At 68.2% G+C, this 115,343-nt stretch carries 88 protein-coding genes and 1 pseudogene (1 of these 89 running past the window's edge); 69 read left to right on the forward strand and 20 right to left on the reverse strand.

The features are described 5' to 3' along the window. The 3 genes from VSR71_RS22725 to VSR71_RS22735 form a co-directional block, all read right to left on the reverse strand. Nucleotides 1-1,506 (reverse strand): VCBS domain-containing protein (locus VSR71_RS22725; protein WP_342916058.1); only part of this gene is annotated, 1,506 nt, incomplete at its 3' end. Nucleotides 1,507-1,596: 90 nt separating this feature from the next. Continuing rightward, a complete protein-coding gene (locus VSR71_RS22730; protein ID WP_342916059.1) occupies nt 1,597-2,979 on the reverse strand; it encodes an HlyD family type I secretion periplasmic adaptor subunit in 1,383 nt (460 codons plus the stop codon). Next, the gene (locus VSR71_RS22735; protein ID WP_342916060.1) at nt 2,963-5,155 is read right to left on the reverse strand and encodes a type I secretion system permease/ATPase; all 2,193 of its coding nucleotides are present in this window, start codon (nt 5,153-5,155) and stop codon (nt 2,963-2,965) included. The genes VSR71_RS22730 and VSR71_RS22735 overlap by 17 nt, the downstream gene beginning before the upstream one ends. 668 nt (nt 5,156-5,823) lie before the next feature. On the opposite strand from VSR71_RS22735, the gene VSR71_RS22740 reads away from it, so the two are divergent. The 8 genes from VSR71_RS22740 to VSR71_RS22775 all read left to right on the forward strand — a co-directional run bounded on the left by VSR71_RS22740 (nt 5,824) and on the right by VSR71_RS22775 (nt 15,856). Next, entirely contained in the window at nt 5,824-9,201 is a 3,378-nt protein-coding gene (locus VSR71_RS22740; protein ID WP_342916061.1) for a bifunctional diguanylate cyclase/phosphodiesterase, read from the forward strand. A 78-nt stretch (nt 9,202-9,279) separates the two neighbouring features. Next, a complete protein-coding gene (locus tag VSR71_RS22745) occupies nt 9,280-9,990 on the forward strand; it encodes a hypothetical protein (protein WP_342916062.1) in 711 nt (236 codons plus the stop codon). 387 nt (nt 9,991-10,377) lie between these two features. Then, nucleotides 10,378-10,581 (forward strand): transcription antiterminator/RNA stability regulator CspE, encoded by a 204-nt coding sequence (gene cspE, locus VSR71_RS22750; RefSeq protein WP_342916063.1) that lies wholly within the window; start codon nt 10,378-10,380, stop codon nt 10,579-10,581. Nucleotides 10,582-10,710: 129 nt separating this feature from the next. Then, the gene (locus tag VSR71_RS22755; protein WP_342916064.1) at nt 10,711-10,968 is read left to right on the forward strand and encodes a hypothetical protein; all 258 of its coding nucleotides are present in this window, start codon (nt 10,711-10,713) and stop codon (nt 10,966-10,968) included. A gap of 1 nt (nt 10,969) precedes the next feature. Further along, on the forward strand, nt 10,970-12,019 hold the full coding sequence (gene mdtN, locus VSR71_RS22760; protein WP_342916065.1) for a multidrug transporter subunit MdtN: 1,050 nt from the start codon (nt 10,970-10,972) through the stop codon (nt 12,017-12,019). Continuing rightward, nucleotides 12,000-13,967, forward strand: a complete 1,968-nt coding sequence (locus tag VSR71_RS22765) for an FUSC family protein (protein WP_342916066.1) — start codon at nt 12,000-12,002, stop codon at nt 13,965-13,967. The genes mdtN and VSR71_RS22765 overlap by 20 nt, the downstream gene beginning before the upstream one ends. Beyond that, nucleotides 13,954-15,492 carry a TolC family protein gene (locus tag VSR71_RS22770; protein WP_342916067.1) on the forward strand — a complete coding sequence of 513 codons (1,539 nt, stop codon included), beginning with the start codon at nt 13,954-13,956 and terminating at the stop codon, nt 15,490-15,492. Before VSR71_RS22765 ends, VSR71_RS22770 begins: the two co-directional genes overlap by 14 nt. 145 nt (nt 15,493-15,637) lie before the next feature. Further along, entirely contained in the window at nt 15,638-15,856 is a 219-nt protein-coding gene (locus tag VSR71_RS22775) for a hypothetical protein (RefSeq protein ID WP_342916068.1), read from the forward strand. An 82-nt stretch (nt 15,857-15,938) separates the two neighbouring features. On the opposite strand, the gene VSR71_RS22780 is transcribed toward VSR71_RS22775, so the two are convergent. Continuing rightward, nucleotides 15,939-18,176 carry an NADP-dependent isocitrate dehydrogenase gene (locus tag VSR71_RS22780; protein ID WP_342916069.1) on the reverse strand — a complete coding sequence of 746 codons (2,238 nt, stop codon included), beginning with the start codon at nt 18,174-18,176 and terminating at the stop codon, nt 15,939-15,941. A gap of 356 nt (nt 18,177-18,532) precedes the next feature. Between VSR71_RS22780 and VSR71_RS22785 the strand changes: the two genes are divergently transcribed. Further along, entirely contained in the window at nt 18,533-19,903 is a 1,371-nt protein-coding gene (locus VSR71_RS22785; RefSeq protein ID WP_342916070.1) for an esterase-like activity of phytase family protein, read from the forward strand. A 228-nt stretch (nt 19,904-20,131) separates the two neighbouring features. On the opposite strand, the gene VSR71_RS22790 is transcribed toward VSR71_RS22785, so the two are convergent. Then, nucleotides 20,132-21,673: a methyl-accepting chemotaxis protein gene (locus VSR71_RS22790; protein ID WP_342916071.1), complete on the reverse strand. Its 1,542-nt coding sequence runs from the start codon at nt 21,671-21,673 to the stop codon at nt 20,132-20,134. Between the two features lie 273 nt (nt 21,674-21,946). Between VSR71_RS22790 and VSR71_RS22795 the strand changes: the two genes are divergently transcribed. Both VSR71_RS22795 and VSR71_RS22800 read left to right on the forward strand, forming a co-directional pair. After that, nucleotides 21,947-22,378: a TIGR01841 family phasin gene (locus VSR71_RS22795; RefSeq protein ID WP_342916072.1), complete on the forward strand. Its 432-nt coding sequence runs from the start codon at nt 21,947-21,949 to the stop codon at nt 22,376-22,378. Between the two features lie 23 nt (nt 22,379-22,401). Beyond that, nucleotides 22,402-24,159 (forward strand): SulP family inorganic anion transporter, encoded by a 1,758-nt coding sequence (locus VSR71_RS22800; RefSeq protein WP_342916073.1) that lies wholly within the window; start codon nt 22,402-22,404, stop codon nt 24,157-24,159. 100 nt (nt 24,160-24,259) lie between these two features. Here VSR71_RS22800 and gdhA read toward each other — a convergent pair whose 3' ends face one another. From gdhA to VSR71_RS22825, 5 genes are all read right to left on the reverse strand, one after another. After that, on the reverse strand, nt 24,260-25,603 hold the full coding sequence (gene gdhA / locus VSR71_RS22805) for an NADP-specific glutamate dehydrogenase (protein ID WP_342916074.1): 1,344 nt from the start codon (nt 25,601-25,603) through the stop codon (nt 24,260-24,262). Nucleotides 25,604-25,893: 290 nt separating this feature from the next. After that, a complete protein-coding gene (locus tag VSR71_RS22810) occupies nt 25,894-26,649 on the reverse strand; it encodes a DeoR/GlpR family DNA-binding transcription regulator (protein ID WP_342916075.1) in 756 nt (251 codons plus the stop codon). 236 nt (nt 26,650-26,885) lie between these two features. Further along, nucleotides 26,886-28,349, reverse strand: a complete 1,464-nt coding sequence (gene phnY, locus VSR71_RS22815) for a phosphonoacetaldehyde dehydrogenase (protein ID WP_342916076.1) — start codon at nt 28,347-28,349, stop codon at nt 26,886-26,888. A gap of 92 nt (nt 28,350-28,441) precedes the next feature. Further along, nucleotides 28,442-29,719 carry a phosphonoacetate hydrolase gene (gene phnA / locus VSR71_RS22820; protein WP_342916077.1) on the reverse strand — a complete coding sequence of 426 codons (1,278 nt, stop codon included), beginning with the start codon at nt 29,717-29,719 and terminating at the stop codon, nt 28,442-28,444. 43 nt (nt 29,720-29,762) lie between these two features. Beyond that, nucleotides 29,763-30,473 carry a phosphonate utilization associated transcriptional regulator gene (locus VSR71_RS22825; RefSeq protein ID WP_342916078.1) on the reverse strand — a complete coding sequence of 237 codons (711 nt, stop codon included), beginning with the start codon at nt 30,471-30,473 and terminating at the stop codon, nt 29,763-29,765. 267 nt (nt 30,474-30,740) lie between these two features. On the opposite strand from VSR71_RS22825, the gene VSR71_RS22830 reads away from it, so the two are divergent. The 30 genes from VSR71_RS22830 (at nt 30,741) to VSR71_RS22975 (ending at nt 72,428) form a co-directional block, all read left to right on the forward strand. Beyond that, nucleotides 30,741-31,772: a putative 2-aminoethylphosphonate ABC transporter substrate-binding protein gene (locus tag VSR71_RS22830; protein ID WP_342916079.1), complete on the forward strand. Its 1,032-nt coding sequence runs from the start codon at nt 30,741-30,743 to the stop codon at nt 31,770-31,772. Between the two features lie 72 nt (nt 31,773-31,844). Then, entirely contained in the window at nt 31,845-32,957 is a 1,113-nt protein-coding gene (locus VSR71_RS22835) for a putative 2-aminoethylphosphonate ABC transporter ATP-binding protein (protein ID WP_342916080.1), read from the forward strand. Beyond that, nucleotides 32,948-34,756 (forward strand): putative 2-aminoethylphosphonate ABC transporter permease subunit, encoded by a 1,809-nt coding sequence (locus tag VSR71_RS22840; RefSeq protein ID WP_342916081.1) that lies wholly within the window; start codon nt 32,948-32,950, stop codon nt 34,754-34,756. The genes VSR71_RS22835 and VSR71_RS22840 overlap by 10 nt, the downstream gene beginning before the upstream one ends. A 69-nt stretch (nt 34,757-34,825) precedes the next feature. After that, nucleotides 34,826-35,959 carry a 2-aminoethylphosphonate--pyruvate transaminase gene (locus VSR71_RS22845; protein ID WP_342916082.1) on the forward strand — a complete coding sequence of 378 codons (1,134 nt, stop codon included), beginning with the start codon at nt 34,826-34,828 and terminating at the stop codon, nt 35,957-35,959. A 125-nt stretch (nt 35,960-36,084) separates the two neighbouring features. After that, complete coding sequence (locus VSR71_RS22850; RefSeq protein ID WP_342916083.1) at nt 36,085-36,936, forward strand: EamA family transporter; 852 nt, start codon at nt 36,085-36,087, stop codon at nt 36,934-36,936. Between the two features lie 235 nt (nt 36,937-37,171). Then, nucleotides 37,172-37,483 carry a hypothetical protein gene (locus VSR71_RS22855; protein WP_342916084.1) on the forward strand — a complete coding sequence of 104 codons (312 nt, stop codon included), beginning with the start codon at nt 37,172-37,174 and terminating at the stop codon, nt 37,481-37,483. A gap of 3 nt (nt 37,484-37,486) precedes the next feature. After that, nucleotides 37,487-38,125, forward strand: a complete 639-nt coding sequence (locus VSR71_RS22860; RefSeq protein ID WP_342916085.1) for a DUF4255 domain-containing protein — start codon at nt 37,487-37,489, stop codon at nt 38,123-38,125. Next, on the forward strand, nt 38,122-39,303 hold the full coding sequence (locus VSR71_RS22865; protein WP_342916086.1) for a hypothetical protein: 1,182 nt from the start codon (nt 38,122-38,124) through the stop codon (nt 39,301-39,303). Before VSR71_RS22860 ends, VSR71_RS22865 begins: the two co-directional genes overlap by 4 nt. 54 nt (nt 39,304-39,357) lie before the next feature. Then, nucleotides 39,358-42,690 carry a hypothetical protein gene (locus VSR71_RS22870; protein ID WP_342916087.1) on the forward strand — a complete coding sequence of 1,111 codons (3,333 nt, stop codon included), beginning with the start codon at nt 39,358-39,360 and terminating at the stop codon, nt 42,688-42,690. After that, nucleotides 42,642-43,157 carry a phage tail sheath family protein gene (locus tag VSR71_RS22875; RefSeq protein WP_342916088.1) on the forward strand — a complete coding sequence of 172 codons (516 nt, stop codon included), beginning with the start codon at nt 42,642-42,644 and terminating at the stop codon, nt 43,155-43,157. Before VSR71_RS22870 ends, VSR71_RS22875 begins: the two co-directional genes overlap by 49 nt. A gap of 22 nt (nt 43,158-43,179) precedes the next feature. Continuing rightward, nucleotides 43,180-43,638, forward strand: a complete 459-nt coding sequence (locus VSR71_RS22880; RefSeq protein ID WP_133095682.1) for a phage tail protein — start codon at nt 43,180-43,182, stop codon at nt 43,636-43,638. A gap of 27 nt (nt 43,639-43,665) precedes the next feature. After that, nucleotides 43,666-45,732 (forward strand): phage tail sheath subtilisin-like domain-containing protein, encoded by a 2,067-nt coding sequence (locus VSR71_RS22885; protein WP_342916089.1) that lies wholly within the window; start codon nt 43,666-43,668, stop codon nt 45,730-45,732. Further along, on the forward strand, nt 45,729-46,283 hold the full coding sequence (locus VSR71_RS22890) for a phage tail protein (RefSeq protein WP_342916090.1): 555 nt from the start codon (nt 45,729-45,731) through the stop codon (nt 46,281-46,283). The genes VSR71_RS22885 and VSR71_RS22890 overlap by 4 nt, the downstream gene beginning before the upstream one ends. Beyond that, nucleotides 46,280-46,519: a hypothetical protein gene (locus VSR71_RS22895; RefSeq protein ID WP_342916091.1), complete on the forward strand. Its 240-nt coding sequence runs from the start codon at nt 46,280-46,282 to the stop codon at nt 46,517-46,519. Before VSR71_RS22890 ends, VSR71_RS22895 begins: the two co-directional genes overlap by 4 nt. Further along, nucleotides 46,516-47,220: a peptidoglycan-binding protein gene (locus VSR71_RS22900; protein WP_342916092.1), complete on the forward strand. Its 705-nt coding sequence runs from the start codon at nt 46,516-46,518 to the stop codon at nt 47,218-47,220. The genes VSR71_RS22895 and VSR71_RS22900 overlap by 4 nt, the downstream gene beginning before the upstream one ends. A 10-nt stretch (nt 47,221-47,230) precedes the next feature. Further along, a complete protein-coding gene (locus VSR71_RS22905) occupies nt 47,231-48,475 on the forward strand; it encodes a hypothetical protein (RefSeq protein WP_342916093.1) in 1,245 nt (414 codons plus the stop codon). Next, nucleotides 48,472-48,984 (forward strand): phage baseplate assembly protein V, encoded by a 513-nt coding sequence (locus tag VSR71_RS22910; RefSeq protein WP_342916094.1) that lies wholly within the window; start codon nt 48,472-48,474, stop codon nt 48,982-48,984. The genes VSR71_RS22905 and VSR71_RS22910 overlap by 4 nt, the downstream gene beginning before the upstream one ends. Before the next feature lie 40 nt (nt 48,985-49,024). Continuing rightward, nucleotides 49,025-49,789, forward strand: coding sequence for a hypothetical protein (locus VSR71_RS22915; protein ID WP_135703025.1), 765 nt, complete (start codon nt 49,025-49,027; stop codon nt 49,787-49,789). A 1-nt stretch (nt 49,790) separates the two neighbouring features. Further along, a complete protein-coding gene (locus VSR71_RS22920; protein ID WP_342916095.1) occupies nt 49,791-50,189 on the forward strand; it encodes a GPW/gp25 family protein in 399 nt (132 codons plus the stop codon). A gap of 10 nt (nt 50,190-50,199) precedes the next feature. Then, nucleotides 50,200-52,194 carry a putative baseplate assembly protein gene (locus tag VSR71_RS22925; protein WP_342916096.1) on the forward strand — a complete coding sequence of 665 codons (1,995 nt, stop codon included), beginning with the start codon at nt 50,200-50,202 and terminating at the stop codon, nt 52,192-52,194. Further along, complete coding sequence (locus VSR71_RS22930) at nt 52,191-54,575, forward strand: hypothetical protein (protein ID WP_342916097.1); 2,385 nt, start codon at nt 52,191-52,193, stop codon at nt 54,573-54,575. Before VSR71_RS22925 ends, VSR71_RS22930 begins: the two co-directional genes overlap by 4 nt. 60 nt (nt 54,576-54,635) lie before the next feature. Continuing rightward, entirely contained in the window at nt 54,636-57,158 is a 2,523-nt protein-coding gene (locus VSR71_RS22935; protein ID WP_342916098.1) for a hypothetical protein, read from the forward strand. A 13-nt stretch (nt 57,159-57,171) separates the two neighbouring features. Then, nucleotides 57,172-59,118, forward strand: a complete 1,947-nt coding sequence (locus tag VSR71_RS22940; RefSeq protein ID WP_342916099.1) for a hypothetical protein — start codon at nt 57,172-57,174, stop codon at nt 59,116-59,118. Between the two features lie 12 nt (nt 59,119-59,130). Next, nucleotides 59,131-61,395, forward strand: coding sequence for a hypothetical protein (locus VSR71_RS22945; protein ID WP_342916100.1), 2,265 nt, complete (start codon nt 59,131-59,133; stop codon nt 61,393-61,395). Between the two features lie 11 nt (nt 61,396-61,406). Further along, nucleotides 61,407-61,646, forward strand: coding sequence for a hypothetical protein (locus VSR71_RS22950; protein WP_342916101.1), 240 nt, complete (start codon nt 61,407-61,409; stop codon nt 61,644-61,646). Between the two features lie 2 nt (nt 61,647-61,648). Next, nucleotides 61,649-63,388, forward strand: a complete 1,740-nt coding sequence (locus VSR71_RS22955; protein WP_342916102.1) for a hypothetical protein — start codon at nt 61,649-61,651, stop codon at nt 63,386-63,388. Nucleotides 63,389-63,392: 4 nt separating this feature from the next. After that, a complete protein-coding gene (locus tag VSR71_RS22960) occupies nt 63,393-65,528 on the forward strand; it encodes an ATP-binding protein (RefSeq protein WP_342916103.1) in 2,136 nt (711 codons plus the stop codon). 11 nt (nt 65,529-65,539) lie between these two features. Then, nucleotides 65,540-69,088, forward strand: a complete 3,549-nt coding sequence (locus VSR71_RS22965) for an eCIS core domain-containing protein (protein ID WP_342916104.1) — start codon at nt 65,540-65,542, stop codon at nt 69,086-69,088. Beyond that, nucleotides 69,085-71,967: a DUF4157 domain-containing protein gene (locus tag VSR71_RS22970; RefSeq protein ID WP_342916105.1), complete on the forward strand. Its 2,883-nt coding sequence runs from the start codon at nt 69,085-69,087 to the stop codon at nt 71,965-71,967. The genes VSR71_RS22965 and VSR71_RS22970 overlap by 4 nt, the downstream gene beginning before the upstream one ends. Next, the gene (locus VSR71_RS22975) at nt 71,964-72,428 is read left to right on the forward strand and encodes a hypothetical protein (protein WP_342916106.1); all 465 of its coding nucleotides are present in this window, start codon (nt 71,964-71,966) and stop codon (nt 72,426-72,428) included. The genes VSR71_RS22970 and VSR71_RS22975 overlap by 4 nt, the downstream gene beginning before the upstream one ends. Nucleotides 72,429-72,486: 58 nt before the next feature. Here VSR71_RS22975 and VSR71_RS22980 read toward each other — a convergent pair whose 3' ends face one another. After that, nucleotides 72,487-73,530 (reverse strand): sigma-54 dependent transcriptional regulator, encoded by a 1,044-nt coding sequence (locus VSR71_RS22980; protein ID WP_342916107.1) that lies wholly within the window; start codon nt 73,528-73,530, stop codon nt 72,487-72,489. A gap of 304 nt (nt 73,531-73,834) precedes the next feature. On the opposite strand from VSR71_RS22980, the gene VSR71_RS22985 reads away from it, so the two are divergent. From VSR71_RS22985 to VSR71_RS23015, 7 genes are all read left to right on the forward strand, one after another. Then, the gene (locus VSR71_RS22985) at nt 73,835-76,321 is read left to right on the forward strand and encodes an FAD-dependent oxidoreductase (protein WP_342916108.1); all 2,487 of its coding nucleotides are present in this window, start codon (nt 73,835-73,837) and stop codon (nt 76,319-76,321) included. Between the two features lie 322 nt (nt 76,322-76,643). Next, nucleotides 76,644-79,478, forward strand: coding sequence for a xanthine dehydrogenase family protein molybdopterin-binding subunit (locus VSR71_RS22990; RefSeq protein WP_342916109.1), 2,835 nt, complete (start codon nt 76,644-76,646; stop codon nt 79,476-79,478). Further along, the gene (locus tag VSR71_RS22995) at nt 79,475-80,035 is read left to right on the forward strand and encodes a (2Fe-2S)-binding protein (protein WP_342916110.1); all 561 of its coding nucleotides are present in this window, start codon (nt 79,475-79,477) and stop codon (nt 80,033-80,035) included. The genes VSR71_RS22990 and VSR71_RS22995 overlap by 4 nt, the downstream gene beginning before the upstream one ends. Beyond that, entirely contained in the window at nt 80,035-81,318 is a 1,284-nt protein-coding gene (locus tag VSR71_RS23000; RefSeq protein ID WP_342916183.1) for a cytochrome c, read from the forward strand. Before VSR71_RS22995 ends, VSR71_RS23000 begins: the two co-directional genes overlap by 1 nt. Before the next feature lie 429 nt (nt 81,319-81,747). Next, nucleotides 81,748-83,268 carry an aldehyde dehydrogenase gene (gene adh / locus VSR71_RS23005; RefSeq protein WP_342916111.1) on the forward strand — a complete coding sequence of 507 codons (1,521 nt, stop codon included), beginning with the start codon at nt 81,748-81,750 and terminating at the stop codon, nt 83,266-83,268. A gap of 115 nt (nt 83,269-83,383) precedes the next feature. Next, nucleotides 83,384-84,412 (forward strand): alcohol dehydrogenase AdhP, encoded by a 1,029-nt coding sequence (gene adhP / locus VSR71_RS23010; RefSeq protein WP_342916112.1) that lies wholly within the window; start codon nt 83,384-83,386, stop codon nt 84,410-84,412. A gap of 14 nt (nt 84,413-84,426) precedes the next feature. Next, nucleotides 84,427-84,822, forward strand: a complete 396-nt coding sequence (locus VSR71_RS23015) for a DUF779 domain-containing protein (RefSeq protein ID WP_342916113.1) — start codon at nt 84,427-84,429, stop codon at nt 84,820-84,822. Between the two features lie 83 nt (nt 84,823-84,905). On the opposite strand, the gene VSR71_RS23020 is transcribed toward VSR71_RS23015, so the two are convergent. Together VSR71_RS23020 and VSR71_RS23025 are read right to left on the reverse strand one after the other, a co-directional pair. Then, nucleotides 84,906-86,852, reverse strand: coding sequence for a sigma-54-dependent Fis family transcriptional regulator (locus tag VSR71_RS23020; protein WP_342916114.1), 1,947 nt, complete (start codon nt 86,850-86,852; stop codon nt 84,906-84,908). Nucleotides 86,853-87,045: 193 nt separating this feature from the next. Next, nucleotides 87,046-87,288: a hypothetical protein gene (locus tag VSR71_RS23025; protein ID WP_029044836.1), complete on the reverse strand. Its 243-nt coding sequence runs from the start codon at nt 87,286-87,288 to the stop codon at nt 87,046-87,048. Nucleotides 87,289-87,496: 208 nt separating this feature from the next. On the opposite strand from VSR71_RS23025, the gene VSR71_RS23030 reads away from it, so the two are divergent. From VSR71_RS23030 to VSR71_RS23040, 3 genes are read left to right on the forward strand one after another with little or no spacing between them, the layout of a single operon-like run. Next, nucleotides 87,497-88,459, forward strand: a complete 963-nt coding sequence (locus tag VSR71_RS23030) for an alpha/beta hydrolase (protein WP_342916115.1) — start codon at nt 87,497-87,499, stop codon at nt 88,457-88,459. Nucleotides 88,460-88,502: 43 nt separating this feature from the next. Further along, nucleotides 88,503-90,668 carry a PBP1A family penicillin-binding protein gene (locus VSR71_RS23035; protein ID WP_342916116.1) on the forward strand — a complete coding sequence of 722 codons (2,166 nt, stop codon included), beginning with the start codon at nt 88,503-88,505 and terminating at the stop codon, nt 90,666-90,668. 56 nt (nt 90,669-90,724) lie between these two features. Further along, nucleotides 90,725-91,978, forward strand: a complete 1,254-nt coding sequence (locus VSR71_RS23040) for an arsenic transporter (RefSeq protein ID WP_342916117.1) — start codon at nt 90,725-90,727, stop codon at nt 91,976-91,978. A gap of 74 nt (nt 91,979-92,052) precedes the next feature. Here VSR71_RS23040 and VSR71_RS23045 read toward each other — a convergent pair whose 3' ends face one another. Then, nucleotides 92,053-92,220, reverse strand: coding sequence for an arsenite efflux pump ArsB (locus VSR71_RS23045; RefSeq protein WP_342916118.1), 168 nt, complete (start codon nt 92,218-92,220; stop codon nt 92,053-92,055). Nucleotides 92,221-92,579: 359 nt separating this feature from the next. On the opposite strand from VSR71_RS23045, the gene folE reads away from it, so the two are divergent. Beyond that, entirely contained in the window at nt 92,580-93,329 is a 750-nt protein-coding gene (folE, locus tag VSR71_RS23050) for a GTP cyclohydrolase I (protein ID WP_342916119.1), read from the forward strand. A 56-nt stretch (nt 93,330-93,385) separates the two neighbouring features. Continuing rightward, nucleotides 93,386-93,829, forward strand: coding sequence for a BLUF domain-containing protein (locus VSR71_RS23055; protein ID WP_342916120.1), 444 nt, complete (start codon nt 93,386-93,388; stop codon nt 93,827-93,829). Between the two features lie 60 nt (nt 93,830-93,889). Here VSR71_RS23055 and VSR71_RS23060 read toward each other — a convergent pair whose 3' ends face one another. Together VSR71_RS23060 and VSR71_RS23065 are read right to left on the reverse strand one after the other, a co-directional pair. Further along, on the reverse strand, nt 93,890-94,141 hold the full coding sequence (locus VSR71_RS23060; RefSeq protein WP_209754917.1) for a hypothetical protein: 252 nt from the start codon (nt 94,139-94,141) through the stop codon (nt 93,890-93,892). Between the two features lie 182 nt (nt 94,142-94,323). After that, nucleotides 94,324-94,488, reverse strand: coding sequence for an FmdB family zinc ribbon protein (locus VSR71_RS23065; RefSeq protein WP_029044829.1), 165 nt, complete (start codon nt 94,486-94,488; stop codon nt 94,324-94,326). On the opposite strand from VSR71_RS23065, the gene VSR71_RS23070 reads away from it, so the two are divergent. The 4 genes from VSR71_RS23070 (at nt 94,417) to VSR71_RS23085 (ending at nt 99,075) form a co-directional block, all read left to right on the forward strand. Beyond that, nucleotides 94,417-94,707 carry a hypothetical protein gene (locus VSR71_RS23070; RefSeq protein ID WP_342916189.1) on the forward strand — a complete coding sequence of 97 codons (291 nt, stop codon included), beginning with the start codon at nt 94,417-94,419 and terminating at the stop codon, nt 94,705-94,707. The two genes, VSR71_RS23065 and VSR71_RS23070, sit on opposite strands and share 72 nt — an antisense overlap. A gap of 140 nt (nt 94,708-94,847) precedes the next feature. Then, the gene (locus VSR71_RS23075) at nt 94,848-95,495 is read left to right on the forward strand and encodes a response regulator transcription factor (RefSeq protein WP_342916121.1); all 648 of its coding nucleotides are present in this window, start codon (nt 94,848-94,850) and stop codon (nt 95,493-95,495) included. Beyond that, nucleotides 95,482-97,536 carry an ATP-binding protein gene (locus tag VSR71_RS23080; protein ID WP_342916122.1) on the forward strand — a complete coding sequence of 685 codons (2,055 nt, stop codon included), beginning with the start codon at nt 95,482-95,484 and terminating at the stop codon, nt 97,534-97,536. Before VSR71_RS23075 ends, VSR71_RS23080 begins: the two co-directional genes overlap by 14 nt. A 147-nt stretch (nt 97,537-97,683) precedes the next feature. After that, a complete protein-coding gene (locus VSR71_RS23085) occupies nt 97,684-99,075 on the forward strand; it encodes an MFS transporter (protein ID WP_342916184.1) in 1,392 nt (463 codons plus the stop codon). 39 nt (nt 99,076-99,114) lie between these two features. Here VSR71_RS23085 and VSR71_RS23090 read toward each other — a convergent pair whose 3' ends face one another. Beyond that, nucleotides 99,115-99,927 carry an SDR family oxidoreductase gene (locus tag VSR71_RS23090; RefSeq protein WP_342916123.1) on the reverse strand — a complete coding sequence of 271 codons (813 nt, stop codon included), beginning with the start codon at nt 99,925-99,927 and terminating at the stop codon, nt 99,115-99,117. Then, entirely contained in the window at nt 99,914-100,912 is a 999-nt protein-coding gene (locus VSR71_RS23095) for an IclR family transcriptional regulator (RefSeq protein ID WP_342916124.1), read from the reverse strand. Before VSR71_RS23095 ends, VSR71_RS23090 begins: the two co-directional genes overlap by 14 nt. An 860-nt stretch (nt 100,913-101,772) precedes the next feature. Between VSR71_RS23095 and wecB the strand changes: the two genes are divergently transcribed. The 8 genes from wecB to VSR71_RS23135 all read left to right on the forward strand — a co-directional run bounded on the left by wecB (nt 101,773) and on the right by VSR71_RS23135 (nt 110,949). Beyond that, nucleotides 101,773-102,957 carry a non-hydrolyzing UDP-N-acetylglucosamine 2-epimerase gene (gene wecB / locus VSR71_RS23100; RefSeq protein ID WP_342916125.1) on the forward strand — a complete coding sequence of 395 codons (1,185 nt, stop codon included), beginning with the start codon at nt 101,773-101,775 and terminating at the stop codon, nt 102,955-102,957. A gap of 83 nt (nt 102,958-103,040) precedes the next feature. Further along, complete coding sequence (locus tag VSR71_RS23105; protein ID WP_342916126.1) at nt 103,041-103,397, forward strand: hypothetical protein; 357 nt, start codon at nt 103,041-103,043, stop codon at nt 103,395-103,397. A gap of 188 nt (nt 103,398-103,585) precedes the next feature. After that, on the forward strand, nt 103,586-105,364 hold the full coding sequence (locus tag VSR71_RS23110) for a hypothetical protein (RefSeq protein WP_342916127.1): 1,779 nt from the start codon (nt 103,586-103,588) through the stop codon (nt 105,362-105,364). A gap of 295 nt (nt 105,365-105,659) precedes the next feature. Further along, a complete protein-coding gene (locus tag VSR71_RS23115; protein ID WP_342916128.1) occupies nt 105,660-107,033 on the forward strand; it encodes a glycosyltransferase family 2 protein in 1,374 nt (457 codons plus the stop codon). A gap of 2 nt (nt 107,034-107,035) precedes the next feature. After that, the gene (locus VSR71_RS23120) at nt 107,036-108,115 is read left to right on the forward strand and encodes a hypothetical protein (protein WP_342916129.1); all 1,080 of its coding nucleotides are present in this window, start codon (nt 107,036-107,038) and stop codon (nt 108,113-108,115) included. Nucleotides 108,116-108,129: 14 nt separating this feature from the next. Continuing rightward, nucleotides 108,130-109,134: a hypothetical protein gene (locus VSR71_RS23125; protein WP_342916130.1), complete on the forward strand. Its 1,005-nt coding sequence runs from the start codon at nt 108,130-108,132 to the stop codon at nt 109,132-109,134. A 153-nt stretch (nt 109,135-109,287) separates the two neighbouring features. Further along, on the forward strand, nt 109,288-110,127 hold the full coding sequence (locus tag VSR71_RS23130; RefSeq protein ID WP_342916131.1) for a YaiO family outer membrane beta-barrel protein: 840 nt from the start codon (nt 109,288-109,290) through the stop codon (nt 110,125-110,127). A 15-nt stretch (nt 110,128-110,142) separates the two neighbouring features. Then, nucleotides 110,143-110,949, forward strand: coding sequence for a hypothetical protein (locus VSR71_RS23135; RefSeq protein WP_342916132.1), 807 nt, complete (start codon nt 110,143-110,145; stop codon nt 110,947-110,949). Between the two features lie 119 nt (nt 110,950-111,068). On the opposite strand, the pseudogene VSR71_RS23140 reads toward VSR71_RS23135, so the two are convergent. Beyond that, nucleotides 111,069-111,182, reverse strand: a pseudogene (locus VSR71_RS23140) (NAD-dependent epimerase/dehydratase family protein); the annotation flags it as partial. Between VSR71_RS23140 and VSR71_RS23145 the strand changes: the two are divergent. After that, the gene (locus VSR71_RS23145) at nt 111,144-111,719 is read left to right on the forward strand and encodes a hypothetical protein (RefSeq protein ID WP_342916133.1); all 576 of its coding nucleotides are present in this window, start codon (nt 111,144-111,146) and stop codon (nt 111,717-111,719) included. The pseudogene VSR71_RS23140 and the gene VSR71_RS23145 sit on opposite strands and share 39 nt — an antisense overlap. Nucleotides 111,720-111,745: 26 nt before the next feature. Here the strand turns inward: VSR71_RS23145 and VSR71_RS23150 are convergent, their stop codons facing one another. Further along, nucleotides 111,746-112,237, reverse strand: a complete 492-nt coding sequence (locus VSR71_RS23150) for a DUF883 family protein (RefSeq protein ID WP_342916134.1) — start codon at nt 112,235-112,237, stop codon at nt 111,746-111,748. An 816-nt stretch (nt 112,238-113,053) separates the two neighbouring features. On the opposite strand from VSR71_RS23150, the gene VSR71_RS23155 reads away from it, so the two are divergent. The 3 genes from VSR71_RS23155 to VSR71_RS23165 form a co-directional block, all read left to right on the forward strand. Further along, nucleotides 113,054-113,671, forward strand: coding sequence for a TetR/AcrR family transcriptional regulator (locus VSR71_RS23155; protein ID WP_342916135.1), 618 nt, complete (start codon nt 113,054-113,056; stop codon nt 113,669-113,671). Nucleotides 113,672-113,974: 303 nt separating this feature from the next. Then, complete coding sequence (locus VSR71_RS23160) at nt 113,975-114,709, forward strand: SDR family oxidoreductase (RefSeq protein ID WP_342916136.1); 735 nt, start codon at nt 113,975-113,977, stop codon at nt 114,707-114,709. A gap of 141 nt (nt 114,710-114,850) precedes the next feature. Next, a protein-coding gene (locus tag VSR71_RS23165; RefSeq protein ID WP_342916137.1) for a 2-hydroxychromene-2-carboxylate isomerase crosses the window boundary here: on the forward strand, nt 114,851-115,343 show its 5' portion. It continues 161 nt past the right edge of the window; only the first 493 of its 654 coding nucleotides appear in the window; its start codon is at nt 114,851-114,853; its stop codon lies off the right edge, out of view.

Consider the following 115,343-nt stretch of genomic DNA (forward strand, 5'->3'; position numbering starts at 1 on the left):
CTGGTCCGCTGACACCACCGTCAGCGAATCGCTGACCTGTTGCCCTGCGGTCAGCGCATCGGCCTTGCTGTTATCGAGCGTGTAGGTCCAGGCCCCGGTGTTGCTGTCGAAGGTGAAGGTGCCGTAGCGCCCGGCAAGGCTGTCCGGCGGCACGGCAGCAAAATGCGCTTCACCGGTATCGACATCGCTGACCGTCAACGTGCCGCTGGCCGATGCATCACCGGCAACAGCGTTGGCAAGTCCCCCAGCCTCCGTCACCGACGAGTCTTCGCTGGCCGACGCATGGATGCCAGCCACATCGTTGGCGCCATTGATCCGGATACGCAGCGTCGACGCCGCCGCCGCCTGCCCATCGGTCACGCTGTAGCTGAAAGTGTCGTCGACATGGTCACCCGCGCGCAGTGCCTGCACCAGCGCATTGCTGTTGTCCAGCGTGTAGCTGTAGCTGCCGTCGGCATTGATCTGCAGCGTGCCATACTGGCCGACATAGGTGCCGGGACTCGCCACCGCCAGCACATTGCCGGCGTCGATGTCGCTGTCATTGGACAGCACATTGCCGGTGATCGGATTCGGATGGTTGTCTTCGCCCATGCCATGGGTATCGGCCGTGGCCGTGGGCGCATGGTTGTCGTAGCCGGCGAAATCGCTCCGGGCTAGTTCATGCAGGCCGTTGATCTGGATGACCATCTCCGCCGTGGCGGGATTGCCATCGACATCCACATAGACATAGGTATTGCCGCCCGATTGGCCGAACCAGGCGCCATGTGCGGTCGGTGTGCGCCCGCCCCATTCGAAGCCGGTCTGTCCCAGCACCGGCCGCAGGTCGAGACGGTCGGTGCCGCGCTGGAAATCGGTGATGACATCCATGCCGCCGGTCGCAGAATCCAGCACGGCGTTGTAGACGAATACATCGCGGCCCGCCCCACCGCTCAGCAGATCGCCGCCGGCGCCGCCGCCGATGGTGTCGTTGCCGCCTTCGCCATAAATGGTGTCCTTGCCGTTCCCGCCGGTGATGACGTCGTCGCCCCCCACGGCGGCGTTGTTGCCGTTGTCACCGTAGATCAGATCGTCGCCATTGCCTGCGGCGATGCGGTCATTGCCGGGCTGGGCCGACTCATGGCCGCGCCCGAGCTGGTAATCGGCGTAGCTGTCGAAGCCGTCGCCATAGATCGTGTCGCCGCCATTGTCGCCGGTGTAGAGCGCGGAGCCCCCATCGAGGCTGCCGATCACGTCGTCGCCGCTGCCACCATAGACCGCATCGGCGCCGTTGCCGCCCGACAGGCTGTCGTTGCCGCGTCCGCCGAATACGCGGTCTTTGCCGTTCGCGCCGAGCAGGGTGTCGTTGCCGTCGCCGCCTTCGACGATATCGTCGCCGTTGCCGGCGTCGACGTAGTCGTTGCCATCGCCGGCGCTGACATAGTCATTGCCGTTTCCGCTCAGGATGGTGTCGCTGGAAGTGGTGCCGATGATGTTGTCGCTGCCGTTGCCGCCAGTCAGTGTTGCCATGGTTTCCCTCTCTCCGTCCTGAATGCCGGCCTGGTAGCCGTGTCTTGCTGGTTATGGTTGTGCGCAGGCAGGATGCCTGCCCCTTTGCGCTTATCGTTCCCGGAATGCCAGCTCCCGGGTCTTGATGATGGGCTTGAGCAGGTAGTGGAGCACTGTCTTCTGGCCCGTCAGTACATCGACCGTGGCCACCATGCCGGGCAGGATGGGCACCTGCACGGCGCTGCCGCCGGGGCGGTTGTCGCGGGTGCGCACACGCACCAGGTAGTAGCTCTCGGGCCGCTCGCCCGGGCGCTCCGGCGTCAGCGTATCGGCGCTGATATGTTCGACCGTGCCGGGGAATCCGCCATAGATCGAGAAGTCATAGGCCGACAGCTTGACCACCGCCGGCTGCCCTGGACGCAGGAAGGCGATATCGGCCGGGCGCACGCGCGCCTCTACCAGCAGCGTGTCTTCCAGCGGCACGATCTCCACCAGGTCCATGCCGGGCTGCACCACGCCACCCACGGTATTGACCTTGAGCTGCTTGACGATGCCTGACAGGGGCGCGCGCACCAGCGTGCGGTCGACGCGGTCCTGCAGCGCGGTGTTGGTCGCGCTCTGCGCCGCCTGTTCGGCCTTGGCCTGGTTCAGTTCGCGCATGGCCTCGGCGCGGAAATGCGTGGCCGCCTCGTCCAGCTTCTGCTGGCTCTCGCGGTAGGCCGCTTCCAGCCGCGGCATGGCCAGCCGCGTGGCCTCGAGCTCGCCCTTCAGGTCGTTGGTCTGACGCTCCAGCCGCAGCACGTCGACGTCGGACACCACCCCCTGCGCCACCATTGGCCGCATCATCGCCAGCTCCTGCGCCACCAGCCGATGGCTCTGCCGCAGTTGCTGTTCGCGCGAGCGCTTCTCGGTCAGTTCCTGGCGGCGCTGCTCGGACTGCTGGCGCAACACCGCCAGGTTGGCTTCCAGCGCGCGCTTGCGGGATTCGAACAGCGAGCGTTCCTCGGCGACAAAGCGGCGGCTGTCGGCATCGCCGGCCACGCTGTCGACGAACGCCGTGCCGGCGGCTTCGGCGCTCAGGCGCGCGATGCGCGCCACCAGCGCATCGTCCTTGGTGCGGCCTTCCTGGTACGAGGCGGTGAAGCGGGTATCGTCGATGCGCATCAGCGGCTGGTCCTTGTGCACGACCTGCCCCGGGCGCACCATGATCTCCGCGACGATTCCGCCTTCCAGGTTCTGCACCACCTGAACCTGGCTGGACGGAATCACCTTGCCCTCGCCCACCGTCACTTCATCCACGCGCGCCAGCGCGGCCCAGGCCAGCGCCGCCACCACGAACAGCAGCGCGCACAACAGGATCCAGTGCGTGAACCAGCGCGACCCCGCCACCGCTGCCGCCTCGCGCTCGCCCATGAATGCGGTGTCGTCCGCGTGCGGCCGCAGCGCGGCGGCCAGGCGGCGCAAGAGGTTCCGGGTCTCAGGCAGAAGCGACATGGAGCTTCCTCCCCGCGAGCGCGTTCAGCACATCGGCCTTGGGTCCGTCGGCGACGATGCGGCCCTGGTCCATCACGATCAGGCGGTCGACCAGGCTCAGCAGCGAACCGCGGTGCGTCACCAGCAGCAACGTGCGCCCACCCAGCGCCGCGGACAGCCGCGACTTGAACTGCTCCTCGGTGCGGTTGTCCATCGCGCTGCTGGGCTCATCCAGCAGCAGCACCGGCGGTTGCAGCAGATCGGCGCGGGCGATCGCGATGGCCTGGCGCTGCCCGCCCGACAGACCTTCGCCGCGCTCGCCGAGCCGGAGGTCATAGCCGTCCGGCAGGCGGTCGATAAAGTCGCTGACGCCACCCAGGCGCGCCGCGCGCAGCACCGCCTCGTCGTCGGCATACGGGGCGCCCATCACGATGTTCTCTCGCACGGTGCCGCTGAACAGCATCACCTCCTGCGGCACATAGCCGATATCGCGCCGCAGCGCCGCGGGGTCGAGCTGGCGCACGTCCGCGCCATCGACCAGCACCGAGCCAGCCTCGGGTGCGTACAGGCCCAGGATCAGCTTCTCGACGGTGGTCTTGCCCGAACCGATGCGGCCGATCAAGCCCACGCGCTCGCCGCTGGCAATGCGGAACGACACGCCATCCAGGGCGGCGCCCTCACGGCCCGGATAACGAAAGCTGACCTGCCGGAATTCGATCTCGCCGCGCAACGACGGCCGGTGCACGAAATGCCTGCCGGGCGGGCGCTCGACCGGCAATGCCATCATCCGGTCGATCCCGGCCAGCGCGGCGCGCGCCTGGTGGTAGCGTGTGGTCAACCCGGCCATCTGCGACAGCGGCGCCAGCGCGCGCCCGGCCAGGATAGTGCAGGCGATCAGGCCGCCCATGGTGAGCCGGTCTTCGGCAATCAGGTAGACGCCGATGACCACGACCACCAGCGTGGCGGCCTGCTGCGCGAACAGCGACACGTTGATCACGCACGCCGAAAGCAGGCGTGCCCGCAAGCCAAGCTTCGCCATCTGTCCGACGACCTGCTCCCAGTTGCGCTGCGCGGCCCCTTCGGCACCTACGGTCTTGATGGTCTCCAGCCCGACCAGGGTTTCAACCAGCGCGGCTTGCCGCTGCGCCGCGCAGGCACTGCTTGCGCGCACCGCGCGCGACAGCGGTCCCTGCAGGGCCGCGCTGACGCCCAGCACCAACGGTACCGTCAGCAGCGGGACCCACGCGAGCGGGCCGCCGACCCAGAACATCGTGGCAATAAAGACCGCGGCAAACGGCAGGTCGATCAGCGTGGTGATGGTGGCCGAGGTCAGGAAATCTCGCACCGACTCGAACTCGTGCAGCTGGCTGCTGAGGCTGCCCACCGACGCAGGCCGCGACTTCATCTCGATGCCCAGCACCTTGCCGAACACCGTCGCGGATACCGTCACGTCGATGCGCCTGCCCGCGACGTCGACAAAATAGCCACGCAGCGTACGCATCGCCAGCTCGAACAGCAGCACCAGGCCCACCCCGATGGCCAGCGCCCACAGCGTCTCCAGCGCATGGTTCGGCACCACGCGGTCATAGACGTTCATGGTGAACAACGGCATGGCCAGCGCGAACAGGCTCAGCAGCAGCGAGGCGACCATCACCTCGCCATAGACCGGCCACGACTCGCGCATCACCCCCCAGAACCATTCGTGGGGCGAAGCCGGCGCGCCGTCGTGAGCCGTATCCAGACGATGCGCGGGCCTGGCAAAGATGGCATGGCCCGAGTAGCGCTCCAGCAGGTCTTCGGTGCGCACAGCCTGCTCGCCGCTGCCGCATTCGGGCAGCGCGAGCACCAGCGTGCCCGCCTCGCCGCGGCGCAGCAATACGCAGGCCTGTCCCTGGTCGAGCAGCAGGATCGCGGGCAGCACCAGCTCAGGGATTTCTTCCAGCCTGCGCCGCACGAGCCGCGCCGACATGCCGGCCCGGGCCGCCGCCCGCGCGAACAGCGCCGGGGTCAGGCGATGGGATGCAAGCGGCAGGCCGGCAAGCAGCGATTCGGCCGTCGCCGGCCGGTGGAAGTAGTGGGCCAGCCAGAGCAGGCAATCCAGCAGCGGATCGTCCGGACGCGCGTCGCGGCATGCCGGGTCCGGCAGGTTCCAGCCGGTATCCCGGGCCTCCCGCGCAGGGATGGCGGCGGCATGCATGGCCTAGGTCCTCGCGCCTCAGCGTCCGCGCGCGCTGCGGCACCGCAGTGCCATATGGCATGGCGCCGCTACCTTGCCGCGGCACGCCGCTGCCGCACGCCATGCGCAAGGCATGCGTCGATTGCATCCATCCATGGTTCCCCCGGTCCCATTTGGTGTGACGTTTTTTGCAAGCGTATGCGACGGGGGGACGTGCGCCCATCCTGCAAATGGCGCAACGGGGACATTTGAAACGCCTGTCAGCATCATCCATATGGCGTTTCACGCAGGCAACAGCTTGGGAGCCGAACCGGTCGCCTGCGCTTACGCTGACCGTCGCAACCACAGCATCTCGGGATGTCGCGCCGAGCGATGAGATTTTTCACTTTTCCCATCGTTGACATGTCTCCTATTTTTGTAGCTTCGGACACGTCCACGCTCGCCTGCCCCAGCGTGCCGTCACCCGGTTGGCACGCTGCATAGCCGCATCCGAAAGCCTTCTTTTTGACACCCCACTTAAGGAGGGTGTTTACCGTGCAATATTTGACGCCTGTCAACCTCTGCATGCTATAGATTGTTAAGACATTTAGAACTACCGGTTCACGTAGAAGGACCGGGCAAAGTCCAATTTCGTATCAGTCGCCGGCGATGGCCGCAATGGTCGCCGCCGGCATCCGGGGGAAACAATCTTGCGCCAGACGCTTGCGCGCATGCGGGGGCCGCTTGCCCGCCTTGGGTCGCGCACCATCACGGCGGGCACGATGCTGCTCGGAGCGCTGACGACGGCCGTCGTCTATGCGTTCTGTACCGATTTGCTGGAAAGGGATGTCCGGCTGCGTTTCGAAAACGATACCGGCGACGTCGTCCAGCAGTTCGACACGCGGATCCGGCTCTATACGGACGTGCTGGTCACGATGCAGGCGCTTTTCGGCGCCAGCGACCACGTCACGCGCAGCGAGTTTCGGGATTTCGTCAGCGGCTTGAACCTGGCGCAGCGCTACCCCGGCTTTCAGACCCTCAACTACGCGCCCTATGTGCCGGCGTCCGAGATCGACGCCTTCGTCGCCCGGCAGCGCACCGATCCGATCCTGCGCGAAGCTGGCGTGACCTTCAGCGTGCGCCCGCCTGGCAAGCGGCCGGGCCACTTCGTGCTCACCTATGTCGAACCGCTCGACATCAACCTGGCGTCGATCGGCATCGATATGGGGGCCGAGCCGCGCCGCCTGGCGGCGCTGGAGCGCGCACGCGATACCGGGCAATCGGTCAGCAGCGGCCGCCTGATTTTCAGCGAGGCAAAAAACCCGCACGTCGGCATCGCCCTGCGCCTGCCGGTGTACCGCAAAGTGCCGGACCTCAACTCCGTTGAAGCGCGCCGGCACGCCTATGTTGGCTCCGTCGGCGCGGGCATCCGGGTGGACGATTTGCTCAAGGAACTGGTCAGCAACGAAAACCTGCGCCGGATCCGGTTTCGCGTCTATGACGCCGGGGACTTCGCGGAGCCAGCCGCTCCCCTGTCCGCGGGCAACCTCCTTTATGACAGCCTGACCGGGCTGGCCAGGCCCGGACGCACCCGGGCTGCGGATGGCCGCGCCCGGCCTGGTGCGGCTGGTGCGGCGACACCCGCGGACGCGCCAGCGGTACCTGACGCCAGCCAGCAGGACCTGACCAAGAGCGTGGTGCGCAACTTCGGCGGGCGGCGCTGGGTGATTGCCTTCGCTGCCGACCCGAACGCGATGGGTGGTCCCCAGCGCTATCTGCCAACGCTCGTGGTGGCTTCGGGCCTGATCATCAGCGTGCTGCTGGGCTGGCTGGCCTACGCGCTGTCGAGTTCGCGAGCGCGCGCCGTCGCCACCGCCGAGCAGATGACGCACAGCCTGCGCGAGAGCCAGGCAGCGCTGGCCGAGGCGCAGCAAATTGCCCACCTTGGCGACTGGCGCATCGACCCGGGCGAGAACGTCGCTTACTTTTCGCGGGAGATGGCAAGACTGCTCGGCTGGCGCGGCAACAAGCCGACACCGGAGGCGCTGTTCCAGGCAATCGAGGACAGTCATCGTGCCGTGCTGCGAGAGAAGATGGAGGCAGCCTTGCGCGACCGTCAGCCGTTCGAATTCGAGTGCCCCTACCGTTCCCAACGCGGACGCCGGGGCTGGTTGCATCTGATCGGTCAGGCGCACGGAACGGGCGTGAACAGCACTGTCTTGCGCGGTACCGCGCAGGATATCAGCCAGCGCAAGTCTGCCGAACGAGCCCGGGCACAGGAGCATCAGATTACCCTGCATCTGGCCACCGCCGCCAGTGAAACCGAGGTGCTCGAGGAGATCGTTCACACGCTGCTCGAAGACATGGACTGGGAGGCAGGTGCCTTCTGGCCAGCCGACGACAGCCATGGCCTGAAGCTGCCGCAAATCTGCCAGAGCCGCGTCAAGGCGCTCGAACCCTGGCTCGCCGCGCGCCCCGCCCTGCCGGCTGGCGCCGCGGTCCTGCAGGCGCCGCAGTGGTACGCAGGCCACCTTGGCATGTCGCGCCATGCGCAAGCCGGCTGGCTCGCCACCGGCGGCCTGCGCACGGTGTTCGCCTTCCCGCTGAGCCGGGGACACGTGACGCTTGGCGTCGTCGAACTCTATTCCCGCGTCAAGCGCAGCCCCGATGCGCATGCGCTGGCGATGGCCGGCGGCATCGCCAGCCAGACCGGGCACTTCCTGCTGAGGCGCCAGGCCGAGGAGAACCTTCGCTTCATTGCCAACCACGACGCCCTCACCGGCCTGCCGAACCGATTGATGTTCAAGGCCGAGTTCGAGAAAGCGCTGGCCCGTGCCCGCACCGACGGGCAGGCCCTGCACGTGATCTTTGTCGACCTGGATGAATTCAAGGTCGTGAACGACACGATCGGCCACAACGCAGGGGATACGGTGCTTCGACAAATGGCCGACCGGCTGCGCGAGGGCTTGCCCGATGTGGAGCTGATCACCCGCTTCGGCGGGGATGAATTCGTCGTGCTGCTGGATCCCAAGGGCGATTCGATGATCCTGGGCCAGACCCTCGCCAGGATACAGGCAGTGCTGGCACCCGGTTTTGTCGTCAACGATTCCGAAATGCGGATGACTGCAAGCATCGGCATCAGTTCGTTCCCCGAAGACGGCAACGACTGGCAGACATTGCTCAAGCATGCCGACCTCGCCATGTACGGGGCCAAGCAGCTTGGCAAGAACGGCTACCAGTTCTACACCCGCGGCATGAGCACCACGCTGCAGCGGCGCATCGACATGGAGTCGCACCTGCACCGCGCGCTTGAGCAGGACGAATTCGTTCTCTATTACCAGCCGCGCATTGCGCTCGCATCGGGAGCCTGCACCGCAGTCGAGGCATTGATACGCTGGCGCCATCCGGAGCTGGGCCTGGTCATGCCCGGAGATTTCATCCCCTTCGCGGAGCAAAGCGGCGCCATTGTCGAGATCGGCGCGTGGGCGCTGCGCGAAGCGTGTCGCCAGAATGCCGCGTGGCGTGCCCAAGGCCTGCCGCCAGTGCGGGTTTCGGTCAATCTTTCCGCCCGGCAGTTCGCCGACAAGTCGCTCAGGCTGACCATCATCGATGCCCTGCGCCAGGCGGGGCTGCCGGGCAACCTGCTGGAGCTGGAACTGACCGAAAGCATGATCATGCGCGATGCCGAACAGGCTTCGAACTGGCTGTCTCGCCTCAAGCGCACCGGCGTGCGGCTGGCGATCGATGACTTCGGCACCGGCTATTCCTCGCTCGCATACCTGAGCCGCTTCCCGATCGATACGGTCAAGATCGATCGCAGCTTCGTTCGTTACGTACCGGAAAGCCGCAGCGACACGCAGATCACCAGCGCGGTGATCGGGCTCGGCCACCGGCTCGGCCTCGAAGTCGTCGCCGAAGGCGTGGAAACCGAAGCCCAGCTCGAATTCCTGCGCCGCGAAGGCTGCGACGAAGTGCAGGGCTACTACTTCAGCCATCCGCTGCCGCTGGCGAAGGTCACTGCCTTCCTCGCCAGCCGCATGGAGAATGGCCCCGCTTTCGAACGGGGCCAGCAACCGATGCGCGCATGACTGCTGTCGGTCAGGTGTGCATTGTGCAGTGGCATTTCAGGCAGTCCAAAATCAGCCAAAAAAAGAGGAAACTGAATCATGCAAGACCGTACTGTGCAAACCATGTGGGAAGCCATCGGCGCGCTCGATTTCTCAAGGATGAAGGCCAAGCTGCTGCACCAGCAGCATCGGGACTGGACGCTGGAATCGCTGGAGCAGGCCGAGCGCGGCTACCGTCAATTCCTGAAGCTGGCAGCGAAGTATCCGGAGACGCCGGCGGTGCCCAGCGAACTGGTCGACGCATTCTGGCATGCGCATATCCTGGATACCCGGCGCTATGCCGATGACTGCATGCAAATCTTCGGATATATCCTGCATCACGATCCCTACGTTGGCATCGATGGTCCGGAAGACGAAAGCCGCCTGATGGCAATGGCTGCGACGAGCGATGCGCTGTTCGTGCGCGAGTTCGGCAGCCCGCTCACCTCCGCCGCTTACTGCGCGCGCGCCGCGGCCGACAACGCCGCATATTGCGCGCGCGAGGCAAAGGAAAAGAATGCCGCGTATTGCGCGCGCATGGCAAACGAAGAGAATGCAGCATATTGCGCGCGCATGGCCGATCGGCCGGATGCCGCCTACTGTGCGCGCATGGCCGCGGGGGACGCCGCCTACTGTGCTCGCCTGGTCTCAGGCGAGGCCGCGTACTGCGCAAGGCTCGCAGCGACCGGGGAGGTCGTACCTCAAGGACATTCGGCCGCTGCCAAGCCCGCCTATTGTGCCTTGACGTCGCCTCAGGCTGCGGCTTGCTGACGACAGTCTGACCTGTTGGCCACCTCCACCTGGCCCCCTTCGTTACTGCGACGCAAGTCGCAGTAACAGGGCGATCCCAGCAAGCGTCCAAGCAATTGGCGTTCCAGGCTTGCAACCCCATCGTCCCTGTCCCGGGTTATGTCTCGCAAACGGCAAGTTGTGACGTCTAGTTGTGACGTCTTCTCCATTGCAGACCTCGGCCGCATAGTCCAGGTTTTGAATGCCGAACTTCAATCGGTCGCGGCGGTCTTGGCACCAGCGTGCCTCTTAGGCTATTCTGGCAATCCGCGGCGGCATGCCAGCGGTCGACAATATTTGAGCGTGGCGAGGATTCCGGAAGGGGAATCGATAGCGCGCTCTCCATGCTCACCAAATTTCGAGGATCACATGGCGACGGGCACTGTGAAATGGTTCAACAGCGAAAAAGGCTATGGGTTCATCACACCGGATGATGGCGGCAAGGATTTGTTTGCCCATCACAGTGAAATCCAGGGCAGCGGGTTCAAGTCGCTGGAGGAAGGCGCGAAAGTCGAATTCGAAGTCACGCAAGGCCAGAAAGGCCCCCAGGCATCAAACATTCGCAAGCTGTAAGCGCTCGCCTGGGTGCACCATTGAAGAAGCCCTTCCGGAATCTCGAAGGGCTTCTTTGTTTTCAGGGCTACAGCCTGCCGGCGGCGCGCTGGAAGTCCGATTGTGCCGATCCATTCAGATCCGGATTCCATGACACGCCCGCTTGCGCTTGTTGCGTTGGCCGCATTGCTCCAGGGATGCGCTGGCGCCCCCTCCTTCAGCCTGTTCGGCGCCTATTTCCCGCTCTGGCTCCTGAGCGCCCTGGTCGGCATTGTCGGCGCCGTCGTGTCTTACCGGATCTTCATCATGACAGGCTGGGCGGAAACGGTCCGCTACCAGCTCCTGGTCAATACCGCGATCGGCATCGTGATCGCGGAATTCGTCTGGCTACTGGGCACGGGGCACTGATATGAAAATGGCCGGCATCCGCACGAGCCCGCTGCGTGGCAAGCTGGTGGCGCTGGCCATCGTTCTGGCAGCCGTGTTGCTCTCCGTCTACGCCTGGCAGCGCACGCTGCGCTTCCCTTCCTCGGACGATGCCTCGCTCGATGCCGACCTGGTCCACATCGCATCGCCGGTCGGCGGCCGGATTGCGCGCATCCACGTCGTGGAAAACCAGCAGGTGGACAAGGGTGCGGTCCTGTTCGAGCTCGACCCGGTGCCGTACCAGTTGGCCGTGGCGCAGGCCCGCGCCGACCTAGAGCTGGCGCAGGCGATGCTGGGCACACGGCAGCGCACGCTCACCAGCGAGCGCGCCGCAGCCGCGGTGGCGTCAGAGCAGACCACGCGCGCCGAGCAGAACTACGCACTCACCGCGCGCACGGTGGAACGGCTGCGCCCGCTGGCGGCGGACGGCTATGTGCCCAGGCAGCAGCTTGACCAGGCGCAGGTGGCGCAGCGCGACGCCGCCGTATCGCTGAAGCAGGCCAATGTGCAGCGGGCCGCCACCGCGCAGGCGGTGGGCAAGGACGACGACGCCGTCGCCACCGTGCATGCGCGCGAGGCGGCGCTGGCAATTGCGCAGCGCGCACTGGACGACACCGTGGTGCGCGCCCCGCATGCCGGGCGCGTAAGCGGGCTGACAGTGCTGTCCGGCGAAGTCGTGATCCCCAACCAGTCGCTGTTCCTGCTGGTGCATACCGGCGAATGGTTCGCGGTGGCGAACTTCCGCGAGACCTCGCTGGCCGACATCCATATCGGGGACTGCGCCACGGTCTATTCGATGATCGACCGGCGCCATGCCATCCGCGGCAAGGTGGAAGGTATCGGCGTCGGCATCACCGATACCGACCGGATCAACCTGCCGCGTTCCCTGCCCTATGTCCAGCCTTCCGTAAACTGGGTGCGCGTGGCCAGGCGCTTCCCGGTCCGCATCAGGCTGGAAGACCCGCCGCAGACGCTGGCGAGGGTCGGTGCCAGCGCAACCGTCGAGATCCGGCATGGCGCAGCCTGCCGCTGACCGGCCGCGCCTGCGCCTGGCGGATATCCGCGCGTTGCTGGCGCCGCTGCCGGGCCGCCCGGCGGCCGCCACGCGGATTGCGGTGGCCGGCACGCTGACGGTACTGGTGACCAGTATCTACGGCACGCCTGAAGCGGCCATCTCCGCGTATGTGGTCTTCTTCGTCAACCGTGCGGACCGCACCTCCAGCATTGTCATGAGCGTGGCGGCGCTGGTGCTGGTCAGCCTGGTCATCGGCATGGTGATGTGGCTCGCCGATTTCAGCATCGACGACCCGTTGCGCCGCGTCGCGTGCATGGCGGTAGTGTCGGCGGCCCTGCTGTTCCTGACGTCCGCCAGCAAGCTGCGGCCGGTCGGCGCCATCATGGGGATGATCGTCGGCTTTGCACTTGACGAGCTCGGGCTGGTGCCGGCGGGCGAGGTCGCCACCCGCGGCCTGCTCTATGCGTGGCTGATGGTGGCGATCCCGCTTGGCGTCAATGTCGTGGTCAACCTGCTGCTGGGACCGTCGCCGCGCCGGCTTGCCACCGACCGCCTGGCCCATTGCCTGCGCACGGCCGCGCGCAGCATGCGGGAACCCGACGGAGAACCCGACGCGCTGCAGGCAGTGCTGCGCGACGGCGTCCGGCCAGTCGCGGGCTGGCTGAAACTGGCGAAGCTCGAAGGCAGCCTGCGCGCGGACGACTTGCCCGCCCTGCGGCAAGCCACGTCGTCCACCATGGCGATCCTGCTCGCGGCCGACGTCGCGCGCCGTCAATCCGGGGCGCAACTCCCGGAAGCCGTCGCTGCGCCAATCGCCGCCAAGCTCGACGCGATGGCGGCCATGCTCGAAGCGGGCGGCTATCCGGTAGACATTGCACTGGCCGTTCCCGGCATCGAAGACCTTGCACCCGTGCAGCGAGCGGTTGCCACGGAATTGATTGGCGCCATCCAGCGCTATGCGGAGCCGGCAGAGCCGACACCACCGGAGGCAGCCGACACAGCGCATGGGGGCTTCCTCCTTGCCGACGCGTTCTCAAACCCTGACCATGTCCGCTACGCCCTCAAGACCACTGGCGCGGCGATGTTCTGCTACCTGCTGTACCAGCAACTGAACTGGCCCGGCATTCATACCTGCTTCATTACTTGCTACCTGGTGTCGCTCGGCACCGCGGCGGAAACCGTGGAGAAGCTGGCACTGCGCCTTGCCGGCTGCCTGGTCGGCGCGGCGATCGGCACGGTGGCGCTTGTCTACATCGTCCCGTCCCTTGCCTCTGTGGGTGGACTGATGTTGCTGGTGTTCGCCGGCACGTGGATTTCCGCGTGGGTGGCGCAGGGGTCCCCGCGCATTGCCTATGCGGGCTTCCAGGTGGCCTTTGCTTTCTACTTGTGCGTCATCCAGGGTGCCGGTCCGGGCTTCGACCTGACCATCGCGCGCGACCGCGTGATCGGCGTAATGCTGGGCAATCTTGTCGTGTTCCTGGTCTTCACGCGGATCTGGCCGGTCAGTATCGCGGGACGCATCGAAGCGGCACTGGCAACGCTGGTCGGGCAATGGCAGCAACTGATCGCAGCCCGCCAGCCGGACACGCGGCGCCGTCATGCCACTGCCGCCATGGCACTTCACGGCGAGATCGCGCAAGACCTGGTGCTGGCCCACTATGAGCCGGCATCGATAGGCGCGGGGCGGGACTGGGTCGACGACCGGCGCGCGCGCCTGGCCGTGCTCGATGCGATCGCCGGCCCGGTCTTCCTGCTCGCGGAACGCTTTCCTGGCGATCCGGAAATCGCGCGCCGGCTGCAGCAGCTGCGCACCGCCGATCTATCGCAGCCAATGCCGCAGGCTTGCGGCAGCGACGACACAGAAACCCGTAACGCCCTGCTCGCCATTGTCGACCGGCGCCTCGCGGCATTGCGTGCCGGGTCACCGGATCCGACCAGCTCGTCGACCATTCATGCACAAACCTGATTCGCTCGCCCTGCTGCTGACACTGGGCGCCGCGACCCTGGCAGGTTGCGCGACATCGTCCCTCGATCTCGCCCCGCCTGAGCCTGACCGGCCATGGCAACCGCAGACCTCTGCCCGCGGCGAGATCGTGCCGGGCGCGGCCAGCAAGCCGGCACCGGCCGGCCGGCCCGCCGACTACACGCTGCCGATTAACACCGCGCTCGCGTCGGTCCCGCAGCCCGCAGCCGTCGACGCCTCGCATGACTACTTGCTTGCCGAGCTGATAGACCTTGCGCAGTCCACCAACCCGCTCACCCGCATCGCCTGGAATGACGCGCGCAATGCGGCGCTGGCTGCCGGTATCGCGCGCAGCAGTTATCTGCCGTACATTTCCGCGGCGGCGATGGGCGGCTTCCAGCGCGGCCACAGCGCATCGCCGACCACGCTCGGCACGCTGGGCGTGGACGCGTCCACGCATGGGGCCGTCTCGGTGCTCTCCCTGCAATGGCTGCTGTTCGATTTCGGCGAGCGCGCGAACCTTGTCGATGCCACCGAACAAGTCTCGATTGCCGCCAATATTGCCTTCTCCGCAGCGCACCAGAAGACCATCCACGAGGTCAGCCTCGCCTTCTACCGCTACCAGGCCGCGCGCACCCGCGCCGGCACCGTGCAGCAGGCCATGCGCAACGCCGATGCGGTGCTGGCTGCCGCCAACGCGCGCTACCAGCGGGGAATCGGAACCGTGGTGGAGGTGGCCCAGGCCACGCAGAACCGCGCGCAGACCAACCTTGCCATGGTGCAGGCGCAGGGCTCGGAGACCGACGCCTACCTCGCGCTGGTCAGCGCCATCGGCATCTCGCCACTGTCCAGGCCCCGCATCGCCGCGATGCCGGTGCGGCCGTTCCCGCCGGCGGTGCGCGCGTCGATCGAGCAGATCGTGGAAAGCGCGATCGCGCGCCGGCCCGACGTGCTCGCGGCATATGCCGCGGAACGGGCCAGCCAGGCCAGGGTGAAGGCCGCCCAGGCCAGTTTCCTGCCCAAGGTATTCCTGTCCGCATTTACCTCATACGCCTCCGGCACCTCGGGCATTACCGCGATCCCACCGGTCGGACAGCAGCCGCCCACGGTCAACCTGAGCGGATACCGCTACGGTGCCAGCGTGTTCCTCGGCGTGACGGTGCCCATCTACGACGGCGGCCTGCGCTCCGCGGCGCTGGCGCAAGCGCGCAACGATGCCGACAGCGCGTCGGCCCGGCTGACGCGCGCCAAGGAAGAGTCGGTGCGGCAGGTGGTAGCCAGCCAGAGCGCGCTGGAATCGAGCATCGCAGCCGATGAGGCCGCACGGGCGCTGGCCTCGGCGGCACAGACCACTTACGACGCGGCCTTTGCCGCCTACCGCCGGGGCGTCGGTTCCGTCACTGAAGCGAATCTGGCGCAGAACCAGTTGCTGCTGGCGCGCAACGCAGCCGCCGATGCCTACAGCGGCGCGCTGGCGGCGGCCGCGACGCTGGCGTTGGCCACGGCCTCCATCGGTCCCGATCGCTAGTGGCCGCGCACACCATGGAACCCGACGCCGGGTCAATGCACGTCGGCAGCCCGGCACGAAGCTGCGGCAATAGGCGCGGCTTGCGCCGGCTGCGTCGCGCGCTGTCCATGCGTGCTACAGTGCCGCATCGAACGGACAAGACCGGATGACACTCTGCACTGCCTGCCAGGCCATCGAACGCCACCGCCGCGGCGCCCCCGGGCATGCCGCGCTGCGCATCACCGATACCCAACGCATCAAGCCGCCCGGGTCAGCCGCGGTGACCATCAGCACCTTTGTGTGCCAGGACTGCGGCGCGCGCTGGACTTACCGGGACCAGAAAAAGGGCACGGAACAAGGCTGGGAAGTGCAGCAGGACACTTAGCCCGGCCCGAAAAAGAAAAAACCCCCGGGGACCTCGTCCCCGGGGTTGCGTCCCTGCCGGCCCGTCATGCGGGCCGGTCCGGTCAGGCAGTGACCGACGCCAGCGCGGCGTTCAGCGTCTGGCTCGGGCGCATCGCTGCGCTGAGCTTGGCTGCGTCCGGCTGGTAGTAGCCACCGATGTCGACCGGCTTGCCTTGCACCGCAGCCAGCTCGGCCACGATGTTCTGCTCGTTGTCGGTCAGCGTCTTGGCCAGCGGCGCGAACTTGGCGGCCAGTTCCGCGTCGTCCGACTGGGCGGCCAGTTCCTGGGCCCAGTACATTGCCAGGTAGAACTGGCTGCCGCGGTTGTCCAGCTGGCCGGTCTTGGGCGACGGGCTCTTGTTGTTGTCGAGCAGCTTGCCGGTGGCGGCATCCAGCGTCTTCGCCAGGATCTTGGCGCGGGCATTGCCGGTCTTGATGCCGACGTCTTCCAGCGACACCGCCAGCGCCAGGAACTCGCCCAGCGAATCCCAGCGCAGGTGGTTCTCTTCCACCAGCTGCTTGACGTGCTTCGGAGCCGAACCGCCGGCGCCGGTTTCATACATGCCGCCGCCGGCCATCAGCGGAACGATCGACAGCATCTTGGCGCTGGTGCCCAGTTCCATGATCGGGAACAGGTCGGTCAGGTAGTCGCGCAGGATGTTGCCGGTCACCGAGATGGTGTCCAGGCCGCGGATCACGCGTTCCAGCGTGTAGCGCATGGCGCGCACCTGCGACATGATCTGGATGTCCAGGCCGTTGGTGTCGTAGTCCTTCAGGTAGGCCTCGACCTTCTTGATCAGCTCGGCCTCGTGCGGACGGTACGGGTCCAGCCAGAACACGGCCGGCATGCCCGAGTTGCGCGCGCGCGTGACGGCCAGCTTGACCCAGTCGCGGATCGGCGCGTCCTTGACCTGGCACATGCGCCAGATGTCGCCCTGCTCGACGTTCTGCGTCAGCAGCACTTCACCGGTGGCCAGGTCGACGATGTTGGCGACGCCGTCTTCGGAGATCTCGAAGGTCTTGTCGTGCGAACCGTACTCTTCAGCCTTCTGTGCCATCAGGCCGACGTTCGGCACCGTGCCCATGGTGGTCGGGTCGAAGTTGCCGTTGGTCTTGCAGAAGTTGATGATTTCCTGGTAGATCCGGGCAAAGGTGCTTTCCGGGATCACGGCCTTGGTGTCCTTCGGACGGCCGTCGGCACCCCACATCTTGCCGCCGATGCGGATCATGGCCGGCATCGACGCATCGACGATCACGTCGTTGGGCGCGTGCAGGTTCGAGATGCCCTTGGCCGAATCCACCATCGCCAGTTCCGGGCGATGCTCGTGGCAGGCGTGCAGGTCGCGGATGATCTCTTCGCGCTTGGAGCTGGGCAGCGACTCGATCTTCTCGTACAGGTTGACCAGGCCGTTGTTGACGTTGACGCCCAGTTCGTCGAACAGCGCGCCGTGCTTGGCGAAGGCTTCCTTGTAGAAGATCTTGACGGCGTGGCCGAACACGATCGGGTGCGACACCTTCATCATGGTCGCCTTGACGTGCAGCGACAGCATCACGCCGGTGGCGCGGGCATCTTCGAACTGCTCTTCATAGAAGGCGCACAGGGCCTTCTTGCTCATGAACATGCTGTCGATGATCTCGCCGTCCTGCAGCGAAACCTTGGGCTTGAGCACGATGGTCTTGCCGCTCTTGGTGATCAGCTCCATCTTGACGTCGCGCGCGCGGTCGAGCGTCAGCGACTTTTCGCCGTGGTAGAAGTCGCCGTGCTTCATGTGGGCCACGTGCGTGCGCGAGGCCATGCTCCACTCGCCCATGCTGTGCGGGTGCTTGCGCGCGAAGTTCTTGACCGCGGCCGGGGCGCGGCGGTCGGAGTTGCCTTCGCGCAGGACCGGGTTCACGGCCGAGCCCAGGCACTTGGAATAGCGCTTCTGGATGGCCTTTTCTTCGTCGCTCTTCGGGTCTTCCGGATAGTCCGGCACCTTGTAGCCCTTGCCCTGCAGCTCGCGGATGGCGCTGACCAGCTGGTGCACCGAGGCGCTGATGTTGGGCAGCTTGATGATGTTGGTTTCCGGCAGCTGCGTCAGCTTGCCCAGCTCGGCCAGGTTGTCCGGCACGCGCTGTTCTTCGGTCAGGAATTCGGGAAACTCACCCAGGATGCGGCCGGCGACGGAGATGTCGCTGGTGGTGACGTTGATGCCGGCCGGCTTGGTGAAGGTCTGGATGATCGGGAGGAACGCACTGGTCGCCAGCAGCGGGGCTTCGTCGGTCAGCGTGTAGATGATGGTGGGTTGCTGGGTACTCATTGCTTCTCTCAGATCCTCTATCGGTGGGTGGGATATCTGCCTGCCAGGCAGTGGGGTGCCATGGCAGGGCAACAAACTAGGCGAAAAATAGAATTTTGCCTCAGTTTGCTTTCAGGAGTCTGAAAACCTCCGTATTTTGCGCGGCAATCGGGCAGAAAATCGGGCCCGCGCCCGGCCTGTGGCGCCCGGTTTCGCCGGTTGCACCCGAACGGTGCCGCTCAGGCACCCAAATTGACATTTCGGGACAATGCGTCGCCAGACGGCCACTCCTCAAAGTGCGCCCGACGGATCACAGACTTGTCAAACTTGGCGCCGACAATGTCGGCTTTTGTCCTCTCGACGCCAAGGAACCGATCATGTCCCGAACTTTGCCTGCCCTGGCGCTGGCCCCGCTCGCCGTGGCCGCAGCGCTGCTGGGCGCCCTGCCGGCGTGGGCCGATGCGCCCGAAGCCTTCCCCGCCACGCTCGCCGGTCATGCGGTGCTGCCCGCGCAAACCCTGCTGGCCGCGCCCAAGGACGCTCCGGCGGATTTGCAGGTCAGCGGCAAGTTCACCACCGCGCAGCGCACCGAGACGCCGGGCACGATCGAAGGCAAGTCCAACGGCCGGCCCACCGGCGTCTCGCTGCCCTTCCGCGGCCAGCCGGCCCAGGGGCACTCCGGCATCAAGCGCGTGGCCGACGGCAGCTTCTGGCTGCTGACCGACAACGGCGCCGGCGCCAAGGCCAACTCGCCTGACTTCATGCTGTACCTGAACCAGTACAAGGTGGATTTCGGCACCGGCCAGTTCCGGCGGCTCAAAACGATCTTCCTGCACGATCCGGACAAGAAGGTGCCGTTCCGCATCGTCCACGAGGGCACGAAGCAGCGCTACCTGACCGGCTCGGACTTCGATACCGAGAGCTTCCAGTTTGCGGGCGGCGCCATCTGGATCGGCGACGAGTTCGGTCCGTTCCTGATCAAGGCCGACATGAACGGCAAGGTGCTGGCGGTGTTCGAAACCATGGTCGACGGCAAGGTGGTGCGCTCGCCCGACCATCCGGCGGTGACCGCGCCCGGCGCGCCGGACGCCGCCATCAAGTTCCAGGTAAAGCGCTCGAAGGGCTTCGAGGGCATGGCCGCGTCGCCCGTCGGCAGCAAGCTGTATGCGCTGCTGGAAGGCGCGCTGTGGAACGAAGACGCCAGGGCCTATGAGAGCGAAGGCGGCAAGCCCTACCTGCGCGTGCTGGAATTCGACGTCAAGCAGCAGGCCTGGACCGGCCGCCACTGGAAGTACGTGCTGGAAGGCGCCAGCCACGCCATCGGCGACTTCAACATGATCGACGCCAGCCATGGCCTGATCATCGAGCGCGACAACGGCGAGGGCACGCCGGACAAGGCCTGCCCGGCCGGGCAGAAGCGGCCGGACTGCTTCGATGATGTGGCGAAGTTCAAGCGTGTCTACAAGGTCGAACTGACCGACGCCAATGCCGGCGGGCCGGTGCGCAAGATCGGCTATGTCGACCTGTTGCGCATTGCCGACCCGGGCAAGCTGGCGCGCAAGCCGCTCACCGACGGGGTGCTGGCGTTCCCGTTCTTTACCATCGAAAACGTCGAGGTGGTCGACGCCACGCATATCGTGGTCGGCAACGACAACAACCTGCCCTTCAGCAGCAGCCGCGAACCGAATCGCGCGGATGACAATGAGCTGGTGCTGCTGGAGGTGGGGGAGTTTTTGAAGGCGCGGTAACGGCCTTCCGCGAGGCACTGGGGCTAAGCGCACTGCCGGTGTGCTCCCCTCTCCCGCCTGCGGGAGAGGGGCCGGGGGTGAGGGCCGGCGCTGGCAATATTGACGCCCTGCACGCCGTGGAGGCTCCGACCCTCACCCCCACCCCTCTCCCACTTCGCGGGAGAGGGGAGCGATCGCGCGGGGTGGCAGCCAGCTCCCATGCGCTCGCAATGTCACGCCTCGATTTATTTACGCCGCCAGCCTGAACGTCGCCACCGCTTCCTTCAGCCGCTGCGCCTGCTCCTCCAGCGAACCCGCCGCCGCGGCGGCCTCTTCCACCAGCGCCGCGTTCTGCTGCGTCACCGTATCCATCTGCGTCACCGCCTGGTTCACCTGCTCGATCCCCGAGCTCTGCTCGGCCGACGCCGCGCTGATCTCGCCCATGATGTCGGTCACGCGCTTGACCGCCGCGACGATCTCTTCCATGGTCTGGCCAGACTGCGTCACCAGCATGGAGCCCTTCTCGACGCGATCGACCGAATCCCCGATCAGCGCCTTGATCTCCTTGGCCGCGGTCGCGCTGCGCTGCGCCAGGCTGCGCACTTCGCCCGCCACCACGGCAAAGCCCCGGCCCTGCTCGCCGGCACGCGCCGCTTCCACTGCCGCGTTCAGCGCCAGGATATTGGTCTGGAAGGCAATGCCTTCGATCACGGCGATGATGTCGACCACCTTCTTCGACGCGCCGTTGATCTCTTCCATGGTCTCGGCCACCTTGCCCGCGACTTCGCCGCCCTTCTCGGCGATGTCCGAGGCATTGACCGCCAGCGTGCTGGCCTGGCGCGCGTTGTCCGCGTTCTGGCGCACGATGCTGGTCAGCTCTTCCATGCTGGCCGCGGTCTGCTGCAGCGACGAGGCCTGTTCCTCGGTACGCTGCGACAGGTCGGTGTTGCCGGCCGCGATCTGGCTGGTGCCGGACACGATCGACTCGGTGCCAGCGCGCACCTGGCGCACGATGCGCAGGATATTGGCGTTCATGTCAGCCAGTGCCTGCAGCAACTGGCCGGTTTCGTCGCGGCTGTCGACCTCGATGCGGCTGGTGAGATCGCCGGAAGCCACGGTGCGGGCCACCGCCACGGCGCGATGCAGCGGGCGCGTGATGCCGCTGGTCAGCCAGACCGAGAACGCAATGCCGATGCCGAGCACCACCACGCCCAGCACGATCAGGCTGTTGCGCGCATTGACGTAGATGCCGTTGATCTCGCGCGCGGTGGCGTCGATGCTGGTGCGCTGGATGTCGAGCAGCTTCTGGATCTCGGCCAGGTAGGCGTCGCCGGCGGGGACGAACTCTTTCTCCAGCACCTGGTTGGCCTCTTCGGTCTGGCCTTCCTGCTTGAGCCTGGTGATCTTGTCGCGGCCGTTGTTGTACGGGTCGCGCACGCTCAGGATCTTCTGGAACGCGGCCTTTTCCTGCTCGGAACTGAGCATCGGCTGCAGCTTGTCGCGCAGCTGCGCGATGCCTTCGATCGACGCCTTGGTCTCGGCGGCAAAGAACTGGCCCAGCGAAGGGTCGGCGCTGCGTGCCACCGCGGTGGTGCGGCGCACGCTGGTGTGCATGAGCCGGTACCAGTCGCTGACCAGCCTTTCCTTGGTCAGCGGCTGCTGCATCATCGCGTGGGTGCGCTCTGCCACCTGCTGCAGGCGCAGCATGCCGAATCCCGTCATGAGCGCCGACAGCAGCAACACCACCCCAAAGCCAATGCCGAGGCGGACCCCGATTCCTAGATTCTTCATATCTTCTACCTGATTAGGACTGGTTACGGCGAAGTGCTGGCGCCCGGTGGCGCCGCGTTCTCCGCTCTTGTCGTCCGCGGGCGGGCCCGATGGGCCGGCGCAGGTGCGGGCTATGGATAGCAACGGCTTAGGGGACCGAAACTTTAGGGTCTTCCTCGATTGACGACGAGAACTGTGCGGATTGCGGCTATAGTGGAGTGATTCCCGGCGCAGGGGCCGCCCAGCCGGTTCGCGCCTCCGTTGTTCACGCTTTCCCCCACCTGGAGATCTAGCATGGCCACGCCTCCCAATCCTTTTGCCGATTTCACCAAGCTGATGGAACAGTTCCGCGTGCCGGGCCTCGACATGAACGCCGTGATCGAGGCGCGCCGCAAGGATATCGAGGCCTTGACCGAGGCCAACCAGCTGGCCTACGCCGGCATGCAGGCCGTGATGCAGAAGCAGCAGGAAATCTTCATGCAGACCATGCAGCAGGTGCAGGCCGCGGCGCAGCAGTACGGCACCGCGGGCAATCCGGCCGAGGCCATGACCAGGCAAGGCGAGCTGGTGCAGCAGGCACTGCAACAGGCGTTCGAGAACATGCGCGAGCTGGCCGTGACCGCGCAGAAGGCGCAGGCCGAGGCGCTGGCCATTATCGGCAAGCGCGCCGAGCAGAACGTCAAGGAGGCCGGCGAGCTGTTCCAGCAGCCCGGAAAAAAGGGCTAGCGACCGGCCGTGGTATCGGAAGCTTGCCGGAGCGGTCCCGAAACCTGCTGCGCGCCACGCTGGCGCGCCTGATGCCCGGCGCCGCCGAGCTGCTGCACTACCGCCGCGCCGATTTCGGCGTGGACCTGCAGGCCGGCATCTCGGTGGCCGCGGTCAGCCTGCCGATCAGCGTGGCCTATGCCCAACTTGCCGGATTCAGCCCGGTGGTGGGCCTGTACAGCGTGGTATTGCCGATGCTGGCCTATGCGCTGTTCGGCTCGTCCCGCCAGATGATTGTCGGGCCCGACGCTGCCACCTGCGCCATGATCGCGGCGACGCTGTCGCCCTTGGCGCTGCCCGACAGCGAGGACTACCGGGCGCTGTCGGTTTCCCTGACCTTGCTGACCGGCGTGTTCTGCGTGCTCGCCGGCAAATTCAGGCTCGGGTTTCTTGCCGATTTCCTGTCGGTGCCGATCCTGGCCGGCCTGCTCAACGGCGTGGCCATCAATATCGCCTTCAGCCAGCTCGGCAAGGTCACCGGACTGGCGCTGGCCGGCCGCGACGTGATCGGCCAGGCGGAGTCGCTGCTGCGGCAGCTCGGCGGCATCCACTGGCCCACCGCCGCGCTGGCCGCGCTGACGCTGGCGGTGTACTTCGGCGCCCGGGCCTGGCAGCCGCGCGCGCCGGGTGCGTTGTTCGCGCTCGCGGTGGCGACCTTTATCACGTGGATGCTGGGATTGCAGGGGCTGGGGGTGCAAGTGGTCGGCCCGGTGCCCGCCGGCCTGCCGCCGCTGATCGCGCCGTCGATGCCGCACGAGCTGTTCGGCACGCTGGTCCCGGCCGCTGCAGCGCTGGCGCTGGTGTCGCTCAGCAGCGGCCTGCTGACCAGCCGCAGCTTCGCCGCGCGCAACGGCTACAGTGTCGATGCCAGCCAGGAATTCATCGGCATCGGCGCGGCCAGCATCGCCAGCGCGCTCAGCCAGGGCTTCGCGGTCAGCGGGTCGAGTTCGCGCACCGCCATCAACGAGGCCGCCGGCGGGCGCACGCGCATGGTGTCGGTGGTCGGCGCCCTGGCCGTGCTGCTGGTGTTGCTGTTTCTCACCGACCTGCTGGCCGCACTGCCCGCGGCGGCGCTCGGCGCGATCCTGATCGCGTCGGCGTTCAGCCTGTTCGACTTCGGCGGCCTGATGGCGCTGCGCCGCTACAGCCGCAGCGAACATGGCATTGCGCTGGTGACGGTGGCGGGCGTGGTGCTGCTGGGCGTGATGTCGGGAATCCTGCTGGCGGTGGCCATTGCCCTGCTGCGCTTCCTGGCGCAGATGGCGCGGCCTGGCGAGCAGCAGCTTGGCCTGTGGAGCGGGCACGACGGCTTCTACGAACTCGCCCACTACCCCGAGGCCAGGGCCGTGCCGGGCCTGCTGATCTACCGCTTCGAGTCGCCGCTGACGTTCTTCAACGCGGACTTCGTGCGCCAGCGCGTACTGGCGCTGGCGGGGCTGCATGACGCCCGCTGGGTGGTGATCGATGCCATTTCGATTGCGCATGTGGACCTGACCGGCGCCACCATGATGCGTGACCTGCGGTCCCAGCTCGCGGCGCAAGGCTCGCAGCTGGTGATCGCGGGGCGTACGGCGCAGCTGACCGCATGGCTGAGCCAGCGCGGCATCGCGCCGGAGAGTACCGGGATTCTGTTTTATCCGTCCAAGCAGGCTGCGCTGGAGGCGTACCAGGCTGCCGGTCCGCATGGCGGCATCGGCTTGCACCTTCCCGCCGGCCCGATGGCAGGAGATCCGGCTGCGTGACTGCCGGGCGGTCCGGTCCGCTCGGTCGGCCCGCATCCCGGGCACCACACTACCTGACCGGCAAGACGGCCGGCATTGCACCGGCCGTCCGGTCAGATCGTCAGATCACCCCTTGCGCCAGCATGGCATCCGCCACCTTGACGAAGCCGGCGATATTCGCGCCTTCCACGTAGTTGATATACCCGCCCGCCTTCTGCCCGTGGTGGATGCAGTTCTGGTGGATGTCCTTCATGATCGCGTGCAGCTTCTCGTCGACCTCGGCGTGGTGCCACGACAGGCGCATTGCGTTCTGCGACATCTCCAGCCCGGAGGTCGCCACGCCGCCGGCGTTGCTGGCCTTGCCCGGCGCGTAGAGGATCTTTGCGTCGACGAAGCGGTCGACGGCTTCCAGCGTCGACGGCATGTTGGCGCCTTCGGCCACGCAGATCACGCCGTTGCCGAGCAGGGTTTCGGCATCGTTGCCGTCGAGCTCGTTCTGCGTTGCGCACGGCAGCGCGACGTCGGCGGGAACGTGCCACGGGGTGCGGCCGGCCTCGAAGGTCATGCCGTGGCGGGCGGCAAAGTCGACCAGGCGGCCGCGCTCTTCGTTCTTGAAGGCCATGACTTCAGCCAGCTGCCCGGTGGTCATGCCTTGCGGGTAGTGCAGCACGCCGCCGGAGTCCGACAGGGTCAGCACCTTGGCGCCCAGCTCGATCGCCTTCTCGGCAGCGTATTGCGCCACGTTACCCGAGCCGGAGATCAGCACGCGCAGGTCGTCGAATGCGCGGCCGCGACGGTGCAGCATTTCCTGGGCGAAGTAGACGGTGCCGTAGCCGGTGGCTTCCGGGCGCATCAGGCTGCCGCCGTAGGCCAGGCCCTTGCCGGTAAACACGCAGGCGGACTGGTTCGACAGCTTCTTCATCATGCCGGCCATGAAGCCGACTTCACGCGCGCCCACGCCGATGTCGCCGGCCGGGATATCGGTGTCGGGGCCGAGGTGACGGTAGAGTTCGGTCACCAGCGCCTGGCAGAAGCGCATCACTTCGCCATCGGACTTGCCCTTGGGATCGAAGTCCGAGCCGCCCTTGCCGCCGCCCATGGGCAGCGTGGTCAGCGCGTTCTTGAAAGTCTGCTCGAAGCCCAGGAACTTCAGGACCGACAGGTTCACGGTCGGGTGGAAGCGCATGCCGCCCTTGTACGGGCCGATCGCCGAGCTGTGCTGGACGCGGAAGGCGCGGTTGACCTGCACCTGGTTGCGGTCGTCGGTCCAGGCTACGCGGAACTGGATCACGCGCTCGGGCTCGACCAGTCGCTCGAGCAGGGCCTGGTCGGCGTAGCGCGGATTGCGCTCGACAAACGGCCAGAGCGTCATCATCACTTCCTTCACGGCCTGGAGGAATTCAGGTTGATTGGGGTCGCGGCGGGCGACCCCCGCCAGGAATGCGTCGAGGGAAGGAGCGTTCACGATGTCTCTGATGTGCTGGATGCTGGGTCTGGTCTGACGGCCCTGCCGGCTGGTGCCGGTCTCTGGAGCCGCCTGGCGTTGCGCCGGGGGGAAGGTGGGTGGCCTCCAATTGTCCAGACATTGACGGCCTGCCGTGTCTGTCTGGCAGCCCGAAACTGTAGCACCAGCATGGGGCATGCGGCAGTCAAAACACCTGTGACCGCCATGTGAAGGCGTTATTTTGGTGCGAACAGCGATGAGTTTCGTGCGATCAGCGCACAAATGCGATCAACAGTCGACTTGTCGCGCGCTTAGGCAATCAGCAGCTTGACGCCGCGCTCCTTCAGCGCCGCCCCGATTTCCGGCTCGGGGGCCATGTCCGTGATCAGCCACGCGGCCAGGTCGAAGTGCTTGATCGTCACGCCGGTGTTGCGGCCGAACTTGGTGTGGTCCGCGACCACGCAGGCGGTGTCGGCGGCCATCAGCATGCGGCTGCGCAACTCGGCCGCTGCGCGCGAGAAGTCGCAGATCTCGCCGCGCGGGGTGATGCCGCCGATGCCGATAAAGGCAAAGTCGGTGTGGTAGCGCGACAGCTGCTCGATGGTGTCCCAGCCGTGGGTCGCATCCTCGTTGTCCTGCAGCTCGCCTCCGAGCACGATCACGCGGTTGCCGTTGCGCCGGCCCAGCAGATGGGCGATGGCAAGGTCGTTGGTGTAGACCAGCAGGTTGTGGTGGCCGAGCAGCGCCTGCGCCACTGCGTGGGTGGTGGTGCCGTAATCCAGGATCAGCGATGCACCGTCGCGCACCAGTTCCGCGGCGCGCACGCCGATGGCGCGCTTGCCTTCGGCATTGACCGCGGCGCGGGTCTGGGTGTCGGGCTCGGTGCGGTCCGAGGCCAGCGCGCCGCCGTGCGTCAGCACCAGCAGGCCGCGGCCGGCGAGCGTGTTCAGGTCGCGCCGGATGGTCTCGCGCGAGACGTCGAGCTCGGCCACCAGTTCGCTGATGGCCAGCGCGCCGGTGGCGGAGAGCTGGTCCAGAATGTATTTCTGCCGTTGTTCGGCGAGCACGGGGACTCCGGGAGCGTCGGGGGATGGGCGATGATTCTAGCGCAGCGGGGTCGCCCCCCGCCCTTCCAGATGACCGACTGGGTGCTCCCTCTCCCGCTTGCGGGAGAGGGTTGGGGTGAGGGCCGGCGCGTCAACAAAGTGACGCCCGTCGCCGTTGCCAGCGCCCGCCCTCACCCCCGGCCCCTCTCCCGCGCGCGGGAGAGGGGAGCAATCCCGCAGCGGAGTTCTGCTTCACCTCACGCCCACGGCAACGTCACCGTCTTCAGGTTGGTAAAGCTCTTGGCCGCCTCCTGCACGCCTTCCTTGTACCCCAGCCCCGAGTCCTTGATGCCGCCGAACGGCGTCAGCTCGATGCGGTAGCCCGGCACTTCCCACAGGTTCACCGTGCCGACATGCAGCGAGTTGGCGATCTTCGTGAACGCCTCGATATCGTTGGTGCAGACCCCAGACGACAAGCCGAACGCCGTGCCGTTGGAAATCCGGATCGCATCATCGACATCGCGGAACGTGATGATGGGCGATACCGGCCCGAAGGTCTCCTCGCGCACCACCGTCATCGCCGGGTCGACGCGGTCGATCACCGTAGGCGCGTAGCTGGCGCCGTTGCGCTGGTTGCCGACCAGCAGCCGCGCGCCCTGTGCCACGGCCTCGTTGACTCGTGCCTCGAACAGCATGGCGGCCTCTTCGTCGATCACCGTGCCCATGTCGACGCCACCGTCCATCGGGTCGCCGTACTTCCACGCGCGGGTCTTCTCCACCACCAGTTCGGTGAAGCGCGCCGCCACCGACTGGTGCACCAGCATGCGCTTGACCGCGGTGCAGCGCTGGCCCGAGTTCTTGTACGAGCCCTGCACCGCGAGGTCGGAGGCGCGATCCAGGTCGGCGTCGGCCAGCACGATCAGCGGATCGTTGCCGCCCAGCTCCAGCACCACGCGCTTGTAGCCGGCCTTGCTGGCGATGTACTTGCCGATGGCCACGCCGCCGGTGAAGGTGACGAGGTCGACGGCCGGATGGGTGATCAGCTCGTCGGCGATCTCGCGCGGGTCGCCGGTGACGACCTGCAGCATCTGCGGCGGCAGCCCGGCCTCGTACAGCAGGTCGGCAAGGTAGCAGGCCGACAGCGGCACCTTCTCCGATGGCTTGAGCACCATGCGGTTGTTGGTGGCGATCGACGGCGCCACCTTGTGCGCCACCTGGTTCATCGGGTGGTTGAACGGCGTGATGGCGCAGATCACGCCGAGCAACGGCTCGCGCTGCGTCAGCACGCGGCGCTTCTTGCCGTGCGGGGTCAGGTCGCAGGAGAACAGCTGGCCGTCGTCGCGCAGCGCCTCGGTGGCGGCGAAGCCGAGCACGTCGGCCACGCGGCCGATCTCGTACAGCGAGTCTTTCTTGGACAGGCCGGACTCCAGCGTGATCAGGTCCGACGCTTCCTCGGTGCGCTCGCGCAGCAGCGCGGCGGCGCGGTTCAGGATGGCGGCGCGCTCGTAGCGGGTCAGCGTGGAACGGTACGCCTGCGCCACGTCGAAGGCGCGGCGCACGTCGTCGAGCGTGGCCTTGGGCACGGTACCCACCAGCGTGCCGTCATACGGGTTGCGCACCTCGATCACGCGCTCGCGCACGACCTTCTGGCCATCGATGCGCAGCGCCTCGGCGCGGAAGTGCGGGCTGACGGTGCCTGCAGGGAAATGGGGGGCGTTCATGGGGTTTCTCCGGTCAGTACGGGTGCAGAGGCCCGTCGCGGGCCTCAGTGCGGGCCTCAGTGCGGGCCTGAGTGCTGGCCTCAGTGCGAATCTCAGTGCAGGTGATTCAGCGCCACGTCGAAGATGTCGAAATTGCGCATCACGGGCTTGCCGGGGATGCCGGCGGTCGGGCGGTTGAACACCAGCGGCACGGTCTGCTCGGAGACGCCGCCGTGCGAGCGCAGCGGCGCATCGAGCCCGGACAGGTCATGGCGGCTGTGGCTGGTGCCCAGCACCACGTGCTTGTCGCCGGTCACCACCAGGTCGCCCACGCGGTCGGACGGCAGCTCGAAGCGCGCGCAGGCTTCGGCGTTGTCCAGCACGCTTTCCACGCCCGGCAGCTCGGACAGCCGTGCCTTGAGCGCGTCGCGGTCGGCATCCTCCGGCAGGTAGACGGTGGCGTACGAGCCCAGCGCGCCGTGGTGGACCACATAGGGATCGGTGATCGGCAGGATCACGCGCGCCCCGCCCTCTTCCACGCCGCGGCCAAGCCATGCATCCAGATGGTCCTGCAGGTAGATCACGTTGGGCGCCTTGGTGGCGTCGTCATGCTTGGCGTTCATGCCGTGGTCGGCGGTCAGCGCCACCACGCAGCCAAGTTCATCCAGGCGCGCCAGGTACTTGTCCATCATCGCGTAGAACGCGTTGGCGCCGTCCGAGCCGGGCGCGAACTTGTGCTGGATGTAGTCGGTGGTGGACAGGTACATCAGGTCGGGGCGGCGCGTTTCCATCAGCCGCACGCCGGCGGCGAAGACAAACTCGGACAGCTCGGCGCTATAGACATCGGGCACCGGCATGCCGACCAGTTCCAGCACGCCGTCGATACCGTTCTCGGCCACCGTGGCCTGGTCCGCCTTCTCGGACGAGAAGCAGATGCCGCGCATGCCGTGGCCGAGCAGCCGGCGCAGCTTGTCCTTGGCGGTCACGACCGCGACGCTGGCGCCGGCGTCGGCGAACGCGGCCAGGATGGTGCCCGCGCGCAGGTACTTGGGGTCGTTCATCATCACTTCCTCGCCGCGGCCCTCATTGGCGCTGCGGTCGAAGAAATAGTTGCCGCAGATGCCGTGCACCGCGGGCGGCGCTCCGGTGACGATGGAAAGGTTGTTCGGGTTGGTGAAGGTGGGTACCACGCACGCGCCGCGGAAAGACGAGCCGCTGGCAAGCAGCTGCCTGAGATAAGGCGCGCGGCCGCTGGCGGCGGCGGCTTCGAGGTAGTCGAACTCGCAGCCGTCGACGCAGACCACCACGACGGGCTGCTGCATCCAGCGGTAGCTGCGCTGGTTGACGGTAATGGTGCGGGCGGGATCGTTGAGATCTTTGGTATCGGACATGTTGGCGGTCAGGTGTGCGTGGTTCGGGAAACGATGGTTGTGGTCAGGCGGCCGCGCCGGTGCCGGCGTTGCCGGGATCGACAGCGGCATGCATGCGCGCGCGCCCGCGCTCGACGTGTTCGCGCATCAGCCGCGCCGCCAGCTCGCCGTCGCGCGCGGCGATGGCCGAGACGATGGCGCGGTGCTCGCGGGTGGAATCGGGCATGGCCGCGTTGCTGCCGGACAGTGCCTCGCGCCGGAACAGCGTCAGCTCCTTGACCAGGCGCCGGTAGGTGTCGAGCAGCTTGCCGTTGCCGGCCAGCTCGACCATGCGGTCGTGGAAGGCGAAGTTCAGGCGCGTGTATTCGTCCAGGTCGCGGGCAGCGCTGGCGGCGCCCAGCGCCTCGACCAGCGCGCGCAGTTCGCGCAAGCCTTCCGCCGTGATGCGGGCCGCGAGTTGCCGGCCGACGAATTCATCGAGGACCGCGCGCAGTTCATAGATCTCGTCGGCTTCCTGCACCGAGATGGCACGCACGAAGACGCCGCGGTTCTTTTCGGTGCGCAGCAGGCCGGCCTGCTCCAGCGCGCGGAACGCTTCACGCACCGGGCCGCGCGAGACCTTGAGCTGGCCCGCGACTTCGATCTCGTTGAGCTTGGCGCCCGGCGGCAGATCGCCGGACATGATCCGCAGCTCCAGTTCGCGCTGTACCAGCGTGGTCAGGGACTGGCTCTGCAGGATGGTGATTTCGCTCGCCAGCGGCGCTTGGCGTGACATGAAAACTCCCGTTCGTGACGGATTCGGCAATATCGAAAATCCTTGTTGCGATTAAAGCAAGCGGTTTGTATATTGTCAACAATCAAGACATCGGCGACGCTGACAGGGTGACGCAAGGGCCATGAAAAACACGGCATATGTCTTGGAAGTGTTGTAGCACAAGGGTTTCAAGGTGATACACGGTTGCGCAACGTCGCGCCACACATTGCAACATATTCACCAAATTGACACATTTCTCCACCTACAATGCCGCAAAACGGAGGCCCCATGAAACTGTCCATCAAGTCCACCCTGCAAACCGCCGCCGCCCTGCTCGCACTGGGCGCCGCCAGCACCGCGCTGGCCCAGAAAACCACCCTGACGGTCTACACCGCGTGGGAGATCGAAACGCTGAAGCCATACGCCGAAGGCTTCGCCAAGGTCGCGCCCGACATCGAGCTGAAGTACGTGCGCGACTCCACCGGCGTCATCACCGCCAAGGCGCTCGCTGAAAAAGCCAACCCGCAGGCAGACGTGATCGCCGGCCTGGCCGCATCGAGCCTGGAGCTGCTCAAGCAGGAAGGCATGCTGACGCCCTACACGCCCAAGGGCTTCGAAAAATTGACGCGCAATTACAGCGACAAGGCCACGCCGCCGTCGTGGGTGGGCCTGGATGTCTGGGGCGCCACCGTCTGCTTCAACACGGTAGAAGCCAAGAAGCGCAACCTGCCCCGCCCCGAAACCTGGAAGGACCTGGCCAAGCCGGTCTACAAGGGCGCCATCGTGATGCCCAGCCCGGCGTCGTCCGGCACCGGCTTCCTCGACGTGACCGCATGGCTGCAACTGTTCGGCGAGCAGGAAGGCTGGAAGTACATGGACGCGCTGCACGAGAACATCGCCCAGTACACGCACAGCGGCTCCAAGCCGTGCAAGCAGGCGGGCGCGGGCGAGTTCCCGATCGGCATCTCGTTCGAGCTGCGCGCGCACAAGACGCTGGCTTCGGGCGCGCCGATCGAGATGATCTTCCCGAAGGAAGGGCTGGGCTATGACATCGAGGCCGCCGGCATCGTCAAGGGAACGAAGAAGCAGGAAGCCGCGCAGCGCTACCTGGACTGGCTGGCGAGCAAGGAAGCGGCGCAGCTGTTCGCCAAGGACTGGGCCATCGTGACCTACCCCGGCGTGGCCCGCAAGGTCGAGACCATCCCCGCCAACTACGAGCAGATGCTGGTCAAGAACGATTTCAGCTACATCGCCAAGAACCGCGAGCGCGTGCTGAACGAGTGGCAGAAGCGGTACGCCGGCAAGTCGGAAAAGCAGTAATCCGGGAACGCCCTGGCCCGGCGCGCAAGCGCCGGGCCAGGGCCACGACCACATCGCCGAGGATCCCACGCCATGCAATCCCCCACTTCCACGGCCGAGACCTATCTCAGCCTGAAAGGCATCCACAAGCGCTTCGGCGGCGGCGCCAGCCCCTTTGTCGCGCTGCATCACATCGACCTGGACGTACGTGAGGGCGAGCTGCTGTGCTTCCTGGGCCCGTCGGGCTGCGGCAAGACCACGTTGCTGCGCATCATCGCCGGGCTGGAATCGCAGAACGCCGGCACCATCCACCAGGGCGGGCGCGATATCTCCACGCTGCCGCCGATGGAGCGCGACTACGGCATCGTGTTCCAGTCCTATGCGCTGTTCCCCAACCTGACCGTGGCGGACAACGTCGCCTACGGCCTGGTCAACCGGCGCATGCCCCGCGACCAGCGCCGCGCGCGCGTCGACGAACTGCTGACGCTGGTGGGCCTGCCCGACCGCGGCAACCAGTACCCCGCGCAGCTCTCCGGCGGCCAGCAGCAGCGCGTGGCGATCGCGCGTGCGTTGGCCACCTCGCCCGGCCTGCTGCTGCTGGACGAACCCCTGTCCGCGCTCGACGCGCGCGTGCGCGTGCGGCTGCGCAGCGAGATCCGCGCGCTGCAGCAGCGCCTGAACATCACCACCATCCTGGTCACGCACGACCAGGAAGAGGCGCTGTCGATGGCCGACCGCATCGTGGTCATGAACCAGGGCGTGATCGAGCAGGTGGGCACGCCGGCGCAGGTCTACCAGCGTCCGGCCACCCCCTTTGCCGCGGACTTCGTCGGCAAGACCAATATGCTGGGCGCGCACGTCGGCAGCGACGGCTCGCTGCATCTGGGCGGCGTGCGCATGCACTGCAACGCACCGGCCGGCTGCGGCGCGGAGGAAGCGGTGCAGGTGTTCTTCCGGCCCGAAGACGTCTGCGTGCGCGGCATCGAGCAGCACGGGCCCAATGTGCTGGAAGCCACCGTGGACAAGATCGAATTCCTGGGCGCGTTCTCGCGCCTGACGCTGCGGCTGCCCGATGCCGGGTCGGGCACGCTGTGCGCCGACCTTTCGCTCAATGACCTGCACGAGCTGCGCCCGAACACCGGCGACCGCCTGCGCCTGGCCATTCCCGCTGACCGCCTCCGCATCTTCCGCCACGCATGTCCCTGAGCCTCTCGACGGCGCCAGCCAATGCGCCGGCTACCGATACCGCCCCGGGCGCCGTGACGGCCGGGATTCCCGATTCCGGCGCCAGGTCTTCCCTGCCCGCGCCACACGCGTTCGTTGCCACCTCGGTGCGTGCGCACTGGACCGACCGCCTCGCGCACGTGCTGCTGGCATTGGCCGCGGTTGCCCTGCTCTGCTTCGTGCTGGCCCCGATCGTGATGATCCTGGCCAAGAGCGTGCAGAACCGCGACGGCTCGCTGGCAGGGATCGCGCATTTCCGCGCCTACTTCGAATCGCCCGCGCTGCTGCGCTCGGTGTGGAACAGCCTGTGGGTATCGGCGCTGGCCACCTGCATCACGGTGCCGCTGGCCTTTACCTTTGCCTATGCGCTGACGCGCAGCCGCATCGCCTGCAAGGGGCTGCTGCGCAACCTGGCGTTGATCCCGCTGCTGGCGCCTTCGCTGCTGGCAGCCATTTCCTTTATCTTCTGGTTCGGCAACCAGGGATTGTTCAAGCCGTGGATGGGCAGCACGCAGATCTACGGGCCGCTGGGGATCGTCGCCTCGCTGGTGTTCGCCACGTTCCCGCATGCGCTGATGATCCTGGTCACGGCGCTGTCGCTGACCGACGCGCGGCTGTACGAGGCGGCCGATGCGCTGGGCACCTCCACCATCCGCAAGTTCGTCACAATCACGGTGCCGGGGGCGCGCTATGGCCTGGTCAGCGCGGCGATGGTGGTGTTTACCTATGCGATCTCCGACTTCGGCATCCCCAAGGTGATCGGCGGCAACTTCCACATGCTGGCCACCGACATCTACAAGCTGGTGATCGGCATGCAGGACTTCTCGCAGGGCGCGGTGGTCTCGCTGATGCTGCTGGTGCCGGTGGCGGTCACCTACTGCGTCGACGCGCGCGTGCAGAAGCGCCAGATGGCGCTGATGTCGGCCCGCTCGGTGCCGTACGTGCCGCGCCGCAGCCGCCGCTTCGACCTCGCCATGGCGTCGTTCTGCTGGTTGATGGCGGCGCTGATGGTGGCGGTGATGGGCATGGCGATCTACGCGTCCTTCGTCAAGCTGTGGCCATACAACTTCTCGCTGTCGCTGAACCACTACCGCGTCGGGCTGGTCGAGGGCGGCGTGGTCGATTCCTACCTGAACAGCCTGCGCATGGCCGCGCTGGCCGCGGTGATCGGCCCGGTGTTCATCTTTGCCACCGCCTACCTGCTGGAAAAGACGCGCGGGCTGGACTGGCTGCGCGGCATCGTGCGGCTGATGGCGGTGCTGCCGATGGGCGTGCCCGGGCTGGTGCTGGGGCTGGGCTACATCTTCTTCTTCGTGCCGCAGGCCAACCCGCTGCACGGCCTGTACCAGACGCTGGGCATCCTGGTGCTGGTGACGATCGTGCATTACTACGCGTCGTGCCACCTGACCGCGGTGACCGCGCTCAAGCAGCTCGACAGCGAGTTCGAAGCCGTGTCCGCTTCGCTGAAGGTGCCCTTCTACAAGACCTTCTTCAAGGTCACCGTGCCGGCCTGCCTGCCCGCCATCCTGGAGATCTCGCGCTACCTGTTCATCAACGCCATGACCACGGTGTCGGCGGTGGTGTTTCTCTACGGCGCCGACACCAAACTGGCCTCGGTCGAGATCGTCAACCTGGACGAGTCCGGCGACATCGGCCCGGCGGCGGCCATGGCCACGCTGGTGGTGGTGACGTCCGCGCTGGCGTGCCTGCTCTATTACCTGCTGCAACGCGTGCTCGACCGCAAGACCCAGGCATGGCGCCAGGGCCAGGCAAGCGACTGAAAACTTCCAATACGCAATCCGCAATACGCAATCTCCTTTCCTAATCTCCTTCCCATCAAGGAGCCCAACATGATCCGCGGCAACGACCCGATCCTTCTGACCCCCGGTCCCCTCACCACCTCGCTCGCGACCAAGCAGGCCATGCTGCGCGACTGGGGATCGTGGGATGCCAGCTTCAACAGCATCACGCGCAGCCTGTGCGATGACCTGGTGCGCATTGTCCACGGCGAAGACACCCATGTGTGCGTGCCGATGCAGGGCAGCGGCACCTTCTCGGTGGAAGCGGCCATCGCCAACGTGGTGCCGCGCGACGGCAAGGTGCTGGTGCCGCAGAATGGCGCGTACTGCCAGCGCATCCTGAAGATCTGCAAGGTGCTGGGCCGCGCCAGCGTGGAATTGCCGATCCCCGAGGACCAGCCGGCCACGGCCGCGCTGGTCGAGCAGGCGCTGGCGCGCGACCCGTCGATCACGCACGTGGCGCAGGTGCATTGCGAGACCGGCGCCGGCGTGCTGAACCCGCTGCCGGAGATCGCCGCGCTGTGCCAGCGGCTGGGCAAGGGACTGATCGTCGATGCGATGAGTTCGTTCGGCGCGATCGAGATCGATGCGCGCACCATGCCGTTCGATGCGCTGGTGGCTGCCACCGGCAAGTGCATCGAGGGCGTGCCGGGCATGGGCTTCGTGCTGGTGAAGAAGGATGTGCTGGAAGCCAGCCAGGGCAACAGCCATTCGCTGGCGCTCGATCTGTACGACCAGTACGTCTATATGCAAAAGACCACGCAGTGGCGCTTCACGCCGCCCACGCACGTGGTGGCGGCGTTCCGCGCGGCGCTGGACCAGTTCCTGGAAGAAGGCGAGCAGCCGGTGCGCGGGGCGCGCTATCGCAAGAACTGCGAGGCGCTGGTCAGGGGCATGGGCGAGCTCGGCTTCCGGCCATTCCTGCCGGCGGCGGTGCAGGCGCCGATCATCGTCACCTTCCACGCGCCGGCGGATGCGCGCTATGACTTCAAGACGTTCTACGGCAAGGTGCGCGAGCGTGGGTACATCCTGTATCCGGGCAAGCTGACGCAGGTGGAGACGTTCCGGGTGGGCTGCATTGGCGCGATCGATGACAACGAGATGCGCAATGTGGTGACGGCGGTTGGCGAGGTGCTGCGGGAGATGGGGATCGAGATGCAGGTGCCGCTGGCGCAGGCGGCTTGACCGGTTTTTCCTGAGACATCCGCAGCAGGCTCCCCTCTCCCGCGAAGTGGGAGAGGGGAGCAAACATGCGGGTTCGATGAAACGCGTCAAATCTCCAAACGCGTCGGACAAACCACCACCCCGCCATGCCCCTCCCCTCCGACTTCCACGGCCTCGCCTTCGCCGCCGTGATGCTGTCCGCGCTGATGCACGCGTCCTGGAACGCCATCGTCAAGATCGGCGGCGACCGCCTGTCGTCGATGGCGCTGATCGACACCTTCTGCCTGCTGGTGGCGATCCCTTTCCTGTTCGTGGTGCCACTGCCCGCGCCGCAGGTGTGGCCGTTCCTGCTGGCCACGGTCGCGCTGGAAGTCGGCTACAAGCTGTCGCTGGTTGCCGCCTACAACCGCGGCGACTTCAGCCAGGCCTACCCGCTGATGCGCGGCTCGGCGCCGATGATGGTGGCGGTGCTGCTGTTGCTGACCGGCGGCGAGCGGCTCGGTCCCGGCGGCTACGCCGGCATCGCCCTGATCTGCTGCGGCCTGGCCAGCCTGGTGCGCTGGCGGCGCCAGTCGCCTGACCTGCTCGGCTTTGCGCTGCTGGCCGGCGCCTGCCTGGCGGCCGGCACGGTCATCGACGGCACCGCGGTCAAGCGCTACGGCGAAGTCTTCACCTACATCGTCTGGCTGCAGGCGCTGTCGCACATCTTCATGCCCAGCTACGCGCTGAGCCGGCGCGGCAGCGCGCTGCTGACGCTGCTGCGCGCGGAATGGAAGCGTGCCTGGATCGGCGGCATCAACCGCGTGGGCTCGTACGCGCTGATGCTGTGGGCGATGACGCTGGCCCCGGTGACCAAGCTGGCGGCGCTGCGTGAATCCAGCGTGATCTTTGCCGCGCTGCTGGGGCACTTCCTGCTGCGCGAGCCGTTCGATCGCCGGCGACTGATCGCGACCGGGCTGGTGCTGGCCGGCATCCTGACGCTGCAGCTGGCACGCTAGCCGCCACACGCGGGCGGGGTGGGCGCCCCGCGCCGCGCCCGGGCCATTCGCGCCCCGCCCCGCCTCCGCCGCAACCCGCTGTTTTTCCACGAAAACCGCTGCGCCTGCCGGGTCCGCGGCGCCCCACCCCGCTCCCTCCTCCTCCCGCCGGGCCGCCAGTCACAAGGCCTGCCCGGCCTGGCCCGCTTGTTGCGCATTGGGTTGCCAACCCGCCCCACCCGCGACAGCCACCGATATGGTCGACAGCTCGGTCTCAGGCCTTGACCCCAGCGCAGCCGCCGTGGCGGTGCAAGTGGTCCGGTATGTGCGCCGCAATCCGCGGGCCGCAGACACCTGCAACGGCATTGCCCGCTGGTGGCTGCCGGCCGGCGCGCAAGCCGACCCTGCGATGGTATTGCGGGCGCTGGAGGCGCTGGTGCGGGAAGGGATGCTGCAGGCGAGGCGCCTGCCCTCGGGAGACTTCCTCTACAGCGCCGCCGCTTCCGGCAACGGCAACGGAAATGGCAACGGAAATGGCAACGACAGCGCGCCGCGCAACGGGAACTGAGCGATGAAGACAGCGATACGCGATGCCTGCCAGAGTCTGCGCCGCCATATCGAGCAGGCGCTGCGCGACGACCCGGACTTGTCGCCGTACTTCGATCCGGCCGACCCCATGCCGGACGCGATCGGCACCATGATCGTCTCGCTGGACACCCCGCAAGAGCTGGAAGACCGCGACCGCGAAGGCCTGTCGCTGTGGCTCTATCTGGTCCAGCGCGAGGAATTCACGCTCAACCGCCCGCCCCGGCGCAGCGCCGCCGACCGCCTCGAACATCGCCCGCTGCCGCTGCGCCTGCATTTCCTGGTCACGCCGCAGGTCGCGGATGAGCGTGAAGACGCCACCGACCTCGAGCACCTGATCCTGGGCAAGATCCTGCAGCTCTTCCACGACGACGCCAGCCTGAGCGGCGCGCGCCTGGCCGGCACGCTGGCCGGTTCCGGGCTGGAGTTCTTCGTGCGGCTGGAGCCGCTGTCGCTGGAGGAGATCACGCGCGTCTGGGACGCGCTCGACAAGCCCTACCAGCTTTGCGTGTCGTTCGAGATGAGCATCGTGCCGATCGCCTCCGGCCACGATCCGGAGCAGGTCACGCCGGTGGACTCGGTGCTGTCCGAACACGGCAGCGCCAGCGTGCGGGAGCCGGCATGATGGACTGCCGCCTCGAGACCGTCGGCGCCGCCGCCTGGCACCTGTGCCCCGACCCGCTGCAGCTCGCGGGCGCAAGATTGCGCGCACTGGTGCAGGCGCGGCTGATCGATGAGATCACGCAGCGGCCGGTGCAGGCCGACCGGGTCGGCACGATCGACCGGCTCCTGGCCTTGCATGTGGCACAGCGCATCACGCGCGATGGCCTGGCAGGACTGGCCGGCTGGCCGGCCAGCGTGTTCCCGGCCCTGGCATCGGGCGCGGCAGCGATACCGATGCGGATCGAAGCCCGCGGCTACCTGCCACTCGACCTCGACGGCACGCTCGGCCCGTTCCCCGCCTTCCCCGACGACTTCACGGCGCTGAACCACGGCAATGTCTTCCTGCACCGGACCGGGGTCGCCTGCAAAGGCCGCGTGGTGCGGCGCGACACGGCGGCCAACTTGCCGCTACCCGGTGCGACGGTGGAGATCGACGGCGTTTGGCCGACCTATCCGCCCCCTGGCGTGATGCCCGCCGCGGTGATGGAGCCGGCCAACCTGGTAGCGCTGTCGCCTGGCCTTTACCGCGGCCATGCGGCGGCCATGCTGGCGCGCTGCGACGTGGTCGAAAACCTGCCGCAGGCCAAGCGCCTGCTCCAGCCCGCCGCGCCAGGCGCGCGCCGTCTGCGGCTGGACAACCGCGACACGCTGGCGCCCGGCATGCCGCTGGTGATCGACGCCGGCGATGCCGAACGCCGGGAAGTGATCGGCATCCAGTCGGTCGATACCAGCCTGTCCGCCGACCAGCCGGCCTGGGTTGAACTTGGCTACCCGCTCAGGCACCTGCACCGGCGGCAGGCACTGGCGCTGCCCGCCAGCATCCCCGCCACACACGATCCACGCAGCCTGTCGCGCGCGGCGCAGGCGGGCGACCCGTGCGCCTTCCTGGCGGCGGCCGCGCCGTGGCCGGCGTTGTCGCTGGTGCAGGTCGACGACGGCGCCAACCCGCCCGAATACCAGCGCATTGACCACTACGCCACCGTCGCCGACGCCGACGGCTATTTCCGCCTGCCGCGCATCTCGCGGCTGGCCCTGTTCCGGCTGCGTGCCACGCACCCCGCGCCGCCGCAACCGCTGCTGCTGACCATCGAGCCCGACTACGGGCTGGCCGAGCAAGTCCTGACGGTGGCTTTCGAATGACGCGAATGAACTCCGCCCTCCTGTTCCGTCCCGCAACCGCATAGGGGAACCAATATGCCCGAATATCTCGCACCCGGCGTCTATGTCGAGGAAACCCAGGCGAGCAACAAGCCGATCGAGGGGGTCAGCACTAGCACCACCGGGCTGGTCGGCGTGACCGAGCGCGGCCCGCTGAACGTGCCGCAACTGGTCACCAGCTTCGGCGAGTTCCAGCGGCTGTTCGGCGGCATGCTGCCAACGGACGAATTCACCGGGCCGGGCGCGCGCGTGCACAGCTACCTGCCGCATGCGGTCGAGGGCTTTTTCCTCAACGGCGGCAAGCGCGCCTGGGTGACGCGCGTGCTGCCGGAGCAGGCCGAGCGTGCGCGGCGCGACCTGTTCCACCTCGACCTGGCCAATGCCGCGCCGGGCGCCAGCGCGCTGCTGCGGCCAGCGCTGCAGGACACCGGCACGGCCATCAACCTGCCGCGGCTCTACGTGCTCGACCCCGCCAACTTCGGCGTCGGCGACTGGGTGCGTGTGGGCGACGGCAGCCGCGCCGATTATCGCCAGGTGCAGGCGCTGGGTGCGGCGCCGGCCCATACCGCGCTGACGCTGCCGCTGTATTTCTCGCACGCGGCCGGCGCACCGACGCGCGATATCGCCGTCACCGTGGTTGCCACGCTCAGCCCCTTCACGCTGCGCGACGACACCCGCGCCGGCGCCACCGAACTGGTGGTCATCGGCACCGCCGCGCTGATCACCAACCTGCTGCCGCTGACGCACCAGTTGCTGCAGGTCGATGGTGCCGAGTATGTGTTTGCCGCCGCGGTGGTCGGGCTAAGTGCGACCGAGGCCCGCGTGCTGCTGGAAGCCCCGTTGCGGCTGCCGCATGCGCGCGGCGCGCAGGTCGACGGACTCGACATCCCCGCCGGCGCCAACGTCAACCTGGACGTGGCCGCCAGCGCCGGCGGCCTGCTGTTGTTCGGGCCCAGCTTCAGCACGGCGGGCAACCTGGTGGTGGTCGGCGTCGGCAGCGCGCAGGAAGAAGTGCAGCGTGTCGGCACGCTGGCGCAGCTGCCGCTGGATGTGCCAGCCTATGCTCCCTATCCGGCCGGCACCATCGGCCAGCTGGTCACGCTGGCCGACGACGCGCGCACGGTCGTGGACCTGCCGACCAATGTGGTGGTGCCGCTCGATACCGTGGCCGGCATGAGCGCCGGCATGACCTTTACCTTCGGCGCCAACAACCAGGTGGTGGCGGCGGTCAACCCGGCCCTTGGCCTGGTGCGCCTGGCCGCGCCGCTGCCTGGCCCGGCGCTGGTCGCCGGCGATGCCGTGCAGGTGGGCGCGATAGCGGCCAGCGTGGTGGCCTATCCGACCGAACGCGTGGTGCCGCTCGACAGCGTCAACGGCGTCGAGACCGGCATGACTTTCGACAATGCCGGCGATACCGCGCTGGTCACGACCGTGCTGCCCGACCTGCGCGCGGTGGTACTGGCGACCGCGCTGGTGGCGGCGCCTGCCGCCGGCACCGCGGTCACGGTCGGCGGCAATGCCAATACGGCGCAGTCCCTGCTGCGCGCCGACGTGATCCCGCTGGACAGTGTCGACGGCCTGGCGCCAGGCATGTCGATCACCATCGGCGCCGATACCGGCACCATCAGCGCCGTCAACACCACGGTGGGAGCGGTTGCGCTGCAGGCCCCGCTGCCCGCAGCTCCCGCCGCGGGCGCCAGCGCCAGCTTCGCGCTGCGCCACAACACCCAGGCCGCCGGCGCCGGCGCCGCCACGCTGGCGCTGGACAACCGTCTCGGCCTCGATGCCGGCGACGTGCTGCGCATCGGCATAGCTCCGGACGAGGAATACGTGACCATCGCGCGCATGCTGGGCGAGCGCGGCGCCTCGCCCGACGCCGGCGTGGTCCAGCTCGCGCATCCGCTGAGCGCAGTCCATGCCAGCGGTGTCGAGGTCGCGCGCCAGGACGTGGCGGTCGACACCACGCGCCAGCCGGCCACGCTGGTGCTGTCGCCCGCGGCCGGCAGCGATCAATTGCTGGTCGGCGACGGCACCACCTACGGCGCGGTGCTGCCGGAAGTGGTCCGCTTCACCACCGCGGACGGCATTGCCTACTTCCACCGCCTCGACGGCGCCGCGGCCAATGCCAACCCGCTGGAGATCGAGCTGGACGATCGCCTCGACTTCAGTCACGCCGCGGGCGCGGTGGTGGCCGAGCGCAACCGGTTGTTCGCGGTGCAGGCGCTAGACGCCGGCGGCTGGGGTGACCGGCTGATGATCGCCGCGGCGGACGAGGCCAGCAGCCTCGCTGCCAACGCCAATGTGCTGGCGGCCAATCCGCCACCCGGGCCGGGCATGTTCTCGTCGCTGCAACTGGCCACGCTGACCGGCGTCGAGCCTGGCAGCATCCTCGAGCTGCTGGCGCCGGACGGCACGCCCGTGGCGGGCGCCGCGCTGCTCAAGGCACGCGCGGTGGACCGCGCCAACCGGCTGGTGCTGCTGGACCCGCCCGGGCTGCAGGCGGCGCATATGAACGCCGTCAACAACGCGCTGATGGCCGGCCTCAACGCCCGCATGCGCTCGCGCGAGTGGAGCCTGACGGTGCTGCTGCGCCAGCGCCCCGACCCCGCCGTGCCCACGCGCAACGACAACCTGCTGGACCAGGAAAGCTTCCGCCAGCTGTCGATGGATCCACGCCACAGCCGTTATTTCGAGCGCGTGATCGGCGCCACCTTCACGCCGGGAGCGCCCGCCGACGACGCCGGCAATCCGCTGCGGCGCTGGGACCGGCGTTCCGAAGGTGCGTCGCAATATATCCGCGTGCTCGACCTGGAGCCGGTGATCGCCAACCGCACCGCGATCCGGCTCGGGCCGGAGGCCTTGCTCGACGTGCTGCCTTCCGGCCTGGTGCGCCCCGCGCGCCTGCCACTCTCCGGCGGCAGCGATGCCGTGTCGCTGATGGGGGATCCCATGTACGCCGGCACCGACCACAACGAGCCCGACCTGCGCACCGGCCTGCAGGCACTGAAGAACCCGCAGAACATCTCGCTGGTCGCGATTCCCGGCCAGACCACCGCGGCCCTGCAGCAGGCGCTGATCGACCAGTGCGAGGCAATGCGCTACCGCTTCGCCGTGCTCGACGGCCCGCCGCCCGACAGCGACACGCTGGCCGACGTGCAGGACCTGCGCAGCCGCTACGACTCGCGCTATGCCGCGGTCTACCACCCGTGGCTCACCATTCCCGACCCGTTCCCGCAGAGCCTGGCCAACCTGCGGCAGGTGCCGATCCCTCCGTCCGGCCACATGCTCGGCATCTTTGCCCGCGTAGACAACGGCGCGGGGTGCACAAGGCGCCGGCCAATGAAGTGGTGCGCGGCATCAGCGGGCTGACGCGCTACTTCAGCAAGGGCGAGCAGGACATCCTCAACCCGTACCCGGCCAATATCAACGTGGTGCGCGACTTCCGGCCCAACAACCGCGGCCTGCGTGTGTGGGGCGCGCGCTGCATTACCTCCGAGAGCGAGTTCAAGTACCTGAACGTGCGCCGCTTGCTGATCTTTCTGGAAGACTCGATCGACCGCGGCATGCAGTGGGTGGTGTTCGAGCCCAACGCCGAGGAGCTGTGGGCACGCGTGCGGCGCAGCATCACCAACTTCCTGACCACGGTGTGGCGCAACGGCGCGCTGGAAGGGAGCACGCCCGAGCAGGGCTTCTTCGTCAAGTGCGACCGCACCACCATGACCCGCGACGACATCGACAACGGGCGCCTGATCGTGGTGATCGGGGTGGCGCCGGTCAAGCCGGCCGAGTACGTGATCATCCGCATCGGCCTGTGGACCGCCGACGCGGAACAATGAGCGAAAGCCGAGGAGCAAGGCCATGGCTGCCACCGACATCCGCATCGATCCCTTCCCGGTCTTCAACTTCCGCGTCGAACTGGACGGACTGATCGTGGCCTCGTTCAGCGAGGTCAGCGGCCTGACCGCCGACGGCGACGCGATCGACTACCGCGAAGGCAAGGACCCCACCAACAATGTGCGCAAGCTGCAGGGGCTGCGCAAGTACACGCCGCTGATGTTCAAGCGCGGCTACGTGCAGGACGACACGCTGTGGCAGTGGTACCGCCATATCGCCGACGGCGCCAACGAGCGCCGTAACGGCAGCGTGATCCTGATGAACGAGGCCCACCGCGACGTGCTGAGCTGGAACTTCGTCAACGCGTGGATCAACAAGATCGAAGGGCCGAGCCTGACCGCCACCGGCAACCAGGTGGCCGTGGAAAGCATGGAGCTGCACCACGAAGGCCTGACCATCGAGATCATCAGCACCGCGCCCTGAGCGGCAACCCTCGCACCGGAGACCGCCATGCGCCACGGCATGCCCGCCGTCAGCATCGAACGGACCGACGCCGCCGGCGACGGGCCGGTGGTGCTGCGCACCGACATCGCCGCGTTTATCGGGCTGGCCGAGCGCGGCCCGCTCGATACGCCGGTGGCAGTGGAATCGTGGCGGCAGTTCCAGGCGCATTTCGGGCGCCCGTTCGGCAGCGGCTACCTGGCGTGGGCGGTGCGGGGCTTCTTCGACAACGACGGCCTGCGCTGCTGGGTGGTGCGCGTGGCCGCGCGGCAGTTTGGCGACGGCGACAACGAGGCCGCGCCCGGCGGCGGCGCGCGCAGCGCCGGCGTGCTGTTGGCGGACACCACGGGCGTGCTGCGCTGGCGGCTGTCAGCCACCTCCCCCGGCAGCTGGGGCAACGAACTCAGCGTCGCGTGGCGCCGCGAGCGGCCGTTGACGCAGCGCGCCTTGTCGGCCGACAGCACCAGCGCACGGCTGGCCGCCGCGGCCGGCTTTGCGCCCGGCGAGCTGGTGCGGCTGGCGCAGCCGGCGGCGAGCGCGCATCGCGTGCTGGTGCATGTCGACGCAGCGGCGGGCAGGCTCTACTGGGTCCACCCCGACCCGCGCCAGCGCGGCGCCGGACAACTCGCCTGGCCTGCGCTGGACCCCGCGCAGCCGCTCACGGTGGAACGTGTCGCCTACACGCTCGACGTCTGGCGGCGCGACGCCTTCGCCGCGCAATACCGCGACCTGCACCCGTCGCCGCGGCACCCGCGCTACTTCGGCACCGTGCTGGCGCCGGCCTATGGCAGCGGGGCGGAGCGGCTGCGCCTGCCGCCGGTGAATCCCGGCACCCTGCCCGTGCCGCCCGGACTGGTCGAGATCGCTGGCCTTGCCCCCGCGCTGCCGCCGTTACCCCTGGCGGCGTCGTCCGGCGAGCGGCTGCCACTCGCGCCCGGCGCCGACGGCCTGGCCGCGCTCACCGCCAGCGACTTCCTCGGGGAACCCTGCTCGCCGCGCGACAGCGACCTCGCCCGACTGCGCAAGGCGCGCGGCCTGCAGGCGCTGGCGGAAATCGACGAGATCTCGCTGGTGGCCGCACCCGACATCCTGATCCGGCCGCAGCCGGACCCCGACTACGAGCCGCTGCCGCCAGGCGCCGCCAATCCCTGCCTCACTTGCCCGCCGCCCGCGCCGCCGCGCCGGGTGCACCAGCCGCGCGCCATCGCCGAGCTGCCGCCGGTCTTTGCCGAGGCCGACATCCTGCGCGTGCAGACCGCGCTGATCGCCGACTGCGAGGCGCGCGGCGACCGCTTTGCCGTGTTGTCCGCGCCGTTCGAGCGCGCCACCAGCCGCGCCCGCGGCATCCGCGCGCTGGCCGATTGGCGCCGCATGCTGGTCGAACAGCAGCCCGCCTGCGCCGCCGCGCTCTACGCGCCGTGGCTGGCGGTGGCCGAGAACGACGGCACTGCGCCACCCATTGCCGGCAGCATCGCCGGCGTCAGGATCGTGCCCGCCTGCGGCCACGTCGCCGGCGCCATCGCCAGTACCGACCTGGCGCTGGGCGTGATGCGCGCGCCGGCCAATGTGCCGGTGCGGGGCGTAGTCGACGTGCGCAGCGCGGTCAACGATGCCCAGCATGGCGAGCTCAACGACGCCGGGATCAACGTGCTGCGCGCCGAATTTGGCCGCGTGCCGATGCTGCTGGGCGCGCGCACCGTCAGCAACGAACCCGAATGGCGCTACGTCAGTACCGTGCGCATGCTGATCGCGCTCAGGCGGGCCTGCGACATCGCGCTGCGCTGGGCCGTGTTCGAGCCCAACGATGCGCCCACGCGCGCCGCCGTGGCCACCACCCTGATCGCCATCCTGACGCTGTTCTGGCAGCGCGGCGCCTTTGCCGGCGCCACCGCGGCGGAATCCTTCTTCGTGCGATGCGACGAGGACACCACCAACGCCGACGCGCGCGAGCACGGCCAGCTGATCGCGCTGGTCGGCATCGCGCCAGTAGCGCCGGCCGAATTCATCGTGCTGCGCGTGGGCAGGCAGGACAACCTGCCGGTGTTCTCGCTGTTCGAACGCAAGGAGTTCGCATGAGCCTCGCCACCCGCCGCGACCCGCTGCTCGGCTTCAACTTCCTGGTCACGCTGTATGACTCGACCGCTTCCACTGGTTCAGCGGTGACGCGGATCGCGCTGTCGCCGCTGATGCCGGCACCGGTGGCCGGCTTCAGCGAATGCAGCGGGCTGGAGATGACGATGGAGACCGACGACTACATGGAGGGCGGTCTCAACGGCACCGTGCTCAAGTTCCCCAAGCGCATCCGCAATACCGAGATCGTGCTGCGCCACGGCGTGACCAGGAGCACCGAGCTGTTCGACTGGTTCTACGCCTTCACGGCGGGCGCCGGCAAGCGCAAGGACGGGCTGATCACGCTGTGCGACGCGCGCCACAAGCCGCACACGGTCTGGGGCTTCCGCCGTGGCCTGCCGACCAAGTACAGCGGGCCGCAACTCAACGCCCAGCAGAGCGCGGTGGCGGTCGAAGCCGTCACCATCACTCACGAAGGCCTCTACCAGCTGGGCGGCGCGGCCGCGCTGGCCGGCGCCATCGGCGAGGCCGCCGGAGCCATCAGGAGCCTGTTTTGAGCGACGTCATCATCGAGAGCGTGGTCAGCCGCGTACGCATCGTCGAAGGTGCCGGCGGGTTGTCCGAGCAGACCGTGCGCTGCATCGTCGCGGCGCTCCTGCCCGCGGTGCAGCAGATGCTGGCGCATCAGCGCCAGGTGTCCAGCGAGACCTCGACCCGCAACGGCTACCTGGACTGGATGGAAGGCGAGACCGGGCCTGGCGGGTCCGGCGGATCTGACGGAGCAACGCCATGACGATTCCGGCCAAGGGCAAGTTCAAGGTGCAGGTCGGGCCCAAGCCCGCCAACACCATCACCTACCCGGTGCAGTTCAACCCGACCGAGCTGCAGTTCGACAAGCAGGTGCAGATGGCGGAGATCGGCATTCCCGGGCTGGATGCGCCGCTGCAGCAGTTCGTGCGCGGCAATGCCGAGAAGCTGACGCTGGAGCTGTTCTGCGACAGCACCGACAAGGGCATGGGCATCGGCGCGCAGTCGGTGACGAAGGAAACCGACAAGTACTACCAGCTGGTCAAGATGATCCCCGCGCTGCACGCGCCCCCCATCGTCACCTTTATCTGGAACGACCAGTTCCCGGGCAACGAGGTCGGCAAGGCCTGGGGCGGCAGCCAGCGGCGCACCAGCTTCACCGGCGTGGCCGAGAGCGTGCGTAGCCGCTTCACGCTGTTCACCCCGGAAGGCATCCCGCTGCGCGCCACCGTCAACCTGGTGCTGCGCGAGTGGCGTCCGATCGAGCAGCAGCTCGGCAAGCAGAACCCGAGTTCGCCCGACCGCAGCCACGCCCACGTGCTGCAACGGGGCGAAACGCTCACTGCGGTGGCCGGCGACTACTACGAGCGCGCCGGCCAGTGGCGCGCCATTGCCGACGAAAACGGCATCGAGGACCCGCGCCGGCTGGCGGCGGGATTGCGGCTGACGGTGCCGTCGATCCGCTAGGGGCGATGCCATGGGCGCGAACGAATACCTGACCCTTGCCAGCGAATCGGCCCGCACCGGAATGGGCGGCCTGCGCGTGCCGCGCTTCGAGCTGACCATCGACGGCGCGCGGCCGGAGAACAGCGTGCTGCGCGACATCGTCGACATCACCTACCGCGACAACATCGACCAGATCGACGGCTTCGAGCTGACCGTCGGCAACTGGGACCCGGCGCGCCGCCGCTACAAGTACATCGGCTCGGAAGACAGCAAGAGCGCGGCCGATGCCACCCTGCATGAGCTGGAGACGCTGTTCGAACCCTGCTCGAAAGTCGTGCGCATCAGGATGGGCTACGCCAGCGAACTGGTGGAGATGCTGACCGGCAACTTCACCACCATGGAGCCGACCTTTTCCACCGGCGGCCCGCACACGCTGGCGGTGCGCGGCCTGAACCGGCTGCACCGCCTGCGCCGCAAGCGCTACGACGGCAACTGGCACGACACCACCGACAGCGCCATCGCCCGCAGCTTCGACGGCCTGACGGACCCCGACTGGCGCAACAGCGGCCAGGACGCGCGCCGCATCCCGATGCCGATCCGCACCGACCCCGACAACGAACCGTCGCTGGTCTTCGTCGGCCAGAAAAATGAATACGACATCGACTTCCTCTGGCGGCGCGCGCGGCTGCGCGGCTACGTGGTAACGATCGAGCAGGACCCCGCCGACGGCAGCGACCGGCTCTACTTTGGCCCGTCCACCAAGGGCGGGCCCACGCCCTACCGGCTCGACTGGGGTGCCGGCCTGGTGGACCTGAAGGCCACCCTGACCACCGCCAACCAGGTCAAGAAGGTGACCGTGCGCGGCTGGGACCGCGCGGGCCAGCGCGCCATCGAGGAAACCGCGGACCTGGAAGACCCGCGCTTCCTGCGGCGCAACCCGCGTCTGCTGGAGATCGTCAGGCAGTGCGACCCGCGCGAGGAACGCGTGGTCACGCGCCCGGTATCGACCCGCAACGAGGCCCGGCGGCTCGCGCTCGACATCCTCACCGGCCATGCGCAGGAACTGGTGAAGGTGCAGGCCAGCGTGGTCGGCCTGCCGCGGCTGCGCGCCGGCTCGCACGTCAGCATCCAGGGCATCGGCGCGCGGCTCTCGGGCGAATTCTTCGTCACCGAGACCACGCACACGATCAACGCCAGCGGCTATGTCACCCGCTTCACCGCGCGCCGGGAAGACCCGGACACCGGCTTGCAACTCGCCCCCGGAGGCACACCATGAACCGCAGCGAACGCAGTGCAGGCATCGTCATCGGCAAGGTGATCGCGGTGCGCGACCCGCAGCGCCTGGGCCGCATCCAGGTCAACTACCCGTGGCTGTCCGGCCCCGAGCAGCGCTGGGTGCCGGTGGCCGCGCCGATGGCCGGCGGCGACCGCGGCGCGTTCTTCATGCCGGAAGTGGATGACGAAGTGATCCTCGCCTTCGACCAGGGCATGTGGGACCACCCGTATGTGATCGGCTTCCTGTGGAACCCGCGGCAGCGGCCGCCGTCCTCCGACGAGCGCCAGCGCATGATCCGCTCGCGCAACGGGCATGCGCTGCGCATGGTCGACTCCACGCCAGTGGCCGGCAACAAGGGCGCGTTGATCATCGAAGACGCGCATGGCAATACCGTGGTGATGACCAACACGCATATCAGCATCAATACGCGCGGCGCGCTGGCGATCAACGCGGTCGGCAGCATCACCATCAACGACCGGCTGGTGCGGCCCACCGGCGGGTCGATCTGAAGTCTGGCCCAACCGACGCAGACCCCACCGCGAGGCAAGCATGGACGTCCCGATCGAGGTACCGCTGCCCGAATCCCTGCAGAAGGCGCTGCAGAAGCCGGTCTGCATCCCGCTGCCCAAGCCCGGCAGCGCGCAGATCCAGCTGCCCACCGGCGGCACGCTCAAGGGTATCGTCGATATCACCAAGGGCATCCCGGACGACTGCTCGCTGAATTTCTCGCTGGTGCTGCAACTGGCGCCGGTGATGGCGAGCATCGAATGCCTGGTCAAGGTGCTCAAGCTGATCAAGCCGCTGATCGACGTGGTCAAGGCGCTGGGCCCGCCCGACCCGCCCACGCTGATCAAGGTGGTGCCGGAGTTTCTGCAGGCGGCAGAAGCAGTGCTGCCCTGCCTGGCGGTGCCAACGCCGGTGGTGATGATCCCGTTCGTGCGCGACGTGCTGCTGCTGATCATCAAGCTGCTCAGGTGCATCATCGGCCAGCTCAAGAGCGTCCTGGCGCTGATGGGCGGTCTGGCGCTGCAGATCTCGTCGGCGCAGGCCGAGGGCAACAGCGAGCTGATGGCGGCGCTGGAATGCGCGCAGGCCAACGCCAATGCCTCGGCCCAGCACATGATGTCGGCGATCGACCCGGTGCTGGTGCTGCTGTCGCTGGCCGAGCCCTTCATGGGCATTGCAGGGGTCGATCCGATCAAGACGCCGACCATCGGCGCGGCCGAGGACATCGAGAGCCTGCAGAACGTGGTCACCACGCTCGACGAGCTGACCAAGGCGCTGCAACTCGTCGCCGACGCGCTGGGAGGCTGAGATGGCACGGGACTTCCTCGGCACCGGCTTTGCCTTCCCGCTCTCGGTCACGCCGCGCGGCAAGCTGGCGCTGGCGCGCGCCGGGCAGCGCATCGAAGAATCGATCTACCTGGTCCTGGGCACGCGGCTGGGCGAGCGCCTGATGATGCCGGCGTTCGGCTGCGCCATCCATGACCTGCTGTTCGCGCCCAACGACCCTACCACGCGCACCGAGGCGGTCGACGCGGTGCGCGAGGCGCTGGCGCTGTGGGAAGCGCGCATCGACGTGCTGGCCGTGACGGCCGACTTCGACCCCGCGCAGCCCAGCCTGCTGCTGATTCGCGTCGACTACCGCATCCGCGCCAACAACGCGCTGGCCAACCTGGTGTACCCGTTCTACATCAACGAATCCTACGTCTAGGGCCAGGATCATGCCGCTCAGGAACGAATACCCGGTGATCGACGACAGGCGCTACGCCGACCTGGTGGCCGAGGCACGGGCGCGCATCCCGCGCTACACGTCGGAGTGGGATGACGTCAACGACAACGAGCCGGGCATGGCGGTGGTACAGCTGATGGCCTGGATGAGCGACCTGCTGATGGCGCGGCTGGGACGCGTGCCCAAGCTGAACTACCTGAAGTTCCTGGAACTGCTCGGCATCGAGCTGCTGCCGGCGCGGCCGGCGCGCGCGGAGCTGAGCTTCCCGGTGCAGGCGACCTACGCCGAGCCCACGCTGATCGTGCCGCTGCACACGCAGGTCGCGGCCGAGGTGGCGGGCGAAGACCGGCCCGTCGTGTTCGAAACCGAGAAGGCACTGGTCGCGCTCAGCGCCCGGCTCGATGCGGTGCAGGTCGACCTTGGCCTGCAGACCACCGACGTCAGTGCCGCCAACGCGGAGGTTCAGACCGGCTTCCTCGCCTTCGGGCCGGCGGTGCGGACAGGCAATGCGCTGATGCTGGGCTTCGACTCCCCGCTGGACTTCCCCAACGTGCCGATCGACCTGGCGGTATGGATCGCCCGGCGCGATGCGCGCGCGCCGTTCTATGTCGACAGCCCGCTGGCCACCGCGCCGCCGGCGACGCTGGCGTGGGAATACTGGAACGGCAAGGACTGGTATCCGCTCGACACGCTGCGCGACGACACCGCCGCCTTCACCCGCAGCGGCCATGTGCTGCTCGGCGCCGCACCCCGCAACGGCCCACAGCGCGCGGTGCTGGGCAAGGTGGCCGTGCCGCGCTACTGGCTGCGCGCGCGGCTGGCCGGCGGCGCCTACCAGCGCCCGCCGCGGCTGCTGGCGGTACGCACCAACACGGTTCCGTCGATCGCCGCGCAGTCGGTCGATGCCGAGATCGCCGGGCGCAGCACCGGCATGCCCGACCAGGTGTTCCAGCTCGCCCAGCACCCAGTGCTGGCCGGCAGCCTGCTGCTTGAAGTGGATGAAGGCGACGGGCTGCAGCCGTGGCAGGAGGTGGCGGACTTCCTGGCCTCCGGGCCGGATGACGCGCACTACATGCTCAACCGCACCACCGGCGAGATCCGCTTCCACGGCATCGGCGGCCGCATCCCGGTGGCCAACCCGAACCGGCCAGCCAATATCGTCGCGCGGCGCTACCGCGTGGGCGGCGGCGCGCATGGCAATGTCGGTGCCGGGCTGATCGCCACGCTGCGCGGCAGCCTGCCGGGCATCGACACCGAGGGCGTGGGCAACCTGTTCCCGGCCTTCGGCGGTGCCGATGAAGAGACGCTGGAGGCCGCGCGCGAGCGTGCCGCGGCCACGCTGAAGAGCCACGAGCGCGCCGTCACGCGCGACGACTTCGAGCTGCATGCGCGGCAGGTCGGCGGCGTGGCGCGCGCGCGCGCGCTGCCGCTGTTCCATCCCGCCTTCCCCAATGTCGAGGTGCCGGGCGTGGTCAGCGTGGTGGTCGTGCCCGAGGCCAGCGATCCGCAGCAGCCGCTGGACGACCCCGCGCCACAGCCCACCGAAGGCCTGCTGCGCGAGGTCTGCGCGCAGCTGGACCAGCGCCGCCTGGCCACCACCGAACTCTACGTGCTGGCGCCGACCTACCGGCTGCTCAGGCTCTCCGCCACGCTCACCGTGGCCGGCGATGCCGACCTGGCCGCGGTCAAGCAGGCCGCATTGCTGGCACTGCGGCGCTACTTCCATCCGCTGGTCGGCGGCGAAGACAGCAAACCGGATGCCGACGGCAGCGGCTGGCCGTTCGGCGGCGACATCAACTACTCGCGCGTGGTGCAGCGGCTGCTGCTGGCCGGCGTGGTCAGCGTCGACGGCCTGCTGTTCCGGCTCGACGACACCGACTACCCGGCCTGCACCAATGTCCCGGTCGGCGGCGGCGCGCTGTTGCGGCTGGCCGACGACTCCCTGGCGCTCAGCGTCCGTTACGAGACCAGCGAGGCGGACGCATGAACCAGCCCTGCACCTTGCCCGCCGCCACGGCACCGGCCGGGCCCGCTTCCCACGCGCCCTACCTGCCACCGGTGCCGCGCCCACCGCACGATCCGCTGACAGTGATGCTCAACGCACAGCTCGGCTGGCAGGCGCTGCCCGGCAAGCCGCCGGCCGTGCCGGCTGCCACCATCGGGCCGCTGGGCGAATGCGGCGCGCTGACGCTGCTGCCGCTGCCGGGTTCCGGCCGCACGCTGCTGGAAGCCAGCGGCAGCTTTGGCGGGCTGGTGCTGCCACGGCACATGGCGCTGGCCACGCTCGGGCCTTGCCAGCAGGCGCTGCTGCTGTTCGATGCCAGAGGCCGCCGCCTGCTGCGCTTCGACCCGTGCGCCTGCGTGTTCACCGACACCTTCTGCCTGCGCCCACAGGATCCGCGGGTGCCCTCGGGCCCGGCCACGCTGGCGGCGAGCTGCGGACGTCTCTACCTGGCCGACCCTGCGGCGCGCCGCGTGGCCGTGCTCAACGCCGCCACCGGCGCAGCACGCGGCGTGTGGCGCGCGCCGCTGGCCACGCCGCCGTGCGAGCCCGGCAGCCGGCTCGACGACTGGCAGCCGGCGGCGCTGGCGGTCGCACCAAACGGCGACATCTGGGTAGGCGACCGCATGCACGGGCTGCTGCTGCGCTTTGCCGCGTCCGGCTGCGTACAGGAGCGCCATGACGGCTTTGGCGCCGTCGCCGCGCTGGCCGCCACCTGCGACGGCAGGCTGCTGGTCGCCACGGATGGCGCCGAGGCGGTGGTGTTCTACGATCCCGCCACGCGCAGGCGTCTCGATCCGCCGTTGCGCCCGGCTGACCTCACCGGTGCTTTCGCGCCGCTGCCGCTGACGGTGCATGCCAACGGCTCGGTCGACCTGTCCGCGCTGTGCAGCCCGCCGTGCGCCGCGCCGTGCGTGTTCGACCCGTCCGGCACGCTGCTGGACGCGCCGCCCGACGATCCACCCGATGCCTGGCCCGCCACCGGCACGTGGCACTCGCAGACGCTCGACAGCGGCATCTCCGATTGCGTGTGGGACCGCATCGTCCTTGGCGCCAGCCTGCCCGCGCATACCCGGCTCGCCATCGACGTGCTCACCGCCGAAACCGCGCTGCAAGCGGCGGACCTGTTCGAGAGCGGCGACTGGCAGCCCGCGCTGGCGCTGCATCCCGAGCCGGAAGGCACCACCGCCTTCGACGGTATCGACTACATGCTGCGGGCCCGCCCCGGCCGCTTCCTGTGGCTGCGCCTGCGGCTGGACGGCAATGGCACGGCGACGCCGTCGCTGGCCTGCGTGGCGATCGACTTTCCGCGCATCAGCTGGCGCCGCTACCTGCCGGCGATCTTCGGTGCCGAACCGGTCAGCGCCGAGTTCACGGACCGCTGGCTGGCGCTGTTCGACCGCCAGTTCCGCGACATCGAGCGGCAGATCGACACGCAGGCGCGCTTGTTCGACCCGAATTCGGCGCCCGCCGGCGGGCGCCAGGATTTCCTCGGCTTCCTGGCCGGCTGGCTCGGGCTGGGCAGCGGCCTGTCGGCGCTGCCGCTCGCACGGCGGCGCGCGTTCATCAAGCATGCGGCGCGGGCGTTTGCCTGGCGCGGCACGCCGCGCGGGCTGACGCACACGCTCTACCTCTTTCTCGGCCTGCAGCGCTGGTGCGGCCACCGCGCCGGCACGGCGGCTTGCGTGCCGTGCGCCACCGACATTCCCGAGCGCTTCCGCTGGCGGCCGCCGCGGCTGCTGCTGGAGCACTACATCCTGCGGCGCTGGCTGTTCCTGGGGTTCGGCCGGCTTTCCGACAACGCGCGCCTGTGGGGCGAGCGCATCGTCAGCCGCAGCCGGCTGGGCGCGGGCGCGCCGCCGGTGGCGATGCCGGGCTGCCCGCTGCCGGGCCTTGCTGTCAGCGAAGGCGGCGATGACTGCGAGCCCTGCGTCGGCGCCGTCCACGCCGGCCGGCACGGCGCCGCCAGCCCGGACGAAAGCGCGCGCATCGGCGTGACCCAGCTCAAGACCACGCAGGACCCGTGGCGCGATCCCTTCCATGTCTATGCGCACAAGCTGTCGGTGTTCGTGCCCGCCGCGTGCGTGCGCGATCCGTCGCTGGCACGCGCGCTGGCGCAACTGCTCAAGGCCGATGTGCCGGCCCATGTGCAAGCCACGCTGGTGCCGGTGGAGCCCCGCTTCCGCATCGGCGTGCAGGCCATGCTGGGGCTGGATGCCGTGATCGGCTACCGCGCGGCGCCAGTTGCGCTGGATGCGATGCGGCTGGGACGCGGCACCGTGCTGGGCGGCGCCGACCGCGACGGCGCCGCGCGCGCCTTGCGTGTGGGCACGCGGCGCGTGGGGATGGACACCACCATGCAGTAATGGCTGTAGCTGGCCACGACAGCGGCCAAACGACGAGAGGTCTGAACCATGGGCAACGCAATGCATACCCCGACTGGCTGCTGCGACGCACCCTGCCCCAGCTGCGAGGTGCAGACCCCGCTGCGCAACCACTACTTCTTCGGCAAGCTGATGGACGTGCCGGACTTCGACGTGGAACAGGCCTACGTGGTGGAGAAATTCCGCCGCCACCACGCGCGGCTGCACGGCACCGGCGTGATCTGCGGGCTGGAAGTGGTAGCGCACCCGAACCCGGCCTGCCGCGACCGCTATGTGGTGGTCAGGCCCGGCGCGGCGCTCGACTGCTGCGGCAACGAAATCCTGGTGATCGACGAGGAAACACTGGACATCACCTGCTTCCCGGCGGTCCGCACGCTGATCGAGCAGCCCGACAACGCGGACCACCTGTTGTTGCTGTGCCTCCGCTACCGCGAGTGCCCCACCGAGGAAGTGCCGGTGTTGTATGACGAATGCGGCTGCGATGACTCCCGCTGCGCGCCGAATCGCATCCTGGAAAGCTATGAGTTCGACGTGATGGTCGATCCGGAGCTGCCGGCGGTGCCGCCGGCGCAGCCCCAGCCGCCCACGCTGACGTGGCAGGCCAGCGTCACGCTGGACGGCGCGCGCGCGGTGGCGCTGCACGAGGCGAGCCAGCGCGCCTATCTCGCCGCGGACTTGTCGTGCGGCGGTGGCACGGTGCAGCAGCTGTGGCTGTCGAACCAGGCGTATATCGCCACCCACAATGTCACCACCGCGGTCTTTGGCATCGCCGTGAATGGCGACGGCACGCGGCTGGTGGCACTGGTCGCCGGCGCCACCGCGGCCGACCCGGCACGGCTGGCGCTGCTCGATGCCACATCGCCCGGCGCGTTCGCCGGCGCCGAAGACGCAACGCTCGAACTGCCGGGCACGGCTGGCGCCACGCAAGCCTGGGTAATGTCGATCGGCCCCAACCGCGTGGCCGCGCTGGTGGTCGGCGGCGGCGACAGCCTGCTGTTCACCGTGGACGTCGCGCCCGGCACATTGACTGCCGTGCTCGACGCCACGCTGAACGGGTTCACCGCCACCGCCTGGGCGCTCGGCAGCGACGGCAAGATGCTGTACCTGGCGCAGGCCAGCGGCGCGATGCAATCGGTCGACCTGACCGCGGCAGCGCTGACGCCGGCCGCGCTTGGCCTGTCCGGCACCAACGTCAGTGCGCTGGCCACGGTGAAGACCGACGCCCTCGACCTGCTCGCCTGGACCGACCAGTCCGGCCAGCGCATCGCGCTGTCCAAACCGGACGGCACGCTGCTGCACCAGGACCCGCTGCCCTCGCCCCCGGTTGCGCTGGTCACCGAACCCGGCGGCCGCTTCGGCTATGTCTTGATGCAGCCCGCCACCGGCAACAGCCGCATCGTCGCGGTCGACCTGCGCCGCATGCAGCAGGGGCAGCCGGCGCTGCTGTCTAACGCGCTGGAGATCGGCCCGGGCGGCGACGCGCTGGCGCTCATCGGCGAGCGGCTGTGGGCCGTCTATGACGATGGCGCCGCCATTGCCGCGATCGAGGCGACCCATTGCGAAGACTTCCTCGACCCCCACCCTTGCCCCACCTGCCCCGCGCCGGACTGCGTGACGCTGGCCACGATCGCGCGCTATCGCCCGCAGCGCAAGCTGGAAGACCCGACCGTGCCGCCCAGCGACCCGCTCGCCGATGCGGCGGCCAACATCGCCCGCATCGACATGCTGACCTGGCGCGCGACCGTGCCCAGCGTAGCCGACCTGGCGCTGGCGGTGCGCTGCATGCTGGAGCACTGCTGCGGCGGCACCAGCGCCAAGGGGGAACAGGGCGACCCCGGGCTGCCGGGGCAGACAGGTGACAAGGGCGATAAGGGTGACAAAGGCGATAAAGGGGATAAAGGTGACAAGGGTGACAAGGGTGACAAAGGCGATCCCGGCGAACAGGGCGAGCCGGGCAAACCCGGCGATGGCCTGGATTGGGCCCTGCCCCACATCTGCGACATCAGCTGGAAGCACGCCCAACGCATTCCCTTCGGCGCCATCGGCCAGGGACTGGTGGTGGCGTTCGACTCGCCGGTGATGGCCGGCGACCTGCATGCCGACTCGATCCACCTGCAGGTGCAGCACGAAGGCCGTCTGGTCGAATTGCCGCTGCAATGCTGGTGCGACCTGCCACTGTCGCGCGAGGATATCGAGCCCGGCAAGCTGGAACGCGACTGCGATGCGCAGACGCAGTTCGATCCCGGCATCGATGCCGACGGCATGGCCACGGCCGTGCGCATTGGCCAGCGGGTATTGCCCAGGCTCGTCCAGGCCATGGAGGGCAAGCCGGCCAAGCTGCGGCTGCTGGTCAACGGCGACTTTATCCGCGGGCTGCACCACGACACCAGGCAGCTGCGCGCGCTCGATGCCGACCACATCCCCAAGCTGATCCCGCCATCGCCGCCCAATCCGCCGCAGCCCGGCAACGTGCCGACATGGCTGGAGCCGCAGGACGAGCGCGTCAGCGGCGACGGCATCGAGGGCGGCACCTTCGAAAGCTGGCTGACCGTAGTACGAGGATAGGGAGCACCAGGCCATGAACACCGTGAACGACCTCTATCGCAAGCGGCAGGGCCAGAGCCCCACCGCCTGCCCGCCCGAGCCCTGCGTGTGCGGCACCTGCGGCATGCTGGAGTGCCTGTGCCGGCCGCGCTTCTTCGCCGGCCAGGTGCTGACCGCCGACGACCTGAACCGGCTCGACGGCTATATTCGCGGCAAGCACCGGCTGCACAACCGGCAGCTGCACGGCTGGGGCGTGGTCAACGGGCTGGAAGTCACCTGCAATCCGTGCGGCGACGGCGTCGCGGTCGGCTGCGGCTATGCGCTCAGCCCCTGCGGCGACGACATCGTGGTGTGCGAGGCGGTCAGCGTCGATGTGTGTGAGCTGATCCGCCGCTGCAAGGATGCCGAGCACCGCTGGCAGCAGTGCGAACCGATGAAGCATCCGTCGCCGCAGCAGTGCGACGCCGGCGAAGAGGAGTGGATCCTGGCGATCCGCTACGCCGAAGCGCCCGCGCACGGCGTCAAGCCGCTGCGCCCGGCGCCGGACTGCACCGCCAACAGCTGCGCCTGTGGCGGCAATGGCGGCAAGTGCGGCTGCGGGGGGGCCTGCGGCGGCAAGAAATGCGGCTGCAACGGCGCCACGCTGGCCAGGCCGCGCGGCGCGCCGGTGCAGTGCGAACCCACCGTGATCTGCGAGGGCTTTGCCTTCGAGGTCTACCGCAAGCCGCCCGACCAGGCCCCCGACCCGGTCGGGACCACCGACAGCACCGTCGGGGGCGCGGCAGGCAACAACCAGGCGTTCAACCCCGAATCCGAACTGATGCAGCGCTTCCGCTGCTGCGTCGAGCTGCTGGTCAGGCAGATGCCCAAGCTGCCCGGCGCGCTCAAGGTACCCGCGACCGCGGCCGAGGCGCAGGCGTGGTACCAGTGGCTCGGCGCGGCGCGCATGCAGCTGCGGCGCTATTTCGCCAGCCACGGCAGCTACAACTGCGACCTGATGGCGCAGTTCAATGCCATTCCCTACCCCGCAGCGGGCACGCTCGCCAATGCCGGCGCAATCTACCTGGCGGTGGTGCTGCTGATGATCGTGTGGCTGGACGCTGTGCTCGCCTGCATCTGCTCCGCGCTGCTGCCGCCGTGCCCCGCACCCACGCGCGAGGTGCGCGTGCCACTGGCGTCGCTGCATATCGCCGGTGGCTGCGGCGCGCAGTCCTGCCGCGTAATGCGCGTGTGCAACTGGACCGTGCACCGCAAGTTCGCCACCACCTTCCCGTCACTGCAGTACTGGCTCGGCATCCTGCCGTTCGGCAAGCAGCTGCGGCAGTTGCTGGAGCGCCTGTGCTGCTTCGACATCGGCGGCATCCTGCCGCGCGACATCGCCGGAGAGCAGCCCGGGATGTTCACGATGCGCGCGGAGATGTCCCACCCCGAAGCGGACACCGATGCGGCCTCTGGCGCCGCCAGCGACAACGCCGACATCCAGCTGGGCAATGCCGCCTACCAGCGCGCCAACGACTTGCTGAACCCCGCGGTGGCCGAGCCCGAGCGCATCGCCGGCGCTACCGCGCTGCTGCGCGCCGCGCTGGCGCGCACGGGCAAGACGCTGGAATTCAGCGCGCTGGCCGAAAGCATGATGCGGCCCGGCAACGGCGGCGAAGCCCCCAACCGGCTGTCCGCCGCCGAGACCGCCAACCTGCCGCAGTTCGTACTGGCGAACCAGCTGATGCGCCCGGCGGTGGCCGCCGCCATCGAGCCGCTGCTGGACATGGCGCTCGGCCTGTCCGGGCGCGCCGCCACTGCCAGCGCCGCGCCGGACGCGATGGCCGCGATGGCCGCGCTGCGCACGGAAATGGACGCGTTGCGCGACAGCGTCAAGGCGCAGGCCAGCGAGATCGAACGGCTCAAGGCGGCAGCTTCGCCGCCCGCACCCGCGCCCAAGCCCGCGCCGGCCACCAAGCGCGGCGGCCGCAAACCCGGCTAGGAGGACTGCGCCATGACCACCGAATTTGCCGAGCGGCCGCGCTTCTTCGAGGGCCAGTATCTCGGCGCCGAGGACCTGCAGGCGCTGTTGCGCTACTTCAGCACGCTGCTGGCGCGTCACCACCTGGCCAGTCACAGCTGGGGCATCGCCTCAGGCATCGAGCTGGTCTACCAGGACTCGCCGCAGGGCACGGTCGAGGCTTACCTGACGCCGGGGCTTGCCACCGACGGCTACGGCCGCGCTGTCGTCGTGGCCGAGCCCTTCCCGCTCGACGCCGGCCTGTTCGCCGGGCAGCCCGCCGGGCTGGTCAACATATGGATTCGTTATGACGAGGCCGCCGGCCAGGGCGTGCGCCCCGGCTTCGAAGTGTGCGGCGCCACCGACGCCTATGCCCGCGTGGTCGAGTCCTTCCTGGTCGAGGTGGGCGAGCGCAAGACCATCGAGACCCGCCAGGGCGGCGTGGCGCTGGGCGACGACCGCTACGGCGATGCGCGCGAGGCGCCGGGGGCACTGCTGCCGTTGCAGCCGGTCGCGCCGGATGGTTCGGTGCCGGCGCAGCGCTTTCCCGGCGACGACGATCCCAGCCTGTGGCTGATCCCGGTCGGGCGCGTGTTGTGGCAAGGCGGCACGCTAAAGAAACCGACGCCCGCCAGCGCCACCCAGTCGCGCCTGTTCCGCCGGCATTCCGGCTGGATCGGCGAGGCGCTGCACGGCACCGGCGGCCTGCTGCGGCTGCGCGGGCGCTGGATCCCGCGCGCGGGCGCCACGCCGGTGGAGCAACTGTGCGAAGCCGACCAGCCCGCCGCCACCGACCTGGTGTTCTGCGCCAGCGACCCCGACACGCCGCACTTCCGCGAACCGGTCTGGCTCGACGCCGACACGCGCGCGCGCGGCCACCTGCGCTACTACGGCACGCGCGCCGAGTGGGTCGATGCCGGCGGCACCGACTACCTGGCACTGGGCATCGTCACCGCGCTCCAGCGCGCCGCCCCCAGTGCCGTCGACGGGGTCGACCTGCGGGTGCTGCTGGGCCAGCCGCAAGGCAGCGCCGGTCCGACCCGGCTCACCCTCGGGGCCGCCACCCCGACCGGCACCGATCCATGCGCGATCGGCTTCAGCTATACCGCCGGCGTGGCGATCCAGCACAACGGCCGGGTCGGCATCGGCAGCACCGACAAGGCGCTGGCCCTGCCGCTGACGGTACGAGCGCTCGCCGCCAACGGCGGCTTGGTCGGGCTGGAAGGCACCGGCGGCGCGCTGGCATGGCAGATCAACATGGGCCCGGCAAAGAACGGCCTGAACGTGACCCAGGCGGACCCGACGCTGAGCAACCTGTTTATCGAGGCGGCCAGCGGCAACGTCGGCATCGGCACGCTGACGCCGGGCGCACGGCTCGACATCCAGGGCGTGCCCTCGCCGCAGGGCAATGCGGTGGGCAACGGCAAGTGGCTGCAGATGGGCAACAGCGGCGCGCCCGATGCCGGCCAGGCCTGGTTCCAGTACGGCCCGCAACTGGCGCCGCTGCTGGTGCTGAGCGACTTCGACGATCCGCCCCGGGTCCAGTTCCAGCAGGTCGGCAACGGTAACGAGGCGGCCGCGCAATTTTCCAGCTGGATCGGCCAGGCCCGCGGCAACTCGCCCGACCTGGCGTTGTTCGGCGGCAGCGTCGGCATCGGCACGCTGACGCCGTCGCGCACGCTGCACGTGCTCGGCAGCGAGATCCACAGCGGCGGCGGCGGTGCCGGGTTTTCCTTCGAGAACCGCGAGACCGGCGCCTTTATCGGCAGCCCCGGCAACGGCGAGCGCTGGGTCTGGTACGCCAGCGGCGGCAATGCGCGGCTGTGGAGCAATGGCGACAAGCTGACCGTGACCCCGGCCGGGCGCATGGGCCTGGGCACCGCCGCGCCGGCCAGCACGCTGGAGGTACGCGGCGCGGTCCGGCTTGGCGACAACGGCGACTACTTCGCGGTGGGTGGCCTGGCCGAGATGCGCGTCGTGGCCGGGCAGGCCAGCGCGGGCGGCGGCTCCGCCGGCACCGGTTGGAACGTGACGCGCAACGGCACCGGCCAGTACACCGTCAGCTTCGCGCCGGCCTTTACCGCGACGCCGGTCATCGTCGCCAGCCTGGTCGACTCGGCCAACGACGACCAGGTCTGCACCGTGCGCAACGTCGGCCCCGGCGGCTTCACGCTGGTCGCCCGCGACGTCACGCCGCCATCCGAAGGCAGCTTCGTCGACAACGCCTTCCACTTCATCGCCTACGGGCCCCGCAACTGAAAGGAGCCGCCATGGACCAGGCCATCGTCGTTGCCTCCAACGCGCCCATCGAGCGCAGCCTGCTGCAGGCGCGCCTGGCCACGCTGCGCGGCGAGTACAGCGCGGGCCAGCGCCTGCTGGCCGAGGCCGAGGCGCGCGCCGCCACGTTGCGCGAGCAGCTGTTGCGCATCGGCGGCGCCGCGCAGGTGCTGGAAGAACTGCTGGCCATCGACGCGCAGCAGGCTGCCACAGCCGCCGCCATGCAGGCATAGCCATGGCCCACCTGCGCATCCGCCAGTGGCACAACGCGTACACGGTGCCTGCCGCGCACCCCGCGCCGGCCGCGCTCGGCCACCAGTTCGACGCGCTGGCGCCGCAACTGGCGCAGGCGCTGGCGGAGCAACTCGACGCGCTCGGGCTGGATGACGACGCCGTGGTGCTGCTGCCGCGGCTGGAGATCGAGTGCGAGATCGATACCGCGTGCCCCACCGAGCAGATCGTGCGGCACTGGTCGCGCCAGCTGGCGCTGGCCTTTGCGCACGCCCTGGCGGACCCCGCTGGCGACGCCATCAGGATGCCCTCGCGCGCGGCTTACCATGCGCGCTTTATCGAACGGCTGCTGCGCGGCGACGGCTGGGACGGCTGGCTCTTCCACCGCTTTGCCGGCCTGCGCATGCTGCCGGCGGGCGCGGCCGTCCGCACGCTGCTGACTGAAGACGCCGCCGCCGGTCGCGCCACGCTGGCGCTGCTGGACAGGGCAAGCTGGCCCATGCTGCTGGCAACGCTGGGCGAGCGCGAGGCGGTACGCATCCTGTCCTGCTGGCATGAGCAGGAGAGCGAGGCTGCCGGAGCCGGCGCGTTGGAGCTCGCCGCCAGCGCATGGCGGCAGGCGTCGCCCGGCGGCGTCACGCCGCCGTTGCTGGCACTGTGGCTGCTCGCGCATGGCGGCGCGGCGCAGCAGGCTGGCATCGGCGCGCTGTGCTGGCTGGCGGCATTGCTGTCGATGCCTGAGGACACGCCCGCCGCCGTGCTGGGGCGTCTTGCCGCGCGCGGTGTCATCGACAGCAAGCCTGTCTCCGCCACGGATCCCGACTGGCTGGTGCTGCTCGCCACCACGCCGCAGCCTGTGCGTGCGGCGATGGCGTCGCTGGCAGCGCAGTCCAGGCAGGTGCAGCACGAGCGCGCGCCATCCACACCCGACGCCGCGACGGAACAGCTTGACGCGCCATGCGGTGGCCTCGCGTGGCTGCTGCCTGCCCTGCATGACCTGTTCGACGGCGGCTGGCCCAGCGCACTGCCCGCGCCGCCAGCCAAGGCCGGCAGCGCGCGCGACCTTGCCGCGCTGCTGGCGCTGGCGATTGCCGCCGGCCATCGTGGCGAACGGGTGTGGCGCGACCCGTTCTGGCGCACCTTCCTGCAGGTGGCGCCAGGCCTTTCACTGCCAGCGCTGCACGACTGGCTGGCCGCCACGGACGCCGAAGCGCCAGCCCTGGCACTGGCCGCCTTGTTGCGCCGCTGTGCCTTCACCGGCGTCGCGCGGCTGCGGGTGCCGGCCGGCCCGACCCGCACCGAGGTATGGATCGAGCCCGGCAGCGCCTGCCGCCTGCATGCCACGACGCCACCGGCTGGCCTGGCCGAGTCCGCCCCGCTGCCGTTCGCCATGCGGCTGCGCCTGACGCGGCTGCTGCGCCAGGACCTTGCGCTGCTGGGTGCCAGCCCGGTGCTGGCGGCGCTGCCGCCGGCCTGGCAGGACACCTTCGCCACGCTGGCGCAGGCCGCGCTGAGGCGCACTGCCTTCCGCATTCCGGGCGCGGCCTGTTGCACCTTGCCGTACCTGTTCGCCAACGTGCTCGATACAGGCGGCAAAGCCCACCGCGACGGTGCCGGCGCGGCGGCCTGGACCCTCTCGCTGCGGCGCCCGCCGCTGCACGTGCTGCTGAGCCTGAACGGCATGGCGCGGCTGCGCCTGGCCTGGCCGGGCCAGCGCCACCTGCGCCTGCACTGCACGGAGTGAACGCATGCGCCGCGATCTCGACCCGCTCATCGCCGGCGGCCCACAGGCACCGATGCCGGCGCCATGGCCAAAGGCGCACCCCTTCGGCAATGAACGGCTGTGGCTGGACTGCGTGGTCGAGCGCGAGATCCTGCGCCTGCGCGCACGCTATGAACTGTCGCTCGACGAACTGCGCGGCCTCTATATCTCCGACCGCCAGGTCGATGCGCTGCTGCGCCAGCAGGCCGGGCAGCACGGTCAGCCCGATGCCGATCCCGCCGGCGCGCTGACACGCCAGGCCGCGCAGTGGCGCGAGCATTTCAACGCGGGCTCGCCGCTGGCGCTGCTGGGCGATCGGCTGGCGCTGGCGCCGGACGATCTGGAGTTGTTGTTCATCGTGCTCGCGCCTGAACTCGACCTGCGCTACGAGACGCTCTACGCTTACCTGAACAATGACATCACGCGCAAGCTCGCCACCGTCGACATGGCGCGGCGACTGCTCGGCGCCGACGTGGTCCCGCATGACGCCGCCGCGCTGCGCGGCCGCATCGGCACGCTGGCCGCGGCCGGGCTCCTGGTGCTGGCCGACAGCGGCGAGCAACGCAGCACGCTCGGGCAAGGCCTGGCGCTGGCGCCGCCGCTCGCGCAATTCCTGCTCGGCATCCCGCCCGCCGCGCAGGAGATGGCAGGCCCGGACGACCCCTGGCTGGAAGCCGTTGCCGACGCCATCGGCACGCCAGCCGCCTGCGGCGAGTTGATCGCCTGCCGCAGCGACGACCCCGAACGCCAGGCCGGCTGGGCGCGTCGCCTGCTGGCCCGCCGCGGCCGCCACGCGCTGCACCTGGCACCGCACTCCCTGCTGGCCGATACCTCCCCGCTGCTGACCGCCCGGCTCGCGCACGCCGCGCTGGTGCTGCACGATGCCGGCGGCACCAGCCGCGACGCCGCCGCGGACGAACGCCTGGCCGCCGCGCTGCGGCGCGCGCTCGACGCCGGCCTCGACGTGCTGTGGCTGGTGCCGCCGAACTGGCGCCCCCTGCCCGCGCTGTCGCGCCTGCCGCTGACTCCCTTCACGCTGCCCGCCGCCACCGGCAGCGAGCGCGCACAGGAATGGGCCGATGCCATCCACGACGCCCGGCTGGCCGATGCGGGACAGCCGGCCACGAGCATGGCCGACACGCTCGCCGTGCGCTTCTCGCTGTCCGGCACCCGCATCCGGCAGGCGGTGCGCGCCGCGCAGGCATTGTGGGCGGCCGACCCGGCCATCGCCAGCGGCCACGAGGCGCTCGACCGCGCCGCGCGCCAGCTTGCCGCGCAGGGGCTGGCGCAGGTGGCCGAGCTGGCCACACGCCCGCACCGCTGGCCGCAGCTGGTCCTGCCCGCCACCACGCTGCAGCTGCTGCACGAAATCGCCGCCGCCATCGCGTGCCGCGAGCGGGTGTTCGGCGACTGGAACATGCAGGGCCGCACCGGCCGCAGCGCCGGGCTGATGCTGCTGTTCGCCGGCGCCTCCGGCACCGGCAAGACCATGGCAGCGTCGGTGCTGGCCAACCACGCCGGCCTGGACCTGTTCCGCGTCGACCTGGCCAGCGTGGTCTCGAAGTACATCGGCGAGACCGAGAAGAACCTGGAGCGCATCTTCAGCGCCGCGCAGGACGCCGACGCCATCCTGCTGTTCGACGAAGCCGATGCCCTGCTCGGCAAGCGCGCCGAGGTCAAGGACGCGCACGACCGCTATGCCAATATCGAGGTGGCCTACCTGCTGCAGCGCATGGAAACTCATGACGGCGTGGTGATCCTGGCCAGCAACCTGGCCAAGAACCTCGACCCCGCCTTTGCCCGGCGCATGCACTACACGGTGGAGTTCGGCCGTCCTAACGCGGTGTTGCGCGAGCAGCTCTGGCGCGGCATGTTCCCGGCCGAGGTGCCGCTGGCGGGCGATATCGACTATGCCTTTGTCGCCGAGCAGTTCGAGCTGACGGGCGGGGACATCCAGACCATCGCGCTGGAGGCGGCGTTCCTGGCGGCCGGCGAAGGCAGCGCGGTGGGCATGGCGCAACTGATGCGGGCGCTGTCGCGGCGGCAGACCAAGCATGGGGATCCCGGTACGGCGGCGCGTTTCCGCGCGCACCAGGGCTGGGTCGAAGGCAGGCATGCCTGACTGCGGGCGCCATGAAAGCCAACGACAACCGCAAGGCCGCTCCGCATTCCGCCCCCGGCCGCAGCAGTCAGCCCGACCCTGGCGCTGGCGCGGCCAGGGGTGCGAGCAACCACGGGCCGGCCCCACTGACCGCGCTGGGCAACCAGGCAGTGCAACGTCTGCTGGCCCCGCCCGCCGGCACCCCAGCCGCCAGCCCGGCCGCGCCCGATGACGGCCTCAAAGCCGCCGCGGCAGCGGCGTCGGCAGGGTCCGGCCGCCCGCTGCCGGGTGCCATGCGCAATGCTGCGGAAGGATCGACGGGCCTGCCGCTCGGCAGCGTCCGGCTGCATTACGGCAGCGCCGCCGGCGCGCTGGCGGCGAGGAGCCGGGCGGATGCCCTGACCTGGCGCAATCATGTTTTCGTCCGGCCCGAGCGCTGGGCGCCGGATACCCAGGCTGGCCGCGCACTGCTCGGGCATGAGCTGGTGCATGCCGCGCAAAACCAGGCCTTCGGCACCGGGCAGCTGCGCCGCCTGAGCCGCCATGACGATGCCGCCGAACGCGAGGCGCATGCGCTGGGCCCACGCGTCCTGGAGGGCGAGCATGGCACAGCCCGCCCGGGCAGCCGCCAGGCTGCCGCAATCGGTCGGCAGGAGACCGGCGCGCAAGGCACCCTGGCCACGCCCGCCAGCGGCGACGGCGTATCGGCCTCGATGTTGCCAGCCGCGGTATCGACAACATCGGCTCCGCCGACATCGTCGAGCGCCACCCCGACCCCGTCCACCCCTGCCGCATTCGACCCAGCCACTGCCGATGCGCGCACGCTGACCAATGCCGACCTGATCGCGCGGGATCTCGAAGCCACCACGTTCCTGGCGCGGGCCACCGCCACCAGTCCGCAAACCGCGGGCTGGCAGCAGTTGCAGCGGGCGATCGCGGCGGAGCGGACACTGCGCATCGCACGCGGCTTTGTCTTCCTGGCCGAACGGTCCGACAGCTCGCCGTCGGCGCTCTGCCAGATGCGCGGCGGCAGCGCGCCCGGCATCATCGAGATCGTCACCACCAACGCCGCGTCGGCAATGGGCATGGCGGATGTCACGCTGGGCGGCGCGATCATGACGCCGCGGCAGGTGCGTGCCTACGTGGCGACGCTGGGCTATCGCACCATCAGTGGACCGCAGGCCGAGGGACTGATCGCCAACCGTGCCGACCTGATCCAGCGCGCGATCACGGCCGAACGGCAGCGCGGGCTGTCACTGCCGGTGCAGAGCGGGATCGGCCGCACGCCATTTCTCGACTACCGTCTGGCGGGTGGCTTCAGGCCGTATGGGCCCGGCACGGCACCGGGCCAACTGCCGCTGGACCTGACCGACACCAACTTCCGCGGGCGGGTCGGCGAGATCGGCATGGGCAGCGACTGGCGCACCGGCTGGGGCACCGGCCTGCAGGACCTGAACCGGGTGCCCTGGGTCGACGTGAGCGGCCGGACGCAAAGCGGCAATTTCCCCGTGGTGGATTTCGGTCCGGGCGCGGGACGGATACCGCGCATCCTGGATATCCAGCCGATCTCCGTGACCACCAGCGGCTCCGCCGACTACGACACGCGGCAGCGGCAATACACCGCGAAGCTTGAGGCGCTGCTCGACGTGGCGGGCCGGCGCACGAGCGCACCCGCGGGCACGGACCCGGTGCTCCAGCACCTTCGGCAGGCGAGCGGCAATGCAGCGCTGGCCCCGGGCACGCCCGCGTACCAGCAGGCGCAGGCGCGCTTCCTGTCGGACACCATGTTCGCCGTGCCGGACGCGGACCTCGCCATGCTGCGCGGCGCCATTGCCAACCCGAATGCCGCGCCGCCGGGTGGCACGAACCGTATGATCACGCGCGGCGGCGGCTATCGCGCGCTCTACACGGAGGCCCTGCTGGCCTCGCCGGTCCAGCTCACGCTGCGCGATGGCAGCACGGTGACGTGCAGCAGCCTGGCGGAACTGGCAGCACGCGCACCGACTGCGTCCACCTTCACCGTGGCAGGATCGACGCTGACTTATCCGCCGAACCAGCGCATTTCCGCCGCCCAGTTCAACCTGGCCATGACCGAGCTGGGCCGCACCGCCGCCAGCCGCATCGTGCCGATCGGCAGCGCGCCGGCCATGGCTGCCGCAGCGGATGTGGTGCGCACGCCCGCCGGCGGGCCCACCATTGCGACCCCTACCCGGATCCTCGAGATCGACAGCCGCGAACTGGGCTACATCGGCGAGCGTATCGGCCAGGGCCTGGCGGATCCACGCACGCCCGGCGCGCCGGGCAGCGGCGGCACGCGCTGGACCACCGCGGCGCAAAGCGACCCGATGCTGTCCGCGGTGCGTGCGATGACGGGCAATCCCACGCTGCAGCGCGGCACGCCTGAGTTCGAAGCGGCGCGCCAGCAAGCACTCGGCAATGCCATGCTGGCGATCAATGCCGACGATGTGCGCGCGTTCCAGGCCACGCTGCGCAGCGACGCCGCCTGGGAGGGGGGCCTGCGCGCCAGCTTCGGCGCCGCCATGGCCGACAACCCCGTTACCGTTACGACCGCTTCCGGCCAGCGCACGTTCCGTTCGCCGGCGGAACTGGACGCGGCGCGCGCGTCGATGACGCCGGAGCAGTACAACCTGGCGCGTGCGCAGGCGCAGGGCCTGGTCACCGGCCGCGTGACCGGCAGCGGCGTGACAACCGCACAGCTCAACCGGCTGGAGGGATTCCGCGACGTCGCCACCGCATCGCTGGGGGACCGGGCCGGCACCGTGCTGCAGCCGGATGTCCTGTCCCACGTCCGGCTCGGTTCCACCCGCGCCACGGCCGAGAGCTTTGGCCGCGGCGGCCTCGGCGGCATGGTCATCGGGGTGGTGACCACGGCCGGCACAATCTACGTCGACACGCAGGAACACCCGGACTGGGCCCAGGAGCTGGCGCTGGCGGGCGGACGGGATTTCGCGGTGTCGGGCACGCAATCGGCACTGGAGAGCCGGCTGACGTACTACATGGCACAGCGCGCCATCGCCACCGGTACACCGTTGAGCGGGCTTGGCCGGTTCGGTGCGCGCGCCGGCCCCGCCGCGCTGTTCGCGGGCGGCATGGAGGCCTACAACATCAGCCAGGAACAGCGCCCGCACAGCGGGCTCGAGGTCACCACCCGGGTCGGCCGCGCGGTCGGCATCGCCATCATCTCGATGGAAATCGGGGCGGCGGCGGGCTCCGTCGTGCCCGGCGCCGGCACCATCGCGGGCGCGGTGGTGGGTTTCATCGTCGGCGCGATTGCCGGTGGCGTCTCCGCATATATCCTTGAGCAGGCGGTGCCGGGCGGCGCGGAATCCTGGAACGCGGAGGCGGCTGCGGAGGACGCCCGCCGGGCACGCGAGGCCGAAGCGCTGCGTCAGGCCATGGCGCCGCGCGTGGTCAGCACCCTCGGGACCACCACCACGCTCGATCCGGTGATGTCGTCAGCGGACATCTCCACGGAAGAGCAGCAGGCCATCGCCCGTTGGATCACGCTGTTGACCATGGCGCGGCGCGAGCCTCCGCCTGCAGCCGGGCGCACCCCATGAGCGCGGCGTTGCGCAAGCCACCGGTGCCCGCCCGTCGCGCCGACCGCACCGATCGCCCCGGCACGGAAAGCGCCCGGCCTAGCGGCAGGCGTGAGCGGAACAAGGAACTGGATAACCTGGCGATGCAAGCGCTTTGCGCACGCGGCGCCATCCGTCCCAAGACGCTGATCGGCGCGGCCTCGGATCCCGCCGAGGTCCACGCCGACCGGATGGCCGAATCCGTCGTCGCCGGCGACCGGCCTGCCCACGCAGGATGTACCTGCGCACCGGGCGAGCCGCCGTGCCCGGCATGCCAGGCCCGGGCCGAAAGCAGGCTGCGGCGCAAGCCGCTCGGCCGCGACTGGCTGGCCGAGACGCCGGACCTCGCGCTGGGTCCGGGGCGGGCGCTGGATGACGGTACACGGCGGCTGTTCGAGGGCCGCTATCAGGCGGACTTGTCGGAGGTGCGCATCCACGACAATGCGCAAGCCGCGGCCAGCGCCGCGAAACTGGACGCGCGCGCGTTCGCCATCGGCTCGCGCATTGTGTTTGGCGCCGGCGAATACCAGCCGCACACCAGCGAAGGCAAGCGGCTGCTCGGACACGAACTCGCGCATGTCGTGCAGGAAGGCCGTAGCGCGCAGGGCGAGCCGACCTTGCGGCGGGACCCGCTGCAGTCATCGACTTCGGACTCGCCAGCCTCATCAAGCGCGTCAGGCTCATCAGGTACTTACACCGCTCCCGCATCCTCCCTGCTGAGCCTGGCGCCGTCCGCCGACGCGCCCCAGGTCTGCCGCGCCGAAGCCCCGGCCGAACCGCAGCAATGCGTGGCCCCGCCAGACCCGGCCAACCCGACCGTGCTGAACCTCACCGGTTCGCTGGACGAGCGCGTCGCATCGTTCAAGGAGCTGGTAAAGACCACGGCCATCCACCGCTTGCTGTCCAACAAGCGCAATCTCGGCATGTGGGCAGGGCTGGTCGAGGAGACGATTCCCAGCGAAGACATCGCCGCGCTGGGTATGACGCAATCCGGCGCGTCGCGGCCCTACTTCGAATTGCAGGAGATGCGCGACCCGCTGATGCGCGAGTTGCGTGCCAGGCAGGCCTTCGGCGAGTTCCGCGCCTGCACCGGCTGCCATCTGGAAACGCAGATCTCCGCGTCGCGCAGCGAGCGCGAGGCGCTGGGCGGCGACACCTGGGCCACGCCCAACGAATTGCGCGCCGGCATCCGCCCACCGTCGCGCTTCCGCAGGTTGCCAACCCTCACCAGCCCGCCTGACCTGGCCGCGTTGTATGGGATTGCGCCGCAGCCTGCCGCGAGCGCGGCGCCTGCGCAACCCGCCACAGACCTCGCCCGGCCCAGCCTGTACCGACCGCCGGCCGGCACGGCCGAAGCGGAACTGCAGCAGCTGTTTCCCGATCCCACCGCCACCCGGCAGGCACTGGCACGGGTGGGGCCGATCATCGATGCGCTCGGCCCCTCGGGCTACCAGGTGCTGCCAGAGGGGATGCTCGATACGCTGCGCACCGGCACTGCACAGGCGATCCGCGAGCAGATCCTGTCGGCGATCGTCACGCGCAAGGGCAACTACGACCAGCTGGTGACCAAGATCCGCGCCAACGAAGTCGGCTATGAACATTTCGGCCCGGTCATCAAGAGCCTGTTGCCGCTGGCCGACGAGGTGGTCCGCAGCGCCATCCAGCAGGAGATGGACAGCAATGCATTCTGGGCGAAGGTCGAAGCCGTCGTGGTCGCGGCGCTGTCGGTGCTGGCGCTGCTGCTGACCATCTTCCCGCCCACCTCCGTGGCCGGCATCGCGTTCTTTGCCGCGCTGGAAATATCGCTTGGCTACTACAGCGTGCAGAAGGGCCAGGAATTGATGCGCATCGGCTCCGCCTACCGACTGGGCATCGGCGCGCACGACGTTTTCACGCCGGCGCAGCAGCAAGCCGGCGACGCCATGGTGCTCAACGGCTTTGTCAGCGTGGCCGCCGGCTACCTGAGCCTGTTCAGCGGTGCCTTCCGCGCGGGAGCCGCCATGCCGCGTGCGGCGCCGCTGTCGCCGGGCAGCACCGCGCTCGCGCCCCCTGGCGCCACCGCCGCCCGCACGTTGCAGGAGGGCGACTACGTCATCACGATCGCCGAGGACGGCGCCATGTTCGTGACCGTCGGCTCGCGGCCAGACGTCGTGATCATGGTGCGGGGTGAAACCGCAACGCTGTACCAGCTGCTCGAAGGCGGCGGCATGCGAGTTGCCGCTACCGCCACCATACCGTCGCGCGGCGCTGGCGGCGCACCGCTGATGCTCACCGCCGGCGGCGAGGCCGGCGCGGCCAGTACAGCATTGGCGCCGGTGGGCCCGCAGGTGCCATTCTCGCCGTCGGCGCCGATGTCTGCCTTGCCCCCGCTGCCGGCAGGCAGTGCATCCGCGCGCGTGCTGGTCACGCCGCCGCCCCGCGAACCGCTGATGCTTGGCCCCGGCAATCCGACCACCTTCACCTGGGACGAAATCAGCCGCATGCGCCAGCCCTTGCTGTGGCAGGAGCGCGAGACTCACTTGCAGCAGGTGTACGGCGCACCGGGGCAGCAGCACTTTCCAGTGCCGAATACCGGCGGGCGCTATGTGGATGTGCCCGCGCCACAGGCCGGAGGCGGCGTGCTGGCAGGGGAAGCCAAGTCGTACACGCGCTGGATCGGTGTGCCCGGGCAGCGCGGCGGGATTGCCAACCGCGTCGAGCTTACCGACCGCCTGCGCGAACAGATCCGGCGCGATGTCTGGTTGCGCGACAATGTCCCGGGCTATGATCCACGCTGGATGTTCACGGACGCCCCGCCCGCGGCGGAACTACGCCAGGCGCTGCGCGACGCAGGCATCGTCTTTATCGAGTATCTCCATTGACCAGACCCGCCTATCCCCTTCCCACGCTGGAAGCGCGCCTCGCCTGGCTGGATACGCTCAGGTCCCGCCAGCGCGACCTGCTGGGCGAGCTGGCGCGGGTCGCCGGCATCGCGCCCGCCAGCGCTCTGTACGACGATCCGCAAGGCCAGTTTGCGCGGATCGCGGCGTTTGTCGATCACACCGACCTGCAGGCGGCCACGGACGATGCACGCACCTGGTTGCTGAACCGGCTTGGCCTGTACCTGGCGCATTGGGTAGTGGTCCGCCATGGCGGCCACCTGGCGGTACAGGAAGACCCGCGGCAGCGCTTCTATCTTGCCTTCGTGGTCACGGGCATGGATGCGCCGGTGCCGGCCGGGGCCAGGCTGGACCCGTTCGCGCTCGCGTACGACGCAATCCACGCGCTGCCGCGCATCCCGCTCGGCACGCTGCTCGCCACCGCCGAACAAGCGCTGGCCTGAATTGGCCCCTGAAGCGGCCCCTGAAGCGGCCCGCATCGCAAGCGCGCCGGCAACGCGGCTAGGAGAACTCGGCGCGGTCGATGCCGTGCTTCTTCAGCAACCTCCCGAAGACCCGCCGCTCCTTGCCCGCCTCGCGCGCCGCCGCGGATACATTGCCGTGGTTGCGTGCCAGTGCCGAGCGCAGGTAGGCCGCCTCGAATGCCGCCAGGGCCTGTTCACGCGCCTGCTTGAAGGGCTGCATGCCAGGCTCTGCCTCACTGGCCTGGTCGGACGTGCAGGGCGTTGCCGTGCAGCCCTCGGCATGCACCACGCGCCCGTCGCACGACAGCACGCAGCGCTGCACGAAGTTCTCCAGCTCACGCACGTTGCCCCGCCAGGGCTGTGCCAGCATCCACGCCAGCGAGGCCTGGTCGAAGCGGCAGCCGGGCCAGCCGTAGCGCGCACAGAAGCGCGACGCGAACAGTTCGACCAGCGGCGGGATGTCTTCGGGGCGCTCTCTCAGGCTGGGCATGCGCACGTTGGCGACATTGAGCCGGTAGAGCAGGTCTTCGCGGAACCAACCATCCTGGGCGCCCTGCTTCAGTTCGCGGTTGGTGGCGGCGACGATGCGCACGTCGGCCTTGCGGCTGTGCGGAGCGCCCAGCGGCCGGTAGCGGAAGTCCTGCAGGAAGCGCAGCAGCGACGCCTGGCTGCGCAGGGACAGCGCATGGATTTCGTCGAAGAAGAGCGTGCCGCCTTCTGCCTGCGCGACCAGGCCGGCGGCATCGCGGCGCGCATCGGTATAGGCGCCGCGCACGTGGCCGAAGAGTTCGCCTTCGAACAGCGTTTCGGGCAGCGCGCCGCAATCCACGGGAACGAAGGGCCGGTCGCGGCGCCGGCCACGGTAGTGCAGGCTGCGCGCCACCAGTTCCTTGCCGGTGCCGGTCTCGCCCAGGATCAGCACGGGCACGTCGACGCGGGCCAGCCGGGCCAGCACCGCCATCGCCTCGCGGAACACCTGGCTGGATCCCAGCAATCCGCCGGGGTCCTCGCCGTCCGGCATGACGCCGTCCTCCCCCGCCTGCCCGATGCCGGCAGGCGCGATTTCTTGTTTCGGAGACATCTTCTCCTCCCCCGGCGCCGGCAGCACAGCGACAAGCATCGCGCATCACGGGCCCAAATGCCTCACCCGGCGCCTTTGTGCAGGGCAGCAGCAAGGGGCGGGATGGCTACACACTAGCCCATGGCGGCCGAAACGCAATTAAGTTTGCCGCAGATCAGCTTTCACGCGGCATTTGTGCTTTGTATTCAGGGATTTATGCAATCCACAGGACAACGCACAGCCCCCTTTTTGTTGCATTTTGTGTTGTTAATTGGCGTTTTGTGGAATAACATCAAGTCTCGATCCGTGCTGCCTTGAGACCGCCATGCCCATCACTCTCCCCGTCCACACCCGTGTCGTCATCATCGGCGGCGGCATCATCGGCTGCAGCGTTGCCTACCACCTGACGAAGCTGGGCTGGAAGGATGTGGTGCTGCTTGAGCAGGGCCAGCTGTCGTGCGGCACGACCTGGCATGCCGCCGGGCTGGTCGGCCAGCTGCGTTCGCAGGAAAGCATGACGAAGCTGATCCGCTATTCCACGCAGCTCTACAGCGAACTGGAAGCAGAAACCGGCCTCGGCACCGGCTGGAAGCAATGCGGTTCGCTCTCCGTGGCGCGCACCGCCGAGCGCATGACGCGGCTGCGCCGCACCGCCGCGGTGGCGCGCGCCTACGGCGTGTCGTGCGAAGTCATCTCCCCTGCCCAGGCCGGCGAGCTGTGGCCGGCGATGCGCACCGACGACCTGCAGGGCGCGGTCTGGCTGCCCGGCGACGGCAAGGCCAATCCCACCGACCTGACGCAGGCGCTGGCGCGCGGCGCGCGCAGCCGCGGCGCCATCATCGTGCAGGACACCAGGATCACCGCGATCCATACCGAAAACGGCCGCGCCACCGGCGTCAGCTGGCGCAACAAGAGCGGCGACGAGGGCCGGCTGGAAGCGGAGATCGTGGTCAACTGCGCGGGCCAGTGGGCGCGGCAGGTGGGGCTGATGTGCGGCGTGACCGTGCCGCTGCATTCGGCGGAGCACTACTACATCGTCACCGAGCGCATCGCCGGCGTGCACCCCGACCTGCCGGTGATGCGCGACCCGGACGGCTTCATCTACTTCAAGGAAGAAGTCGGCGGACTGGTGATGGGCGGGTTCGAGCCCGACGCCAAGCCCTGGGGCATGCAAGGCATTCCGGAACCGTTCGAATTCCAGCTGCTGCCCGACGACTGGGACCAGTTCCAGATCCTGATGGAAAACGCGCTGGTGCGCGTGCCCGCGCTCGAAACGGCGCAGGTAAAGCAGTTCTACAACGGCCCGGAGTCGTTCACGCCGGACAACAACTTCATCCTCGGCGAAGCGCCGGAGCTGCGCAATTTCTACGTCGGCGCGGGCTTCAACTCGATGGGCATCGCCTCCGCCGGCGGCGCCGGCATGGCGCTGGCGGAATGGATCGTCGCGGGCGAACCCACCATGGACCTGTGGCCCGTCGATATCCGCCGCTTCGCCGGCTTCAACGGCAACCAGAACTGGCTGCACGACCGCGTCAAGGAAACACTGGGCCTGCACTACGCGATGCCGTGGCCGAATCGCGAACTGGAGACCGCACGCCCGTTCCGCCGCTCGCCGCTGTATGCGCTCCTGCGCGATGCCCGCGCCAGCTTCGGCAGCAAGATGGGCTGGGAACGGCCCAACTTCTTCGCGCCGCCGGGCGCATCGCCGCGGATCGAATATGCCTTCGGCCAGCAGAACTGGCTGCCGTGGAGCGGTGCCGAGCACCGTGCCTGCCGCGAAGGCGTGGCGCTGTTCGACATGAGCTCGTTCTCCAAGTACCTGGTCAAGGGCGCCGATGCCGAGGCAGTGCTGCAGTACGTGATGAGCAATGACGTCGCGGTAGCGCCGGGGCAGGCCGTCTATACCGCGATGCTCAACGAACGCGGCAGCTATGAGTCCGACCTGACCGTGACGCGGCTGGCGCACGACCAGTACCTGGTGGTGACCGGGTCGGCGCAGACCACGCGCGACTTCAGCTATATCGAGCGGCTGATCCCGGGCGACAAGCGCTGCGTGATCGTCGACGTCACCGGCCAATACGCGGTGCTGGCGGTGATGGGGCCGCGCTCGCGCGAACTGCTGCAGAAGGTGTCGCGCGCGGATTTCTCCAACGAGGGCTTTCCCTTCGGCAGTTCGCGCGAGATCGACCTCGGCTACGCCACCGTGCGCGCGACGCGCCTGACCTACGTGGGCGAGCTCGGGTGGGAACTGTACGTGCCGGTGGAATTCGCGGTGGGCGTCTACGAGACGCTGCATGAGGCCGGGCGCACGCTCGGGCTGGTCAATGCCGGCTACTACGCCATCGAATCGCTGCGACTGGAAAAGGGCTACCGCGCCTGGGGCCGCGAGCTGTCGCCGTCGGTCAACCCGTTCGAGGCGGGACTGTCGTTCGCCTGCAAGCTGGCCAGCGGCATCGATTTCCGCGGCCGGGACGCGCTGCTGCAGTTGCGGCAGGCGGGCGCTCCCACCCGGCGCATGGTGGTCGTGACGGTCGACGGCGCCAGCGGCGCCATGCTGTGGGGCGCAGAGGCCGTGCTGCGCACCGGCCCCGACGGCAGCGTGCGCGCGGTGGGTTCGCTCAGTTCCGCTGCATTCGGCCATACGCTGGGCTGCCCGGTCGGCATGGCATTGCTGGCGCGCGAGGATGGGCCGGCCGATGCGGCGTGGCTCGAAGCGGGCACTTACCACGTCGACCTGGCCGGCGAACTGCTGCCCGCACGCGTGCACCTGCGCGCGCCCTACGATCCTGCATCGGCGCGCCCGAAGGCTTGAATACGGGGCCGGCGGGAATATTCGCGCTGGCTGATAACCACTATTCAACGCCCCGCCTTGAGGTAAACCCTAGGCCGCGGCGACAATCGCGGGGTCAGCGCAGCCGTTCAGCGCCAGGACCATGACAACAATGCCCCGCCCTGATTCACCCGCGCCGCAGCCGTAGTGACTGGCGGCACGCCATGCCCTGCAGCGGCCGCACCATCGCGGCCGCGCTCCCTGAACACCTGAACCGTATCCGCGCCAGCCCCCGGGGCTGGCCCGCGGATGGCTGCCCTTGCCGCGAATCTTGCGCAACCTTGCGCAATCCCCAAGGAATTCCATGCCCAGCTTCAACCCTTCACGGCGTACCTTCCTCAAAGCCAGCGTCGTGGCCGGGGTGTCGGTCTACATCGCGCCCATCGGCGGCAAGGCCTTCGCGGCCTTGTTCGAAGACAAGATCCTGACCCCCGTGCAGTGGGACGCCAAGGCCGGCGCCCCCAGATTCCGCATCGATGGCATCGCCAAGGTCACCGGCGCCAAGGTGTTCGCGCGCGATATCCGCTCGCGCGACATGCCGCACTGGCCCCGGCAGCAATCGCACGCCTTCATCCTGCGCGCGACCCGGGCCGACCGCGTCTACGAGGGCTTCGACCTCGGCGTGCTGGGCGACGAATTCAAGCCAGACCGCGTCGTTACCGCCGATGACCTGGCGCGCGACGGCGTCGCCTTTCCGGCCTTCTACGGCGAGGACATGCTGCTGCCCGCCGGCAAGACGCCCGCCTACCTGGGCCACGCGGTGGCGATCCTGATCTACCACGACTTCGCGCGCTTCCGCTTTGCCAAGGACAAGCTCAAGTTCCGCGAGGACGTGATCCGCTACGGCGCGAAGACCGGGCCGCTGGAACGCGACCCGTGGGGCACCTTCCGCTTCGTGCGCGTGGGCGGCGCCACGCCCTATGCGGACGACGTGTTCTCCAGCCTGAAGAATGCTCCGGTGTTCCCCAGCATGATGCGCAAGCACCAGCCGGTATGGCCGGACGGCAAGGACCACGGCCAGCTCGGCGAACAGGGCATGTACCACGCCGGCCAGATCCGCGCGCAACTGGCCAGCCCGTCCGACGACTGGCTGGTGCTGGAGCGCGAATACAACTCGCAGTCGGTCGATACCGCCGCGCTGGAGCCCGACAACGCCAACTGCTGGTACGACGCCGCCGCGCAGGCGCTGCACATGGTGGTGCCGACGCAAGGGCCGAACGAGGTCGCCGAAAGCGTGGCCGAGATGCTGGCGCGCGCCAAGGGCGCGTTCCCGGTGAAGCAGGTGTTCCTGCACCCGTGCTACACGGTCGGCTACGGCTCCAAGGACCACTACAACTTCCCGTTCTACGGGCTGGTCACGGCGCTGTATGCCGAGGGCAAGCCGGTACGGCTGGCCAACGACCGCTACGAGCAGTTCCAGACCTCGATCAAGCGCCACGTCTTCAGGATGCGCTACCGCATCGCGGTCGACCGGAAGACCGGCCTGTTCCAGGCCTTCCAGGGCGACCTGCAAGCCAACGGCGGCGGCCGCGCCAACTTCTCGCCGTCAGTGGCGATGGTGGGCGCCACCGCGGCGCAATCGATCTACTACTTCCCGAAGAACGACCTGACCGCGGTGGCGATCGCCTCGCGCGCCATCGATGCCGGTTCGGCGCGCGGCTACGGCACGCTGCAGAGCATGGCCGCGACCGAGATGATGGTCGACGAATTCGCCGAGCAACTGAAGCTCGACCCGATCGAGTTCCGGCTGAGGAACGCGCTGCGCTCCGGCATGAAGAACACGCAGGGCGCGATCCCCGCCGGCGCGATTCGCGTCGACGAGGTGCTGGAAGCGGCGAAGGCCTGTCCGCTGTGGACCGGCCGCGCCAGCAAGAAGGCGGAATATGAAGCCGCCAACCCCGGCCGCCGCTACGGCGTGGGCTTTGCCTGCGTGCAGAAGGATTTCGGCACGGGCGCGGAAGCGTCGTTCGCCAAGGTCGAAGTCAAAGCCGACGGCGCCATCGTGCTGCATCATTCCGGCGCCGAGATCGGCACCGGAATGTCGAACTCGCAGGCCGCGGCGGTAGCGCGCTGGCTGGGCAAGCCGGCGGGCGAGGTGCGCACCTCGGTCACCGACTGGACCGACCTGCCGGTGACCACCTCGGGCGATCCGTACCTGATGAGCCAGGCCGAGCAGGACAAGCTGTCGGCCAACCCGCGCTGGTCGCCGGCCTATGCGTCGCCAGCCAGCGCCACCAATTCGGCCTACTACTTCACGCACAGCACGCGCGAGGCCGCGCGCGTCATCTTCCGGCACGGCCTGTGGCCGGCGGCGATGGCGATCTGGAGCCAGGGCATCGGCGGGGGCCAGGCGGCCTCGCTGGTGGTACGCGTGGAAGACGCGCGCTGGGTCGACGGCAAGCTGAGCGCCGGCGGGCTGCAGGCGCTGCCGTTCGAGCAGATCGCGGCCAAGGCGCACGAGCTCGGGCTGGTGACCGGCGCTACCGTGCACGTGTTCAACCGCTGGCAGTGGAGCGAAGCCGATTTCGACATCGACGGGCAAGCCGCGCGCCTGCCGGTCGACGGATTGTCGGTGCGCTACGGCGACGGCGCCGATGCATCGCGCAAGGCGCGCATGCGCACCGCCGGCGGCTGGCACGTGCTGGATCGCAAGCGGGTCCATATCGCGCCCACGCAGCGCAACAACGCCGCGGTGACTTACTACAGTGCGGTGGGCACCCTCGTCGAGCTGTCGGTGCACGAGGCCAGCGGCAAGGTGGAGATCCTGTCTCACCACTCGATCATGGAATGCGGCACGCAACTGTCGCCGCAACTGGTCTCCGGCCAGCTGCAGGGCGGCATCGCCATGGGCATCGGCCACGCGCTGCATGAATACCTGCCCCTCTACGAGGACGGCCCCGGCAACGGCACCTGGAACTTCAACCGCTACCACCTGCCGCGCGCCAGCGACGTGGCGGTGTGGACCCAGACCGGCAAGGTGCTGCCGCCGGTCACGGAAACCGACCCGCCCAAGGGCATCGCCGAGGTGGTGATGATCCCGGTGGTGGGCGCCATCGTCAACGGCATCGCGCATGCCATCGGCCACCGCTTCACCGACCTGCCGGTGACGGCGGCCAAGATCCAGGAGGTACTGGCATGAGCATCGCCACCCAACCCATCACGCTCAACCTCAACGGCAAAGACGTCGGCCCCGTCGACGTGCCCGAGGGCCTGATGATGATCGATTTCCTGCATGAGTACCTGGACCTGACCGGCTCGCGCCTGGGCTGCGGCCAGGGCATCTGCCACGCCTGCGTGGTAATCCACGACAGGCCGGACGGCACCAGCGAGGAAGTGCGCAGCTGCATCACCGGCGCGCACTGGTTCCAGGGCCGCAAGGTCCGCACCGTGGAAGGCCACGGCAAGCGCAACGAGCAAGGCGAAGTGGTCGAGCTGACGCCGGTGCAGCAGAAGTTCCTGGAGCATTTCAGCTTCCAATGCGGCTACTGCACGCCGGGCTTCGTCAACGGCGCGACCATCCTGGTGGAAAAGCTCAAGCGCAACCCGGTGCCGAAGGACAAGGTCGAGGCCACCATCACCGAGGCACTGGACGGCCATATCTGCCGCTGCACCGGCTACGTGCGCTACTACGAGGCGGTGAAGGACGTGATCACCAGCACGCCGGGCCTGGTCAAGGACAGCGGGAGCGACCAGTGATCCAGCGCACCGCATTGATGATCGCCACGCGCGCCGCGCTGGCAGCCATTGCCGCGGCGGCAATCGTGGCCGGCTGCGGCAGCCGCACCGAAACCATCGCCCCCGCCGCCGACCAGGCACCCAAGGCGCAGCTGTCGCCCGCCGAGCAGATCGCGCGCGGCCGCTACCTGGTGCGCGCCGCGGACTGCGCCGCCTGCCATACCGCACCGGAGGGTGCGCCGTTTGCCGGCGGCGTGGAGCTGGACTCGCCGTTCGGCAAGTTCTACGGCACCAACATCACGCCGAACAAGACCCACGGCATCGGCAACTGGAGCGCGGACGATTTCTACAAGGCGCTGCATGATGGCAAGGCGCCGGGCAAGCATCTCTACCCGGCGATGCCGTACACCTCGTACCGCGGCCTGTCGCGCGCGGATACCGATGCCATGTACGCCTACCTGATGCAGGTGAAGCCGGCCGCCGTGCCCAACCGCCCGCACGACCTGCAGTTCCCGTACAACCTGCGCTTCGCGCTGGCGGGCTGGAACCTGCTGTTCCTGCAGGACACGCTGCCGGATGCCTCCAGGGGCGACTCCGAGTCGTGGCAGCGCGGCCGTTACCTGTCCAACGCCCTGGGCCATTGCGCCGAGTGCCACACGCCGCGCGCCGCATTCGGCCGGCTGGATCTGTCGAAGCCGCTGGCCGGTGCCGCGCTGGCGCGCGTCGGCGCGCCGGACATCACGCCCACCGGGCTGGCCGCGCGCGGCTGGACTGCCGCCGATTTGCAGCAGTTCTTCGCGACCGGCATCGCGCCGCAAGGTTCGGCCTTTGGCGAGATGTACCCGGTGGTGCATCTGAGCAGCCAGTACCTGAACCAGGGCGACCTGGCCGCGATGAGCACCTACCTGCTTGGCGACCAGCCGCCGGCGCCGCAGCCGGTGAAGGCCGTGAGTGCCGATGCCGCGCAACTGGCGCCGGGCCGCCGCAACTACATCGCTGTCTGTGCCGGCTGCCATGGGCGCGAGGGCGAAGGCAAGCCGCACGTGGCGGTATCGATGGCCGGCAACTCCACGGTGCGCAATGCCGATGCGCGGAACCTGATCGTGTCGATGCTCGACGGCATCGAAGCGCAGCGCTTCCCCGGCGTGGAAGCGATGCAGGAGATGCCGGGCTTTGCCGGGCAAATGCGCGACGAGGAACTGGCGCAGCTGGCCAACTATCTGCGCGCCACCTGGGGTGGCCAACCGGCTGATGTGACGCCCGGCGACGTGAAGGCGCTGCGCGCGGCAGGGCCGGGGCATTAAGGCTCATTGCCTGCGGAGGAAATCATTCCGCCGGTTTTGTCCCCTCTCCCGCTTGCGGGAGAGGGGCCGGGGGTGAGGGCAGGCGCTGGCATACCGACGCCCTTCACTCCATCGAGGCTCCGGCCCTCACCCCCACCCCTCTCCCACTTCGCGGGAGAGGGGAGCGATTGCGAGGGGTGCTGGCAAGCGCCAACGCTGTCGCATAACAGCGCAACCCATCAGGTGTTCCAATCTGGAACAGCCGCTGTCACGCGCTGGCACACTGCTGCCGGCGCGTGACACATTCACGGCCGGTTTCCGCGGCCATTCCCCTCGATTTCTCTCGCATTTCCGCCCTCCCGCACCCCGGCACACCTCTTGCGATCCGCTCTGGTGCGCACGGCCCAGGCCGTGACGACACGACACAGATCAATTCGAACGGAGCGAGACATGAACATGGCGGAAATCGCCCAGCTGGGCGTCAGCAACCCCTACAAGCAGCAGTACGAGAACTACATCGGCGGCCAGTGGGTGCCGCCCGCCGGCGGCGAGTATTTCGAGTCGATCACGCCGATCACCGGCAAGCCGTTCACGCGCGTGCCGCGCTCCGGCCAGCAGGACGTCGATGCCGCGCTCGACGCCGCGCACGCCGCCAGGGCCGCATGGGGACGCACCTCCACCACCGAGCGCGCCAACATCCTGAACCGCATCGCCGACCGCATCGAGGCCAACCTGACGCTGCTGGCGGTGGCCGAAACCATCGACAACGGCAAGCCCGTGCGCGAGACCACCGCCGCCGACCTGCCGCTGGCGGTCGACCACTTCCGCTACTTTGCCGGCTGCATCCGCTCGCAGGAAGGCGGCATCTCCGAGATCGACGGCGACACCGTCGCCTACCACTTCCATGAGCCGCTGGGCGTGGTCGGCCAGATCATCCCGTGGAACTTCCCGCTGCTGATGGCCACGTGGAAGCTGGCACCCGCGCTGGCCGCCGGCAACTGCGTGGTGCTCAAGCCGGCCGAGCAGACGCCCGCGTCGATCCTGGTGCTGATGGAGGTGATCGGCGACCTGCTGCCGCCAGGGGTGGTCAACGTGATCAACGGCTTCGGGCTGGAGGCGGGCAAGCCGCTGGCATCGAGCCCGCGCATCAGCAAGGTGGCCTTCACCGGCGAGACCACCACCGGCCGGCTGATCATGCAATACGCGTCGCAGAACCTGATCCCGGTGACGCTTGAGCTTGGCGGCAAGTCGCCCAACATCTTCTTCGAAGACGTGCTGGCCGCCGACGATGCCTACTTCGACAAGGCACTCGAAGGCTTTGCCATGTTCGCGCTGAACCAGGGCGAGGTCTGCACCTGCCCGTCGCGCGCGCTGATCCAGGAGTCGATCTACGAACGCTTCATGGAACGCGCGCTCAAGCGCGTGGCGGCGATCCGCCAGGGCCACCCGCTCGACAGGGGCACCATGATCGGCGCGCAGGCCTCGGCGGAACAGCTCGAGAAGATCCTGTCGTACATCGACCTGGGCCGCAAGGAAGGCGCGCAGTGCCTGGCGGGCGGCGAGCGCAATGCGCTGGACGGCGACCTGGCCGGCGGCTATTACGTCAAGCCGACCGTGTTTGCCGGCCACAACAAGATGCGCATCTTCCAGGAAGAGATCTTCGGGCCGGTGGTGTCGGTCACCACCTTCAAGGATGAGGAAGAAGCACTTGCGATCGCCAACGACACCCTCTACGGCCTGGGCGCCGGCGTGTGGACACGTGACGGTGCGCGCGCATTCCGCATGGGCCGCGGCATCCAGGCGGGCCGCGTGTGGACCAACTGCTACCACGCGTACCCCGCGCATGCCGCGTTCGGCGGATACAAGCAGTCCGGCATCGGCCGCGAGAACCATCGCATGATGCTCGACCACTACCAGCAGACCAAGAACCTCCTGGTGAGCTACAGCCCCAACGCTCTCGGCTTTTTCTGACGGCGCTCAAAGCATGGCGCAATGGCCGCCTGCAGCGGCCTCCCGCGTGCCATGATCCGGTTGTGCCCCGCGGGCGCGGGGCCAACCCGGACAAGGAGTCATTCAAGGAGTCGAGATGCCTGCAACGATGAAAGCTGCGGTGGTCCGTGAATTCGGCGCGCCGCTCACGATCGACGAAGTTCCTGTTCCCCAACCCGGCCCCGGCCAGATCCAGGTAAAGATCGAGGCCTCGGGCGTCTGCCACACCGACCTGCATGCCGCCGACGGCGACTGGCCGGTCAAACCCACCCTGCCCTTCATCCCCGGCCACGAAGGCGTGGGCTACGTTTCCGCCGTGGGCAGCGGCGTGACCCGCGTGAAAGAGGGCGACCGCGTCGGCGTGCCCTGGCTCTACAGCGCCTGCGGCTATTGCGAGCACTGCCTGCAAGGCTGGGAAACGCTGTGCGAGAAGCAGCAGAACACCGGCTATTCCGTCAACGGCGGCTATGGCGAATATGTCGTCGCCGACCCCAACTACGTGGGCCTGCTGCCCGACAAGGTCGGCTTTGTCGAGATCGCGCCGATCCTGTGCGCGGGCGTGACGGTCTACAAGGGACTGAAGGTAACCGATACGCGGCCTGGCCAGTGGGTGGTGATCTCAGGCATCGGCGGCCTCGGCCACGTGGCCGTGCAGTATGCGCGTGCCATGGGACTGCGCGTAGCCGCAGTCGATATCGATGACGACAAGCTCGCGCTGGCGCGCAAGCTCGGCGCGGAAGTTGCCGTCAACGCGCGCACCACCGATCCCGCCGCATGGCTGCAGAAGGAAATCGGCGGCGCGCATGGCGTGCTGGTCACTGCGGTGTCGCCGATCGCTTTCTCACAGTCGATCGGCATGGTGCGCCGCGGCGGCACTATCGCGCTCAACGGGCTGCCGCCGGGCGAGTTCGGCACGCCGATCTTCGACGTGGTGCTCAAGGGCATCACCATCCGCGGCTCCATCGTCGGCACGCGCAGCGACCTGCAGGAATCGCTGGACTTTGCCGCGCATGGCGACGTAAAGGCAACGGTGTCCACCGCGAAGCTCGAGGACATCAACAACGTGCTCGGGCGCCTGCGCGACGGCAAGATCGAAGGCCGGGTCGTGCTGGACCTCAACGCCTGACGAGGAGAAGGGTCATGCCGGCTTCCGCATCTGCTGCCCCGTCCGTCGCCCGCGTGGTGGCAACGCCTGCCGCGCTGGCGCTGATCGCGCAGCTGACCGCGCGGCACGGCCCGCTGATGTTCCACCAGTCCGGCGGCTGCTGCGACGGCAGCGCGCCGATGTGCTACCCCGACGGCGAGCTGCTGGTCGGCCCGGCCGATATCCGGCTGGGCGAGATCGGCGGCGCGCCGTTCTACATGACGCGCGCGCAGTTCGAATACTGGCAGCACACGCGGCTGGTGATCGACGTGGTGCCGGGCGCGGGTGGAATGTTCTCGCTGGAGGGACGGACGGGCCAGAGGTTCCTGACACGGTCGGAGTTGTTCAGCGAGGAAGAGGCGGCGTGGCTGGCTGCGCAACCAGGGTTGTGAAATGCTCGCAGATTGTGTGCTCCCTCTCCCGCGGGCGGGAGAGGGGAGCAAACCAGCGGGAAGCGAAGCGCCTCGCCTGAACGTCAGTCCTCCGCTGCCGGGTCGTCGTCCAATCCTTCCTTCAGCCTGCGATAGATCGTATTGCGCGACACCCCCAGCTCGCGCGCGGCATGACTCACATTGCCGCCATGCCGTGCCAGCGCCTGCCGGATGACGCCGGCCTCCCAGTCGCGCATGCGGCTGGCACCTGCGGCGGGCGGCGTCGTAGCGCAGGGCGCCTGTTCCACAGGTCCGCCACACTCCTGCTCAAACCCCTCCGGCAGGTGCTCGCAGCCGATCTCCGCCTCGCCCTCGGCCAGTATCGCCGCCGTGCGCAGCACATTGGCGAGCTGCCGGATATTCCCTGGCCACGGATGGCTGCGCAGCGACGCCAGCACCTGCGCGCTGACCTGGACCGGAGATTCGGGCCCCGCCTCTTCCCGCTGCCGCTGCAGGATCCGCTCCACCAGCACCGGCAGGTCGCTGCGCTCGCACAGCGCCGGCAGCGTCACCGCCAGCGCATTGATGCGGTAGTACAGGTCTTCGCGGAAGGTGCCGTCGGCGATCATGGCGCGCAGGTCGCGGTGGGTGGCGCAGACCACGCGCACATCGACCGGCACCGCCTGCGCCGCGCCCAGCGGCGTCACCGCGCGCTCCTGCAGCACGCGCATCAGCCGCACCTGCTGCGCCAGCGGCATGTCGCCGATTTCATCGAGAAACAGCGTGCCGCCATGCGCCTGCGCCAGCTTGCCGGCGCTGCCGCGGCGGCGCGCGCCGGTGAAGGCGCCCTCTTCATAGCCGAACAGCTCGGCTTCGATCAGCGTTTCGGGGATGGCCGCGCAATTGACGGCGACAAAGGGGCCGTTGGCGCGCGGCGAGGCGGCGTGGATGGCGCGCGCCAGCCACTCCTTGCCGGCGCCGGTGCGGCCCTGGACCAGGATCGGGATATCGCGGCCGCTGACCTTGCGCACGCGGCGCAATACGGCCGCCACGGCGGCGTCGCCGGTGTCGAGCGCGGCCAGCGCGGGCGGCAGCGGCTCGTCCGCCAGCGGCTGGCGCACGCTGACCGGCGCGGCGCGGTACTCGATGCGGGCAAACACCTGCACGCGGCTCGGCAGAGTCAGCACGTGCAGCGTTCCGGCGGCGCGCGCCTGCATGGCCATGCGCACCGGCTGGCCGAACAGCTCGGCAAAGCCGGACAGCGCCAGTGCCTGCGGCGCCAGCCCCAGCTGGAACAGCCCGCTGCGGTTGGCCGCAAGGAAGGCGCCGTCGGGCGTGAAGGCCGCCATGCCCTCGAACAGCGTGCCGACGAATTCCGGCCGCGCATGGAAGCGCACCAGCACGGCTTCGGGGAAATGATTGGCGAACAGGTGGTTCTCGATCATCTGCGCCGACATCCGCACCAGCGCCATGGTGTGCCGATGGAAGCCGCGATGGTCGCCGCTGACGTCGAGCGCGCCCAGGATCTCGCCGGTAGGGCCGGCAATCGGCGCGCACGAGCAGGTGAGCTGGTGGTTGGCCTGCAGGAAGTGCTCGCCGGCGTGGACGATGGTGGGGCGCGCCTCGGCCAGCGCGGTGCCGATGGCGTTGGTGCCCTTGCTGGGCTCGGACCATGACACGCCCGGCGCCAGCGCCACGCGGCGGGCGCGCGCGACGAAATCGCCATCGCCCAGGCTGTGCAGGATCACGCCGCTGCTGTCGGTCAGCAGCACCATGCTGTCGGTATTGGCAATCTGCGCGTGCAGGGTTTCCATCACCGGCAGCGCGTGGCGGTACAGGTCGCGGCTGGCGTCGACCAGTTCGCCCAGTGCGCGTGCGGCAAGGGCCTCGTAGCCTGGCGCGTGACCGGCATCGAGCCCGAAGCCGGCCGAGCGCGCATGCGCGCGCGCGATCAGCGCGGCGCGATCGCTGTCGTCCGGGTCGGCTCCGGCGGCGTGGCGCTGGGCGCCGGAAAGCGCTGGATCTGTGGCAGGATGGGCGGCACGGTGCATGACGGCGGGTCTCCGCGAGGTCTCCGGAAATGGCTGGCGGCTCGCGTGGCGACCGCTGCCTTGCCGTCCCTTCGCACCGATCGTGCAGACCGCGCAGGCGGACGCTGCGGCAGGCCGGGCGGCTGTTGTCCGGCAACCTTATCACAGCGGACTGGCCGTGGACGGATCCGCGCCGCCCCCCGGCGCCCCGGGGTCAGCGTTTTTCGTCGAGCAGGTCGTTCAGTATCTCGTCGAACGTCGCCTGGGCGTCCTCCAGCGCCTGCAGCGCCGCATCGAAGGTCTGCAGCGCGAGCTTGGATGGCTTGCCGCTGCCTTGCGGCGGATAGTGTGCCTGCAGCGCGGTGAATGCCACCTGTACCTGGCGCGTGGCCGCGACCACGCGCTCCATGGCCTGCGCCTCTTCGGCGCGGAACTGCTCGTCTTTCTGCTCGCTCATGCTTGTTTGCTCCCTGGGCGCGCCGTCGGCCGGGATGCCGGTAGGGGTCGGCGCGCTTATGCGTGTATGAGGCATATCGTACAAGAACTGCGCGGCCTGTCTTGCGCTGCGCGGTCGCGCCTGACAAAAATGAGGTAGGCTGCGCAGCTTGGGCGGCATGGCCGGCGCCCCCCCGGCGCCACGCCCGCCGCGCACCTGAAGACTTGCCATGCGATTCAAGACCCGCCACGCGCTGGCCGCCGCGCTGATGACCGCCAGCGGCTTCGCCTGCTACTGGACCTACCTGACGCTGAACCAGGACCGCCTGCTGTTCGACGCGCGCCGGCGTCCGCCGCGCGACCTGCCGGAGGGCATCATCGGCTATTCGCACAGGATTCCCGGCGGCGTGGTGCGTGGCTACATCTACCATGCGCCCGGCGACAGCGTGCGCGACCTGCTGTTCTATCTGCCCGGACGCGGCGAGGATGTGCTGGAAACGCTGCAAAACGCACGCTGGCTCCCGGCAGGCATGGCCTTCGCCACCTATGACTACCGCGGGCTGGGCCATTCCGACGGCCGTCCGTCCGAAGCGGGGGCCGTCGCCGATGCCAGCCAGTTCCTGCTGCATGTCCGGCGTGTGTTTCCCGACACCCGCGTCCACGTGGTCGGGCGCAGCCTCGGCACCGGCGTGGCGATCCAGCTGGCCGACCTTCAGGAATTCGAGAGCCTGCAGCTGATCACGCCCTACGACTCGCTGCTGGAACTGGTGCGCAAGCGCTTCCCGCTGGTGCCGCTGCGGCAGCTGATGCGCCACCATTTCGATTCGATCTCGCACTGCAAGAAGGTCGTGCAGAGCACCAAGGTGCTGCTGGCGGAGTCGGACGAGGTCGTGCCGCATGCCTGCTCGGAGCGGCTGATGGCGGCGTGGCCGGGGCCGGTCGCGCTGCAGACCATGCCCGGCACGAACCACTTCACCATCATCGAGCAGCAGCAGACCTGGCTGTCGCTGTGCGAGTTCGCGCGCCAGCACAGCGAAGCCAGGCTGCGCATGGCCTCGGCCGCGCCGGCGCAGCCGGATGCGGACAGCGTCGCCGCCCCCGCGCCGGCGCTCCATGCCGTGCCGGCCGCCGTCGCCCCGCCCGCCGAGCGGGACGACGGCGGCAGCCCGCTGCCGCTGGCAGCCACCCGATGACCGCCGCGCCGGTTCGGCCAGCCTGAGCAGGTAGAATGCGCGCATGAAAAAAATCGCAGTCAAGGCAGGCGGCGCCGTACTGGCGCTGGCTGCGGCCGCCAGCCTGCTCGCCGGCTTTGCCGCGGTGCTGAGCCTGCGGCAGCTTCCACCGGTCGACGCCCTGCGCGACTATCGCCCCGACGTCCCGCTGCGGATCTACACCAGTGACCACGTGCAGATCGGCGAATTCGGCAGCGAGCACCGCGAATTCATCCCCTTCGAGCAGATCCCTCCGCGCATGGTCCAGGCCCTGCTGGCGGCCGAGGACGACCAGTTCTACGAGCACGAGGGCGTCGACATCCCCGGGCTGTTCCGCGCCGCGCTGGCCAACCTCGGCCAGGGCTACGCGCAGGGCGCGTCGACCATCACCATGCAGGTCGCGCGCAATTTCTACCTGTCGCGCGAGAAGACGCTGGCGCGCAAGTGGTACGAAATGCTGCTGGCCTGGCGCATCGACCAGTCGCTGCCCAAGGACCGCATCCTCGAGCTGTACATGAACCAGGTCTACCTGGGCGAGCATGCCTATGGCTTCGGCAGCGCGGCGCATGCGTATTTCGGCAAGCCGCTGGCAGCGCTGTCGCTGGCCGAGAGCGCGATGCTGGCCGGACTGCCCAAGGCGCCGTCGACCATGAACCCGGTGGTCAACCTGCCGCGCGCCAAGCGCCGCCAGGAATACGTGCTGGGCCGCATGCTGGCGCTCGGCATGATCAGCCAGGACGACTACCGCGCGGCCCGCGCCGAGCGCCTGGCCATTTCCGGTGAAACGCCAGGCAGCTTCGCCGGCCATGCCGAGTACGTGGCAGAACTGGCGCGCCAGCTGGCGCGCGAGCGCTTTGGCGACGAGGCCTACACGCGCGGGCTGAACGTCTACACCACGGTGTCGTCAGTGCGGCAGACGCTGGCCTACGATGCCGTGAGCGGCGGACTGCAGCGCTATGCGCGCCGCCACCGCAAGACGGTGCCGTCGCTGGTGAAGGGACCGCAAGGGCCGCAGGCGGCGCTGGTGTCGCTCGACGCCAATACCGGCGCGATCGAGGCGATGGTGGGTGGCGCGGACTTTGCCGCCAGCCGCTTCAACCACGCCACGCAGGCCCTGCGCCAGCCGGGCTCGACCTTCAAGCCCTTTGTCTATGCCGCCGCGCTGGAGCGCGGCGTGTCGCCGGGCACGGTCATCAACGACGCGCCGCTGGCCAATTCGTCGCGCTGGCAGCCGTCCAACGACGACGGCCGCTTTGTCGGCCCGGTCACCGTGCGCCAGGCGCTGGCCGAATCGCGCAACCTGCCGGCAATCCGCACGCTGCAGGCGATCGGCATTCCTTATGCGGTGGAGTTCGCGAGCCGCTTCGGCTTCTCGCCCAAACGGCTGCCGCGCTACCTGCCGCTGGCGTTGGGCACCGGCACCACTTCGCCGCTGCGGCTGGCGGCCGCCTATGGCGTGTTCGCCAACGGCGGCGAGCGCGTGGAGCCCTACTTGATCGAGCGCATCACCGACAGCGAGGGCAACGTGCTGTTCGCGGCAGGCCACGCCGGCACCGATGGCGCCCCAGCGCCGACGCGCGTGATCAGCGCGCGCAATGCCTTCGTGATGGACAGCCTGCTGCGCAGCGTGGTCGACGATGGCACCGGCGCGGGCGTGCGCCGCTACCTGCGCCGCGACGACGTGGCCGGCAAGACCGGCACCACCAGCGAGGCCATGGACGGCTGGTTCGCCGGCTACGCCGGCGGCGTGGTCACGGTGGCGTGGATGGGCTACGACGACAACCGCAGCCTGGGCGAGCATGAGTTCGGCGCCACCACGGCGCTGCCGGTGTGGGCGGCATACATGGAAGGACGGCTGGCCGGCGTTCCCGAGGCGCAGACCGACGCCCCGGCCGGGCTGGTGCGCTCGAACAACGACTGGGTCTATGCGGAGTACGCGGACGGCAGCCGTGGCATCGCCTCGCTCGGCTTCCCGCTGCCGCCGGCGGATGCGCCGGTGGCGCCGGCCGCTGATCCGGTCGTGGCCCCAGTGGCAAGAAGCGCCGCAAGCAGTGCCGCCAACCCGGCCAGTCCCGCCACATCCCCGGCGCCGCCGGCCGCAGGCACGCCGCTTTCCGGCGCTGCCCCCGGCATGCCGGCGCCCGCCGCCGTGGCCGCGCCCGCCATGCCCGTCAGCCGGGACGGCCTGTAAACTCCGCGCATTCCTGCCGCCTCTACCCGCATTCGCCCGCCTTCGAGCCCATCCTGATGTCCAGCCACAGCCCGCTGCTGATCTGGTCGGTCGCAGCGCTGACCACCACCGGCGTCCTGTTCCGCCCCTTCCGCCTGCCCGAGGCCTTCTGGGCCGCCGCCGGCGCGCTGCTGCTGTGCGCCACCGGACTGCTGGCGCTGCCCGACGCATTCGCCGCGGTCATGCGCGGCTACGACGTCTACCTGTTCCTGGCAGGCATGATGCTGATCTCCGAACTGGCCCGCAAGACCGGCCTGTTCGACCACGTCGCCGCGCTGGCGGTGCGCCAGGCGCGCGGCTCGGGGCTGAGGCTGTTCCTGCTGGTGTATGGCTTCGGCACGCTGGTCACAGCGTTCATGTCGAACGACGCCACCGCGGTGGTGCTGACGCCCGCGGTGCTGGCCGCCACGCGTGCGGCGCGCGTGCGCCACCCGCTGCCCTACCTGTACGCATGCGCGTTCATCGCCAACGCGGCCAGCTTCGTGCTGCCGATCTCGAACCCGGCCAACCTGGTGATCTTCGGCGAGCGCATGCCGCCATTGGCGGGATGGCTGGCCAGCTTCGCGCTGCCGTCGCTGGCCGCGGTGCTGGCGACGCTGGCAGCGCTGTGGTGGACCCAGCGCCATGCGCTGGCCGAGCCGATCGGCAGCGATGTCCCGGTGCCGCCGCTGTCGCTGCAGGCCTGGCTGACCGCGCTGGGCATCGTGCTCACCGGCATCACGCTGCTGGTGGCGTCGCTGCGCGGCAGCGAACTGGGCTGGCCCACCTGCGCCGCTGGCGTGGCCACGCTGCTGCTGGTCTGCGCCACCCGACGCGACCTGCTGCTGCCGGCGCTGCGCGAAGTCTCGTGGAGCGTGCTGCCGATGGTTGCCGGCCTGTTCGTGCTGGTGGCCGCGCTGGAGCAGACCGCGGTGATCGGTTACCTCGCCGACGCGGTCGCGGCAGCCTCACGCGATGGCGGTGCGCTTGCGCTGCTCAGGGTGGGCGGGCTGGTGACGCTGGCGGGCAATATCGCCAACAACCTGCCGGCCGGGCTGATCGCGGCGTCGGCGCTGTCCGCGGGCGACGCGTCGCACGCGGTCACCGGCGCGGTGCTGATCGGCATCGACCTGGGCCCGAACCTGTCGGTGACCGGATCGCTGGCCACGCTGCTGTGGCTCACTGCGCTGCGCCGCGAGGGGCATATGGTCAGCGCCGGCCAGTTCCTGCGCCTGGGGGCGATCGTCATGCCGGCCGCAATGCTGCCGGCGCTGGCGCTGCTGCTGTGGTAGGTGTTGCGGGGCGCCTGGGAAGGAGGGGCGCGATGCCGCGCGCCTGCGCAGAGAGCGGCACGCAGCCGCGCGCCTCAGCCAGTGCCAGTGCCGGCACGCCCGCTTGCCGGCACGCGCGCGCCGACGGCGAGCTGCCGCCGCAGGCCGGGGTTGCCCGCGCGGGCGGCGCTGGCGTGATGCTCCGCCACGCCCGTTTCCACCGGCGTTGCCGGCAGCGGTACCGTCACGACATGGAGCAGCATCAGGCTGCTGCACGGAAAGGCGATCGGCAAGGTCACGTTGTTCCCGACAAAAAGTAAGGCCGCAACTTGCGGTACGCCCGCCATTCAGGTGGCGGGTGGCTGATGTTTGCGGACATTATGTGCGTTTGTCGGCGGCGCGCGCAGCGAGGTTGAGCGTTGTCACGAACTATTCACGGAAGCACCCTGCGGTGTGCGGTATGCGGCGCGTCCCGCAGTGGGCAAGGATCCTGAGCGGGATCCTGAGCGCCCCCGGGCCGGCAGGTTGTCGGGCCACCGTATCTGCCATATAGTGAATCCGGCACCCGCCGGTGCCCATGCCGGAACACACCGGGACCACTCCGCAACCCACCACGCTACCCATGAACAGCAAGGACGCGGCACGCCGCGCGCATGAACTCCACCCGGCCGACGCGGCGGCCGGCGACCCGGCCTCCTCCGTCTCCGAGCGGATCCGCGCGCGCCTGCAGGCTGCGCAGGAGCGCTTCCACGCCAACGACAATATCGCCCGCTATATCGAGCCGGGCGAACTGGAGCAGTTGCAGGCCGAGGTCCAGTCCCGCATCGAAGGCGTGCTGCGCGCGCTGGTGATCGACGTCGACAACGACCACAACACGCAGGAAACCGCGCGGCGCGTGGCCAAGATGTACCTGAAGGAAATCTTCGCCGGCCGCTACGCGAAGCCTCCGGCGGTGACCGAGTTTCCCAACATCGGCCAGCTCAATGAGCTGATGATCGTGGGCCCGCTGCGCGTGCGCAGTGCCTGCTCGCACCACCTTTGCCCGATCATCGGCAAGCTGTGGATCGGCGTCATGCCCAACCAGCATTCCAACCTGATCGGCCTGTCCAAGTACGCGCGGCTGGCGGAGTGGATCATGTGCCGGCCGCAGATCCAGGAAGAAGCCGTGGCGCAGGTCGCCGACCTGCTGCAGGAAAAGATGAACCCCGACGGCCTCGCCATCGTGATGGAGGCCGAGCATTTCTGCATGCACTGGCGCGGCGTGCGCGACACCGACGCCAAGATGACCAACAGCGTGATGCGCGGCTCCTTCCTGAAGGATGACAGCCTGCGGCGCGAATTCCTCACGCTGCTGAACAACAACCGCGGCTAGGTGCCCTGCCCCCGCCTCGGCACCCGCTCCTTCCCCATCACGGAACCGCCACCACCATGCTAGTCCGCCTGATCTATGCCAGCCGTGCCCGCCAGGCCATCGACCCGGCCCTGCTCGACGCGATCCTGGCCACCAGTCTGGAGCGCAACCCGCACCACGGCATCACCGGCGTGCTGTGCCACGGCAACGGCATCTTCCTGCAGGCGCTCGAAGGCGACCGGCAGGAGGTCTCGCAACTGTTCCAGTCGATCGCGCGCGATCCGCGCCACCAGGACGTGACGCTGCTGCATTTCGAGGAAACCTGCACGCGCGACTTCGCCGGCTGGGCCATGGGGCAGGTCAACGCGGCGCGCATCAACACCGCGACGCTGCTGAAGTTCTCGGCACGCGCCGAACTCGATCCGTTCCGGACCAGCGGCGCGGCCTCGCTGGCACTGCTCAAGGAACTGATTGCGGGCGCCTCGGTGGTGTCGCGCCTGGGCGAGCGCGGCCGGCACTGAGCCGCGCTGCCTGCGGTGCATTGCGCCCTTGGCGCCCTCGGCGCCTTCCACGCTCCCGCGCTACGCCGCCACGCGCCCGAATAGGCCGCATTCGAGATCGCTCTCGAACTCTTCGACCCAGGCGGACCCCGGCCCGGCCTCATAGACGCTGACCGCGTCAGTGCCTAGCCGCTTCACGCTGACGCGGCGGGCCTCGCCGTCGCCCTCGTCCGTGATCTGGAACGCCTCCTGTGCGATGCCGACATGCATGCAAGCCTGCGTTACCTGTTGCTGCTCGTCGGCGGGAAATTGGGAAAACGGTCTCGTGGCCATGGCATCCTCCGTCAAGGTTGAGATCGCCGCTTGCGCGCAGCGCGAACGCGCGTGGCGTTGCGTGCGCCACGCATAAAAAACCACTCAGGCATCCCGCCGGCATTGCCCGGCGGCATGCACGCCAGCGCCCCGCTGCGGCTTCGCGGCGGAGCGCATATCTCCTGGGACGTTGTTGTTACGGCTCAGCTCTTGCGCTGGGTCACTGCCACGAACGGGGCCGGCGCGTGCTGGACGGACTGGCTGCCGCAATTCGGGCAATTCGGATGGGCAGAGGCATGTTCCGCGAGATGTTCGGTTTTCTCGAACACATGGCCGCACTTCTCGCAGCGGTATTGATAGACGGGCATGGCAAATTCCCCCACGCGGCACGCGCCGCAAGCGCCACCCGGCGCGAGCCGGGCCTGCGCGGCATGATGGCCGCGGGCGCGTGTCAGGTTCATTCTAGGACAGCGTTCGCGAGCCAACGTGAAAGTTCGATGGCTGCCGCCGGCACTCCGGCATATGGCTCCGGCATATGTCATCGGGAATTCACTTCCCCGGGAGCGCACCGCTGCGTCGTGCATTGATGTCACACAAATGCCATTGCGCGCGATCAGCGGAAAAATCGCGCTGCCCTCGCGAAGTTCGCCGTCAATGCATGAGGGGTTCAGGCCGTACCCTTGTACTCCACCGCCCCGTGCGCCGAGAACCCGAGGACCCGAAGACGATGTACGACCGAATCATCCGTGTCGCCCTGGCCGACGACCATCCGCTGGTCATGGTCGCGCTGCGAGACTGCCTGCAGCGCATGCCCAACTTCCAGGTCACCAGCAACTGCGGCAACGGCACGGAACTGCTGGCCGCGCTCGACCGCGAGCCCACCGACATTGCCATCACCGACTTCTGCATGGGCCGCGGCGATGCCTCGTCGGACGGCTTCAACCTGCTGAACCGGCTCGCGCGCCGCCATCCGCTGACCCGCATCGTGGTGGTCAGTGCGCAGGCCAATGCCGCCATCATCCGCCGCGCCATGAAGCTGGGCGTGCGCGCCTTCGTCAGCAAGGAAGACCCGATCGATGAAGTGATGCGGGCCTGTCTCCAGGTTGTTGCCTGCGACGGTTGCTACCACTCGCCTTCGGCGCAGGCCATGCTTGACAGCGCCGCGCTCGCCGCGGCCCCGGCGACCGAACTGACCCCGCGCGAACTGGAGGTGGTCAGGCTTTATGCGCAGGGGCTCCAGCTCGCGGACATCGCCGTCAAGCTCGGACGCTCGGTCAGCACCATTTCCAGCCAGAAGACGGTCGCCATGCGCAAGCTCGGCGTGCAGACCAACACCGGCCTGATCCGCTACGCGTACGAATATGGCCTTATCTGAATCCCTGGCACTGTCGGACGCACTGGCCGCCGAGCTTGCCGGAATGGTCGCTGCCATGCTGGTGCTGGTGGGCGGCATTGTCCTCACCGCGCGCCACTGGCGCAGGAACCTGCTGCGGCGCACGCATGCCGACCAGGACCAGTTGCGCTCGGCGCAGCAGGCAACCGAGTCGATGATGCGTGCGCGCTCAACCTTCTTTGCCGCGATGAGCCACGAGATCCGCACGCCGCTCAACGCGCTGCTGGGCAACCTGCAGCTGCTTGCGCGCAGTCCCGGACTGGAGCCGCATGCGGCAAGGCTGAAGGCGCTCGACACGGCGGCCGAAGCGCTGCGGCGCATCGTCAATGACGTGCTGGACTTTTCCAAGATCGATGCCGGCAAGCTCGAGCTGGTCGAGGAGCCGTTCCGCCCGGTCGATGCGCTGGAGAGCCTGGCGCTGACCTACGCGCCGATGACGGCCGGGCGCCCGCTGCGCCTGGGCCTGCACCTGTCGCCGTCGCTCGACGTCGACATCACGGGCGACCGTACACGCCTGGTGCAGATATTCAGCAACCTGCTCAGCAACGCCTTCAAGTTCACCACCAGCGGCCGCATCGCCCTCAGCGGCGAGCTGGTGACGAATGAAAACGGCGCGCCGCAACTGGTCTGCCGCGTCAGCGATTCGGGCATCGGCATGCCGCCAGCGCTGATGGCGCGGGCATTCCAGCCATTCGTGCAGGGCGATGGCGCCAGCGCGGGCCGCTTCGACGGCACCGGCCTCGGACTGTCGATCTGCGCGCGCCTGTGCGAACTGATGGGCGGCAGCATCGCGGTGGCGAGCGTGCCCGATGTGGGCAGCGCCTTCACGGTGACCATCCCCGTGCGCGGCGTGCAGGCGGTACCGGCGGCGGGCGCGACTGCGAGCGGGTGTGGCCACGGTCGCGACCACGGGCGCGGCCACGTCATGGTGCTGTGCCAGGACGCGCGCGCCGCCGAAACCCTGGACGCGTGGCTGAGGTCCGCGGGCTGGCGTACCAGCGTGCTGCGATCGGTCGAGGCAGCCCTGGAACACCTGGCGTTCACGCCGGTCCAGGCCATCGTGGCCAGCGACGAATTCACGCTGGCGTCACTGGACGCGCTGCGCGAAACGGTGCCCGCCACCGTGGCGTGGGTCACGCAGGACGGCCCCCATCGCCCGCAACAGCGGGCCGCCGGCATCCTCGAAGTCACCGCGTTCAGCCACCGCGCGCTGCTGGCGTGCGTGGACATGGCCTTCGACAACGCTGCTGCGGGCGGGCCAGATCATGCCGGCGAAGGCGGCGACGCCGCCTGCTCGACGACCCATTCCGCTGACGCGGCCGCGATCCTGCCAACCATCCTGGTGGCCGAGGACAATGCGCTGAACCAGGCACTGATCGCCGAACAGCTGCAGGCGCTCGGCTGCCAGCCGATCGTCGTGAGCCACGGCAGGCAGGCGCTGGCCGTGCTCGAGACCACGCCGGTCGACGCCGTGCTGACCGACATCCAGATGCCGGGCATGAACGGCTATGAACTGCTCGAAGCGGTACGCGCCCGGCATGCGGGTGTGCCAGTGCTGGCGTTCAGCGCATTCGCGCGCAGCGAGTGGTCGGCCGACTGGCGCCAGCGCGGGTTCGCCGGCTATCTGTCCAAGCCGGCGTCGTTGCAGGACTTGCAGGCCTGCCTGCGCCGCCTGCCCGGCCGCTGCCAGTCACGGGCCGTCGCCTCCGCCGACGCCGGCACGGATGCGCGCGCCGCCGACAGCGAGCGCTATGAAGCCATGCTGCGCACCCAGCTGCGGCTGGACCTGCCGGAACTCGAACGCATCATCGAGCACTGCGAGCTGGCTGCGCTGCGTTGCTGGACGCACTCCGTGGCCGGCGCCTTCATGATCGTGCGACGCAAGTCGATCGTGCGCGAGTGCCGGGCACTGGAAGCGCTGTGCGTCGCGGCCGGAGGCTGGACACCCGCGATCGCCGCGGCAGCGGCTGCGCTGCGCGAAAGGCTGCGCGGCTATATGCAGGACTGCGCCGTGGCAGCCTGAGCGTTGTGCGCGGCACGCCTACCACAATTGGCGGATTTGCGAGCACCGCCGCGCCGGACGATAATGGGCCAGGCCGCGCCAGCGGCCAGCCATCCGGGTCTTTCAGCGTTTTTTCGCGGCCCGGCAATGTCTCCAATGTCTTTCCCGATGCAGCCAGAACAAGGCCTCCCCCAGCCGCAACGCACCTGGGCGATCCTCACCGTTTTCTTCGGCCTGATCATGGCCGTGCTCGATGGCTCGATCGCCAACATCGCCCTGCCTTCCATCTCGCGCCAGCTGCAGGCCGAGCCGTCGAGCACCATCTGGGTCGTCAACGCGTACCAGCTCACGGTGACCGTGTGCCTGCTGCCGCTGTCGTCGCTGGGAGACATCCTCGGCTACAAGCGCGTGTACCGTGCCGGGCTCGCAACCTTCCTGGTGGGATCGCTGCTGTGCGCGCTGTCGGTCAACCTGCCGATGCTGGTGGCGGCGCGCGTGCTGCAGGGCATCGGCGGCGCCGGCATCATGAGCGTCAATACCGCGCTGGTGCGCTTTATCTACCCGCCCACGAAGCTGGGCCGCGGCATCGGGCTGAACGCGCTGGTGGTGGGCGTGACCATTGCGGTGGCGCCTTCGCTGGGCGCGATGATTCTGGCGATAGCGAGCTGGCAATGGCTGTTCGCGGTGAACGTGCCGGTGGCCATCCTGGCGCTGGCGTTGAGCCGGCGCTCGCTGCCGGAGACGCCACCGCAGCCGCGCGACTTCGACTATCCCAGCGCGCTGCTGTCGGCGCTGGTGTTCGGGCTGTTTATCCTGGGGGTGGACGGGCTTGGCCATGCCGCCTGGCGCGCGGCCGGCGTCGCGGGGCTCGCCGCCGCGATCGTGCTGGGATGGCTGCTCGTGCGGCGCCAGCATGGCCGCGCCGCGCCGCTGGTGCCGGTGGACCTGTTTGCCAGCCGGGCCTTCACGCTGGCGGTGGGCACCTCCTTCTGCTCGTTCATGACGCAGATGCTGTCCTTCGTGGCGCTGCCCTTCTACCTCGAATACCAGCTTGGCCGATCGCTGCAGGAGACCGGGCTGCTGATCACGCCGTGGCCGATGATGGTGGCGGTGATGGCAGCGCTGTCGGGACGGCTTTCGGACCGCTACCCGGCCAGCATCCTCGCCGGCCTCGGGCTGGCCATGCTGGCAGGCGGGCTGGTGGGACTGGCAACGCTGGGACCGGATGCCGGCAGCCTCGACATAGCGTGGCGCATGGCAATGTGCGGCACCGGTTTTGGCTTCTTCCAGTCGCCCAACAACCGCGCCATGATCGGCGCCACGCCGCCGGCCCGCAGCGGCGGCGCCAGCGGCGCGCAGGCGACCACGCGGCTGCTGGGCCAGACCACCGGCACGGCGCTGGTGGCGCTGCTGTTCAGCCTGGCACCGGACGGCGCCGCGCGGATCGCGCTGTATCTGGCGGCGGCGGTCGCGGCCGTCGGCGCACTCATCAGCCTGAGCCGGCTGCGCGATCCCAGCGGCGAAGGCAATGCGCAGGCGGCAGCGGAACCGGACGCCTGAAGCCCAGACGCCTGAAGCCGCCCGCGCAGCCCTGCGCGCTTACACCGCGATGCCGCCGAACTCCTGCATCACCTTGTCATGCAGGCGCCGCATGCCGCGCAGCCAGCGGTCGTAGTCCTGGCCCTTGCGGCGGTAGTACTCCAGCACTTCCGGGTGCGGCAGGATCAGGAAGCGCTCGTCGGCCACGCCTTCGAGCGTCACCGCGGCCACGTGCTCGGCGGTGACCGAGCCCTCTTGCAGGAAGCCCTTGCGCTCTCCCTTCTCGCCGAACAGCATGTTGGTCTGCACGCCCTGCGGGCAGATGCAGCTGACCTTGATGCCGCGGTCGCCATAGGTGATCGACAGCCATTCGGCAAACCCGATCGCCGCGTGCTTGGTCACCGCGTAGGGGGCCGAGCCGATCTGCGACAGCAGCCCCGCCGCCGATACCGTATTGACGAAATAGCCGTCGCCGCGCTCGAGCATCTGCGGCAGCACCGCGCGCGCCGCATGGATATGCGCCATCACGTTGATTTCCCAGATGCGCTGCCATTCGTCGGCACCCGCGTCGAGGCCCTTGCGCAGGATGATGCCGGCGTTGGAGCAGAACACATCGACCTGCCCGAAGCGATGCGTGGCCTCGTCGGCCAGTGCCTGCACCGCGGCGGCGTCGGCGACGTCGACCGCTTGCGCGAACACCTGGCACGACGGCACGGCCTGCCGGACTTCGGCGGCGACCGTGGCGGCGCCGTCCTCGTTCAGGTCGGCCACTGCCACGCCGCGCGCACCGGCCTGTGCAAACGCCAGCGCCAGCGCGCGGCCAATGCCGGTGGCCGCGCCTGTCACCACTACCGTCTTGTTACGTACGTCCATGCGCCATCTCCTCATCGATCCTTGTTGATATGGGTCTGTTACCGCGTCCTTCGTTGGCGGCTCGCTCGCGGGCGGCGCATGCGCCCGCCTCGGGCCCATCCGCTGGCAGCCGCATCGAAGCGCGCGCGCCGCCGGGCTGCCACAGGCGCGCCTGCAAGGTCTCGGCCAGGTCGCGTATGCGCGGGCCGAGATTGCCTTCCAGGATCTCCGGCGACAGCCGCGCCGCGGAGCCGCCGATATTCATCGCCAGCACTTCGCTGCTGCCCGCGAGCCGCAGCGGCGCCGCGGCACCGCTGACGGTGCGGTCCCATTCCGCGTGCGCGACGCAGAAGCCGCGGCGGGCGTAGTCCTGCAGCGCGCGTTCGATGCCGCCGCGCACGGCGGGCCAGCGCGCGCCGCCGTAGTGGCGCGCCAGTTCGGCCAGGGCCGCTTCGCGGTGCCCGGCATCGAGCCCTGCCAGCCAGGCGCGCCCGATCGCCGAGGCCGCCATCGGCAGGCGCGCGCCCGGCGCGAGCCGGATCACCAGCGCGCCGCGCGGCTGGCAACTTTCCAGGTAGACCATGGCGTGCCGGTCCGGCATCGCCAGCGCCACGGTGCAGTCGGTGGAAAAGGACAACGACTGCATCAGCGGCTGCGCGATCTCGCGGATGCCCGCGCCCGCAATGTAGCGATGGCCGAGCACCATCGCGCCCTGCCCGAGCCGGTACTTCTCCGTGCCCTCGATATAGGTCAGGTAGCCGAGGGTGGCGAGCGTATAGGTCAGCCGCGATACGGTCGGCCGCGGGATGCCGGTGCGGCGCGACAGCTCGGCATTGCCGAGGTAATCGTCCTGCGGCCCGAAGGCCCGCAGCAGTTCCATGCCGCGCGCCAGCGCAGTGACGAAATTGCGGTCCTCGGCGCAACCGGGGCTCGCCTGCGCGCCGGCCGGCGCAAGCGCGTGGGCGGCATCAGGCGGCGGAGTCGGGATGGTGGTGGAGCGCTTCATCAGGCAGGCGGTGCGTCGGCGTGCGGCAAAGGCAAGGACTCTTGATAGCAGTTCCCGGCCAAAGCTGGCATCGCTATGTAGCGAAAGCATTTTGGCCAGAAACCGGGCTTATGGATACGAATCAACCTCTTGCGGAATGGTGCAATATGGACGCTTATGCCGATTCCAGTTTCCTGGCAGATTTATTCATCATTACTGGATTGCGATATTAATTACAATTAATACTGATATGCATGTTGTTTCATTCATGCAACAAAGCGACATGGACAATTTCTTCAAAATGTAAAGTACTGGTTTGAACCGAAAGGCGAAATTGCGGACACCCCTGCACATCGACAGCGAAATATCTATACCAATTTAGCCCTACGAAAATGGCCGGATCCGGTGCTGGTCGTGAATGCCGCGGATTATTAAATAACTCGAAAATCGGACCAGCCAGGAACAAATTTGACGCAAAAAGGCAAAGTCCCGCGTACACCCGACATAACCATGCATGAATGGCGTATTCGGCGAGCCGGCGCCTGTAAAGGCACCTTTGCGTCCTACGCCTGCGATTGCAGTGAATCACTGCGCACACCACCCCCTTGCCATCGCAGTCTCCCCCAAACTTTCTGTAACACCGCTGCAACCAATTACACGGCGGCGGCATTCGCGCCAGCAGACGCGAATAGAGAAATGCCAGTGAATTCAAGGCGCTATAGGTCGCTGGCACAACCATCGCTCTGATATGTCGCGACACGCATATGGCGACATCACAAAGGAGTGATTTCAGTCGGCATCCGTGACTCTCCTGCGGTTAGGCAGGACGGGAATCTGGAAGGTACATCGTCCGCTACCGGCGACTCCACAAGAGAGGCCACATGCCGAAGAAAGTCCTCGCTGTATTTGGCACCCGCCCCGAGGCCATCAAAATGGCACCGCTGATTCATCGGCTGCGGGAATCCAGTCATTTCGAGTTGCGAGTCTGCGTCACCGGGCAGCACCGGCAAATGCTGGACCAGGTGCTGCGGCTCTTCGAAATCGTGCCGGATTTCGACCTCAACGTGATCAGCCGGGGGCAAAGCCTGTCCGACATCACGACCCGCGTGCTGTCAGGCGTGCACACGGTGCTGGAGCGTTTCCTGCCGGAGGCCATGCTGGTCCACGGCGACACCACCACCACGCTGGCCGCCACGCTCGCGGCCTTTTATCGAAACGTTGCGATCGGCCATGTCGAAGCGGGACTGCGCACCGGCAATCTCAGCGCCCCGTGGCCGGAAGAAATGAACCGGCGCGTGACCGACGTGATGGCGTCCTGGCATTTCGCGCCAACGCAGCAGGCTCAGGAAGCCTTGCTGCGCGAAGGCGTCGACCCGGTTCGCATCAGCCTGACCGGCAATACCGGTATTGACGCGCTATTGCAGGTCAAGGCCCGGCTGGACGCCGATCCAGAAATGCGCGGCCAGCTGGCGAGCCAGTACCCCTTCCTGGACGAGACCCGGCGGATGGTGTTGGTGACCGGACACCGGCGCGAAAACTTCGGGACCCCGTTCGAGCGCCTGTTCGCCGCGCTGCGCACGCTGGCGGACCGCAATCCGGATATCCAGATCGTCTATCCGGTGCATCTGAACCCGTGCGTGCAGGGTCCCGTGCGGGCGATCCTGAGCGGGCACCCGAACATCCACCTGATCGATCCACAAGACTACCTGCCGTTCGTGTTCCTGATGTCGCGCGCCTACCTGATCGTCACCGACTCCGGCGGCATCCAGGAGGAGGCGCCGGCCCTGGGCAAGCCGGTACTGGTGACGCGGGAAACCACCGAGCGTCCGGAAGCCGTCGCCGCCGGTACCGCACGGCTGGTGGGTACCGATCCCGCACGCCTGATCGCCGCCGCGGAGCAGTTGCTGAACGAGCCGGACGAATACGCCTGTATGGCGCGCGCGCACAACCCGTTCGGCGACGGCCGCGCCAGCGAACGCATCGTCTTTGCGCTGCAGGCGGCGTCGCCCCAGGCGTATCGGGAAGGTGGCGATGCGTCGGTCGACGCCAACGTCGTCAGCCTGTAGCCACTGGCAAGCATTGGCGAATCAGCGGCCCAGCGCCACAGTCCCCAACGCCCGCTGGTCGCGAGGAACAGAGGAGAAAGCCAATGAAGCGCTTACGTATCGCAATGCATGCTGCAACGTCTGCGAAGGCGGCCACGGCAATGGTTGTCGTCGTTGCCCTGGCATCGGCGCCTGCTTATGCCGCGCTGACCGAAGAAGCAGCCGCGACCGCTGCCAAGGCCCCGCTCTATCTGCCGGCGAGCCCGGCGGATCCCGGCGGGTTGACGGGCTACAACCATGACTTCCAGATCGACTTTGCCTACGAAGCGCACGTGAAAGGCAAGAACAAGGAGCAAAAGGACAAGCTGAAGGCGATCAAGCCGAAGAAGGCCGTGGCCGGGCCGAAGGTGAAGTCGGGCACGTACACGCTTGCGCCGGCACCGGGAGCCGAGCCGGATTGATGCGGGGACGCCCCGTGGTGCCTGGCGACATTTCGGCGCCGGTCAGGGTTCCCCGAAATGGCTCACCCGAAGTGGCCGCCCTGCAGGGCGAGGCAAATCGACATTCAACGCGCTGGGAGAAGACCGTGTTCAACAAATCCGATTCGCTTCTGCGGCGAAGCAGCAGCCTGGCGCTCCGGGTGCTCCTGATGTTATTCGCGCTGGCCGTGACCGTGCCGGCCCAGACCCACGCCGCGACCAACCAGATCGCGCTGCTGGTGCCCGATGGCCTGGCCCTTCCCGATGCTCGCGTCTCGTCCTGGCTGGATGCCGCCCAGGAAGAAGGCCTGAAGATTACCGTTATCAACGACACTCAGTTCCAGCAGGGAACGACTCCGGCGCAGTTTTCGGGCGTGATCCTGCCGGACCAGGTACATGTCAACGCCAGCGATGCGCTGATTGCAGCCCTCGAGACCTATACCACGCAGGGCGGCAACCTGATGCTGGTGTATGACTTCGGCGCGCTCACCACCACGGGTTTCTATGCCGTTCCCAAAAGCAGGCTCAGCAATCTCGCAGGGGTCGACTACGTCCTCTATGACCAGTTGCTAGGCAACATGATCGGCGTGGGGCCGATCACAGGCCTGGGCAGCACGCTGCGGACCCTGCAGGTGCCGCCGGGCAAGTCGATGGTTTGGGACGCAGGCGCGACCGATCCGGTGGAAGGCATCTCGGGCTATGTCTATGGCTTCCTGATTTATCCGAGCTTCGTGACGCAGGGCACCTACACGGGCTCCGCCCTGATCACGTCGCCGAACTTCGGGCTGGTGGCGGGTCTGCGCGATTTCGGCTCCGGCCGGGTGCTGTTCGTCAACACGCCGCTCTCTTACCTGAAGGGCCAGACCGACGGCATGCTGATGCACGGCTTGCTGCGCTACTTCGGCGCCAACCTGATGAAGATGCCGCGGCTCTCGGCGCAGCCCAAGGCGCGCGGCGGACTGGTGCTGAACTGGCACCTTTGCGCCGGCGACCAGATCGCGCCCGCGGTGGAAATGAACACCTGGGGCACCTTCGACAACAGCAATAGCCCGTTCTCCATTTCCATAACGGCGGGCCCCGACCAGATCGACTTCGGCGACGGCAAGGGCGTCAACCTGTCGCAAAACACGTCGGCAAAGAATCTGCTTCTGTCCCTGCAATCAAAGGGGCACAACATCGGCAGCCACGGCGGATGGATCCACGACTACTGGGGTGCCAATGCCAGCGAGGCAAACCAGTCCTCGTTCGAACAGTACGTGGTGCTGAACAAGCAGAGCGTGGAAGGCGTGACCGGACGCGCCGCGATTGAATACTCCGCGCCGCAAGGCAATACGCCGCAGTGGTCGGTCAACTGGCTCGAAACCAACGGCAATACCGGCTACTACTTCCTGGGCCATACCGGGATGGGGCCAACGCGCAGCTATCGCGATGGTGTGATGTCGAACAACACCATCCGCGCCTTTCCCGTCATGCCGTTCGGGCCGCATGCGACGTTCGAGGAGTTCCAGGAATTCAACGTGCCCGTGACGGACATCAACAACTGGTACCGGCAGCTCATCGATTTCGTGGCGAAGAACCGCACCAGCCGGCTGATCTACATGCACCCGGCCGGCGCCATCCAGTACCCGAAGACGCTCAACGTCATCTTCAACAAGGCCGACAACGTGAAGGCAAACGGACGGTTCAGCTGGTACACGATGGACACGCTGGCGCAGTTCGCCCAGCGCCGCCAGCAGACCGTCTGGCAGGCCACCGACAACGGCAACTCGTGGGCGTTCCAGGCCACCCATCCGACGGACATGACCGACCTCGCCTGGGTGCTGCCGCGTGCGGCATACACACAGCCGGTGGTGACGCAGGGGCTCGCCCAGGTGACATGGGACACCAACAACTGGATCGTCACTTCTCAGGGAGGCACCTCGCTGGCTTTCGTCGCCGGCAAGCTGTAAAGGCACAGGGACTCATCGCGCCCGCCCCTGGCGGGCGCGCGGCAAAGAACACCCTGCGATGAGAAAGCAATGGAGGAGATCGTCGAGCATGCGTGCGAAGTATCGCGTAGTGCTTTCACTGAGCGGGCTGCTCTTTTTCACCACACCCGCTGCGGAATCCAAGGCCACCGAAGTTCCCGGGCGGGGGCAGGCCTTGACCCCGGGAACAGGAACACCTGAAGCAGCCCCTGAACCGCTGCGCAAGCTCGCAGCCCACTCTGCGGTCACAGCGCCTGGCGCAACGGTGGAACTGGCGATGACGTCGCCAGACACGCTGGAAGAGACCACGCGCACGGAGCCGGCCCTGCGCCCGCGGGCCTGGACCAAGCCGGCGGCGACGGAGCCGCCGCCGAAGCAGGCGGACGCGCAGCCCATGGTGCCGGCGCTGACGGTCCTGCTGTTGCTGATCGTCGGACTGGTGATCTTCTACGCCGTGCGCCACTACATGTTCACGCTGAACCGGCTGTTCGGCAGGCAGCGCCATCCTTATCTGGACATCGACGTGGCGGACTGGCCAAGCCTGACCGTGCTGGTTGCCGCGCACAACGAAGAAGCGGTGATCGCAGGCTCGCTGATATGCCTGCTGCATGCGGACTATCCGGTCGACCGGCTTACCATCATGCCGGTCAACGACCGCTCGTGCGACGGCACGCGCGAGATCATTGATGACCTCGTGCAGCAGTATCCGGGACGCATCACACCGTTCCATCGCACCGACGGCAAGCCCGGCAAGGCGGCTGCGCTCAAGGATGCAAGCGAAGCCGTGGCCAGCGACATCATCGTCGTGTTCGACGCCGACTACCTCCCGCCGGTGGGCCTGCTCAAGCAGCTGGTGGCGCCGTTCTTCGATCCCGAGGTGGGCGCGAGCATGGGCCGGGTGGTGCCGATGAACCCGGGTCGCAACCTGCTGACGCGGCTGCTCGATCTGGAGCGCTCGGGCGGCTACCAGGTCGACCAGCAGGCCCGCATGAACCTGGATCTCGTACCCCAGTACGGCGGCACCGTCGGCGGCGTCAGGATGCGGGCATTGCGCAGCGCTGGCGGCTGGCACGACGATGTGCTGGCCGAAGACACCGACCTGACTTACCGCTTGCTGCTCGCCAACTGGAAGACGGTCTACCAGAACTGGTCGGAGTGCTATGAAGAGGTGCCCGAGACCTGGCCCGTGCGGGTGCGCCAGATCATGCGCTGGACCAAGGGCCACAACCAGGCGCTGTATCGGCACGGCTGGAAGATGGCAACCTGCCGCAACCACGGGCTGTTCGAGAAAGTCGACGGCGTGGCGCTGCTTGGCATCTACATGATGGCGCCGCTGATGCTGTTCGGCTGGCTGCTGGCGATCCTGCTGTTCTATGCCGGCGGCCTGCCGCTGTTCGGTGAAGCGCTGATCCTGTTCGCGCTGATGTCATACGGGACGCTGGGCAACTTCGCCGCTTTCTTCGAGATCGCCGCCGCCGTGTACCTGGACGGCAGCCGCGAGCGCATACGCCTGCTGCCGCTGAACTACTTCGGCTTCCTGGTCAGCATGCTGACCGTGTCGCGCGCCATCCTCAGCCAGCTCGCCTTCGACTACGTCCTGCGCCGTGAACTGCGATGGGACAAGACCGCGCGTTATCGCCAGAGGAACTGAACATGTGGCCCGTGCTGCTTGCTCTCCTCACCATGCTGGTCTTCGGGTTGCCGCTGGTGCCCGCGGTGCTTGAATGGCGGCGCCGGTGCGACGTCCGGGCGCTGGCGATCGACAGCGAACACACGCTGGATGTCGCGGCCGTGGCCGCGGCCTTTCGTGCGATGGTGGCTCGGCAGGGCGAGAAGCCCGGCCTGCATGGCCTGGCGCACCGGGTCAGCGCGTTGCGGCCGATGGTCCACGTGACAGGCACTTTCATGCCGATGGCAGCGCAAGCGTGCAACGGCGTCTGTTCGCGCACCATTGTCGCCGGCGGCTCGCTGGTGCTTCCGGACAGCTATACGTTTTCCAGAGACATCTACGGGCGGCGCGGCATCTCGACGGGCCGCAGGAATCGCATGCAGGTGCTGCTGTCGGAGGGCGAGATCCTGATCCGCAGCGGCAGCGAGCTGCAGCGCTGGGCGCACGCCCGCAGTGTCCATGTCGAGCCGCGGTGCCGCTTGCTCGGACCGCTCTCTGCCCTCTACGCCATTCGTCTCGAAGACGACTGCGATTTCACCTCGCTCAGCGCGGCGGTCATCGGGTTCGGCGCGCGCCATCTGGCCGCGCCGCCCGACATGGACGCCACCGCCCCGCCCGGCGGAGACTGGGCACATGAAGTGCTGAATCCCCCCGAAGCCTCGAACGGCCGCTGGCTGGTAACGCACGATCTTACGTTTCCCGCCAGCACCCTGTATCGCGGCGACCTTGTCGTGCATGGCGACTTGTGGATCGGCTCCGGTGCGCGCATTATCGGCAGCGTCAAGGCAAGCGGTCGCATCTTTTCAGGCTCGCGCGTGCGTATCGACGGCGCCCTGGTTGCAGGGGGCACCATTTCCGTCGGGCGCGAGTGCGCCATCGCGGGACCGGTGGCTGCAGAGCGCGAAATCGATGTGGGGGCGCGCAGCGTTATCGGTGCGGCGACCAGACGCACCACCGTGGTGGCGCCAGTGCTTCACGTACGCGCTGGCACGGTGGTTTATGGCATGGCATGTGCTGCGGAGGAAGGAAAGGTCGTATCCGATGGCAATGTGGCCACCCCATGAGATGTCCTCCATCTATGAAAGCACTGCTCGCGCTGCTCCTGATCCTTGCCGCATACGTCCACCAGCCGGCGGGGGCTGCCGAGCTCACGCTGACCGACTACCAGCGTCCGGACGGGGCGATCACGACTTATTTCAACGGCGACTCGATCGATCCATACTTCGCGGCCAAGGCGCTGCTGGCCGCACAAGACGCGGGGATGAACACCAGAACCGCCGCAACCCGCTGGATCGCATGGCTGCTGCCGCGACAGCACGCCGACGGCCGCTTCGACCGCTATTGCATGAAGGGCCAGCGCTTCGTCTCCTGCCAGGAGGCTGACGCCGACGACGCGCTGATGGCCGCCTGGATGGAGCTGCTGGTTCGCAACGCGCCTCCCCGGGGCATGCCGCCAGCGTGGCAGGCCAGCTTCGACAAGGCCAGCCGGTACCTGGACAAACTGCGCGACCCCGGCTCCGGCGTCTACTACATCTCGGCCAAGCTGCCGGTGGCGCTGCTGATGGACAACGTGGAAGTCTCCGGCGCCTTCAAGGCGGTCAGCCACTATCGCCAGCGCCACGGGGACGCGGAAGGTGCCGCCGGCTGGGCGCGCAAGGCCGAGCAACTCGACAAGGACATCCTGCGTGTGTTCTGGCGCGCCAACCAAGGCTACCTGGTCAGCACCCAGCGGCGCGAGCAGTTCGAGTTCTATCCCGACGCCGTGGCGCAGATCTTTCCCATCCTGGGCGACATCCGACCCGACGGGCGGCCCCATGCCGTCACATACCAGTCATGGATGAAGGAGAACCGCTGGGCCTGGCTGCAGATGTCAGAAGTCGATTTCCCCTGGGGGCTGGTGGCCCTGGTGGCCGACAAGATGGGAGACAAGGACGCCATCACGTGCTGGCGCCTGCGTTCCATACAGTTCCGGCATGGCAAGCACTGGAATGTCCTGGAGGAGGCACTGTACCTGGCGTTCGAGTCGAGGCTGAGCCCCGAGCAGGCGATTGCACCGCCTGCGCCAGGCTTGCGGTGTCGCTGATTTGCACCACCCCGGGCCACGACACGCAATACGCGTCCCGAGCGAAGCACGATCGATTACGTAGAGCGGTGCATGGTTTGCCAGCAGCTTGCGGGCCGGAGGGTCATGCCGGGCCCTTCGGGCGACATCGACCAGAAGACTAACAGGATACCCATGGCGAAGCTCACAGATAGCGGAATTCCCGGCGCCCGTGCCCTGCCCTTGCTGGGCATGCTGGCACTGCTCGCCGCCACCGATGTTCGCGCGCAGGCAGAAGCCACGCCACCGAGGACGTTCGTGCCATTGCTGACGGGTTTCATCGAAGGTGGCCTCGGCCACGCCAACCTTACCGGCGACAATGCCAGCTGGAACGACCAGTACCTGCGAGGCGGGGTCAACTTCACCCCGAAGGATTACGTGACCGGCGAAATCAGTCACCAGAGCCACTTCGGCGACCAGGGCACGTTCTTCGGGCTGGGCTACACTCGCACCTTCGACGAGAACTGGTACGGCTTCCTGAGCGCCGGCACCAGCGCCGGCGGCTTCTTCCTGCCAGAGTTCCGCGTCGACGGCCTGCTGTTCCGCAAGCTGCTCGAGAAGAAGAACCTGGTCCTGAGCGCCGGCTTTACCTACTACCGCGCCAAGGAGGTCTATACCGACAAGACCTTGCTGCTGGGCCTGACTTACTATTTCGACGCCCCCTGGATCATCCAGCTCGGCGCCCGGCTCAACCGCAGCGATCCGGGCAATGTCCACTCCAACCGCGGCATGGTCGCCGTGACCTACGGCCGCGACAAAGACCAGTTCATTACCCTGAAATACGACGGCGGCAGCGAGGCCTATCAGCTCACCGGCGAACAGGCACTGCTGAGCGACTTCAACAGCCATGAGGTTTCGCTGACGTGGCGCAAATGGTTTACCAAGCGCTACGGCATCAACCTGCGCGCCATTTACTACGACAACCCGTCCTACACGCGCAAGCAAGCGGAGATCGGGGTGTTCGCGGAGTTCTAGCCCGGAGTTCCAGTCATGACGCATCCCACCGGACATACTGCGGCCACACGCGACCAGAGCGACGCCCTTGGCCTGACGATCTTGTCCCTGGCCAGGCATCGATCGCTGGACCACCTGCCCCTGTCCCTTCCCGCGCTCGCGGGGATCGTGCTGGTGCCAGCCGCGTTCAATATCGGCGAATGGTTGCTGCGCGACCGTATCAGCGGGCTGTGGGCGGGTGTGCTGCGCTTCTGGATCGACAGGCTCGGCATCGAGGGCAGCGTCAGCGAGCAACTGACGCGGGTGGCATGGTTCGACTTCAACCTGCCCTACACCGATGTCATTGCCCCCGCGCCAGATGTGCTGACCTGGTGCCTGACGCTGATCGGCACCATTGCCGTCTGCCTGATGTCGTTTCGGATAAGGGACCAGTACCTGCCGCTGCGGTACTTCCTGCTGTTCGCCGTATTCATCCAGGCCACGGCATTGCTGTTCTTCGCGGTGGCGCCACAGAGCTTTCCGTACACGGCCAGCCGGTATGTGGACAACGGCGTGAAGACCTGCGCCAGCTTCCTGTTCCTGCTGCCGTGGGGCCACGCGCTGGTCTACTACATCTTTGACTTCTCGTGGCCGAAGAAGGTGTTCCTGACGCTGCTCACCCTCGTCTTTGTAGTGATCGCGGTACCGATGCAACTGGCGTTGCATGTCTATCTGATGGTGACTTGTTCGCTGCTGATGATGCCGCTGCTGTCCTTTGTATTCGGGCCCACGATGCTGGTGTTTGGCTGCATTGCGTTGTATGGGTGGGCGATGAGCTGGGAGCGGATCGAGCGAGCGGCATGAAGGAGCTGCCCAGCGCGGGATTGTGGATAGTGCGTGATTGCAGTACGGGCCGTCGGGTGTCTCGTCAGGACGGCATGAAATTCGCTTGCCATGGCGGTGTCGCCGCCGTACGGCGCTTCGGGTGCGGCCAGCGCGGACATGGGCCGCACCCCCGCCACCACATGGAACCCACTCGCCACCAATGCCGCACACACATGCCGGCCGATGAAGCCGCCGGCACCAAGCACCAGCACCCGGCGGATGCGTCGACCATCCTGCGCCGCGCCGCGATTTCCGGCACCTGCGCCAGCCTGGTCTCCACCGGCATGCTCGCCTGTGGCGGCTCCGTCGATTGCGGCAGCGCGTTCGCGCCGGTCAATGCGGTCAGCCACTGGGTCTGGGGTGAACGCGCCATCCACGCCAATCGGCCGTCCGTCCGGCATACGGCGCTGGGCTATCTCATCCATCATGCAATGTCGGTGTTCTGGGCAGTGTTCTACGAAACCGCGGTGGTCCGGCATCACGCGCGTGGCGCCCTCGGTACGCTGGCGCTTGGCGGTCTCGGCGTGGCAGGCCTGGCTTGCCTGGTGGACCTGACGTGTACGCCGCAGCGCCTGACGCCCGGCTTTGAGCGGCGCCTGTCACCGCCCATGCTGACGCTGGTATACCTGGGGTTCGGCCTGGCGCTGCCGCTCGCGTCGCTGCTGGTGCGGCGCCGCCAGCGCAAGGTCGCATGCGGGAGCACGGCTCGAAGCTGCGCCAGCGAGGCCGGAACCTCCGACCCCCGCTGAGGGATACGCAGGTTCCGCGTGAAGGTTCACAGAGGGTCGCCTCGCCGATACGATCCGAATAATCTCGCGCCCAGCACCACACCGACGCCCAAGGCGATGCCAACCGCGCGCACCGGATTGGCGTGAACAAAGGTTTCCGCGCGCTCGCGCCCGTTTGCCCAGCCAGACTTGACCTGGCCGGTGACACGCTTAGCGACGTCTGTCGACTTGGCTACCAGTTCGGAGGCCGTACCAGCGGACTTCGCAGCGAGCTCCAGAAAATCAGCCTTGGCCTTGTCGCGGTCTTCGCCGGCCAGGCCAGGAAGGCGCTCCAGCAGCTTGTCCAGCTCGCGCGAAAGTTCCTGCGACGCCCTGTCCGCGGAAGCCTGCGCATCATTTCCACGCCGGGCGAAAGCGGACCCGGATGTGTAGCCGGACGCCGACTGGGAAGCCGCTCCGCGCCCACTGAACGAAGGCACCCCTGGCGTGCTGGTTACGGGGCCGCTCGCTTGCGTGCCTTCCATCTCTGCCTGTTCCATGATCTTTCTCCGAGTTGAAACGTGCCGGCGCGCAGGCCGATCCTTTGCGCCGAGGTCGACCCGCGCAGTTTTTATGCCTGGCATGGCCGGCTCGCAGACGGCCGGTTCTGCATCCCGGTCGCGCGTCATGGGAGGCACCGGTCACCCGCGCCAGGGAGACCACAAGACATCGTTGCACGAAGAACAAGTAATTTTCACATCGCGGGCTCGGAATGGATGGGTTGGATTCAGCGCGCGCCGAGTGCAAGTACAGGTTGTGCCGCACCACGGTCGCGCCGATGATGCCCGTGGCGAAGTAGAGCGCGTCGGAATCGCCGAGCTACGACATCCGTGGCAACAGCCCCTGGAGCAGGCAGGCGAAATGAAGCCGGTCAGTTCGCGGCGGATGGTGGCGCGATCCCGGATGCGCCGGTGGCGCCCTGGCGCGGCCCTTGCGTTCGAGGTTGAGCAAATGATCAGGAGACGCATCATGAGGACCCCCGCACGACGCTACAACGATGAGTCGGAGAAACCCCGGGTGCGTCCGGCACATCAGTCGCCACCAAAAGTGGACCGTCCAATGCATAAATCCGGTGGCGAAAAGCCTCCCCGCCAGCCGGGACAACTAGACATTGGGCGGCCACCCGAGTCATCTGTTCAACAGTAACGTGTCGACCCGCGCAGCGATTACCTCGCCTTCCTTGGCCGGACCATCCTCGACGAAGTGGTGTTCCGCAACCTCGCGGTGAATGGCGGCAGCGCCGATGTGGCCGTGCGCCGCCCGGGTGAGCGCGTCGTGGTTGACGTGCTGGACCGGCTCTTTCCTAAACGATCGTAATGCTACAATTCCTGCAACCAAATAAGTTCATGGTGAGCCGAATGCGATACTCGAGCACGCACAAGCAGGAGACTCGCGAGAAGCTGCTAAGCAGCAGCCGGGCAATCGCTAAGAAGGGCGGATTCGAATCAACGGGTGTTGATGCGCTGATGAAGGCGATCGGACTGACTGGGGGTGCCTTCTATAGTCATTTCGATTCCAAAGCAGAATTGTTCGCGGCTGTCATCGAGCAAGAGTTGGCTAACAGCTCTGAGATGCTCGCCGGCGAAGAAACGGACGAAGATCATTTCGTGAAGCGCATCCGCGGCTACCTGAGCAGTGCTCACGCGTTGCATCCTGAAACAGGTTGTGCCTTGCCGACTCTTGGCGCCGAGATCGCGCGGGCCGATCCCGCGGTTCGCGCCACAGTAGAGCAAAGTGCGAAGAAGCTGCAGGGCAGCTGGAAAGAACGCCTCGATGATCAGGATGCCGCCTGGGCTTTGCTTGCCCAGTGCGTGGGTGCTATCTTGCTGGCCAGAGTGGTTGAATCAGACCGAACGAGGCAGCAGATTCTCGCATCCAGCCGTCGTTTTCTGGGGAAGTCTATTGAGCAGCTCGCCCCCCTCAGCAAGACTTGAAAGGTGACAAGGTAACGCCAGGCCTATGCCAGGTGCAGCCTTCATTCCCGATCGCCGGACCCCTCTCCCCCTCCTCTCTCCCCCCTCTTCCCTTCCTTTCTCGCTGCACCCATACATGGCGTGCGGCCCATCCTGGCCGTGCGCGCCTGTCCCCCCGCGTTGCAATTTTTTTCCTCACCACTGTCAGGGTAGCAACGCTACTGGTGACTGAAAGCGCATCAGGGTATGCGGGTCTTGACTCCTTCGTCACGATGCAATACTGTCCCTTTACTAAACGATCGTTTTCCAATGGAGACTGCAGGAATGGATGCAAAAGAGAAGAAGGTGGCGCTCGTCATTGGGGCAGGAGACTCGACAGGCGGTGCAATCGCCAGGCGCTTTGCCGCGGAAGGCATGATTGCCTGCGTGACGCGTCGCTCGGCTGACAAACTGCAACCGCTGGTCGATTCGATTCGCGATGCGGGCGGGACGGCCTACGCCTTTGGCACGGATGCACGCAAGGAAGAGGCGGTCATCGAGCTCATCGACAAGATCGAGTCGGAGATCGGGCCCATCGAGGTTCTCGTGTTCAACATTGGCGCCAACGTTCCGTGTTCGATCCTTGAGGAGACGGCACGCAAGTATTTCAAGATCTGGGAGATGGCCTGCTTCTCCGGCTTCCTGAATGCCAGGGAGGTCGCGCGACGCATGGTCAAGCGGCAACGGGGAACGATCCTCTTTACGGGTGCGACTGCTGGATTGCGAGGCAGGGAAAATTTCGCAGCGTTCTCAGGCGCCAAGCATGCCTTGCGCGCGCTCGCGCAAAGCATGGCGCGCGAACTCGGGCCGAAGAACATCCACGTGGCACACGTTGTGGTGGACGGCGCAATCGACACGGAGTTTATCCGCACGAATTTCCCGGAGCGCTATGCATTGAAAGACCGGGACGGCATCCTCAATCCGGACCATATCGCCGCGAGCTACTGGTACCTGCACGCGCAACCGCGCGACGCCTGGACCTTTGAACTCGATCTGCGTCCCTGGATCGAGAACTGGTGATCAGAGCGGCTTGCCGAAAAGGCCGGGAGAATGCGATCGGATGTGGCGACCGCGAGCAAGTTGCATGACCTGCGCGAGGCTGCGGCCGAGCCGAGCCGTATTCCATACGAATTTCACTATGCTCGTTGACCAGGAGACATCATGAGCAGCATAAGCGTCCAGTTTCACTTTGATTTCGGCAGTCCGAATTCCTACCTGAGCCACAAAGTCATTCCAGATATCGAGAGGCGCCAGGGTGTCAGGTTCGAGTATTTTCCTGTGCTGCTTGGGGGCCTGTTCCGCCTGACCGGGAACCGATCTCCCGCAGAGGCTTTTGGGGGAATCAAGAACAAGCTGGAGTTCGGCCAATTGGAGATGCAACGGTTCATCGCCAAACACGGGCTGACCGCATATCGGCACAATCCGTTCTGGCCCGTCAATACCTTGCAGCTTATGCGTGGAGCTGTGGCTGCCCAAATGAATGGGACCTTCATGCCTTACGTGGATGCCGTTTTTGCGACCATGTGGGAGCAAGGTCTGAAGATGGATGACCCTGCCGTGATCGCGCAGGCTCTGGATGCCGCCGGACTGGACGGTCAGACCTTCCAGGACCGCATTGCGGATCCCGATGTCAAGCAAGCCCTTATCGCGAATA

It is taken from the genome of Cupriavidus oxalaticus, from assembly GCF_038900635.1.
In the GTDB taxonomy this organism is placed as follows: domain Bacteria; phylum Pseudomonadota; class Gammaproteobacteria; order Burkholderiales; family Burkholderiaceae; genus Cupriavidus; species Cupriavidus oxalaticus_B.

What these genes read in the sequence shown, in the direction of transcription:
- VSR71_RS22730 (WP_342916059.1), bottom strand. Translation starts at nt 2,979, where the DNA reads ATGTCGCTTCTGCCTGAGACCCGGAACCTCTTGCGCCGCCTGGCCGCC.
- VSR71_RS22735 (WP_342916060.1), bottom strand. Translation starts at nt 5,155, where the DNA reads ATGCATGCCGCCGCCATCCCTGCGCGGGAGGCCCGGGATACCGGCTGG.
- VSR71_RS22745 (WP_342916062.1), top strand. Translation starts at nt 9,280, where the DNA reads ATGCAAGACCGTACTGTGCAAACCATGTGGGAAGCCATCGGCGCGCTC.
- cspE (WP_342916063.1), top strand. Translation starts at nt 10,378, where the DNA reads ATGGCGACGGGCACTGTGAAATGGTTCAACAGCGAAAAAGGCTATGGG.
- VSR71_RS22755 (WP_342916064.1), top strand. Translation starts at nt 10,711, where the DNA reads ATGACACGCCCGCTTGCGCTTGTTGCGTTGGCCGCATTGCTCCAGGGA.
- mdtN (WP_342916065.1), top strand. Translation starts at nt 10,970, where the DNA reads ATGAAAATGGCCGGCATCCGCACGAGCCCGCTGCGTGGCAAGCTGGTG.
- VSR71_RS22765 (WP_342916066.1), top strand. Translation starts at nt 12,000, where the DNA reads ATGGCGCAGCCTGCCGCTGACCGGCCGCGCCTGCGCCTGGCGGATATC.
- VSR71_RS22770 (WP_342916067.1), top strand. Translation starts at nt 13,954, where the DNA reads ATGCACAAACCTGATTCGCTCGCCCTGCTGCTGACACTGGGCGCCGCG.
- VSR71_RS22775 (WP_342916068.1), top strand. Translation starts at nt 15,638, where the DNA reads ATGACACTCTGCACTGCCTGCCAGGCCATCGAACGCCACCGCCGCGGC.
- VSR71_RS22780 (WP_342916069.1), bottom strand. Translation starts at nt 18,176, where the DNA reads ATGAGTACCCAGCAACCCACCATCATCTACACGCTGACCGACGAAGCC.
- VSR71_RS22785 (WP_342916070.1), top strand. Translation starts at nt 18,533, where the DNA reads ATGTCCCGAACTTTGCCTGCCCTGGCGCTGGCCCCGCTCGCCGTGGCC.
- VSR71_RS22790 (WP_342916071.1), bottom strand. Translation starts at nt 21,673, where the DNA reads ATGAAGAATCTAGGAATCGGGGTCCGCCTCGGCATTGGCTTTGGGGTG.
- VSR71_RS22795 (WP_342916072.1), top strand. Translation starts at nt 21,947, where the DNA reads ATGGCCACGCCTCCCAATCCTTTTGCCGATTTCACCAAGCTGATGGAA.
- phnY (WP_342916076.1), bottom strand. Translation starts at nt 28,349, where the DNA reads ATGAACGCCCCCCATTTCCCTGCAGGCACCGTCAGCCCGCACTTCCGC.
- phnA (WP_342916077.1), bottom strand. Translation starts at nt 29,719, where the DNA reads ATGTCCGATACCAAAGATCTCAACGATCCCGCCCGCACCATTACCGTC.
- VSR71_RS22825 (WP_342916078.1), bottom strand. Translation starts at nt 30,473, where the DNA reads ATGTCACGCCAAGCGCCGCTGGCGAGCGAAATCACCATCCTGCAGAGC.
- VSR71_RS22830 (WP_342916079.1), top strand. Translation starts at nt 30,741, where the DNA reads ATGAAACTGTCCATCAAGTCCACCCTGCAAACCGCCGCCGCCCTGCTC.
- VSR71_RS22835 (WP_342916080.1), top strand. Translation starts at nt 31,845, where the DNA reads ATGCAATCCCCCACTTCCACGGCCGAGACCTATCTCAGCCTGAAAGGC.
- VSR71_RS22840 (WP_342916081.1), top strand. Translation starts at nt 32,948, where the DNA reads ATGTCCCTGAGCCTCTCGACGGCGCCAGCCAATGCGCCGGCTACCGAT.
- VSR71_RS22845 (WP_342916082.1), top strand. Translation starts at nt 34,826, where the DNA reads ATGATCCGCGGCAACGACCCGATCCTTCTGACCCCCGGTCCCCTCACC.
- VSR71_RS22850 (WP_342916083.1), top strand. Translation starts at nt 36,085, where the DNA reads ATGCCCCTCCCCTCCGACTTCCACGGCCTCGCCTTCGCCGCCGTGATG.
- VSR71_RS22855 (WP_342916084.1), top strand. Translation starts at nt 37,172, where the DNA reads ATGGTCGACAGCTCGGTCTCAGGCCTTGACCCCAGCGCAGCCGCCGTG.
- VSR71_RS22860 (WP_342916085.1), top strand. Translation starts at nt 37,487, where the DNA reads ATGAAGACAGCGATACGCGATGCCTGCCAGAGTCTGCGCCGCCATATC.
- VSR71_RS22865 (WP_342916086.1), top strand. Translation starts at nt 38,122, where the DNA reads ATGATGGACTGCCGCCTCGAGACCGTCGGCGCCGCCGCCTGGCACCTG.
- VSR71_RS22870 (WP_342916087.1), top strand. Translation starts at nt 39,358, where the DNA reads ATGCCCGAATATCTCGCACCCGGCGTCTATGTCGAGGAAACCCAGGCG.
- VSR71_RS22880 (WP_133095682.1), top strand. Translation starts at nt 43,180, where the DNA reads ATGGCTGCCACCGACATCCGCATCGATCCCTTCCCGGTCTTCAACTTC.
- VSR71_RS22885 (WP_342916089.1), top strand. Translation starts at nt 43,666, where the DNA reads ATGCGCCACGGCATGCCCGCCGTCAGCATCGAACGGACCGACGCCGCC.
- VSR71_RS22890 (WP_342916090.1), top strand. Translation starts at nt 45,729, where the DNA reads ATGAGCCTCGCCACCCGCCGCGACCCGCTGCTCGGCTTCAACTTCCTG.
- VSR71_RS22900 (WP_342916092.1), top strand. Translation starts at nt 46,516, where the DNA reads ATGACGATTCCGGCCAAGGGCAAGTTCAAGGTGCAGGTCGGGCCCAAG.
- VSR71_RS22905 (WP_342916093.1), top strand. Translation starts at nt 47,231, where the DNA reads ATGGGCGCGAACGAATACCTGACCCTTGCCAGCGAATCGGCCCGCACC.
- VSR71_RS22910 (WP_342916094.1), top strand. Translation starts at nt 48,472, where the DNA reads ATGAACCGCAGCGAACGCAGTGCAGGCATCGTCATCGGCAAGGTGATC.
- VSR71_RS22915 (WP_135703025.1), top strand. Translation starts at nt 49,025, where the DNA reads ATGGACGTCCCGATCGAGGTACCGCTGCCCGAATCCCTGCAGAAGGCG.
- VSR71_RS22920 (WP_342916095.1), top strand. Translation starts at nt 49,791, where the DNA reads ATGGCACGGGACTTCCTCGGCACCGGCTTTGCCTTCCCGCTCTCGGTC.
- VSR71_RS22925 (WP_342916096.1), top strand. Translation starts at nt 50,200, where the DNA reads ATGCCGCTCAGGAACGAATACCCGGTGATCGACGACAGGCGCTACGCC.
- VSR71_RS22930 (WP_342916097.1), top strand. Translation starts at nt 52,191, where the DNA reads ATGAACCAGCCCTGCACCTTGCCCGCCGCCACGGCACCGGCCGGGCCC.
- VSR71_RS22935 (WP_342916098.1), top strand. Translation starts at nt 54,636, where the DNA reads ATGCATACCCCGACTGGCTGCTGCGACGCACCCTGCCCCAGCTGCGAG.
- VSR71_RS22940 (WP_342916099.1), top strand. Translation starts at nt 57,172, where the DNA reads ATGAACACCGTGAACGACCTCTATCGCAAGCGGCAGGGCCAGAGCCCC.
- VSR71_RS22945 (WP_342916100.1), top strand. Translation starts at nt 59,131, where the DNA reads ATGACCACCGAATTTGCCGAGCGGCCGCGCTTCTTCGAGGGCCAGTAT.
- VSR71_RS22950 (WP_342916101.1), top strand. Translation starts at nt 61,407, where the DNA reads ATGGACCAGGCCATCGTCGTTGCCTCCAACGCGCCCATCGAGCGCAGC.
- VSR71_RS22955 (WP_342916102.1), top strand. Translation starts at nt 61,649, where the DNA reads ATGGCCCACCTGCGCATCCGCCAGTGGCACAACGCGTACACGGTGCCT.
- VSR71_RS22960 (WP_342916103.1), top strand. Translation starts at nt 63,393, where the DNA reads ATGCGCCGCGATCTCGACCCGCTCATCGCCGGCGGCCCACAGGCACCG.
- VSR71_RS22965 (WP_342916104.1), top strand. Translation starts at nt 65,540, where the DNA reads ATGAAAGCCAACGACAACCGCAAGGCCGCTCCGCATTCCGCCCCCGGC.
- VSR71_RS22970 (WP_342916105.1), top strand. Translation starts at nt 69,085, where the DNA reads ATGAGCGCGGCGTTGCGCAAGCCACCGGTGCCCGCCCGTCGCGCCGAC.
- VSR71_RS22980 (WP_342916107.1), bottom strand. Translation starts at nt 73,530, where the DNA reads ATGTCTCCGAAACAAGAAATCGCGCCTGCCGGCATCGGGCAGGCGGGG.
- VSR71_RS22985 (WP_342916108.1), top strand. Translation starts at nt 73,835, where the DNA reads ATGCCCATCACTCTCCCCGTCCACACCCGTGTCGTCATCATCGGCGGC.
- VSR71_RS22990 (WP_342916109.1), top strand. Translation starts at nt 76,644, where the DNA reads ATGCCCAGCTTCAACCCTTCACGGCGTACCTTCCTCAAAGCCAGCGTC.
- VSR71_RS22995 (WP_342916110.1), top strand. Translation starts at nt 79,475, where the DNA reads ATGAGCATCGCCACCCAACCCATCACGCTCAACCTCAACGGCAAAGAC.
- adh (WP_342916111.1), top strand. Translation starts at nt 81,748, where the DNA reads ATGAACATGGCGGAAATCGCCCAGCTGGGCGTCAGCAACCCCTACAAG.
- adhP (WP_342916112.1), top strand. Translation starts at nt 83,384, where the DNA reads ATGCCTGCAACGATGAAAGCTGCGGTGGTCCGTGAATTCGGCGCGCCG.
- VSR71_RS23015 (WP_342916113.1), top strand. Translation starts at nt 84,427, where the DNA reads ATGCCGGCTTCCGCATCTGCTGCCCCGTCCGTCGCCCGCGTGGTGGCA.
- VSR71_RS23020 (WP_342916114.1), bottom strand. Translation starts at nt 86,852, where the DNA reads ATGCACCGTGCCGCCCATCCTGCCACAGATCCAGCGCTTTCCGGCGCC.
- VSR71_RS23025 (WP_029044836.1), bottom strand. Translation starts at nt 87,288, where the DNA reads ATGAGCGAGCAGAAAGACGAGCAGTTCCGCGCCGAAGAGGCGCAGGCC.
- VSR71_RS23030 (WP_342916115.1), top strand. Translation starts at nt 87,497, where the DNA reads ATGCGATTCAAGACCCGCCACGCGCTGGCCGCCGCGCTGATGACCGCC.
- VSR71_RS23035 (WP_342916116.1), top strand. Translation starts at nt 88,503, where the DNA reads ATGAAAAAAATCGCAGTCAAGGCAGGCGGCGCCGTACTGGCGCTGGCT.
- VSR71_RS23040 (WP_342916117.1), top strand. Translation starts at nt 90,725, where the DNA reads ATGTCCAGCCACAGCCCGCTGCTGATCTGGTCGGTCGCAGCGCTGACC.
- VSR71_RS23045 (WP_342916118.1), bottom strand. Translation starts at nt 92,220, where the DNA reads ATGCTGCTCCATGTCGTGACGGTACCGCTGCCGGCAACGCCGGTGGAA.
- folE (WP_342916119.1), top strand. Translation starts at nt 92,580, where the DNA reads ATGAACAGCAAGGACGCGGCACGCCGCGCGCATGAACTCCACCCGGCC.
- VSR71_RS23055 (WP_342916120.1), top strand. Translation starts at nt 93,386, where the DNA reads ATGCTAGTCCGCCTGATCTATGCCAGCCGTGCCCGCCAGGCCATCGAC.
- VSR71_RS23060 (WP_209754917.1), bottom strand. Translation starts at nt 94,141, where the DNA reads ATGGCCACGAGACCGTTTTCCCAATTTCCCGCCGACGAGCAGCAACAG.
- VSR71_RS23070 (WP_342916189.1), top strand. Translation starts at nt 94,417, where the DNA reads ATGTTCCGCGAGATGTTCGGTTTTCTCGAACACATGGCCGCACTTCTC.
- VSR71_RS23065 (WP_029044829.1), bottom strand. Translation starts at nt 94,488, where the DNA reads ATGCCCGTCTATCAATACCGCTGCGAGAAGTGCGGCCATGTGTTCGAG.
- VSR71_RS23075 (WP_342916121.1), top strand. Translation starts at nt 94,848, where the DNA reads ATGTACGACCGAATCATCCGTGTCGCCCTGGCCGACGACCATCCGCTG.
- VSR71_RS23080 (WP_342916122.1), top strand. Translation starts at nt 95,482, where the DNA reads ATGGCCTTATCTGAATCCCTGGCACTGTCGGACGCACTGGCCGCCGAG.
- VSR71_RS23085 (WP_342916184.1), top strand. Translation starts at nt 97,684, where the DNA reads ATGCAGCCAGAACAAGGCCTCCCCCAGCCGCAACGCACCTGGGCGATC.
- VSR71_RS23090 (WP_342916123.1), bottom strand. Translation starts at nt 99,927, where the DNA reads ATGGACGTACGTAACAAGACGGTAGTGGTGACAGGCGCGGCCACCGGC.
- VSR71_RS23095 (WP_342916124.1), bottom strand. Translation starts at nt 100,912, where the DNA reads ATGAAGCGCTCCACCACCATCCCGACTCCGCCGCCTGATGCCGCCCAC.
- wecB (WP_342916125.1), top strand. Translation starts at nt 101,773, where the DNA reads ATGCCGAAGAAAGTCCTCGCTGTATTTGGCACCCGCCCCGAGGCCATC.
- VSR71_RS23105 (WP_342916126.1), top strand. Translation starts at nt 103,041, where the DNA reads ATGAAGCGCTTACGTATCGCAATGCATGCTGCAACGTCTGCGAAGGCG.
- VSR71_RS23110 (WP_342916127.1), top strand. Translation starts at nt 103,586, where the DNA reads ATGTTATTCGCGCTGGCCGTGACCGTGCCGGCCCAGACCCACGCCGCG.
- VSR71_RS23115 (WP_342916128.1), top strand. Translation starts at nt 105,660, where the DNA reads ATGACGTCGCCAGACACGCTGGAAGAGACCACGCGCACGGAGCCGGCC.
- VSR71_RS23120 (WP_342916129.1), top strand. Translation starts at nt 107,036, where the DNA reads ATGTGGCCCGTGCTGCTTGCTCTCCTCACCATGCTGGTCTTCGGGTTG.
- VSR71_RS23125 (WP_342916130.1), top strand. Translation starts at nt 108,130, where the DNA reads ATGAAAGCACTGCTCGCGCTGCTCCTGATCCTTGCCGCATACGTCCAC.
- VSR71_RS23130 (WP_342916131.1), top strand. Translation starts at nt 109,288, where the DNA reads ATGGCGAAGCTCACAGATAGCGGAATTCCCGGCGCCCGTGCCCTGCCC.
- VSR71_RS23135 (WP_342916132.1), top strand. Translation starts at nt 110,143, where the DNA reads ATGACGCATCCCACCGGACATACTGCGGCCACACGCGACCAGAGCGAC.
- VSR71_RS23145 (WP_342916133.1), top strand. Translation starts at nt 111,144, where the DNA reads ATGCCGGCCGATGAAGCCGCCGGCACCAAGCACCAGCACCCGGCGGAT.
- VSR71_RS23150 (WP_342916134.1), bottom strand. Translation starts at nt 112,237, where the DNA reads ATGGAACAGGCAGAGATGGAAGGCACGCAAGCGAGCGGCCCCGTAACC.
- VSR71_RS23155 (WP_342916135.1), top strand. Translation starts at nt 113,054, where the DNA reads ATGCTACAATTCCTGCAACCAAATAAGTTCATGGTGAGCCGAATGCGA.
- VSR71_RS23160 (WP_342916136.1), top strand. Translation starts at nt 113,975, where the DNA reads ATGGATGCAAAAGAGAAGAAGGTGGCGCTCGTCATTGGGGCAGGAGAC.